The 115,343-nt window shown below is 61.5% G+C and carries 99 protein-coding genes and 1 pseudogene (1 of these 100 only partly in view); 79 read left to right on the top strand and 21 right to left on the bottom strand.

What is annotated here, in order from left to right:
• Window positions 1-48 precede the first annotated feature (48 nt).
• From LJ655_RS15705 to LJ655_RS15680, 6 genes are all read left to right on the top strand, one after another.
• A complete protein-coding gene (locus LJ655_RS15705; protein WP_230562168.1) occupies window positions 49-1,149 on the top strand; it encodes a VOC family protein in 1,101 nt (366 codons plus the stop codon).
• 34 nt (window positions 1,150-1,183) lie between these two features.
• Window positions 1,184-2,140 (top strand): fumarylacetoacetate hydrolase family protein, encoded by a 957-nt coding sequence (locus LJ655_RS15700; RefSeq protein WP_230562167.1) that lies wholly within the window; start codon window positions 1,184-1,186, stop codon window positions 2,138-2,140.
• Window positions 2,137-4,089, top strand: coding sequence for an acyl-CoA synthetase (locus tag LJ655_RS15695; protein WP_230562166.1), 1,953 nt, complete (start codon window positions 2,137-2,139; stop codon window positions 4,087-4,089). The genes LJ655_RS15700 and LJ655_RS15695 overlap by 4 nt, the downstream gene beginning before the upstream one ends.
• Window positions 4,090-4,223: 134 nt before the next feature.
• The gene (locus tag LJ655_RS15690) at window positions 4,224-4,970 is read left to right on the top strand and encodes an OmpW/AlkL family protein (RefSeq protein WP_230562165.1); all 747 of its coding nucleotides are present in this window, start codon (window positions 4,224-4,226) and stop codon (window positions 4,968-4,970) included.
• A gap of 47 nt (window positions 4,971-5,017) precedes the next feature.
• A complete protein-coding gene (locus LJ655_RS15685; protein WP_230562164.1) occupies window positions 5,018-7,996 on the top strand; it encodes a molybdopterin-dependent oxidoreductase in 2,979 nt (992 codons plus the stop codon).
• A gap of 10 nt (window positions 7,997-8,006) precedes the next feature.
• Window positions 8,007-8,927, top strand: a complete 921-nt coding sequence (locus LJ655_RS15680; protein WP_230562163.1) for a 4Fe-4S dicluster domain-containing protein — start codon at window positions 8,007-8,009, stop codon at window positions 8,925-8,927.
• Between the two features lie 193 nt (window positions 8,928-9,120).
• Here LJ655_RS15680 and LJ655_RS15675 read toward each other — a convergent pair whose 3' ends face one another.
• The 3 genes from LJ655_RS15675 to LJ655_RS15665 form a co-directional block, all read right to left on the bottom strand.
• Window positions 9,121-9,528: an Hsp20/alpha crystallin family protein gene (locus tag LJ655_RS15675; RefSeq protein WP_230562162.1), complete on the bottom strand. Its 408-nt coding sequence runs from the start codon at window positions 9,526-9,528 to the stop codon at window positions 9,121-9,123.
• 12 nt (window positions 9,529-9,540) lie between these two features.
• Window positions 9,541-9,975, bottom strand: coding sequence for an Hsp20/alpha crystallin family protein (locus tag LJ655_RS15670; RefSeq protein ID WP_230562161.1), 435 nt, complete (start codon window positions 9,973-9,975; stop codon window positions 9,541-9,543).
• Window positions 9,976-10,248: 273 nt separating this feature from the next.
• Window positions 10,249-10,632, bottom strand: a complete 384-nt coding sequence (locus tag LJ655_RS15665) for a hypothetical protein (protein WP_230562160.1) — start codon at window positions 10,630-10,632, stop codon at window positions 10,249-10,251.
• A gap of 248 nt (window positions 10,633-10,880) precedes the next feature.
• On the opposite strand from LJ655_RS15665, the gene LJ655_RS15660 reads away from it, so the two are divergent.
• The 3 genes from LJ655_RS15660 (at window position 10,881) to LJ655_RS15650 (ending at window position 12,465) form a co-directional block, all read left to right on the top strand.
• Entirely contained in the window at window positions 10,881-11,321 is a 441-nt protein-coding gene (locus tag LJ655_RS15660) for an Hsp20/alpha crystallin family protein (RefSeq protein WP_230562159.1), read from the top strand.
• A gap of 15 nt (window positions 11,322-11,336) precedes the next feature.
• Window positions 11,337-11,744, top strand: coding sequence for an Hsp20/alpha crystallin family protein (locus LJ655_RS15655; RefSeq protein WP_230562158.1), 408 nt, complete (start codon window positions 11,337-11,339; stop codon window positions 11,742-11,744).
• 157 nt (window positions 11,745-11,901) lie between these two features.
• Window positions 11,902-12,465 carry an Hsp20/alpha crystallin family protein gene (locus tag LJ655_RS15650; RefSeq protein WP_230562157.1) on the top strand — a complete coding sequence of 188 codons (564 nt, stop codon included), beginning with the start codon at window positions 11,902-11,904 and terminating at the stop codon, window positions 12,463-12,465.
• A 297-nt stretch (window positions 12,466-12,762) separates the two neighbouring features.
• Here LJ655_RS15650 and LJ655_RS15645 read toward each other — a convergent pair whose 3' ends face one another.
• On the bottom strand, window positions 12,763-13,740 hold the full coding sequence (locus tag LJ655_RS15645) for a LysR substrate-binding domain-containing protein (RefSeq protein ID WP_230562156.1): 978 nt from the start codon (window positions 13,738-13,740) through the stop codon (window positions 12,763-12,765).
• A 157-nt stretch (window positions 13,741-13,897) separates the two neighbouring features.
• Here LJ655_RS15645 and LJ655_RS15640 point away from each other — a divergent pair, with 157 nt between their 5' ends.
• From LJ655_RS15640 to gmhB, 9 genes are all read left to right on the top strand, one after another.
• Window positions 13,898-15,079 carry a M20 aminoacylase family protein gene (locus tag LJ655_RS15640; protein ID WP_230562155.1) on the top strand — a complete coding sequence of 394 codons (1,182 nt, stop codon included), beginning with the start codon at window positions 13,898-13,900 and terminating at the stop codon, window positions 15,077-15,079.
• Between the two features lie 38 nt (window positions 15,080-15,117).
• Entirely contained in the window at window positions 15,118-16,305 is a 1,188-nt protein-coding gene (locus tag LJ655_RS15635; protein WP_230562154.1) for a porin, read from the top strand.
• A gap of 77 nt (window positions 16,306-16,382) precedes the next feature.
• Window positions 16,383-17,687, top strand: a complete 1,305-nt coding sequence (locus LJ655_RS15630; RefSeq protein ID WP_230562153.1) for an MFS transporter — start codon at window positions 16,383-16,385, stop codon at window positions 17,685-17,687.
• Window positions 17,688-17,812: 125 nt separating this feature from the next.
• Complete coding sequence (locus LJ655_RS15625) at window positions 17,813-18,196, top strand: BON domain-containing protein (protein ID WP_230562152.1); 384 nt, start codon at window positions 17,813-17,815, stop codon at window positions 18,194-18,196.
• A gap of 732 nt (window positions 18,197-18,928) precedes the next feature.
• Window positions 18,929-19,114, top strand: coding sequence for a hypothetical protein (locus LJ655_RS15620; RefSeq protein ID WP_230562151.1), 186 nt, complete (start codon window positions 18,929-18,931; stop codon window positions 19,112-19,114).
• Between the two features lie 18 nt (window positions 19,115-19,132).
• Window positions 19,133-20,179 carry a GHMP family kinase ATP-binding protein gene (locus tag LJ655_RS15615; protein WP_230562150.1) on the top strand — a complete coding sequence of 349 codons (1,047 nt, stop codon included), beginning with the start codon at window positions 19,133-19,135 and terminating at the stop codon, window positions 20,177-20,179.
• Window positions 20,176-20,757, top strand: a complete 582-nt coding sequence (locus LJ655_RS15610; protein ID WP_425605812.1) for a D-sedoheptulose 7-phosphate isomerase — start codon at window positions 20,176-20,178, stop codon at window positions 20,755-20,757. The genes LJ655_RS15615 and LJ655_RS15610 overlap by 4 nt, the downstream gene beginning before the upstream one ends.
• A complete protein-coding gene (locus LJ655_RS15605) occupies window positions 20,754-21,485 on the top strand; it encodes a nucleotidyltransferase family protein (protein WP_230562148.1) in 732 nt (243 codons plus the stop codon). Before LJ655_RS15610 ends, LJ655_RS15605 begins: the two co-directional genes overlap by 4 nt.
• Window positions 21,475-22,035 (top strand): D-glycero-beta-D-manno-heptose 1,7-bisphosphate 7-phosphatase, encoded by a 561-nt coding sequence (gmhB, locus tag LJ655_RS15600; RefSeq protein WP_230562147.1) that lies wholly within the window; start codon window positions 21,475-21,477, stop codon window positions 22,033-22,035. Before LJ655_RS15605 ends, gmhB begins: the two co-directional genes overlap by 11 nt.
• Here gmhB and LJ655_RS15595 read toward each other — a convergent pair.
• Complete coding sequence (locus LJ655_RS15595; protein ID WP_230562146.1) at window positions 21,995-23,266, bottom strand: glycoside hydrolase family 71/99 protein; 1,272 nt, start codon at window positions 23,264-23,266, stop codon at window positions 21,995-21,997. The genes gmhB and LJ655_RS15595 overlap by 41 nt on opposite strands.
• Window positions 23,267-23,465: 199 nt before the next feature.
• Between LJ655_RS15595 and LJ655_RS15590 the strand changes: the two genes are divergently transcribed.
• From LJ655_RS15590 to LJ655_RS15520, 15 genes are all read left to right on the top strand, one after another.
• The gene (locus tag LJ655_RS15590; protein WP_230562145.1) at window positions 23,466-25,706 is read left to right on the top strand and encodes a polysaccharide biosynthesis tyrosine autokinase; all 2,241 of its coding nucleotides are present in this window, start codon (window positions 23,466-23,468) and stop codon (window positions 25,704-25,706) included.
• Between the two features lie 378 nt (window positions 25,707-26,084).
• Entirely contained in the window at window positions 26,085-27,146 is a 1,062-nt protein-coding gene (locus tag LJ655_RS15585) for a glycosyltransferase (protein WP_230562144.1), read from the top strand.
• A 1-nt stretch (window position 27,147) separates the two neighbouring features.
• Complete coding sequence (locus LJ655_RS15580) at window positions 27,148-28,596, top strand: DUF6418 domain-containing protein (RefSeq protein ID WP_230562242.1); 1,449 nt, start codon at window positions 27,148-27,150, stop codon at window positions 28,594-28,596.
• A gap of 3 nt (window positions 28,597-28,599) precedes the next feature.
• On the top strand, window positions 28,600-29,838 hold the full coding sequence (locus LJ655_RS15575) for an MATE family efflux transporter (RefSeq protein ID WP_230562143.1): 1,239 nt from the start codon (window positions 28,600-28,602) through the stop codon (window positions 29,836-29,838).
• Window positions 29,835-31,211 carry a glycosyltransferase gene (locus LJ655_RS15570; protein WP_230562142.1) on the top strand — a complete coding sequence of 459 codons (1,377 nt, stop codon included), beginning with the start codon at window positions 29,835-29,837 and terminating at the stop codon, window positions 31,209-31,211. The genes LJ655_RS15575 and LJ655_RS15570 overlap by 4 nt, the downstream gene beginning before the upstream one ends.
• Window positions 31,212-31,326: 115 nt before the next feature.
• The gene (locus tag LJ655_RS15565; protein WP_230562141.1) at window positions 31,327-32,361 is read left to right on the top strand and encodes a glycosyltransferase; all 1,035 of its coding nucleotides are present in this window, start codon (window positions 31,327-31,329) and stop codon (window positions 32,359-32,361) included.
• An 83-nt stretch (window positions 32,362-32,444) separates the two neighbouring features.
• Entirely contained in the window at window positions 32,445-34,280 is a 1,836-nt protein-coding gene (locus LJ655_RS15560; protein WP_230562140.1) for an alpha/beta hydrolase, read from the top strand.
• Between the two features lie 221 nt (window positions 34,281-34,501).
• Window positions 34,502-34,753 carry an acyl carrier protein gene (locus LJ655_RS15555; protein WP_230562139.1) on the top strand — a complete coding sequence of 84 codons (252 nt, stop codon included), beginning with the start codon at window positions 34,502-34,504 and terminating at the stop codon, window positions 34,751-34,753.
• Window positions 34,750-35,994, top strand: a complete 1,245-nt coding sequence (locus tag LJ655_RS15550; protein ID WP_230562138.1) for an acyl-CoA dehydrogenase family protein — start codon at window positions 34,750-34,752, stop codon at window positions 35,992-35,994. Before LJ655_RS15555 ends, LJ655_RS15550 begins: the two co-directional genes overlap by 4 nt.
• Window positions 35,994-36,968, top strand: a complete 975-nt coding sequence (locus LJ655_RS15545; RefSeq protein ID WP_230562137.1) for an amino acid--[acyl-carrier-protein] ligase — start codon at window positions 35,994-35,996, stop codon at window positions 36,966-36,968. The genes LJ655_RS15550 and LJ655_RS15545 overlap by 1 nt, the downstream gene beginning before the upstream one ends.
• Window positions 36,965-38,053 carry a DUF1839 family protein gene (locus LJ655_RS15540; RefSeq protein ID WP_230562136.1) on the top strand — a complete coding sequence of 363 codons (1,089 nt, stop codon included), beginning with the start codon at window positions 36,965-36,967 and terminating at the stop codon, window positions 38,051-38,053. Before LJ655_RS15545 ends, LJ655_RS15540 begins: the two co-directional genes overlap by 4 nt.
• Before the next feature lie 68 nt (window positions 38,054-38,121).
• Window positions 38,122-40,632: a glycoside hydrolase family 2 protein gene (locus LJ655_RS15535; protein WP_230562135.1), complete on the top strand. Its 2,511-nt coding sequence runs from the start codon at window positions 38,122-38,124 to the stop codon at window positions 40,630-40,632.
• A gap of 78 nt (window positions 40,633-40,710) precedes the next feature.
• The gene (locus LJ655_RS15530; protein ID WP_230562134.1) at window positions 40,711-41,433 is read left to right on the top strand and encodes a TetR/AcrR family transcriptional regulator; all 723 of its coding nucleotides are present in this window, start codon (window positions 40,711-40,713) and stop codon (window positions 41,431-41,433) included.
• The gene (locus LJ655_RS15525) at window positions 41,430-42,341 is read left to right on the top strand and encodes a haloalkane dehalogenase (RefSeq protein WP_230562133.1); all 912 of its coding nucleotides are present in this window, start codon (window positions 41,430-41,432) and stop codon (window positions 42,339-42,341) included. Before LJ655_RS15530 ends, LJ655_RS15525 begins: the two co-directional genes overlap by 4 nt.
• A 323-nt stretch (window positions 42,342-42,664) precedes the next feature.
• Window positions 42,665-45,433 carry a UPF0182 family membrane protein gene (locus LJ655_RS15520; protein ID WP_230562132.1) on the top strand — a complete coding sequence of 923 codons (2,769 nt, stop codon included), beginning with the start codon at window positions 42,665-42,667 and terminating at the stop codon, window positions 45,431-45,433.
• A gap of 55 nt (window positions 45,434-45,488) precedes the next feature.
• Here the strand turns inward: LJ655_RS15520 and LJ655_RS15515 are convergent, their stop codons facing one another.
• Window positions 45,489-45,911 carry an ACT domain-containing protein gene (locus tag LJ655_RS15515; RefSeq protein ID WP_230562131.1) on the bottom strand — a complete coding sequence of 141 codons (423 nt, stop codon included), beginning with the start codon at window positions 45,909-45,911 and terminating at the stop codon, window positions 45,489-45,491.
• A 280-nt stretch (window positions 45,912-46,191) separates the two neighbouring features.
• On the opposite strand from LJ655_RS15515, the gene LJ655_RS15510 reads away from it, so the two are divergent.
• Together LJ655_RS15510 and LJ655_RS15505 are read left to right on the top strand one after the other, a co-directional pair.
• Window positions 46,192-47,097: a S1C family serine protease gene (locus LJ655_RS15510; RefSeq protein WP_230562130.1), complete on the top strand. Its 906-nt coding sequence runs from the start codon at window positions 46,192-46,194 to the stop codon at window positions 47,095-47,097.
• A gap of 18 nt (window positions 47,098-47,115) precedes the next feature.
• Window positions 47,116-47,784 (top strand): response regulator transcription factor, encoded by a 669-nt coding sequence (locus LJ655_RS15505; protein ID WP_329959704.1) that lies wholly within the window; start codon window positions 47,116-47,118, stop codon window positions 47,782-47,784.
• A gap of 10 nt (window positions 47,785-47,794) precedes the next feature.
• On the opposite strand, the gene LJ655_RS15500 is transcribed toward LJ655_RS15505, so the two are convergent.
• From LJ655_RS15500 to LJ655_RS15480, 5 genes are read right to left on the bottom strand one after another with little or no spacing between them, the layout of a single operon-like run.
• Window positions 47,795-48,505: an ABC transporter ATP-binding protein gene (locus LJ655_RS15500; RefSeq protein WP_230562128.1), complete on the bottom strand. Its 711-nt coding sequence runs from the start codon at window positions 48,503-48,505 to the stop codon at window positions 47,795-47,797.
• Window positions 48,502-49,251 carry an ABC transporter ATP-binding protein gene (locus tag LJ655_RS15495; RefSeq protein WP_230562127.1) on the bottom strand — a complete coding sequence of 250 codons (750 nt, stop codon included), beginning with the start codon at window positions 49,249-49,251 and terminating at the stop codon, window positions 48,502-48,504. The genes LJ655_RS15500 and LJ655_RS15495 overlap by 4 nt, the downstream gene beginning before the upstream one ends.
• Window positions 49,248-50,213, bottom strand: a complete 966-nt coding sequence (locus tag LJ655_RS15490; protein WP_230562126.1) for a branched-chain amino acid ABC transporter permease — start codon at window positions 50,211-50,213, stop codon at window positions 49,248-49,250. Before LJ655_RS15490 ends, LJ655_RS15495 begins: the two co-directional genes overlap by 4 nt.
• The gene (locus tag LJ655_RS15485) at window positions 50,210-51,079 is read right to left on the bottom strand and encodes a branched-chain amino acid ABC transporter permease (RefSeq protein ID WP_230562125.1); all 870 of its coding nucleotides are present in this window, start codon (window positions 51,077-51,079) and stop codon (window positions 50,210-50,212) included. The genes LJ655_RS15490 and LJ655_RS15485 overlap by 4 nt, the downstream gene beginning before the upstream one ends.
• Window positions 51,080-51,132: 53 nt before the next feature.
• On the bottom strand, window positions 51,133-52,395 hold the full coding sequence (locus tag LJ655_RS15480) for an ABC transporter substrate-binding protein (protein WP_230562124.1): 1,263 nt from the start codon (window positions 52,393-52,395) through the stop codon (window positions 51,133-51,135).
• Between the two features lie 785 nt (window positions 52,396-53,180).
• On the opposite strand from LJ655_RS15480, the gene LJ655_RS15475 reads away from it, so the two are divergent.
• From LJ655_RS15475 to LJ655_RS15465, 3 genes are all read left to right on the top strand, one after another.
• Window positions 53,181-53,459, top strand: coding sequence for a hypothetical protein (locus LJ655_RS15475; protein ID WP_230562123.1), 279 nt, complete (start codon window positions 53,181-53,183; stop codon window positions 53,457-53,459).
• Between the two features lie 210 nt (window positions 53,460-53,669).
• Window positions 53,670-54,014, top strand: coding sequence for a zinc ribbon domain-containing protein YjdM (locus LJ655_RS15470; protein WP_230562122.1), 345 nt, complete (start codon window positions 53,670-53,672; stop codon window positions 54,012-54,014).
• 95 nt (window positions 54,015-54,109) lie between these two features.
• Window positions 54,110-54,946 carry a spermine/spermidine synthase domain-containing protein gene (locus LJ655_RS15465; protein ID WP_230562121.1) on the top strand — a complete coding sequence of 279 codons (837 nt, stop codon included), beginning with the start codon at window positions 54,110-54,112 and terminating at the stop codon, window positions 54,944-54,946.
• Between the two features lie 25 nt (window positions 54,947-54,971).
• On the opposite strand, the gene LJ655_RS15460 is transcribed toward LJ655_RS15465, so the two are convergent.
• Entirely contained in the window at window positions 54,972-55,157 is a 186-nt protein-coding gene (locus tag LJ655_RS15460) for a ribbon-helix-helix domain-containing protein (protein ID WP_230562120.1), read from the bottom strand.
• A gap of 118 nt (window positions 55,158-55,275) precedes the next feature.
• On the bottom strand, window positions 55,276-56,043 hold the full coding sequence (locus LJ655_RS15455; RefSeq protein WP_230562119.1) for a YoaK family protein: 768 nt from the start codon (window positions 56,041-56,043) through the stop codon (window positions 55,276-55,278).
• 229 nt (window positions 56,044-56,272) lie between these two features.
• On the opposite strand from LJ655_RS15455, the gene hyfB reads away from it, so the two are divergent.
• Genes hyfB through LJ655_RS15425 form a run of 6 tightly spaced genes read left to right on the top strand, consistent with a single transcriptional unit; the run spans window position 56,273 to window position 63,411 of the window.
• A complete protein-coding gene (gene hyfB, locus LJ655_RS15450) occupies window positions 56,273-58,279 on the top strand; it encodes a hydrogenase 4 subunit B (protein WP_230562118.1) in 2,007 nt (668 codons plus the stop codon).
• Window positions 58,273-59,223, top strand: a complete 951-nt coding sequence (locus tag LJ655_RS15445; RefSeq protein WP_230562117.1) for a respiratory chain complex I subunit 1 family protein — start codon at window positions 58,273-58,275, stop codon at window positions 59,221-59,223. Before hyfB ends, LJ655_RS15445 begins: the two co-directional genes overlap by 7 nt.
• The gene (locus tag LJ655_RS15440) at window positions 59,224-59,883 is read left to right on the top strand and encodes a formate hydrogenlyase (protein ID WP_230562116.1); all 660 of its coding nucleotides are present in this window, start codon (window positions 59,224-59,226) and stop codon (window positions 59,881-59,883) included. It begins immediately after the preceding gene.
• The gene (locus LJ655_RS15435; protein ID WP_230562115.1) at window positions 59,876-61,339 is read left to right on the top strand and encodes a hydrogenase 4 subunit F; all 1,464 of its coding nucleotides are present in this window, start codon (window positions 59,876-59,878) and stop codon (window positions 61,337-61,339) included. The genes LJ655_RS15440 and LJ655_RS15435 overlap by 8 nt, the downstream gene beginning before the upstream one ends.
• Before the next feature lie 3 nt (window positions 61,340-61,342).
• Complete coding sequence (locus LJ655_RS15430) at window positions 61,343-62,902, top strand: hydrogenase large subunit (RefSeq protein ID WP_230562114.1); 1,560 nt, start codon at window positions 61,343-61,345, stop codon at window positions 62,900-62,902.
• Entirely contained in the window at window positions 62,902-63,411 is a 510-nt protein-coding gene (locus LJ655_RS15425; protein ID WP_230562113.1) for an NADH-quinone oxidoreductase subunit B family protein, read from the top strand. The genes LJ655_RS15430 and LJ655_RS15425 overlap by 1 nt, the downstream gene beginning before the upstream one ends.
• Window positions 63,412-63,676: 265 nt before the next feature.
• Here LJ655_RS15425 and LJ655_RS15420 read toward each other — a convergent pair whose 3' ends face one another.
• The gene (locus LJ655_RS15420; RefSeq protein ID WP_230562112.1) at window positions 63,677-64,036 is read right to left on the bottom strand and encodes a hypothetical protein; all 360 of its coding nucleotides are present in this window, start codon (window positions 64,034-64,036) and stop codon (window positions 63,677-63,679) included.
• A gap of 331 nt (window positions 64,037-64,367) precedes the next feature.
• Window positions 64,368-67,625, bottom strand: coding sequence for an autotransporter outer membrane beta-barrel domain-containing protein (locus tag LJ655_RS15415; protein WP_230562111.1), 3,258 nt, complete (start codon window positions 67,623-67,625; stop codon window positions 64,368-64,370).
• A gap of 755 nt (window positions 67,626-68,380) precedes the next feature.
• Here LJ655_RS15415 and nhaC point away from each other — a divergent pair.
• From nhaC to LJ655_RS15375, 8 genes are all read left to right on the top strand, one after another.
• On the top strand, window positions 68,381-69,883 hold the full coding sequence (nhaC, locus tag LJ655_RS15410) for a Na+/H+ antiporter NhaC (protein ID WP_230562110.1): 1,503 nt from the start codon (window positions 68,381-68,383) through the stop codon (window positions 69,881-69,883).
• Between the two features lie 130 nt (window positions 69,884-70,013).
• On the top strand, window positions 70,014-70,490 hold the full coding sequence (locus tag LJ655_RS15405) for a carboxypeptidase-like regulatory domain-containing protein (protein ID WP_230562109.1): 477 nt from the start codon (window positions 70,014-70,016) through the stop codon (window positions 70,488-70,490).
• Between the two features lie 173 nt (window positions 70,491-70,663).
• Window positions 70,664-72,199: an MltF family protein gene (locus LJ655_RS15400; RefSeq protein ID WP_230562241.1), complete on the top strand. Its 1,536-nt coding sequence runs from the start codon at window positions 70,664-70,666 to the stop codon at window positions 72,197-72,199.
• Window positions 72,196-72,348 (top strand): hypothetical protein, encoded by a 153-nt coding sequence (locus LJ655_RS15395; RefSeq protein WP_230562108.1) that lies wholly within the window; start codon window positions 72,196-72,198, stop codon window positions 72,346-72,348. Before LJ655_RS15400 ends, LJ655_RS15395 begins: the two co-directional genes overlap by 4 nt.
• Before the next feature lie 11 nt (window positions 72,349-72,359).
• Entirely contained in the window at window positions 72,360-73,706 is a 1,347-nt protein-coding gene (locus LJ655_RS15390; RefSeq protein ID WP_230562107.1) for an NAD(P)/FAD-dependent oxidoreductase, read from the top strand.
• 109 nt (window positions 73,707-73,815) lie between these two features.
• The gene (locus tag LJ655_RS15385; RefSeq protein WP_230562106.1) at window positions 73,816-74,100 is read left to right on the top strand and encodes a type II toxin-antitoxin system Phd/YefM family antitoxin; all 285 of its coding nucleotides are present in this window, start codon (window positions 73,816-73,818) and stop codon (window positions 74,098-74,100) included.
• Window positions 74,100-74,441: a type II toxin-antitoxin system RelE/ParE family toxin gene (locus tag LJ655_RS15380; RefSeq protein WP_230562105.1), complete on the top strand. Its 342-nt coding sequence runs from the start codon at window positions 74,100-74,102 to the stop codon at window positions 74,439-74,441. The genes LJ655_RS15385 and LJ655_RS15380 overlap by 1 nt, the downstream gene beginning before the upstream one ends.
• Window positions 74,442-74,739: 298 nt before the next feature.
• A complete protein-coding gene (locus LJ655_RS15375; RefSeq protein ID WP_230562104.1) occupies window positions 74,740-75,978 on the top strand; it encodes an MFS transporter in 1,239 nt (412 codons plus the stop codon).
• A 9-nt stretch (window positions 75,979-75,987) separates the two neighbouring features.
• Here LJ655_RS15375 and LJ655_RS15370 read toward each other — a convergent pair whose 3' ends face one another.
• The 3 genes from LJ655_RS15370 to LJ655_RS15360 all read right to left on the bottom strand — a co-directional run bounded on the left by LJ655_RS15370 (window position 75,988) and on the right by LJ655_RS15360 (window position 77,669).
• Complete coding sequence (locus LJ655_RS15370; RefSeq protein WP_230562103.1) at window positions 75,988-76,326, bottom strand: ribbon-helix-helix domain-containing protein; 339 nt, start codon at window positions 76,324-76,326, stop codon at window positions 75,988-75,990.
• 54 nt (window positions 76,327-76,380) lie between these two features.
• A complete protein-coding gene (locus tag LJ655_RS15365; protein ID WP_230562102.1) occupies window positions 76,381-76,959 on the bottom strand; it encodes a DJ-1/PfpI family protein in 579 nt (192 codons plus the stop codon).
• A 224-nt stretch (window positions 76,960-77,183) separates the two neighbouring features.
• Window positions 77,184-77,669: a MarR family winged helix-turn-helix transcriptional regulator gene (locus LJ655_RS15360; protein WP_230562101.1), complete on the bottom strand. Its 486-nt coding sequence runs from the start codon at window positions 77,667-77,669 to the stop codon at window positions 77,184-77,186.
• A gap of 119 nt (window positions 77,670-77,788) precedes the next feature.
• On the opposite strand from LJ655_RS15360, the gene mhpT reads away from it, so the two are divergent.
• Window positions 77,789-79,018 carry a 3-(3-hydroxy-phenyl)propionate transporter MhpT gene (mhpT, locus tag LJ655_RS15355; protein WP_230562100.1) on the top strand — a complete coding sequence of 410 codons (1,230 nt, stop codon included), beginning with the start codon at window positions 77,789-77,791 and terminating at the stop codon, window positions 79,016-79,018.
• A gap of 68 nt (window positions 79,019-79,086) precedes the next feature.
• On the opposite strand, the gene LJ655_RS15350 is transcribed toward mhpT, so the two are convergent.
• On the bottom strand, window positions 79,087-79,974 hold the full coding sequence (locus LJ655_RS15350; RefSeq protein WP_230562099.1) for an amidohydrolase family protein: 888 nt from the start codon (window positions 79,972-79,974) through the stop codon (window positions 79,087-79,089).
• Window positions 79,975-80,209: 235 nt separating this feature from the next.
• On the opposite strand from LJ655_RS15350, the gene LJ655_RS15345 reads away from it, so the two are divergent.
• From LJ655_RS15345 to LJ655_RS15325, 5 genes are all read left to right on the top strand, one after another.
• Entirely contained in the window at window positions 80,210-81,037 is an 828-nt protein-coding gene (locus LJ655_RS15345; protein WP_230562098.1) for a p-hydroxycinnamoyl CoA hydratase/lyase, read from the top strand.
• Window positions 81,038-81,076: 39 nt separating this feature from the next.
• Window positions 81,077-82,528 carry an aldehyde dehydrogenase gene (locus tag LJ655_RS15340; protein WP_230562097.1) on the top strand — a complete coding sequence of 484 codons (1,452 nt, stop codon included), beginning with the start codon at window positions 81,077-81,079 and terminating at the stop codon, window positions 82,526-82,528.
• A 114-nt stretch (window positions 82,529-82,642) separates the two neighbouring features.
• On the top strand, window positions 82,643-84,523 hold the full coding sequence (locus LJ655_RS15335; protein WP_230562096.1) for a feruloyl-CoA synthase: 1,881 nt from the start codon (window positions 82,643-82,645) through the stop codon (window positions 84,521-84,523).
• A gap of 17 nt (window positions 84,524-84,540) precedes the next feature.
• Window positions 84,541-86,325: an acyl-CoA dehydrogenase family protein gene (locus LJ655_RS15330; RefSeq protein ID WP_230562095.1), complete on the top strand. Its 1,785-nt coding sequence runs from the start codon at window positions 84,541-84,543 to the stop codon at window positions 86,323-86,325.
• 54 nt (window positions 86,326-86,379) lie between these two features.
• Window positions 86,380-87,132, top strand: a complete 753-nt coding sequence (locus LJ655_RS15325) for an SDR family NAD(P)-dependent oxidoreductase (protein ID WP_230562094.1) — start codon at window positions 86,380-86,382, stop codon at window positions 87,130-87,132.
• A gap of 18 nt (window positions 87,133-87,150) precedes the next feature.
• On the opposite strand, the gene ppk2 is transcribed toward LJ655_RS15325, so the two are convergent.
• Entirely contained in the window at window positions 87,151-87,966 is an 816-nt protein-coding gene (gene ppk2, locus LJ655_RS15320; protein ID WP_230562093.1) for a polyphosphate kinase 2, read from the bottom strand.
• A gap of 233 nt (window positions 87,967-88,199) precedes the next feature.
• On the opposite strand from ppk2, the gene LJ655_RS15315 reads away from it, so the two are divergent.
• The 7 genes from LJ655_RS15315 to clcA all read left to right on the top strand — a co-directional run bounded on the left by LJ655_RS15315 (window position 88,200) and on the right by clcA (window position 95,203).
• The gene (locus LJ655_RS15315) at window positions 88,200-88,880 is read left to right on the top strand and encodes a hypothetical protein (RefSeq protein ID WP_230562092.1); all 681 of its coding nucleotides are present in this window, start codon (window positions 88,200-88,202) and stop codon (window positions 88,878-88,880) included.
• Between the two features lie 315 nt (window positions 88,881-89,195).
• Window positions 89,196-89,783, top strand: a complete 588-nt coding sequence (locus LJ655_RS15310) for a BPSL1445 family SYLF domain-containing lipoprotein (protein WP_425605811.1) — start codon at window positions 89,196-89,198, stop codon at window positions 89,781-89,783.
• Between the two features lie 615 nt (window positions 89,784-90,398).
• Complete coding sequence (locus tag LJ655_RS15305; protein WP_230562091.1) at window positions 90,399-91,991, top strand: sensor histidine kinase; 1,593 nt, start codon at window positions 90,399-90,401, stop codon at window positions 91,989-91,991.
• 5 nt (window positions 91,992-91,996) lie between these two features.
• Window positions 91,997-92,620, top strand: coding sequence for a response regulator transcription factor (locus LJ655_RS15300; protein ID WP_230562090.1), 624 nt, complete (start codon window positions 91,997-91,999; stop codon window positions 92,618-92,620).
• Window positions 92,621-92,782: 162 nt separating this feature from the next.
• Complete coding sequence (locus LJ655_RS15295; protein WP_230562089.1) at window positions 92,783-93,169, top strand: response regulator transcription factor; 387 nt, start codon at window positions 92,783-92,785, stop codon at window positions 93,167-93,169.
• A 183-nt stretch (window positions 93,170-93,352) separates the two neighbouring features.
• Window positions 93,353-93,745 carry a hypothetical protein gene (locus LJ655_RS15290; protein WP_230562088.1) on the top strand — a complete coding sequence of 131 codons (393 nt, stop codon included), beginning with the start codon at window positions 93,353-93,355 and terminating at the stop codon, window positions 93,743-93,745.
• A 138-nt stretch (window positions 93,746-93,883) separates the two neighbouring features.
• A complete protein-coding gene (gene clcA, locus LJ655_RS15285) occupies window positions 93,884-95,203 on the top strand; it encodes a H(+)/Cl(-) exchange transporter ClcA (RefSeq protein WP_230562087.1) in 1,320 nt (439 codons plus the stop codon).
• 134 nt (window positions 95,204-95,337) lie between these two features.
• On the opposite strand, the gene LJ655_RS15280 is transcribed toward clcA, so the two are convergent.
• Window positions 95,338-96,024, bottom strand: a complete 687-nt coding sequence (locus LJ655_RS15280) for a DUF3313 domain-containing protein (RefSeq protein ID WP_230562086.1) — start codon at window positions 96,022-96,024, stop codon at window positions 95,338-95,340.
• Window positions 96,025-96,554: 530 nt separating this feature from the next.
• Between LJ655_RS15280 and LJ655_RS15275 the strand changes: the two genes are divergently transcribed.
• The 14 genes and pseudogenes from LJ655_RS15275 to LJ655_RS15210 form a co-directional block, all read left to right on the top strand.
• A complete protein-coding gene (locus LJ655_RS15275) occupies window positions 96,555-96,941 on the top strand; it encodes a response regulator transcription factor (protein WP_230562085.1) in 387 nt (128 codons plus the stop codon).
• A 639-nt stretch (window positions 96,942-97,580) separates the two neighbouring features.
• Window positions 97,581-98,774 carry an efflux RND transporter periplasmic adaptor subunit gene (locus LJ655_RS15270; RefSeq protein ID WP_230562239.1) on the top strand — a complete coding sequence of 398 codons (1,194 nt, stop codon included), beginning with the start codon at window positions 97,581-97,583 and terminating at the stop codon, window positions 98,772-98,774.
• 10 nt (window positions 98,775-98,784) lie between these two features.
• Window positions 98,785-102,003 (top strand): efflux RND transporter permease subunit, encoded by a 3,219-nt coding sequence (locus LJ655_RS15265; protein ID WP_230562084.1) that lies wholly within the window; start codon window positions 98,785-98,787, stop codon window positions 102,001-102,003.
• Window positions 102,003-103,496, top strand: a complete 1,494-nt coding sequence (locus tag LJ655_RS15260; protein ID WP_230562083.1) for an efflux transporter outer membrane subunit — start codon at window positions 102,003-102,005, stop codon at window positions 103,494-103,496. The genes LJ655_RS15265 and LJ655_RS15260 overlap by 1 nt, the downstream gene beginning before the upstream one ends.
• The gene (locus LJ655_RS15255; protein ID WP_230562082.1) at window positions 103,493-104,782 is read left to right on the top strand and encodes a paraquat-inducible protein A; all 1,290 of its coding nucleotides are present in this window, start codon (window positions 103,493-103,495) and stop codon (window positions 104,780-104,782) included. Before LJ655_RS15260 ends, LJ655_RS15255 begins: the two co-directional genes overlap by 4 nt.
• Window positions 104,757-106,379 carry a PqiB family protein gene (locus tag LJ655_RS15250; protein WP_230562081.1) on the top strand — a complete coding sequence of 541 codons (1,623 nt, stop codon included), beginning with the start codon at window positions 104,757-104,759 and terminating at the stop codon, window positions 106,377-106,379. Before LJ655_RS15255 ends, LJ655_RS15250 begins: the two co-directional genes overlap by 26 nt.
• Window positions 106,376-106,972 (top strand): PqiC family protein, encoded by a 597-nt coding sequence (locus LJ655_RS15245; RefSeq protein WP_230562080.1) that lies wholly within the window; start codon window positions 106,376-106,378, stop codon window positions 106,970-106,972. The genes LJ655_RS15250 and LJ655_RS15245 overlap by 4 nt, the downstream gene beginning before the upstream one ends.
• Window positions 106,973-107,330: 358 nt before the next feature.
• The gene (locus LJ655_RS15240) at window positions 107,331-107,849 is read left to right on the top strand and encodes a glycine zipper family protein (RefSeq protein WP_230562079.1); all 519 of its coding nucleotides are present in this window, start codon (window positions 107,331-107,333) and stop codon (window positions 107,847-107,849) included.
• 89 nt (window positions 107,850-107,938) lie between these two features.
• Window positions 107,939-108,340 (top strand): hypothetical protein, encoded by a 402-nt coding sequence (locus tag LJ655_RS15235; protein WP_230562078.1) that lies wholly within the window; start codon window positions 107,939-107,941, stop codon window positions 108,338-108,340.
• 94 nt (window positions 108,341-108,434) lie between these two features.
• Window positions 108,435-110,066, top strand: coding sequence for a PqiB family protein (locus tag LJ655_RS15230; protein ID WP_230562077.1), 1,632 nt, complete (start codon window positions 108,435-108,437; stop codon window positions 110,064-110,066).
• 249 nt (window positions 110,067-110,315) lie between these two features.
• Complete coding sequence (locus LJ655_RS15225; RefSeq protein ID WP_230562076.1) at window positions 110,316-113,054, top strand: MGH1-like glycoside hydrolase domain-containing protein; 2,739 nt, start codon at window positions 110,316-110,318, stop codon at window positions 113,052-113,054.
• Window positions 113,055-113,364: 310 nt separating this feature from the next.
• Window positions 113,365-113,571, top strand: a pseudogene (locus LJ655_RS15220) (cytochrome ubiquinol oxidase subunit I); the annotation flags it as partial.
• A 34-nt stretch (window positions 113,572-113,605) separates the two neighbouring features.
• Complete coding sequence (locus LJ655_RS15215) at window positions 113,606-113,992, top strand: hypothetical protein (RefSeq protein WP_230562238.1); 387 nt, start codon at window positions 113,606-113,608, stop codon at window positions 113,990-113,992.
• A 29-nt stretch (window positions 113,993-114,021) separates the two neighbouring features.
• Window positions 114,022-115,343, top strand: partial view of a DUF3141 domain-containing protein gene (locus tag LJ655_RS15210; protein ID WP_230562075.1) — the 5' portion only. The gene runs 1,015 nt beyond the window's last position; 1,322 of the gene's 2,337 nt are visible here — the first part of the coding sequence; it begins with the start codon at window positions 114,022-114,024; its stop codon lies beyond the right edge, outside the window.

Here is a 115,343-nt window from a genome sequence, read left to right as displayed (position 1 = left end):
GTCACTAACGGCGCCGCGCGCCGGTCCAAGGAAACAGATGGAGGCACTATGGAGACGACCACCGAATACGGTGCCGCCCCGGAACTGACGACTGAGCAGCCGGCGCGTCACCCCCATCCGACGGCAAAAGCGAGGGCTTTGGCCTACCTCATGTTTGATCGGCCCGACCTCGAAAAAGCCGAGCATTTTCTCAACGACTTCGGGCTGCAAACCGTCTCGCGCGACGAAGACTCGTTGCTGCTGCGCGGTACGGGCGGCTCGCACTTTTGCTATGTCGTTCGCAAGGCCTCGAAAGCGCGGTTCGTCGGCTTCGGTTTGCAGGTCGGCAGCCGCGAAGAACTCGACGCGCTGCAAAAGCTCCCAGGCGCGGCGCAAGTCGAACCGTCGTCTTTGCCGGGCGGCGGATACGTGGTGCGGCTGACCGATCCTTCCGGCTTCCGTGTCGATGCGCTATGGGGCCAGGTGCCGGCGGCAAGCCTGCCTCACCGGCTTGCGTTGCCCTTCAACTCGGTCGATGCGACGGTCCGCGTCAACGAAACCCAGCGGCCGCCCGGCCACGCGCCGGAGGTCGTGCGCCTCGGGCATGTAGTGCTCGAACTTGCCGACTATCAAAAGACCTGTGCGTGGTACACGCAGCACTTCGGCTTCATTCCGAGCGATGTGCAGGTGCTCCCCGACGGCTCTCCCGCGGTCGCCTTCATGCGTCTCGATCTCGGTGGCGAGCCCGCCGACCATCACACGCTCGCGCTCGCTCAGGGATTTGTCGCGAAGTACAGCCATAGCGCGTATGAGCTCGTCGACGCAGACGCGGTCGGCATGGGACAGCGCGTTCTGCGCGACAGCGGCTGGACCCACGCGTGGGGGATCGGCCGGCACATCCTCGGCAGTCAGATCTTCGACTACTGGCAGGACCCTTGGGGCGACAAGCACGAACACTACTGCGACGGCGATCTCTTCACCGCCGACGTGCCGACCGGCATTCATGCCGTGAGCCGGGCCGCGATGGCGCAGTGGGGACCGACGATGCCGCGCAGCTTCACCAAACCCAAACTGACGGCCGTGAGCCTCGCCGGACTGGTCCGCAATCTGCGCCGCAGCCCCGACCTCACGCTGGCCAAGCTCAAAACGCTAGCCAGAATCTTCGCCTGAAGCATCACCTGTTCATCGAAACCGGAGACTAGAAATGGCAGTTCATGTTCTGCATTACCTGCGTGATGGTCACGCGCAGTGGGGCGTCGTTGCCGATGGCGCGATCACGCCGATACCGGGCGAATTCCGGTCGACCGCCGAGTTCATCGAGGCGAACCCGGTCGAGAGGCTGATGCTGCTGGACGGCCCGACGATTGCCGAGTCGCAGGTTCGGTGGCTCTCGCCGGTGACCGCGAATCAGCAGTTCATCTGCCAGGGAGCGAACTATCGTCAGCACATGATCGAATCCGGCTTGGACCCGGACGTGAAGAAGTTCAACATGATCTTCACGAAGGCGACAAGCTGCATCGTTGCGGCAGACTCGCCGCTCGTGAAGCCAGAAGGGGTGCGGTTTCTCGACTATGAAATCGAGCTGGGTCTCGTGCTCAAACGGGACATCACCGCGCGCGTGACGGTGACGGACGAGAACCTGCACGAGTTCGTCGCGGGCGCCGTGATCGTGAACGACTACTCGGCGCGCGACATACAGATTCCGCAAATGCAGTTCTACAAGGGCAAGAGCTATAGGACGTTCGGCCCTGTCGGTCCCTATCTGTGCCTGCTGCAGAAGGAAGAAATCGCGAAGCTGGGCGAGCTCGTGCTGACGCTGGCGGTTAATGGGACCGTCCGGCAGAACGACACGACAGCGGGCCTCGTCTATGGTCCCGCCGAGACGCTGACCGAGCTCTCGGGCGTTCAGGACCTGCGCACGGGCGACCTGCTCGCGACCGGCACGCCGTCCGGCTGCGCATTGATCATTCCCTCGCCCGAAAAGCAGCGGGCCGCGGCGCAGTTGCCCGAAGCGGAAAAGTGGCGTCTGTTCATGAATCTGCAGGCTGAGCGGCCTCAGTATTTGCAGGTCGGAGACATCGTCGAGGCGAGCATCGTCAGCCGCGACGGCTCGATCAATCTGGGCGTGCAGCGCAACCGCGTGGTCGCCGAAGCACTATGAGAGGCGTCGCTAACATGGAGGACGTCGATGCAATGGAGGCGCGCCGGCAGGCCGCCGACCTGCCCGCGAATACCTACGAGATGATCTGCCGGGGAGCGGCCATCGATCCATCGGCACCTGCTCTCTCGTTCTTCGCGACGGCCGATGACTACGCGGACCCCGAGTGCTGGACGTACACCGAGTTGCTGCATGACATCACCCGCACCGCCAACCTGTTCTCGCGGCTGGGTGTACAACGCGGCTCGGTCGTCGCGTATGTGCTGCCGAATCTGCCGGAAACCCATTTCGTGATCTGGGGAGGCGAGGCGGTCGGGACAGTCTGCGCGATCAATCCGCTGCTCGAAGCCCCGGCGATCGGCGAACTGCTCAACGCGTCAGGCGCATCCGTGCTGGTGACGCTGGCGCCGTTTGCTGGCACCGATCTGTGGCAAAAGGTCCATTCGATCCTGGGCGAGGTTGCGTCGCTCGAACACGTGGTTCTCGTCAATCTCGCCGATCACGCGCCGGGCACACGGCGCTCGGCGATGCGGCAAGGCCGGCTCGATCAATGCTCAGCGCCGCTCGATCGCGATGCGCTGCCACGCGACATCCCGGCGCGGCTCGTCGCGCACGACTTCAACGCCGCCATCGCGAACGAATCAGGCACCGCGCTTGTTGCCACGGAGCAGATGAACGCCGACGACTTGTCGTCCTTTTTTTGCACCGGCGGCACGACCGGCCTGCCGAAGATCGCGATGCGCCGGCACGGCAATGAGGTGGCCAATGCCTGGAGCGCGGGCGAGTTCTTTGGCGACAGCGTCGGTCCCGGAAAGACGATGTTCTGCGGATTGCCGCTTTTTCACGTCAACGCGGCGATGGTCACGGGATTGCTGCCGTTTTCGCGCGGCGCGCACGTCGTGCTCGGTACACCGCAAGGCTATCGCGGCGAGCGCGTCGTCGCGCGCTTCTGGCAGATCGTCGAGCGCTATCGCGTCAATTTTTTCAGCGGCGTGCCGACACTTTACGGCTCTCTGCTGGACGTGCCCATCATGGGCTGCGACGTCAGCTCTCTCGAATATGGGCTCTGCGGCGCCGCGCCGATGCCGGTGGAATTGCTGCGCGCATTTCAGGCCCGCACCGGAGTCAGGATTCTCGAGGGCTACGGCCTGACCGAGGGGACCTGCATCAGCAGCGCCAACCCGCCTCTCGGCGAGCGGCGGGCCGGATCGATCGGTTTGTCTCTGCCGGGACAGGCGATGAAGGCGGTGGTCGTCGACGAAACTGGACGGTACCTGCGCGACTGCGCGGTGGACGAGCCGGGCCAGTTGGTGATTTCCGGCCCGAACGTGTTCAGCGGCTACGCGAGGCCCGAACAGAATCGCGGAATCTGGATCGAGACAGGTGACGGACGCCGCTGGCTCAATACCGGAGACCTTGGCCGCCGCGATGCCGATGGTTATTTCTGGCTGACGGGCCGCAAGAAGGAGCTGATCATACGCGGCGGTCACAACATCGATCCCGCGGCGATCGAGGAGCCGCTGCATCGTCATCCCGCCGTGCGGTTCGCCGCCGCTATCGGTCGTCCTGACGCGCATGCGGGGGAACTGCCGGTCGTCTACGTCGAGATCAAGCCCGGCATGCGCACGACGGAAACTGACTTGTGCGAATTCCTGCGCCGCGAGATCCGCGAACGTGCCGCGCTGCCCAAGGGCGTCAGGATCGTCGACGCGATGCCGCTCACGGGCGTCGGGAAAATCTTCAAGCCGGCGCTGAAACGATGGGAAACGGCGGACGCGATCCGTGCGGCGTTGGCGGAGGCCGGCGTGGAAGATGCAAACGTCAGTGTCGTCGAAGACCGGGATCGAGGCCTGTGCGTTCACGTCGAGGTTCGAGACGCAGCATTCGAAGCATCGGCAGCATCGGCGCTTGGGCGTTTTCCATTCGAGTACTCGGTGTCGGTCGCAGGCTAGCCATCGAGGTGGTATCAGGAAGAATCGATGTAGTTGCAAATTAATTGGCAGGACTTAGAAAAACGATCAGCCGATATACGGCGCGAGACGGCGGCGCACTTCGCATAAATCCATTCAGATGCGGGAGACAGGAGATGACGTTGAGAGATCGCAGGCGAACGGTTCGCTTGAGCGCAGTTGCGGCGTGCCTGTGCACGACGGCACTCGCCGATGCGGTTTACGCACAGACCGCGGGAAGCGTGACGCTATCGCTGGGCTGGCTTCACATCGCGCCACAGGGCGACGCGACACCACTCACCGTGCAGAGCATCGGGGGCCAGCCAGTGAACCGGGAACTGACCGGCACCGGAGCGCACGCGAGTTCGACAGATACGTTAGGCATCACGACGGAATATTACGTCACGGACAACATTGGCGTCGCCGCGCTCGTGGGCTTGCCGTTGACCGTGGACCTGGTCGGCGACGGAACGCTGCAGAAGTATGGCAACCTCGGTTCGACCCGGCCGATGCCGCCCGCCGTCGAACTGCGGTATCACCTGTTTGCGGCGGATGCGAAGTTCCGGCCATTCATCGGTGTCGGCGTCAACTACACGTGGTTCACGCAGGTCCGCGCAACCAATGCGCGGTTCATCGAAGACAGCTTCGGGCCGGGCGGATCGGCGCACGCGACGTTGAGCGCCTCGTGGAATCCAGTATTCGAGGTGGGGGCGAACTATGCCCTCACGAAGCACTGGTCGATTGGAACGTCGGTCAACTACATGCCGGTCAAGACCAACCTGACCTTATACGGACAGACCGCGACCGGAACGCAGATCGTTTCGAAATCGACGCTCAGGCTCAACCCCCTCAGCGTGTTCGTCAACGTCGCCTATACGTTCTGACGCCTCTAATCCCAGCGCCTTTGCGCGGCTCCACCCAGGATCGAACGATGAAACGACAGGTCCTCAAGACCATTCTGTTTGCCTTGCCGAAGGTTCTCGACTTCACGGGCCGCCGGTTTCCCGACTATCGCGACCGTCTGGGCGAGCGCGATCTGGTTGCATGGATCGGGCTGATGGATAACAGCATCGGTCGCTATATCGAGATCAGGAACGGCCGGGTTCGCGCGCTTGCCGATGGCCGCCGGAAGGCGGACGTGCGCATGGCATTCAAGGACGTCGCCACTGCGCTGAAGTTCCTGTCGCCACGGCAGGACCACGGCGCGATCATTCATGCGGCGAAGAACTTCAAGGTGGTCACGGAAGGCGACGACCCGTTGCTCGTCTGGTTCATGCAAACGCTGAACATGATGCAAACCGTTGGCCTGCCGATGGGCACACGGATGCGCGACGGCACGCAGCGTTATACGACGTGTACGAATGGCGGCCCCTTGTTCGTCTACGTGAAGGCTGGCCGCATCGTTCGCGTGACGCCCATCGATCTCGACGACACGGACGCGCCGAGCTGGAAGATCGAAGCGCGCGGACGCCGATTCAGCCCGCCACGGCGCGGCCTGGTTGCGCCTCACGCGCTGTCCGTGAAGTCGCTCGTGTACTCGGACAAGCGGATACTTCATCCGATGAAGCGCGTTGACTTCGATCCGGATGGCGAGCGCAATCCGCACAATCGCGGCAAGTCCGGCTATGTGCCGATCAGTTGGGACGAGGCACTCGATATCGTCGCGCGCGAGATCAACCGGCAAAAGCGTGTTCACGGACCGGGCTCCATTACGTTCCCGATGTCGTCGCATCATCAGTGGGGCAATATCGGCTACTACCTCAGCGCGCTGACCCGTTTCGCGAATCTGATCGGCTTTACGCGCGTCGCCGCCAATCCGGACAGCTGGGAAGGATGGTACTGGGGCGCGATGCATCACTTCGGCAACTCGATGCGCGTTGGCGTGCCCTCAGGGTACGGCGGGATCGAGGACTGTCTGAAAGAAGCGGACATGATCGTCTTCTGGTCGTGCGACCCCGAGAGCACCAACGGTGCCTACGCGGGATTCGAGGGCACGCCGCGCCGCCTGTGGGCCAAAGAACTGGGGATCGAGTTCGTTCACATCGATCCCCACTGCAATCCGACAGCCCAGTTGCTGGGCGGACGCTGGATCCCGGTGCGGCCGCAAACCGACGCGGCGCTCGCAACCGCAATCATGTATGTGTGGGCAGTGGAAGGCCTGTACGACGCGGACTACGTCGCCGCCCGCACGACCGGCTTCGACGAATGGCGCGCGTACTTGCTGGGCGAAACGGACGGCGTACCGAAAACCCCCGAGTGGCAGGAATCCGAGACCGGCGTGCCGGCCAAGGACGTGCGCGCACTGGCGCGCCTGTGGGGCCAGAGGAAGGTCTATCTCGCGGTTGGCATGAGCGGGGCTGGATTCGGCGGCGCGGGGCGCGGCGCGACCGGCGCGCAATGGGCGCGTTGCATGGTCATGATGATGGCGATGCAGGGTTGGGGAAAGCCGGGCGTCAATTTCGGCTGTCTCCAACTCGGCGCTCCGCATGACCTCCATTTCTATTTCCCGGGATACGCGGACGGCGGCATGTCCGGGGACCTGGCATGGACCGCCAACGCGGTGAACAACTACCAGCGCATGCCGCATATCCTCACCATGAACCCGGTCAAGCAGATGGTGCCGCGCCAGCAATTGCCCGATGCGATCATCGATGGTCACGCGACGGGCTATCTGTGGGACGGTATCTCGCAGGAAGCCCAGTTCGCGCCGTTCAGCTACCCGATGCCGGGCTATTCGCCGATTCACATGATCTATCGCTATGGCGGATCCGCGTTCAGCACAGTCACGAAATCGGGGCGCTGGGTCGACGCCTATCGGCATCCGAGCATCGAGTTCGTGGTCAATCAGTCCATCTGGATGGAGGGCGAGGCGCAGTTCGCCGACATCATTCTGCCGGCGTGCACATCGCTCGAGCGATGGGACATAGGCGAATGGTCGAATTCCGGCGGCTACGCGCATCATGGCTATAACACCGTCAATCACCGGATGGTGACGTTGCAGCACAAATGTATCGAGCCTTTGGGCGAGTCTCGCTCTGACTACGATATCTTCACCGCCATCTTGAGCCGCCTCGGTCTGGGCGGCGTGTTCACCGAAGGCTGCGGTGAACTCGATTGGGTCAAGCGGGTGTTCGAATCGTCGGATCTGCCCGATCACATTTCGTGGCGCGAGTTCTGTCGCAAAGGCTATTTTGTCGTTCCGCCGGAGAAGCCCGAATTGCGGCACCCGGTCGATATGCGCTGGTTTGCCGAGGGCCGTCGCAAGGATCTGCACGAGCCTCATCCGCTGCCGTCGCAGTACGCCGAGAGATTCGGCGAGGGCTTGCAGACGCCGAGCGGAAAGTTCGAGTTCGTGCCCGAGCTGCTCAGGCGGCACACCGCAGACAATCCCGAACGGCCCCCATTGAACCGCTATATCCCGTCGTGGGAGGGGTTGCGCTCTGAACTGGCCGCGCGCTATCCGCTGCAACTGATCGCGACGCACAGCCGCTACAGCTTCCATACGCATTGCGACGGCAAAAGCTCGTCGGTCAACAGCGTCGAAGATCATCGCGCACTGATTGGCGGCCACCGCTTCTGGCTGCTGCGGTTAAGCGCCAGCGACGCGGCGATTCGCGGCATCGCACATCGCTCGCTCGTGAAGGTGTTCAACGACCGGGGCGCCGTCATTTGCGCGGCCGACATCTCGCCTCTCGTCACCTCCGGCGTGGTCAAGTCGTATGAGGCGAGTGCCGAGTTTCAATTTGTCGAGATCGACGGCGAGCGCGTCGAAATAGGCGGCTGCATGAACCTGCTCACCCCCGATCGGCCGCAAACAGCGGGTACGAGCAGCATGAGCCCGAATTCATGCCTGGTACAGGTGGAAAAATGGAAAGGCGCCGACGCGTTCATGCTCGGTCGCGCAGCGTAAGGAGTGCGAGATGAGCAAGTGGAACCTGGTGATCAAGGTCGGGCAATGCGAGAACTGTCACAACTGCGTGATCGCCGCGCGCGATGAGCATGTCGGCAACGACTACCCCGGTTACTCGGCGCCGGCCTCCGCCGAAGCGCAGAGCCCCATCCGCATTCTGCGTCGGGTACAGGGCGACTCGCACATGGTCGAGACCACGTATTTACCGGTCATGTGCAATCACTGCGACGACGCGCCTTGCATGCGGGTGGGCGGCGACGCGGTTCACAAGCGCGCCGACGGCATCGTCATCATTGATCCAGAGAAGGCGCGCGGCCGCAAGGACATCGTGAAGGCCTGCCCGTACAAGGCGATCGTCTGGAACGAGGCATTGCAAGTGCCGCAAACCTGGATTTTCGATGCGCATCTGCTCGACCAGGGTTGGCAGCAACCCCGATGCCAGCAGTCCTGCCCCACGGGAGTCTTCGAGACCGTGAAGCTCGACGACGAAGCGATGGCGATGAAAGCGCGACGCGAAGGGCTCAAGGTCTTGCGGCCGGAATTGAAGACCCGGCCTCGCGTGTGGTACAGCGGTCTCGAGCGGTGGGAAACCGTCTTTATCGGCGGATGCGTGAGCGCACGGGTCGACGGCGTAGTGGACTGCGTCGCCGGCGCCGACGTGACGCTGTATGCGGGGCAGCAGAAAGTGGCGCATACGGTGTCGGACGCGTTCGGCGACTTCCGGTTCGCAGGGCTGGCGAAAGACAGTGGCCGCTATCGGGTGGAGATCAGTCATCCGCTCGGCAACGCGTCGCGGGAGTGCGAGCTCGGCGAAAGCGTTTTTCTCGGCGAGATCGGCCTCGTGCAGCCGGAGAGCGCGGTGCGGGCCGCCCTTGACGCGAGTCACGGTTTGGCACGAGGCAGGTGTGCGGCGCCCACGTCGCGCACGTAACCATCCGTGCGACTGTCTGGATGCGCGTTACCGTGGGCGAGATAGTCGTCGCGGGTATCGTTGCTGCCGGAACGGCAATACCATCGCGAAAGGCTCCTGCCATTCCGGGTCAGAAACGTGAAGGCAAACGACGGCCGTGGAGCCGGCAACTGCCAGCTCCATGGACTTTCGGACTTCAAAAAGCACCGTCCCCTCAGCCCACCGTGACGTCGATGCGACGCGGCTTCGCCTCTTCGCGGCGCGGAATCGTCAATTTCAGCACGCCGTCTTTCAAGGCGGCTTCGATCTTCGACAGGTCGAAGTCGTCGCTGACCGTAAAGCGTCGCGAGAAGAGGGGCGCCCGCACCTCGGCATGCGACAGCTGCAGGTTCGGCGGCACCGCAACCACCGATTCGGCGTCGATTGTCAGGTTCCCGCCATGCACTTTGATGTCCAGCTTGTCCTTGGGCACGCCCGGCAGATCGGCGTAAAGCGTGACGGCGTGGCTGTCTTCGAAGATGTCGACCGCCGGCGTCAGCGTGACGCGAGAGCGTGCTTCGTCCGACGCCGCACGTGCCACCGCGCCCTGGTTGCGTTCAGCGACTTGCGTGTTGTCACTCATGATGTCACCTCGCTACTGAACAGTAATGGCGCGCGGTTTGGAGGCTTCGCGCTTTCCGACTGAAATCAGCAGGCAGCCATCGACATAGCGGGCCTGCACCTTGTCCGGGTCGGCTTGCTGAGGCAGTTCGATGACGCGCCTGAACGAGCCGTTGAAGCGTTCCTGCGCGTACTGCCGCGTGCCCTCGGCTGCTTCCTGGACCGTCCGTTCGCCGGCAATGGAGAGCAGCCCCTTTTCGATGGAGATATCGAATTTGGCGGGCTCGACGCCAGGCGCGAAGGCGACGATCTCGATCGTGTCGTCGGTCGTGCCGATGTTGATATGAGGAAACGTGCCGAATCGGCTTGAGCGAAGGCTGGATGGGAAGCCGCCGAACAAACCGGACATCTGGCGCTGGAGGCGGTCCAGTTCGCCAAAGAGGTTGGTTCCGAAGTAAACGTCACTCATGGTCGCTTTCTCCTTGACGGCGAGGAGACGAACCGGCGACGCGATTCAGTCCGGTTGTCCCGTGCCGCGACGATCTTGGTTGAACACGCAGCGCCCGCGAATCAGATTCGCGAACGACTGCCTGAGCGGTACGGAAGATAGGTCGCGAAACGTGGTTTTCAAGGGCTCGCAAGCAAATATTCGCCGAACGGTCGACCAGGCATCGGCGACGCGCTCCGCCAGCTTGCGGCAGGCGCGCGTTACCGGGGTCCACGCTGCCGTCCTGCCCGTTGGCTACTGGATCGGGGGCGCCGTGCCGAGCTTTTCGGCCAGCATCCGCTCGTACACGCCGAAATGCAGGTCGACCTCCTTCTGCTCGACCGGCGTGACGTTGATGTTGATCTGCTCCGGCAACAGGCCGAGCACCACCGCGATCGCGGCCTCTAGTTGCGGCGCACAAACCTTGTCCTCGGTCATCGTCGTGCCGACGAGCACATCGTAGGTTTTCTCTTTTTGGCAGACGACCTCGACCAGTCGCGCACGCGCGCTCATGTTGTTGTCGATCGCAATGCGGATGACGTCCACCGCCGTACGCATCGATTCGGTCGGAAAGCCTTTCGTCGAGCGCAGCCGTACGCGGTGCCGGCCGAGCGTCAGCCAGTCGGTATCGAACTCCATGATGTCCTCCGTTGGGGCTTCATTTGCCACGCGATGATAGGAGCTGGCAGAGGATTTTCAAGAGCGGAATTTCGCTTTCGCACCTTGAATTTTCCGCCGGATTACCTATGTTATTTTTCGCTCAGGCAGACGCGCGGCCGGTACCCGGCGGTGCGCTGCGTGTTTCGATTTGTTTGCCAGGCGTTGGCAGGCGAACTGGAGCGCGTAGGCCCGTTCGCCTCCATGCCTCACTCGGGGAGAACAGCATCATGAGCGATTTCTTTTTCGGCACAGACCTTTTTAGCGAGTTCGACCGTCTGCAGCGGCAGATGGATAGCCTGTTCGGTGCTTTTCCGTCCAGTCTTCGGGCCAGCCGCTTCGGTACTTTTCCACCCGTCAACATCGGTACGACCGACGATTCGATCGAGATCGTTGCCTTTGCGCCGGGTGTCAATGCGGCGGGACTCGACGTCTCGATCGACAAGGGGCTGCTGACCATCAGCGGGGAGCGCAAACCCTCGCAGCCGGACCTTAGCGACGAGACGCGCAGCTACGCACAGGAGCGTTTCGCCGGCACGTTCCGGCGTGTCGTCGAACTGCCGCAGAACGCCGATCCCGACAAGGTTCAGGCGCGCTACGAAAATGGAGTTCTGTCGATCACCGTCGGCAAGCGCGAGTCTTCGAAGCCGCGCGCCATATCCGTCCAGTAATCTGAGGAGCCCATCATGAGCGACACCACTGAACTCACTGAACGCGGCCAATCCGCTGTTGCACAGGGGGAAGAAGGCCGATCCGCTCGCCGGGTAACGATCAGCCCGGCCGTCGATGTGTACGAGGATGGCCGCGGCGTGACGCTGTGGGCCGATCTGCCCGGAGTGACGAAAGACAAGCTCGACGTAAAGGTCCATGACGACCATCTTTCGATCGAGGCTGAGGCGGTCGTTCGCGTCCCGCCAAACCTCCAGTTGCAGCATGCCGAAGTGCGGGAGCCGCGCTTCGCGCGCACCTTCCTGCTGAGTGCCGATTTCGACGCCTCGAAGATCGAAGCCAATTTGCAGGATGGTGTGCTCAAGCTGACGATCCCGCGTCGCGAAGAAGCGCGCCCTCGCCGAATCGAGGTGCGCACTAACTAAAAGTGCGGGCATCAGCGAAAAAGCCCGGGGGAGGCTGCCTAACCGCAGCCTCCCGACTGAGGCGGCCCGTATGCGGCACGTCGATTGCAAGTGGGCAGCGGAGTCGCGGCTCGAGCGAAATACCCGGCTCTGCTGCCGCACCGTCGAGGAGGACACGATGAATACCGACCGGAAAAAGTGGAATCCGTTCAGGTTCCTTCGGGGCGCGGGGCGCAGGCCCGACGCGGACAGCGCGGAGGGCTCAACGGCGAGCGAGCAGTGGCGCGCCTCGTTGCCTGATATTTCCAAGTTCTTATTGCGCGAACCGTGGCGTGCAGTTGAAGAGTTCCTTCACGATCCGTTCGCGGGCCGCGGGGCTCTGGAGCGATGGTTTGGCGACTTCAGTCCAGCGCGTTTCCAGCCGCGCATCGACGTGGTCGATGAAGGGCAACTGCTACGTGTAACCGCCGAGCTGCCCGGAATGGAGCGGGAGGATCTGAACGTCACGGTGGAGGACGGCGCGCTCGTGCTGCGCGGCGAGAAAAAACAGGACGTGCGTAGCGAGGAGGAAGGCTGCTACCGCCTTGAGCGCGCCTATGGAAGCTTCGTGCGCACGATTCCGATGCCGGAAAACGCCGACCCCGATCATACGCTGGCGAAGTTCGAAAACGGCGTGCTCACATTGACCATACCGAAAGCGGAACCGTCGCCCTCTGCAGGCCGCACGATCGATATTGGCTAGTGGCAGGCAAACCGCGTGGGCAGCGGTGGGATATGGGGCAAAGCGGGCCGTTAGCTCAGCTGGCAGAGCAGCGGACGTTTAGTCCGTTGGTCACTGATGAGAAAACTGAGAGGCGCTTTCATACCGAACCGCCAAGCCGACCGATAACGCGGTGGAGACGAGGCTGGCGCTCCAGCCGGCTAGCTGACGCGCAGCGTCGTGTCGATACGAGTGCCGCGTTTGATAAAGAGTCTTGCGAGTCCACCGCGGCGACCCGCAGCACGCTCTTGGCCACGTCCGGTCCAACAGTCGCTACATTCAAGATGAACATGCGTTCGCCGTGGAAGTCACGGCTCTCGCCGGGCAGCGGGAGTCGTCCATCGCATCAGAACCCGCACCGGGGCCTTGAGCGTTCGCTGCGTCCATGATGCAGCGAATGAAATACTCAGACGGCCGCGTGAGGATCGCGCTTTCGCGTTGTATAAGCCGGAGTTTCAAATTGCGCGACGCCTGTATGAAGTCGAGCGTGCGGAACTGTTCGCGCAGATTGACAGATTCAAGCGCGTGCGCCGACCACGCGACGACCGCATCGATCGTGGTCGCGAGACTATAAAGAAGCGCTTGAGATGTGCAGAGGGTCATGCGGTGCGGCGCCGGCAAGCCATGCTGTTCGAACAACTCGGCAAGATAGGCCGGATACATGCTGGTGGTGTCAGAGAATAGCCACTCCGCGTCGCACAGATCTTCCAGCGATGTCGCCTTCGCCAGCAGACCGTTTTGCCTTACCGCAAATGCAGTTGGGAACGTCGCTATGTCGACGTACTGGATAGCCGAACCGGAGACGACTTCCGAGGACGTTGCCAGCGCAAAATCGAGCGTGCCTTGGCGCAGACTGTCGAGCAATGTAGAGGGCGGCTGTTCGAGAAAGCGCACCGTCACGTGAGGCATGTCCTGACGAAACCGCCGATACGCACCCGGCAGCAGGGTCAATGCGCTGACCGGCGTTACGCCAACCGTGACAGTCCCTTCCAGCGCCCCGCGCTCCCACGCCATCTCCTCCTGGGCTCGCGCCAGTTCACCGACAATCAGCCGTGCACGACGTAATAACGAAGCGCCAGTAGGCGTCAGCGTCACGCCGCTCGCATTGCGCGCAAGCAGCGTAATGCCAATATCTGACTCGAGTTCGCGAATGGCTTTAGTAATTGCCGGCTGGCTGACAAACAGCAACCTCGATGCGCCAATGATGCTGCCTTGATCTGCGACCGCCACCAGCGCTCGGAGTTGATGGAGTTTCATCGATACCCAATGCCTCTAAAAGTTGGCCTATAACCTGCCGTTATAGACATCAAACTTTATCATTATTTTGTTCATACCGCCCCCCTTAGACTGCGCCTCAATTCGCGTTGAGTTGGACTCATCGCGCGGTATTGCAAACTGACAGAGGAGGCGCGTGTTGTCCCAGACTGTAAATATTCATCCAGAGATCCGCGAGCACACGGCGGAATTCGTCGAATTGCGTCAGCGCATCCATTCTCATCCCGAGTTGGGGTTCGAAGAAGTTCAGACGAGCCGACTGGTTGCACAGAAGCTGCGTGACTGGGGTTATGACGTAACCGAAGGAATCGGTGGCACCGGTGTGGTGGGGCAACTGAAAGTCGGCAATGGTTCACGCAAGATCGGCATTCGCGCGGACATGGACGCGTTGCCGATCACCGAGGGCACCGGGCTGCCCTATGCGAGCCAGGTGCAGGGCAAGATGCATGCGTGCGGTCACGATGGTCATACCGCGATTCTGCTGGCGACCGCCCACTACCTGGCGCGTACACGTCGATTCAGCGGCACTTTGAACCTCATCTTTCAGCCGGCTGAAGAGGGTTTGGGTGGGGCGCTTCGGATGATGGCGGACGGCCTCTTCAAGCGATTTCCGTGTGACGGAATATATGCCCTCCACAATGCGCCGGGATTGCCGGTTGGGAAGTTCGTCGTGCAAAGCGGGGCCATGGCGGCTTCGTCAGACGCCGTGACGATCACATTGCGGGGTAAGGGCAGCCACGGCGCCATGCCTCATTTTTCTCGCGACCCGGTCGTAGCAGCCGCAAGCATTGTCATGGCGCTCCAGACCATCGTATCGCGCAACATCTCGACGGCAGACGCGGCAGTCGTCACCGTCGGTGCAATCCAGGCTGGCACGGCGCATAACGTGGTGCCGTCGACCGCCACAATCCTGGTGACGGTGCGTACGCTCAACAGAGAGGTTCAGACGCTGATCGAATCGCGCCTGCGTGAGATCGTCGAGTTTCAGGCTCGCAGCATGGGCGTAGAAGCAGAGATCGACTACAAGGCGATCTCGCGGGTGCTGATGAATACCCCGAAGGAAACCGCCCTTGCACGCGAAGCAATTGCCGCGATTGTCGGCGCGGAAAATATCTTTCCCTTGCCGCCTGGAAGGATGGGCGGCGAAGACTTCTCGTGGATGCTCGACGAGGTGCCCGGTTGCTATGTCGCGCTCGGCAACGGTGCCGAAGGCCATGGCAGCTGCATGCTTCACAACCCTGGCTATGACTTCAACGACGAAGCGTTGCCGATCGGCGTCAGTTATTGGGCCCGCCTGGTCGAACAGTATCTGACCGCATGACACCCGCGGCCGACACCCTACTAGAATAAAAACCCAAGATGAAATACAAGAAAATTGTCTGTGCTGTGGGAATCGTATGGTTCTCTCACGCGGCTTACGCGGACTCGTACATCCAGTCGACCCTGTCCACGTTACCGCAATTCAATACCGCTCTTCTAAACAATGGAATATCGCTCTATGGTGTCGCCGACGTGGGCATCAACTATCAGAGCGTTGGAGGAAAAACGCTCTGGCAGACGCAGAGTGGTGGCGTGCATACATCGCAGTTTGGTTTTTTTGGTCGAGAAGATCTGGGCGGCGGCCTGAAAGCCGAATTCAATCTGGAAAGCGGCTTCGAGCTTAACAATGGCAGCCTGCAAACGAGCCAGACGATATTTGATCGTGAATCATGGGTTGGCCTCAGTTCGACGACATGGGGCGCTCTGCGCGTTGGACGTCAGACGACTGCAAATCTGCCGGAGTTTGCCGATCCGTTTGGAGAGGTGGTGACGAACTCCGTCGTTACCTGGCTTGCGGGCGGCGCGGTCCAGACCAGAAGGGGTATCGGCTACAACGCCGATCTGGGCCCGGGGTCGAGCCAGGTGCTCGTCCGCGAGAGCAACGCGGTGAGTTGGACTACCCCTCGTGTCGGAGGTTTCGGAGCGACATTCCTGTATGCGTTCAATGGCACACAGGGTGTCAGCCCCTATGCCTCGAATCAAGGTGTCGTCGCCTCATGGACGAACGCCTCTCTGTACCTTGCTACGGCCTATAACCAGGTGTGGAGCGCGCCCGTCGCGACGGCCTCGGGGAAGCAAACCGTGCGTAACGACATATATGGCGTCGCCGCCATCTACGATGTAGGCACGTTCGTGTTGTCGGCCGCGTTCAATCAGGTGGCGCCGAATCTCGCCGGCAACGGTATTGCACGTTCCTATATGTTGGGCGGGACTCTGCCCTTCGGGCCTCATGCCCTGCGAGCGTCGATCGTCTATCGCGACACCTCCGGTGTACGTGATAGCGCGGGGCGGCCAGCAAAAGATTCGGCGCTGGGTGTGATGCTCGGTTACGACTACAACCTGTCAAAACGTACGGGTCTGTATACTCGCGCGGGCTTCATCCGGAATTACGGCATCTCGTCCGTCATCCTGAACGGAACGCCGTTGCCCACTCAACCGGGCTCCACAGCGCCCGAGCAGGGCACGACTCCGCTGACGGTGTCTTTGGGCATGTACCACAAGTTCTGAACTCGAGCATAACGATCCGACGCTGGGAAGGCGCCCGCGCAGAGGGGCGCTTTCCCAGCGCGATTTCCAGCCTTTATATGAAGATCTCCAGTTCTACCAATGCACCGCCGCACATACAGATACCCGTCCGCACGGCAAATACGGCCATGCAACGGCGGGTGATCGTGGCAACGGCGCTAGGCAATGCCCTCGAAATATTCGATTTCACGGTATACAGTTTTTTTGCTGCACTCATCGGCAAACTCTTTTTTCCGGTCGATGGCCGGTATGGCTCGCTTCTCTTGTCGTTCGCAACGTTTGGGGTCGGCTTCGTGATACGGCCGATTGGCGGAATCGTGCTCGGCGCCTACGCCGATCGCCGGGGCCGCAAGGCTGCGATGACGCCAACCATACTTTTGATGGCGCTGGGCACGGCTATCATCGGCTTGACGCCGACCTATGCGCAGATCGGCCTTGCGGCGCCGCTTCTGATTGTCGGTGCGCGCCTGCTTCAGGGTTTCTCGGCTGGCGGTGAGGTCGGGGTTTCGACTACGTTCCTGATGGAGTCAGCCGCTCCAGGTACGCGCGGCTATCTGGTCAGTTGGCAAATGGCAAGCCAGGGCGCCTCGGCACTTGCTGGCGCGCTGTGTGGCTTCGTGCTGACCCACGTTCTACCCGCGGACGCGCTGGAAAGCTGGGGATGGCGGGTCCCCTTTCTGCTTGGACTGATCATCGGCCCGGTGGGCCTGTATATTCGCCGCCACCTCAACGAAACGCACCACGCCCTACCTGTCAGCGACAGCCGCGTCGTAGAGAGAGCACGCTACGACGTGCGCCGTCTCGTCCTCGGTACGCTGCTGATGCTGGGCGGCACGTCTTCGATGTACATCGTGGTTCTCTACCTGCCGTCATATTTGATGACCGTTGTGCATCTATCCGCGGCAAATGCATTCTTGCCGAGCGGGGTTGCCGGTCTGATCCTGATGATGGGCTCACCGCTATGCGGCAAGCTCACCGACAGGCTCAAGCGACGCAAGCCAATTCTCTATGTTACGAGCGTGGCCGGCTTACTGGTACTTTATCCAGCCTTCGCGGTGATGCTTCGGGCGCCGGCCATGACCACGATCCTGCCGGGCGTGGCGATCATCATCGTTCTCAAGGTTCTTTCCAGTCCGGGCGGATTTCTTCTGTTGATGGAGAGTTTTCCGCGCGAAATCCGCGGCCGCTCTCTGGGCATCATTTATAGCCTGGGCGTAACGCTTTTTGGCGGCTTTGCTCCCTTCACTGTGACATGGCTGCTTAGTGTGACAAAGAACCCCTATGCGCCAATCTGGTATATGGGCGCATGTGGACTGATCAGTCTGATCGCTCTCATGATGTTTGACGAACATGTCGCCGATTGACTGCACCGTTGCCACCGCAGCACGGTAATGCAGGTCAACCGCATCAAGGAAAGGAGCGATGCTGCTCACGCATACTCGCAGGAACCATGTGTGTTTATTTCAAATCCAGCAAGCGGAGAAAATGCATGAGACTCGTTCAATTGGTTAACCTGACAGGCGGCACGCTCGTCGTGCTCGCTTGCCTTGGTGCAAATGCACAGCCGACAAGCGCAAGCGGCCCGGCATCAGTTGCATCGAGCGCCGTTCAAAGCGCAAAGGAAGTCAAGGCAGCAAACCGGCAGCTTGCCAAAGATGTTCGCCACGCTTTGAGGAACGCAAGGAGTCAGGGGCTTAGCTTTACTAACATCAAAGTCAAGGCTAATAACGGTGCCGTTCTATTGAGCGGTAGCGTGCCCGATCCGGCACAGATCGACCTGGCGATCGCCGTCGCGAAAAGCGTGGCCGGCGTGGAGTCGGTTAGCAGCAGACTCGTGGTCCGTAGCGAGATCAGCGGGTACGGCGCTCAGTAGTTTCGCGGTATCGCCTGCGGGGGGCTCCGCGCCCCATGCATCTATAGCAAAATCGTAGTCTCAACCGGTTGGCAAGACGAGCTTGCGAACCGTTGGAAATCGGCGCGCCGAAAGGGCGCTGCAAAAGCCGACCCGTGAGGGTCGGCTTTTGCGCTTTCTTCAGCTACGCAGTAATGTCCCAATCGAAGCGTTCCTGCGGTCGCTCAAGCGTACTAGCGACGGGTAAATTCAACCGGCAGATGTAATGGTTGCTGGAATCGTTCGGCTGCGGCGATATCGCCGTCAATCAACGTGAAATAGCACCCCCCACATCGAATTCCGAAAGTCGCGCCATCCGCATTCTCGGCCAGGCATGTTATCGCAGATGCCATTGAAACGACATGCTGATACGAGTCAGAGTTCATGACGGCATGATGAATAACGACCCTACGAAAAACCGTGTGACTCTGCACAAAAGAACCAGTTTCCGTATCTCGTTCACCCATTCAAGACATCTGCCGCACTCGTTAGTCATCGCTATCGGGATCAGCTCCAAACCCCCGCTCAAAAAAGCAGGCAGGCGGGTTGAATCCACGGCCTGGCCTCAGGGGTTCACTCCAACACAACCCCTCGACGTGGAGCAGTCCTTGGTTGGCGTACACCGACTTAGCGGATTGTGTGCGACGGCGCACCAATGCGGGGATACGCGTATAGCAGAATGCATCCTCAAATGTTGCCAGATGACGATCATGTTTGCCGCAATTCGACGGGATCTTTGCGGAAAAAAATACATCGCTATCCGAAATGAAGATCATTCGTGGCAAGGAATTACAAACGATGGCGCCACGTCCTGCCATTCAACAATTCAAAAAAGAGGAAATGACTGTGGAGTACTTCAAAGCGACGACGTATGGAATCAGCACGCCTGGAAGTGGTTAAAAAGAGAGACTGGAAATAATGACCGACTTTGTCGCCCGTTCAAGGGCACCACTGCGATTGGGGCTCGCAGGCGGCGGCACCGACGTGCCGCCTTACTCCGACCGCTTCGGCGGCCTTGCGCTCAACGTCACGATCGATAAATTCGCTTACGCATCCATCGCGCCGCGCGATGACGCGACTATCGAGCTCGTCGCCGCCGATACGGATATACGATGGATAGGCCCCGTCGCGCCACAACTCCATACACGCGACGGCCTTGCCTTGCATGTGGGTGTCTATAACCGGATCGTCAGAGATTTCAACGGTGGCCATCCGCTTGCCGTGACCGTTACAACATATTCTGAGGCGCCTCCGGGTTCCGGTCTGGGATCGTCATCGACTATCGTGGTGGCACTCGTGCAGGCTTTCGCCGAGCTGCTCTCGCTACCGCTCGGAGAGTACGACATCGCATCGCTTGCGCACGATATCGAGCGTGTCGATCTCAGCCTTGCCGGCGGCAAGCAGGACCAGTACGCCGCCACATTCGGCGGCCTGAATTTCATGGAGTTCTACGGCGACCGGGTGATCGTGAATCCGCTGCGCATCAAGCAGGAAACGAAGGCCGAAATCGAGGCTTCGCTCGTGCTGTACTTTACGGGCGTCTCGCGCGAATCGGCGAACATCATCATGGAACAAAGCGCGAATGTGGTGAGCGGCGAAGGGCAATCGCTTGCTGCGCTTCATCGCGTCAAGGAAGAGGCGGTTCGCATGAAGGAGGCGGTCCTGAAGGCCGATTTCAATGCATTCGCCGCATCCCTGCGCGATGGCTGGGAATCCAAGAAGCGCATGGCGAAGAGCATTTCCAATCCGAAGATCGACGAGCTTTATCGCATCGCGGTGAACGCGGGCGCGAAGGGCGGCAAAGTGTCAGGTGCAGGCGGCGGCGGTTTCATGATGTTCTTTGTCGATCCGGTTGATCGCCCGAGGCTCATGCGTGCATTGCGCGCGAATCCAGATCTGAATGGCAGCGTCCTTAACTGCACCTTCACCGATCTTGGCGCACAGTCATGGAGAAAGTTCAGATGAGCATGAGCGTACGAGAAGAAATCGCGAAGAGTGCGGGGATACTGCAAGCGATTGCCGCCGATGAAGGTCTGATCGAGCGCATACAACGCGTCGCGGCGCGCATTACGCAATCTTTTCGTGAAGGCAATAAGGTTCTGCTTGCAGGCAATGGCGGAAGCGCAGCGGATGCGCAACACATTGCAGGCGAATTTGTGAGCCGTTTCATGTTCGATCGCCCAGGTTTGCCCGCCTTTGCGCTGACGGTCGATACGTCAGTGATGACGGCCATCGGCAATGACTATGGTTATGAAAGGCTTTTTGAGCGGCAAATTCAGGCGGCTGGCAGAGCTGGCGATGTTTTCTGGGCCTATTCGACATCGGGACGCTCGCCCAACATTCTGCGCGCTCTGGAAGCGGCGTGCGCTGCCGGCCTGTATACCGTGGGCTTCACCGGCAATGGCACCGGCGCTGCAATGATGCGCGAACGCTGCGAAATCTTGCTCGACATGCCTTCCTCCGAAACGCCGAAGATCCAGGAAGGGCATCTCGTGTGCGGCCATATCATTTGCGGTCTCGTTGAAGAGGAGATCTTCGGATGAGCTTGCCGCTGCCATGCCTGATACTTGCTGGCGGCTTTGGCACGCGGCTGCGCTCCGTGCTCGGCGACGAATGTCCAAAAGCGCTTGCGCCGATTGGCGGCCGGCCGTTTCTCGGCTGGTTACTGCAAGCGCTTGCGCGGCAAGGCGTTCCTGAAGCCGTGCTGTCGCTCGGGTTCGGGCGGGACAGCATCAGGGATTTTGTCGCGTCATCGCGTCCGGACATCGCCGTATCGTTTGTTGAAGAGCGCGAGCCGCTTGGCACCGGCGGTGCCATCGTCCATGCGTTGCGCGCGTACGGCGCCCCTGCGATGCTAGTCCTGAACGGCGATACGCTCTGTGAGGTCGATCTGAACGCTCTAAGCGCGCATTTGCAGGAGGCGGATGCGGACATCGTGATGGCCGCGACGCACGTTGCCGACGCCTCGCGTTACGGTACCATCGATATCGACGCGAAGACCGGCCGACTTGCCGCATTCAAGGAAAAGCACGAAGGCGCGGGTTTGATCAATGCGGGTGTCTATGCGATAGATGCCACGCGTCTGCTTTCGCGCGATTTCCCCGAAAAATTTTCTTTCGAACGGGATTTTCTCGAGAAATCCCTCAGGTCGGTTGATGTGCGCGTGTACGCGCAGGTCGGTGAATTCATCGATATTGGCGTGCCGCAAGATTATGCGCGTGCGCAGACGTTGATTCCGCAGCTCTTCCGGGCGAGCGTCGATGAAGCGTAGGGCGCTCTTTCTCGACCGCGATGGCGTTATCAACGAAGACTTCGGCTATGTGCATCGCAAGGAAGACTGCGTTTTCATAGGCGGCATTTTTGAGCTCGTGCGCACGGCAAACCGGGCCGGATATCTGGTCGCCGTCGTGACGAACCAGGCGGGCATCGCGCGCGGCTATTACACCGAAGCCCAATTCGGCGACTTCATGCGCTGGATGCAGGGCGAGTTCTTATCTAGACGCGCACGAATCGACCGCGTCTACTACTGTCCGCACCACCCGGAAGCGGGCGTGGGTGAGTTCCGCAAGACGTGTGCTTGCCGAAAGCCGCAACCCGGCATGCTCGAAGGCGCACGTGGGGAATTCGACCTCGATATGCAAGCTTCGATTCTGGTCGGCGACAAGGAGTCCGATATGGATGCGGCACAGCGTGCGGGAGTCGGGCGGCGGTACTTGTTTGCATCACGCGGAACGGTTGACCAAGAACACTGCATAGATTCGCTTGGCGTCGTGGAGCGGATTATTTCCCGCGAATTGGCCCCGTCACCGTATTCTCGATAAACGGTTTACCGACGGTTTTGATGAAATACGCTTGAGCTGATGCATCGCTCAGGGAAATCGAGGTGGTCGTGGCGGGATAGCGTCCGACGAGTTCGAGCGCGCCACCGTCAGCTTGTTTATAGAGTTCGAGATGATCGACCGTCTCGGGGTAGCTCACGCTAAGAGTCAGTGTTTGCCCGGCGCGCCGTGCATCGGTTTTCGTGCAAGTTGCGATGCCCGTTTCGAGCGCGCTGCCTTCTTCGTAGTCGTTCCACGTCACGAGTTGCAGGAAGGGCAACTGATTGTGCGCGCTGTAGTGCTCGTTGAGCAGCTTAAAGGTCTGCAGCCAGGTATTGCCACAATCCTGCGGAAGCAGGTGCGCAGACGCCGCGGCCCACGGCGCCTTCGAATCGTCAAAGCCTTTCCATGCGCCGCCCACCGCGATTTTCCAGGGCAGGCTTGTCAACGTGTTGTAGAAGACATTCAAGCCTTCGAGATCGGCGGGATCGCCCCGGTATTTTGCTTTGGAGTCCGCTTGCACCCAGACAAAAGCGCCTTGACTGCCGGGCAGATTGAGCCCGTGCGCATGGATGTGAATCCAGACGACCTCTGGATGCGCAGCCTGAATGCGCGCCCAATCGGCTTGGCCCACTGCTTCCATGCCGAATTCAAATGCGACCGGCCGCCCGTGATAGCGCAGATATTGGCGAGATGGAAAATATTCCCTGGCGACGTAATCCAGATGGTGAAGTATGGTCTGCGTGAGATCGCAGCCCTTGCACGCATTGAATTTGAATGCGCCGCTGTCAATCATGATTGAAAACGTCAGCTCGGGGAAATCCGCGAGGATAGGCATCGACGCTTTCCACGCCTTGTCGACGAAGTGACCCTCGCCATACCAGTCGACGATGAGACCGTCGATCCCGCGCGAACGCATGTCGGCAAAGGTACGCCGGGCCTGGGCGGGATCGTCGGAGCGATAGCCCGCGTCCAGCCCGCGTGGATCGGGTCCCCACCACGGCAGATAGTGCGCGAGTACTTGCGTCGTGCTTCCGGGATAAAGCAGCGTATGGACATTGATCTTGGAGATGGATGCGGTTCCCGGAAGGTTTCCGTTCGAAGAGCCCTTGAAGCGAAGGCTGCCGGATGTATTGGGCGCGCTCAAGGCTGACGGAGCATCATCAGCGGCGAACGCCGTCCATGCGCTCACTGAAAGCAGAGTTGCAAGCAATATCCGTTTGAATGTCTTCATGGAGCCTGCTTGAAGCGAACCGAATGCGGAATGGCGAAAGATTAAAGCAGATGAATAAAGACGCTGTGTTGGGTGGACAACAGATTCGGGGGAATAGGCTGTGGTCTCATGCTGTGACGTACTTATCTCCTGCTGACGGACCACGGCGGGTCAGCGCGTACTTTGCGTCAATCTGTCAAAAGAACAACGGAGTCAACGAATGGACCTCCACCGAACCCCGCCGTATGAGCGTGACATCTTCGATCTGCGGGGGGAAAGCGCTCAAGACGGCGTAAAGCTGTCGTCTGTCGACATGCTGGAAAACCTCATTGAGCGGAAATGGATTTTCCTTGGCGTTTTCTTCGGCTGTGTGATGCTGTCGATCGCGTATATCGTGTTTTCCTCGCCGGTATATCTTGCCGATGCATTGATCCAGGTGGAGGAGCGCAAATCGAGTCCGCTCGGCTCGCTTTCCGATGTGTCCCGAGCGCTGGACGTGCAGGACTCTCCTATCGCCGGGGAACTGGACATTCTGCGTTCGCGCGAGGTGATGCTCAAGGCCATGGACACCGTGGCGGCGCAAGCGGAAGTCTCGGTCAAGAATTCCGTGCCGCTGGTCGGCGGGTTCCTGTCGACCATTCTGCCCAGAGAGCCGAACGGACTGGTCGAGGCGCCCTTCGAACAGCCGCACTGGGCGTGGGGTGGCGAGCATGTCGTGTTCAGAGCCTATGAAGTGCCGGACGATCAGATCGGCAAGAAGCTCGAGCTCGATTTCATCGGAGATGGCAAGTGGACGCTCAAGGACAGTGATGGCCGCGAGACGTTGAGCGGCCGCGTCGGCACACCGGCTCAAGCAAACGGCTACAAGGTCGATATCGAGGAGATTCTGGCGCGCCCGGGTACCGAGTTCACGGTCAAGCGCGTGCCGACACAAACGCGCCTCGAGCAGATTCAGAAAGTCTTCAGCGCTGCCGAGACCAAGCGTCAGTCTGGCGTAATGCAGCTTTCTTACGAGAACGTCAATCCCGTCTTTGCTGCGCGTTTCGTCAACGCGCTCGCGGCCGCCTATCTCGATTCGAACAGCAAGCGCCGTGCTGCCGATTCCGAACGCAGTCTTGCGTTCCTGAATTCGCAGTTGCCCATCGTGAAGGAGCGCGTGCAAAAAGCGGAGCAGGCGCTCAACGATTTTCGAAACAAGGAAGGCACGATAGACGTTCAGGGCGAGGCCAAGAATCTGCTCGACGAATCCGCGCTCATCGAGAAGGAGCGACTCGAAGCAAGACTGAATTACGAAGACTTTCGGCAGCGTTGGAAAGAAGGCCAACCGCAGCTGATAGCGGTAGAAAACAAATTCAAGGCACTGGATCAAAAAGCCGCGGAACTGCAGAGCCGTATCGCGAGCTTGCCCTCGATGCAGCAGCAATACCTGCGCCTTGCACGCGATGTCGAGGTGAACAACCAGCTCTACGTGGGCTTGATGGACAACGCACAGCAATTGCAGATCGCCGAAGCAGGCGCGGTGGGCAATGCGGCGCTCGTCGACAAGGCGCTGGTTCCCGTCAAGCCAGTCCGTCCGAAGAAGGCGATCGTGCTCCTGCTTGGCGCCGCGTTTGGCGTCGTGCTGGGCTTCGTCGTCACGCAACTGATTGCGCTTTTTTCTGGCCGCATTCGCGATCCGAAGCGGCTCGAATCGATGGTCGGCATTCAGACGCTGGGCGTCTTGCCCATCTCGCCGCATCAACTTCAGGCGAGCAGTGCGAATACTTCGCGCTTTATGCTCAGCCATGAGCAATCGGATACGCCGCTCGTCGAGGCGATCGATTCCCTCGCGCATTCCTTGCAGCACAAGCTGGAATCGAAGGAAGGGTCGAAGGTCGTGCTCTTGACGTCGGCCGTGCCGGGGCAGGGAAAGTCAATGCTCTCCGCGAACCTCGCCTACCTTTATGCGGAAAGAGGCCTGAAGACGCTCGTGATCGATGCGGACATGCGCCGTTCCGGGTTGCATCGCTATTTGCCGATCAATCGCGAAGACGGTTTGTCGAGCGTACTGCAAGGCAAGCTCGACGCGATCGAGGCGATCAGCCAGCCGTTTGAGACTTTGCACGTATTGCCTGCGGGCAGGCACGTACGCCAGGTGCGCAATCTGCTCGGTTTCGAGCGCCTTAAAGCTTTGATCGAATCGCTGCGCGACCACTACGACATGATCTTGATCGACTCTCCCCCAGTGCTGCCGATGGCCGACGCCGTTGTTCTGTCCAAGGTGGCCGACGCCACTATCTTCGTCGCCCGTCAAGGGATGGTGAGTTACTCGGAAGTGAGCGAATCGGTGTCGCGGCTAAACAAGGTGGGCACGGAAGTCGATGGTTTGGTATTCAACGGCTTCGATCCATCGCCGCTGCGCTACGCCTATTACTCCGACGCATACAAATACCCGGACGAAGCGACGGCAAGACTCGAATAAAACGGCGGCGTCGCTAAGCGCCTCATGAAATACCGTTCGACGCTCGCCAGAATTTCATCGGCCGGCTTGCAGCGGTGAATGGCCAATGACTCGCGTTGTAGATCTCAAGGTAGTGGGCGGAGGGCGCCTTCGAGTTGGCATGTCGGGCAATGCTGCGCAGCAACGACGTGAATGATTTCGCACACCACCACGAACGGGCGCATGCAACCTTAGCAAGGGGAAGGCGGGATGAACCGAATCAGTGAGTCGTTGCTCGATGGAACGACGCATGGCGCGAGTAGTGCCACGGCAAGTACAGCGAACACAGCGACCACGGCGAAGACGCAGGCGAAAGTTGTATGGTTTCTCGGCCCGAGGCCGGCGAGCTGGAATGGCGTAATGCGATACAGCCTCGCCTGCCTCGACATGATGAAGCAGTTCGACGACTTTTCGACGCAGGCAGTGGACATTCCTGCGCCTTCCCGTTCGTTCAAGCGGTACTGGACGCAATTCGTGCTCTATCCGCTTCGCGCGATGCGGATTGCGCGCAGGGTGGATGTGATCGTGTTGTATCAGGAAGACATGGCATACATGATTCCGTTCATCAAGCTGGCCGGCGGACGCGTATGCATCGTGATGCACCACGTCGCTTCCCGAGACCATACGCGCGGTCTCGTGGAAACGCTCAAGGCGCATTACATGAGGATTCTGCAGCATCTGATTCCGCACGCCGATCTCGTCATCTCGACCACGGACGTCGCGATTCGGGATGCAATATCCGAACTGGGCGTGAAACCGGAATCGATAGAACTGGTGCCGAACGCGTTCGACGCAAGCATTGCGCCGACGGATAGGGCAGTGCGCCATCGCGCGCGCATCGCATTGCAGGAACGGCTTGGCTTTTGCCTCGGCGATGCGCTCGTACTACTGAACGTCGGCACGGACGAGACGCGCAAGAACAATGTGACCGTATTTCGCGCTTTGGCCGAGCTCGGCAGGAAGGACATCGTCATGCTGCGCGTGGGAAGAGCGCAGAACGCTGCGAACCGCAAGCAATGCGAGGAAATTGCGCGGGATGCGGGTATCCAGGCGCATTTCGTCGAGGGAGTCAGCGAGGAGGATCTGGCCTACTTCTATCAAGCCGCCGATGCCTATGTATCGCCGACGCTGCATGAAGGCTTTGGACGGACGGTGATCGAAGCACAGCTTACCGGGTTGCCAGTGATTGCTTCCGATCTGCCGGTGTATCGCTTCACGATGAAGGATACGTTTATCGCCGTGCAGGACCCGCTGCGAGTCGAGTTCTGGCGCGATGCGATCGAGCGGGTCGCGGAGGACCCGTGCTTGCGTCAAGACTTCGCCATTCGCGGCCGGGAGAATGCGCGGCGTTTCTCTAGCCAATCTGTTAGCGGCGACCTTCGTCGCGCGCTCGAAGGCATCGCACGTCGTGCAAAGGCCTGACATGCTCATGCGCTCGTTTATGCCGGCCAATGAGATATCGCCGAATAATGCATATGGGTTGATCGTCGCGGCGTTGATGCTGCTCGCGCTGGCCACCAATGCGGCGCTGCCTGCGCTCGGGCTCGCGAGCCTCAGCGCGGCGGCGACATTCGCGCTCGCATGTGCCGGCGTGCTGGCGCTTGTTTGGTGGCGTCCGGTGTTCTCTGTATCGATGCTCTATCTTCTCTGCATCAGCCTGACGGTTTTTCTCGGCGGAGTGGGCATTGAAGCGGGCGGCTATCTGACGGAAACCGGCGTGCAAGGCGAAGCCAATGGCGCATTCAGCCGCCTCGTATGGTTTTACGTCATTTTCACGGCATGCGCGCTGGCGGGCTTCGAGCGTGTGTTACCCGAACGTCGTCGGATACGCGGGCGAATCGTACCGCGCCTGACCATCGATAACCCGAGCCTGATGCTCGGTCTTGCGCTGGCGGCGGCAGTATTGGCGGCGGGAGCCATTGCGGGGGCGACCGAAGGTTTTGCACTGCTGAAAGGCGTGAACCGGTTTGCACTGCGCAACGACAGCGAAGGCGCGGGCCCGATCTTCAATCTCTTCCTCAACAATCAACTCTTCGTGGCTGTGCTGTTGGGAACGCTTTGGACAGCGCAGAGCGGTTGGGTGCGCTGGCTAGCGCTTTCCATGAGTGCGGCTGACGCCGTTCTTGAAGTCCTGCATGGCGAGCAATTCATGTCGGTGCTCGGCTTGAGCCTTTCCATGCTGTCGCCCTTTGTCGCCATCCTTGCGATGAATGGCAAGCCCGTGAAGCGCTACCTCGTTTTGGGTGCAGTCGTGGCACTTTTGCTCGGCAGTGTTTCAGTGTTCTATGCCTATCAAGGACAAGGCCTCGATACGTCCGACACGATGCTGTCGCGCGTATTGCTGCAAGGCCAGGTCTGGTATGTCGTCGATGGCGACGCGACGCTCTTTGGTGCGCCACAGGGCGGTTCCGCCGCGTTCGGGCGGGTGTTGGGCTCGCTTTCATCGCTTAAGGCCCCGACATTTTTCGATGACGGCGCCGTGAGTGGATTGCGCGACGTCATGCTCGCGTATGGCACACCCGAGATTTTGCGCGCCTACATTCACGATGACGTAACTTTCACGATGGGGCAAATGGCGGTTCCAGTCTACTGGTTCGGCTTTGCAGGGGCAGCCGTGTTCATCGCGATGACGGGGCTCGTCTACGGCGCGCTTGTCGCATTGCAGATAGTGGTTGCGATGCGCGGCGGCATCGTGCTTCTATGGCTGACGACGAAGCTCGTGTCATACGCCGGATTCGGCTTACAGCAGGGCGAATACTGGAATGTCTTCGGAATTCGCACGCTCGCATACGCGGCACTCGCTTGTGCGTGGTGGTACTGCGTCGATGCACGAAGTGCACGCAGCACCCGCCCACAACGCACCTGGGGCTGAAGCTTGAACTCCTTCCTGCAACTCCTGCTGTCCTCGTTCTCGGGCGTTGTCACCGAAAAGGTCGTCGGCGCGCTTGCGGCTGTGGCGAGCAATCATCTGTTCGCGGATCTTTATGGAGTGCGTCTCTTTGGCGAACTTCAATTTGCATTGTCGCTCGTCTATGTGGTGGGCAGCATCGCACTGATTTTTGGCGCGCCCGTTATCGCGCCGATTCTTGGCAAGCATCGGCGCTTGCGGCATCTGATCTTCTATCACACGTTCCGCTTGCGTCTGGCCCTTTCGTTTGCCGTGATGATGTCGTTCATGGCCATCGTGGTGCTTGCCATGCCTGTGTCGAGCGCGACCGCGCTTACGCTGATAGCGGCGCTCGTATTGACGGTCGAGCCACTTGCGCTAGGTTCGCTGATGGCCTATGCGGAGACCAAGCCGTGGGTCATTACGCGCGCAAAAGCTTATGCGAGCGGCGTGCGTGTGCTCTGGCTGCTGGGTGCCGCTCATGCGTCGATGGGCGCCATATTCGCGTCCTTCGCATGGCCGCTCGAAGCGTGTGTGGCGGCGGTGGCGCCATTTAGCCGTTATCGTTCGATGGCCTTCAGCAGTCCACGGTCGAAGCCCCGAGATTCAATCATCACGCGCACGCTCGTGTCGCGCGGCCTGAAGATCTGGCCGGCAATCGCCGCGAGCGTCATCGTATTGCGCATGGATCGGTTGTTGCTCGGCGTGTTGATGTCAAAGGCTGATCTTGGCATCTATGCGGCGGCTGCTTCGCTCGTCGAGCAATGGAATTCCGCGGGCACGACGCTCGCGCTCGCACTCGCTCCGAGCATGGTCTACGTCGGGCGCAACGAGGAGCAATTGCGCTCGCGCTCGGTCAGGCTTGCATTCTATCTCGCCCTGGTCGGCGTTTTCGGGTGGGTTGCCAGCATCTTCGTGGGACAGCGAGTGTTCGACGTCATCTACGGTCCGAAATTCGAGGCCGGGGTTTCCGTGATGATCTATGCCACGCTGTGCGCGGTCGCCACTTTTGCCGACGCGGGGCTCAGCACGTGGCTCGTCGCTGCGCGGCGATATCGGCTCATCATGGTCAAGCAAGGCGTGACTGTCGCCTCGATCGCTGCCGCGCCGTTTCTGATGCCGCGCGCGTTCATGATGTATTCGCCCGCAACCGCCACGGCGGTGTCGGTCGTGCTGTTTTGGGCGGTGACCTTCGGCTTTTCGCTTCATCACAGGGACCGAACATGAAGATCACGCTCTGCGCGAACCGGTTTCCGCCCAACGTCGTCGGCGGTGCAGAGGTAATGGTTCACGCGCTCGCCGTTGAATTGAAAAGGCGTGGACACGACGTATCGGTATTGACGCTATCGAACACGCGCAAGGGCGAGCGGACCACGCGCGATGAACTCGACGTTCATGTGCTTCCCAATCTCAACGTGTACGACCAGTTTCGTCATGGGGAACGCGGCCGCATCGTCAAGATGCTGTTCGGCATCGTCGATGTTTTCAATCCGCTGATGTTCGCGCTCACCTGGTGGCGCCTGAAAACGCTCGACCCCGACGTGCTCTGCACGAATACCCTCAAAGGGATTGGACCTGCGCTATGGGTCGCCGCACGCTTACGCGGCTTGCCTGTCGTTCACGTGAATCATGATTACTGGCTGCTATGCCCGCGCTCGACGATGTTCGCCGACGATAAGGCGTGCGTGACGCCATGCGGTCAGTGCAGAGCTGTAGCACGTCCGAAAGCATGGCTATCGCGCATGGTCGACCGTGCCGTTAGCGTGAGCCGCTTCGTCGATGAGCGGCATCGCGAGGTGGGATTCTTTCCGCGTAGCGAACCGATCGTGATTCACAATGCGCCGCCTTTGATGCGTGGCATGAATGCAAAGCCCCACGTGCCGGGCAAACCGTTCAAGGTGGGTTTCATCGGAAGAGCGGATGCCACCAAAGGCATCGAACAGTTTTTTGCCAGTATCGCGGCGGCAGATGTGCCGAACCTCGAGGTGCATATTGCGGGCAAAGATAACGAACGATGCATTCCCGCGTTGGTTGCGCGTTATCCGCAACTGAAGGTCACACATAACGGCTTCATGCCGCGCGAAGCGTTCTACGGGCTCGTCGATCTTGTCGTTGTCACATCGATGTGGGACGAACCGTTTGGCATCGTCAGCATCGAGCCGTGGGAATTCTTCAAACCGTCAGTGGCATTCGCGTCCGGCGGGTTGCCGGAAATCTACGCGCGAGTGCCGGAATTGATCGTGCCGCGCGGCGACACGGCGGCGTTGGGCGCACTCATCGCGAGGCTTGCGGGCGACGGCGCATTTTACGACGCAGTAGCACGACGCTGTCATGCCGAGCGCAGTCGCTTCATGCAGCGGGAACAGGTGGACGAATACGAACGAATCTTCAATTCCGTGGCAAATAAACGCGCGCCAGACGCGAGCCCGGCTGGGGCCAGAAGTACTTTAGCCATTGATCAGACGAGGACTCTTCGCAGAGACAGGGTGCAAAATGAAAACCAGACGCGTGCTGATGGTGATGACTCGGGACATCCCGGAGACGGCGAGCAACGGACGCGAGCGGACGCTTTGCTTCATTCAGGAAGCGATCGGCAGTGACATCGAACTGCGCGAGTTGAAGCTGTGCTCGGTGTTCGAGACGCCCGGCGTCCTGCCGAAGCTGGGTGCATTAGCCCGGCTCGTGCGCGGCGTACTGTCCGGCGCGCCATGTGCGTTGCAGGTCGCGATGTTTTCGCATTGGCGCCATGCGCATGTGCTTGCTCAAACGATCAAATCCTTTGCTCCGGATGTCATATATATCGATGGAATTCGCCTCGTCGATCAACTGGCGCACATTGGACGGCTGTCAGAGGGGCGACCGATCATCGTCGACTTCGATGATCTGATGTCCCGCCGGGCAACGGTCTTGCACCGGGCAAGTCTGCCGCTGTCCGCGGGCTATCTGACGAAATCGGTTCCCGCCCCGGTGATGAAGCTGATCAACGCCCGAGTGCTCCGTAATGCCATTCTGCGATACGAAGCGTTCTGTCTCGCGCGTCAGGAGCGCGAAGCCGTCGAGGCGGCGCATGCCGTCACGCTGGTGTCGAGAACCGATGCCGCCGCGCTCAGCCGCACTCTCGACGCGCGCGCACGTAACAAGGTGCATGTGATTGCTCCGCCGGTTTCAACCGTGCGCCGCCTGATGCGACCTGTGTATCCGCTGCGCTTCGTGTTCATCGGCTCAGACAGGCAACTGCAGAACCGGCTGTCGATTGAATACCTGTGCGACGTTTGGCGGCGCGTCACACCCGATGTCGAGCTCGTGATTTATGGGCGTATGGTGCGTCGATACCAAGCCGTCCCAAATGTGCGTTTCGCCGGATTTGCGCCATCGCAAGCGGATGTCTATACGAAAAATTCCGTCGCGCTTTGTCCAGCGTTCCTCGCGGGCGGCATTAAATCGAAGGTGATGGAAGCCATTGCGCATGGGTGCGTGCCGGTTGGGAACGAAACCGCATTCGAAGGGCTTGGCTTTCACGAACCCGCACTCGCGATGCATGCGGATGATTTCGAGCGCTTCGTCGCGAATCCGTGGCCGCACATGGACGCCGCGTTGCGAGCTGCCGAGCGCTTCGCGGCCTGGTGCGAGAGCGAGCACAGCGTGACCGCCTTCACGACGCGTTGGCGCAACCTTCTCAGGTTGTCGCCAGCATTGCCGGAACAGCCGAGCGCCATGAGCATGCCCGCGCACCAGCCTTTACAACTCTGATCCCATCAGAGGGTCGGAAAGAGAAGATAAGAACAGGACGTCAAGGGCGAGCTTGAACGTCACGAGAGCGAAGGAGGGCCAACATGAAACCGATCGTCTTCGGTGACCGCTTCGGATGGTTGCACACCGGATCGAGCGCGCGCGGGGTGATTCTTTGCAACACGTACGGCCATGAGTATGTCTGGACGTACAACGGAATGCGTTATCTGGCCGATGAATTGTCGGCGCGTGGCATCTGGGTATTGCGCTTCGATTATGCAGGCACGGGGAATTCAGCGGGGGCCGACGGCAAACCGGATCAATTCGAAAGCGCCGTGAGCGACATACATGCGGCTATCGCTGTCCTGAAAGCCGAAACTGGCGTCGAGCATGTGAGCCTGTGCGGTTTTCGCGTGGGCGCCGCATTTGCGCTTTGCGCCGCTATGGAAAAGCCGGTCGATGACCTCGTGCTGCTCGCACCAACGACAAACGGGCGCATCTACTTGCGCGAGCTTTCGATGGTACGCAAAACCTGGCTGGAGCAACTGGCGCCGCCATTGCGCGCGGCTCAGCAAGACAGTCCGTTCAGCGTGTTGGGGCAGGTCTATTGCGATGAGTTCAAGCGCTCGCTCGAGTCCGTTGATCTTTTATCAGCGTTGAGGAAGGCGAAACATGCCCCCGCGCGGCGTGTGCTCCTTATGCAGGCACGCACGGGCGCGAATGATCCGCTCCGTGATGCCCTCGCCGCACTCGGCGTGCAAGCCGAGACGCGTCCGTTCGAGGGCTTGGCGGGCTTTCTCCAGGAGACGGCGTTTTCCGTCTTGCCAGAAGAGACCTATGCCGAGGCGGTCGAATGGATGTCCGCTGGACGCGAAAAGGCCGTGCCTTCACAAATGGAGAAACACTGGCCTGACGATCTCTGTATCCAAACACCCGAGGCGATAGAGCGGCCGGTATGCATCGGCGAAGCGGGCCTGTTTGGCATCTTGTGCGAACCGCGCACCGGCGCGACGCACGGTATGGCGTATTTGCTCGCGAACACCTCGGCGAGCGCACACGTAGGCGATAGCCGCCTGTCGGTGCGCATCGCACGGGAGCTGGCGCGCGGCGGTATCGCTTCATTGCGCTTCGATGCGCATGGGCGTGGCGATAGTCCGCCAGACGGCACTGCAAATCAACCGAACCGCCGTTTCTCGCATATCTATGATTCAGTCGCGACCGAAGATACAGCCGCCGCCGCGCGCTGGCTTTCGCTCCACGGCTACAAAACGATTTTCGCTTTCGGCATCTGTTCGGGTGCATATCACGCGTTGAAGGCGGGCATCATGGAGACAACGATCAAGGGCGTCGTCGCAGTCAACATTCCGACCTTCAGGAAGCCGGAAGAAATGGCGCCCGGTGCACTTCGGGAAGCGGCTCACAATTCGATGGCCGGCTACGCGATCTCGATGCTCGATCCCGCCAAGTGGAAGAGGGTGCTGACGGACAAGAAGAAATTGACTCGGATCGTCCGCTTTGTCGCCGGCAACCTTTCAGCGCGTGTCCGTTCGCTCGTCGTCGGTGCACTGCGGCTCGATGCGCTCAGCAATACCACACGGGAGCGAGCGGCTGAACCGTTGCCGATGATGCGAGCGCTCGATGCAAAAGGCGTGAAGACGGTCCTCGTGCACGGCGCCTACGATGCGAGCATGGATCTGCTTGCAGCGAATTTCGGAAGGCGGGGTGCCCGCCTGTCGCGCTTTCCGTCGATACGCGTAGCCATTTTTGATGACGTCGATCACGCGCTCTTCAATGCTTCTAATTCAGCGAAGGTGATTTCACTGTGCGATAGCGTAATAAAGGAAACGAGCGGAGCAGCGGCACAAGCAAATCATTTCGTGGGCGCTGCTTCCGTTTCTCGACCGGCGCGCCCGAAACGCTATTTCACTTCGAAACCATAGTCAGCGTCCGTTCCCAGGTCACCGTCCGCTACGGCGACCCGGCGAGCGGTAGGACCACGTTCAAAAATGGCCATTCAGTACAGCGGAAGATGTTCACCATTTGTGTAACCTGACGCACAGAAAAGTGGACAGTGCCGGTGGTCTACTTATATCCATGACCAATGCGGGTTTACTGTCTGATTCACCCTCGACGTCCAAACAATCACTATACCGGGGCACATGTGAAGAACGAACTACGACAAATCATCACGAACGTTGCTCACCTCGACATATTGGATGGCAACATTTCAGACGATGCCGACCTTTACGAAATCGGTCTGTCTTCGTTGAATACGATTCAGCTACTGCTCGCGATCGAAGACCACTTTAATCTGGAAATTCCAGACCGGATGCTCAGCCGAAGCCTTTTCCAGAGTATCGATTCACTGGCCAACGCGATTACGCAGTTGCAGCGGGACGCGCAACCATTATGAATAATCTCGATTCCGATATTGGCGAGGAACATTTGTCAGTGACCGCCTCGGTACGGCAACGGGCAACTGCGGGTGAGACGGTCGGCCACGCACTGGACAAAGCCGCTCTCGTTGTCGCCGAAACCTGCGCGCGGTTTGCTGAAGCCGTCGATCGGGACGCGAGGTTTCCGACCGAAGCTGTCGACGCCATGCGTGAACACCGCATGCTCGCCGCAATGGTTCCGAGGGAGCTTGGCGGTGCAGGCGTCTCGCTTGACGCGGTCGCCTCTGCCTGTCGAATTCTCGCTCAAGCCTGTTCGTCGGCGGGAATGGTATATGCCATGCACCAGATTCAGATCGCATGCACAGCCAGACACGCGCTGTCAGAAGAGTGGCATCGGAATTTCCTCAGTGAGTTGGCAAAAAACGAGTGGCTGCTGGCATCCGCGACATCCGAGGAAGGGGTGGGAGGCAATCTTCGCAACAGCCAATGCGCAATTGAAGCACTAGACGATTCATTCGATCTTCACAAGCTTTGCCCAGTCATTTCGTATGGCGCATATGCTGACGCAATTATCGCGACGGCAAGAAAGAGCCCGTCTGCTCTGCCAACAGACCAGGTACTACTCACGCTCTTGCGAGAAGACACGACGCTGACTCGCCGCAGTGAATGGGATACTTTCGGGATGCGAGGCACCTGCAGTGAAGGTTTTTCGCTCGACGCGACCGGGCACGTGCAACAGATCTTTCCTGCACCGTTCGCTGAGATCGCCGAACAGACCATGGTGCCGACGTCTCATATCCTTTGGGCATCGGTGTGGACGGGCATTGCGAACGATGCATTTTTGCGCGCCCATCGCTTCTTCCGCGCTCAGGTGCAAAAGAACAAGAATGACCTTGCCCCGGCCGGAAGGCGTATTGCCGAGGCGCTCGCATTACTGCAAGCAATGCAGGCGCGGGTGGACAGCGCATTGCGCTTGCATTCAAGACAAGGACGCGAGCGGTCATGGTCAGAGGCCATGTCGGATGCGGCCGAGATCAATACGTTGAAGACGTTCGTATCGACTACCGCATTGCAGGTCGTTTTCCATGCGGTGATGATTTGCGGAATGGCGGCATACAAAAACGGAACGCCATTCAGCCTGAACCGCCACATTCGCGACCTGTATTCCGCTCCGGTGATGATCAGTAACGATCGCATCGACCTCAATACAGCCAACCTTCTGCTCGCACAGCGTACGCTGTCTTCGGAGAGAGACTAATGGATGAATCAGTTGCCGTTAAAGAGCGTCCTTTCAGTGGATTCAACACCAGCGATGACCGAACCGGCGTCAATTCACTGAGAGATGCGTTGGTTCAGGCGGGATTGTTGATACCGACGGGTGTGCAGGGGCTATTCGGTCGAGACGAGCGGTTTGAACGAGTGGTCGAGGCCATCGATTCGCTGGTCACCCGCCTCGGTGCCGATCAGAATGCCGAGGTGTTGCGCTTTCCACCGGCCATGAGCCGCATTGAGTTCGAGCGTAGTGAATATTTGAAAGGCTTCCCGCAACTTGCGGGAACCGTTCACAGTTTTTGCGGCGGTGAGCACGAACAGCAACGCGTTTTGCAATGTCTCGACCGCGGCGACGACTGGACTGAGTACCAGAAGCCGACGTACGTCGTCATGACCCCAGCTGCTTGCTACCCGGTATATCCAGTCATCGCGCAACGGGGTTCGTTGCCGGAGCAGGGCAATACAGTCGACGTTTTCTCGTATTGCTTCCGCCATGAACCGTCGCTCGATCCGACCCGCATGCAATTGTTCCGGATGCGCGAATATGTGAGGTTTGGCACGCCCGCGCAAATCATGGCATTTCGAAGCGAGTGGATCGAGCGCGGAACACGTCTGGCGAAATTGCTTGAATTGCCCAACAGCATCGACCTGGCCAATGACCCGTTCTTTGGACGAGGCGGCAAGATTGCCGCGCATAGTCAGCGCGAGCAAAGTCTAAAGTTCGAGTTACTGATTCCTATCGAAAGTGCGGACAAGCTCACCGCCTGCCTGAGTTTCAACTATCACGTGGACCACTTTGGCCTGTTGTGGGGAATCAAGACCCATGACCTTGGCGTCGCTCATACCGGCTGTGTCGGCTTCGGTCTGGAAAGGCTCACGCTGGCGCTTTTCAAACACCACGGCTTTGATATAGCTCGGTGGCCACAAACCGTTCGCGATGTGTTGTGGAAGAGACCATGAGCAACCTGTTTGCTCAGGCATGCGATCCGGGCGCCGACCAGATTCGCGAGGCGCGGCAACGGGCTATCGACTATCGCCCTCATCCGTTGCACGGCCCACAGATGATCTGGAGGCAAAGCAATTGCTATGTGGATATGTGGATCGAGGTGCTTTCGCGGTGGGGTTTGGATCCGCACGCTGCGTTGCCCTTCACTGTCGCAATGGATTTTGAGGGCGATCAATTCACGTTTTTCAAGTTCCCCCTTGCCGATCTCGAACTGTTGTACGGCGTAGTCGTACAGGAACACGCTATCTTCGAGCCACTTCATCTTCATGTCGAGAAACAGGTGGCGCGCGGCAATGTGATGATGGTTGAAGTCGACGCGTGCTATTTACCGGACACGCAAGGCGCAAGCTATCGGGAACAGCACACCAAGACTACGATTTGTATCGACGCAATCGACCCGGTCGGCCGCCAACTTGGTTACTTTCATAACTCCGGCTACTATCTCGCGACTGCTTCCGACTACGATGCGTTGCTGAATCTCGGATCAGCCGGCGGGTTGCCTCTCGCTCCGTATGTCGAATGCGGGAAACGTCGCTTTGAGCCACTCTCAGGAATACGGTTGCGCGACACTTCTCGCGCACTGCTTCGGCTACACCTTCAGCGCAGACCCAACGTGAATCCTATTGGAGCGTTTCGGCAGGCTTTTGCCCGCGATGCCAAAGAAATCGCCTCGCGGCCGACATCGTACTTTCACGCGTACTCGTTCAACACGCTCAGACAACTCGGCTCGAATTTCGACCTGCTCGGTCGCTATCTGCGTTGGCTCGACGCGAGCGGCGACAGCGACGCCGGGATGCTCGGCGCGCAAATCGCGGCGTCCGATACCATCGCGTCCGAGTCGATGGTACTGGAATTCCGCCTCGCACGAGCCAGCGCGCGAGGCAGAGAGGATGGTGGGGAAAGCAGCCTCGACATACTGGAACATGCCTACGAATCGCTTGTCGACGGTCTCTGCAAGGTATTTTTGCCGACCGGCATCGAGGCTCAGGTGAAAGGGGATACGCAGGTTTCACAGCACAACCCCTTGCTTATTCCATGACTGATGGATCCGTCGTATCGACGCCGTGCCACGCAGCGACGTTAGCAGGCTCGCGACCTGCACGCCGCATGCAAGGCTGGAAAATGCGCGCTACCCCCGCCGGCGCGGCAGCGCAACCGCGAGATATAGCGGAGACCGAATCGGCCAACTGGATGGATGCGACGGTGCCAGGTACAGTGGCACATGAGCTTGCCCTGGCTGGCAGGTTCGATCCGCTCGATCCGACGCCGCTGGGCTCATACGACTACTGGTATCGATTGAACCTGTCTGGCACTGGGCGCCGCCTGATCCGGCTACATGGCCTCGCCACGATCGCCGAAGTGTGGTTCAACGACACCTTGTTACTGCGCTCGGCCAACATGTTCGTCTCACATGAGACGGTGGTTGACCTGAGTCCGGAAGCTAATACGCTATATCTATGCTTCCGTTCCATGGACCGTCATTTGCAAGCCGCCGTGCCGGCGCGAAGAGCGCGTTGGCGGACCCGTCTCGTTGATGCGCCTGGGTTGCGCGGGATACGAACGACGTTGCTTGGTCACATGCCAGGCTGGTTCCCCTCGATAGAACCCATTGGACCCTGGCGCGACATCGAGGTCGTAGATCCGGATGGGCCGCCGGTGATCTGGCAGCACTCGCTGCGTTCCTTCGTGCGAGGCCGCGACGGAGTTATCGACGTCACGCTTAGACTGGCTGCCCCAATCAATGGCACGCTCGATGCCCGCCTGAGTTGCGGCGGCCATGAAACCCCCTTCGTTCAGCGCGACGCATACACATTCCACGCCGAACTCACTGTGGCCAACGTCAAGCTTTGGTGGCCACACACGCATGGCGAACCCACTTTATATGACGTCACGGTACGGATCGCGCGCGCGTCGCTGCCGTTGGGACGAACCGGCTTTCGCACGCTCGCCGTTGACCGCGGGCATGACGAACGGGGCTTCGCGCTGTCGGTCAACGGTCTTCCGATCTTCGCACGTGGAGCGTGCTGGAGCAGCGCAGACCCACTGCGTTTGCACGCCGGCACGTCCATCTACCGGCACTATCTGGATCTGGCCAAAGCGGCTGGGTTCAACATGATTCGCGTTGCCGGCACCATGGTGTATGAGGATGATGCCTTCTACGCTTTATGCGACGAAATGGGGCTATTGGTTTGGCAGGATTTCATGTTTGCCAACTTCGACTATCCATCGGCCGATCCATGCTTTGTCGCTTCAGTCGAGCAGGAGGCGATTCAATTTCTCGAGCGTCGCGGCGCCAATCCGTCGCTCGCGGTGCTTTGCGGCGGCAGCGAAATCGCGCAGCAGGCGGCCATGGTCGGACTCGATGCCACTCAACGGCAAGTCGAGCTGACAGCGCAGAGGCTTGCCGACATTGCAGCGCTCCATCGCCCAGACGCGATCTACGTTTCCGACTCGCCGTGCGGCGATCCGCTACCGTTCTATCCGCGAGAAGGCGTATCGCACTACTACGGTGTCGGCGCGTATCGCCGGCCACTGCACGACGCACGCCGCGCCGAGGTGCGGTTTGCCAGTGAATGCCTCGCGTTTGCGAACGTGCCATGCGACGCAACCCTGGATGCGATCGGCTCTCCGATGACTCACGAGCCGCGCTGGAAAACCGCGGCGCCGCGCGACCCGGGTGCATCCTGGGACTTCGACGACGTGCGCGATCATTACCTGCGCGAACTGTACGCACAGGATCCGGCTCGTCTGCGAAGTCAGGATCCGGCTCGCTACCTGGAATTGTCACGTGCGGTCATCGCCGATCTGTTCAGCGAGACCTTCTCGGAATGGCGGCGCATTGGTTCACGATGTTCGGGTGCGCTTGCCTGGCAGTTTCAGGACGTCATGCCAGGTGCCGGCTGGGGCATCGTCGATGCATACCTGCGTCCCAAATCCCCGTGGTATGCGATGCGTCACTCGCTACAGCCGCGGCAGATCCTCTTGCTGGACGAAGGGCTCAACGGCCTTGACATTCACTTGCTCAATGATAGCCAGCACGCGCTCAATGTGCGGGTCGAAGTGGTTGCGCTGCGAGACGGTAGAGTCCCACTCGTTCGCGCGCACCGTGACCTCAGCGTCGAGCGCCACGGCGGAGTTCGAATCAACTCGGTTGAATTGCTTGGCCGATTTTTCGACTTCACTTACGCCTATCAGTTTGGTCCGCGCGAGCACGATACGGTGATCGCCTCCATGTACTCCCTAGATAGCAGTGCGCTTTTGTCTCAGGCGTTCTATTTTCCCGATCGGACGCACCCGAGCGTCTTTGAGCGCGGCGATATTGGCCTTGAAGCGACCGCGGAGTGTTGTGACGGGCAGTGGTGGGTGAACATTCGCACGGTTTGCGTGGCGCGCTTCGTTCAAATTTCCGCGCCAGACATGCTGCCCCAGGACAACTGGTTCCACCTCGCACCTGGCGCGCACACGCGGGTCGGACTAGCACCAGACAGTGCCCAATTGCTGCGGCCGCTCGTCTCCGAACCGAGTCCTCAGAAATCTCGAGCGCTTCCAGATCCGATGGTGATCGAGGTGCGCGCCGTTAATTCCGCCAAGACCATCCGGTTGAGGATTGCGAGTTGATGCGTGTACCGCCGCCTGCGGAACATCGTGAGATGACGACCTTGACGGTTTTGTAATGCTGGCGGCGTGGAATTCGGCATGCACCTTGTCGAAAGCCGCTCAGTGCCGTTTGCCTGCCTAAGCCGACATCCCGGATCTCCAAAAATACAACTTGACATCACAGTTCACGCGACTATATTTCCGCTCAATACGCACGACTGTATTGCCGCCATGAGCAAACGATCATTCCGCGAAGACATTCTGAATGCAGGCCTCAAGATGATGCTCCAGACGGGGTACGAGGGGGCGAGTGTGCGCGACATCTGCGCAGCGGCGGCCGCTCCACACGGCTCCTTCACCAATCACTTCCGTTCGAAGGAGGCGTTCGCGGAAGAGGTACTCAATCGCTACTTCGCGCATACAAAAGAACTCGTCAGCCAGGCTTTGTGCGACCAGAGCCTGACTCCCCGACAGCGGTTGCGACGGTATCTCGACATCATCAGCGCCGTATTGGCAGACGACAAGTGGAACCGCGGTTGCCTGATCGGCGACTTCAGCCTTGAGACCGCTTCCCAGAGCGAACGTTTGCGCGAAAGGCTGGAGGCGATATTCCAGGAATGGCGCGGTCCGTTTGCGTCGTGCATCGCGGAGGCGCAACGTGCCGGTGAAATTGATTCAGCATTTGATCCGGTCGATCTCGCCGAATTCCTCCTTGCCTCATGGGAAGGTGCAATTCTTCGTATGAAGGTCGAACGCGGGCCTGCCGCACTCGACCGCTTCAAGAACATCGTCTTTCAGACCATATTCAAGGATCAAAAATGACTCCGCATTTTGATGTTGAATTGCCCCACTTAAATGTTCTCGATTCCACCATGGCCTATCGGGAAGCGGGAAATCCGGAGGCGGCGGTCGCGCTTTTTCTGCATGGAAACCCGACCTCGTCGTACATATGGCGGAAGATCATTCCGCTGGTTGCGCCCGTCGCACACTGCATCGCGCCGGATCTCATTGGGTTCGGCCAATCGGGAAAGCCGGACATCGAGTATCGATTTGCGGATCATGTCCGATACCTGGACGCGTTTCTCGCCAATGCGGGAATCTCATCGGCATTCGTCATCGCGCAGGACTGGGGGACGGCCTTGGCCTTTCACCTGGCGGCTCGTCGGCCGGAATTCATGCGCGGGCTTGCCTTCATGGAGTTCATCTGGCCAATGCCGACATGGGATGATTTTCACGAGAATGCGCGGGAGAATTTCCCGAAGTTCAGGACGCCGGTGGTGGGCGAGCAGATGATTCTGGAAGACAACGCTTTTGTGGAGCAGGTTCTTCCCGGAGGAATGGTGCGCAAACTCACGGATGAAGAGATGTCTGTTTATCGCGCACCGTTTCCTACTGCCGAGTCACGGCGACCCACATGGCGTTTCCCGAACGAGCTGCCCATCGAGGGAAAACCAGCAGATGTGTACTCAACCATGGAAAGCGCACACCGTGCGCTAGCGCAGTCTTCTTACCCGAAGCTGCTTTTCACGGCGACGCCTGGCGCTTTGGTGTCGCCTTCGGTCGCGAAACGTTTTGCAAGTAATATCAAGGGTTGCCAGGTTGTAGAGCTTGGAGCGGGAATTCACTACTTGCAGGAAGATCATCCAGATGTAATCGGTGCCAAACTCAGCGAGTGGCTACGTGGACTGGGAGCAAATTCCGGGAGCCCGGAACAAAGGCTAACGCTGTAAGGACATCATCGATGACTCGGACAGATTGGAAGTCATTTAATTAGGTGTACGGAAGCTAACCGAGTTCATCTACCATCTGGCGGGAATCAGGAGGTGTAATCGCGAGCGCCACAGTCTGAATCGACAGGGCGCCTGGCTTGACCGATCATTGACAGCAACCAGCGGGCCCGGTACTTGCCGGCCCCGCTGGTTCTCGTCGGCGATTCGTGGTTTCGGCGGCGGACTCCGGGCACGCATCGAACTACAATAAATCAACCGGTCCGGCAGTGCGCGATTGATCCGATCGCAGCGGTGCTTGGGCGACGGCAAGCACAGGAGGGACCATGCGGTCGGGACCGAAGTCCGGCGTGCGCCTGCGACGTTATGCAATCGTCGCGATGGCCGTCATCGCGGCGCTGATCGTCGTCGGACGCATCACCGGCATCCTGGTCGACTGGCTGTGGTTCTCTTCGATCGGCTATGGTGGCGTTTTTTGGACCATTCTTTCCGCGAGAGCGCTGCTGTTTGCCACGGTGTTCGCAGTCTCGGCAGCAGCGATAGGGCTGTCCGGGATGGTGGCGCACCGTTATGCGAGGGACGTCAATATCTTGCGAGCGGAAGCACTCGCGCCGTGGCGTGCGACGGAAGTCGCCGGCGATCTGTCCGAACTGATCGCGCCGCGCGTTCCCTGGCGCGCCACGATTGCCTGCGCCGCGGTCGTCATTGGTTTGCTCATCGCCGTTGGCGAAGTCTCGAACTGGGAGATCGCGCTTCGCTTCATTTATCAGGTGCCCGTTGGTCAGCGCGATCCGATCTTTGAGAGGGATATCGGCTTTTATCTCTTCTCGCTTCCCGCGTATGCCGCGCTCAAAAACTGGCTGCTGCGGCTGACCTTCTGCACCGCGATCGTGGCAGTTGTTGTCTACGCGTTGCGCGGTGACATCGCGCTGGAACGGCCACCGCGAACGCTGTCGGCCGCCGCGATCACTCACGGTTCCGCACTGCTCGGTTTGTTCTTTGCGGTGATGGCCTGGTCGTGGTGGCTCGACCGCTTTCTGCTGCTCTATGGCGACAACGGCGTCGTGGTCGGCGCCAGCTATACCGATGTCCACGTCGAGTTGCCGGTCCTGTGGATGCTGGTCGGTCTTGCCGCGGTCTCATCGGTTGCCCTTTGGATCAACATGCGCCGCCGCAGCTACATGCAGCCTGCCGTTCTCGTGCTGCTGGTCTTCGGCAGTTCGTTAGGGTTCGCTGTGATCTATCCAGCGCTGTTTCAGCGCTTCTATGTCAAACCGAGCGAACTGAAACTGGAAACACCCTATATCGCGAACACTATCGCGCTGACGCGCCAGGCCTACGACCTCGCCAAGATCGAGGTGAAACCGTTCGAGGCCGAGCAGGGATTGACGTTGGACTCACTGCAAGCGAATCGGCCGACCATCGATAACATCCGGCTATGGGACGTGCAACCATTGATGGATACCTACGCACAGTTGCAGGAGATCAGGACTTACTACAAATTTCTTTCGGTGGACATCGACCGCTATCAGCTTGACACCGGATACAGGCAGGTGATGCTGTCGGCACGCGAACTGGATCCGGCGATGCTTCCGCCCAACGCCCAAACCTGGGTGAACTTGCACCTTATCTTTACTCACGGTATTGGCGTCGTGATGTCGCCGGTCACCGAGAAATCCGCTGAAGGCTTACCGTTTTTTTATCTGCACGATATTCCGCCCGTCTCCAACGGCGGCCCGGACATTCGCGAACCGCGTCTCTATTTCAGCGAGGGCCGGCAGGACTATGTGATCGTGAATGGCAATGTAGCCGAGTTCGACTATCCTCAACGGCCGGCTAATGCCTACACGACGTATAGCGGGCGCGACGGCGTCGAGGTCGGCGGTGTGGCGCGCCGCAGTCTGTTCGCCTGGCAGCTCGACGATCCGAACATCCTGCTGAGCGGCTATATCACGGACCAGAGCCGGATCCTGCTTCACCGCAACATTCAGGACCGCGTGCGTACGGTCGCTCCGTTCCTGACTCTCGACCGCGACCCCTACGTCGTCGCAAGCAACGGGCGCCTGTTCTGGATCCAGGACGCCTACACCGTTAGCCGTTGGTTTCCTTACTCCCGCCCGGGATTCGGCGACGGCGGCAATTACATCCGCAACGCGGTCAAAGTCGTGGTCGACGCGTACAACGGCACGGTCGATTTCTATGTCAGCGATCCCGCCGATCCGCTCCTGCGCACATACGAGCGCATCTTCCCAGGTTTGTTCAAGCCTTTGGAGTCGATGCCACCGGAGCTGCGGCGTCATATCCGCTACCCCGAAGACCTGTTTCTAATCCAGGCGCAGCTCTACCGCGCCTATCACATGGATGTGCCAGAAGTCTTCTACAACCGCGAGGATCTGTGGCAGTTTCCCCGGGAGCTGGCCGGAATGGATGACGGGAGCGCCGCTAGCACGATGCCGCCGTACTACACGATCATGCGACTCCCCGGCGACGCACGCGCCGAGTTCATCCTCATGCTGCCGATGGTGCCGAGCCAGCGGGAGAACATGATTGCCTGGCTGGCGGCGCGTTGCGATCCATCCGGGTACGGCAAGCTGATCGTGTATGTCTTTCCCAAGGACAAGCTGATCTTTGGGCCGTTTCAGATCGAAGCACGTATTCAGCAGAATACCGAGATCTCACAGCAGATCTCGCTTTGGAACCAGATGGGCTCACGCGTGATTCGCGGTCATCTTGTCGTAGTGCCGATCGAGAACTCGATCCTCTACGTTTCTCCGCTCTATCTGCGCGCGGCGTCCGGTCAGTTGCCGGAGCTGAAGCGAGTGATCGCCGCCTATGGTGACCGTGTGGTGATGGAGGACAGCCTGAGCGAAGCCCTTGCGGCGCTTTTCAAGGAGACCGCGCCAACGGCATCGCCGCAACGAGGCACAGTGGATGCCCGCGCGCGAGAGGCACTTGCCCACTATGACCGCGCCCTCGAGCGACTGAAGGCGGGCGACTGGAGCGGCTTCGGCGCGGAACTGGATGCCTTGCGGCCGTTGCTCGAGGCACTCGGTGCTGGCCGTTCCGACGGTCAGAAACGGCCAGGCGGACAATAGCCGGGTTGGCGCCCGAGCCTGCTTCCGTCAGGGATTCGCCGCCATGCCGGGCGTTTCAGGCCCTTTGCAGAATGTCGATCGCCTGATCGGCATCGGCCAACGAGTCGACCGCGAGATACGCAATGAACTGCGTGCCAAGTACCGCGGCCGAGACGCCGCGGAGGTTGATCCCCCCATCCGCCAGCATCTGCGTCAATTGCGCGATGATGCCCAGTTGGTCCAGACCCATTACGCGGATGGAGTGAAGGCTCGGCGTGACGCTGAACCCCACCTGGGTGGCGGCACGGATGGCACTGTCGCCCTGTAGCGGGGCGACGAACACGACCCCCTTTCCCGATGCCTCCGGCGAGCGGCGCGCGATGATGAACTGCAGGTCGACACCCGCATCCCGCAAGACGCTTAACACGTTCGCAAGGCCACCCGGTTTGTCTTCGATGGTCGCTGCCCAAACATCGACACGTTCCACGCTCAGTTCCATGGCAATTTCTCCCGCCTCGGACCTCATTGAAAAAAATCTACTTCACGAACGGCACATGGGCAAGGTTTGTCGGACTACGCCCTGCATCGTGAAGTCCCCACTGCATCCGCCCGGCTACCCATTTGGGTGGTGTGCGCACTCCGTCCTTCTGTCATTGTGAGCACGTCGTCATTACGCTGCCTGAACAGGCGAGCAAACGACGACGCGAGGCACAAGCAGGTCTTGCGCATTTGGCAGGGGAATTGAAATGGAAAATACATCCTCGAGCGGAAATCCTTTGATGGATCTCTCGGACAATCTGGCAGACATCGTCGGCCAAGTCGGGCGGAGTGTCGTGGCAGTACATGGCCGGCATCGCATGCCGTCGAGTGGGGTACTCTGGCGACGTGGCGTCGTCGTGACGGCTGCACACACGATCAGGCGTGAGGACGGGATCGAAGTCACATTGACCGACGGCCGCCGGGTCGCCGCTGTCCTCGCTGGGCTGGATTGGGGTACCGACCTCGGCGTGCTGAAGCTGGACGGCGTGGACCTCGACCCGGTCGGTTCCGGCGACGCCCGCTCACTGAAGCCGGGTCATCTGGCGCTCGCCGTCGCACGCGCGGACGATTCCGGCATCAGCGCTGATTTTGGCGTGATCGGCGGCACCAGTGGCCCGTGGCGCACGTGGAAAGGCGGACAGCTCGACGCGTTCGTGCGACTGGACGGCGGTCTGCGCCCAGGCTTCTCCGGGGCGGCACTCGCGGATATGCGCGGGCAGGTCATGGGCATCTGCACTTCGGCACTGATGCGCGGCGCCGGCATCGTGATTCCCGGAATGACCGTGGAGCGAGTCGCCGATGAACTGCTGGCCAAAGGGCACGTCTCACGGGGCTACCTTGGTGTCGGCACGCAGCAGGTCAGCCTGCTGGACGCCTGGGTCAATAAAATGAACCTGTCATCCAATAGTGGATTGCTGATCAGTTCGCTTGCGCCGGGCGGTCCGGCGGAACAGGCGGGTGTGCTCATAGGAGATGTGCTGATCGAACTGAACGGCAATCCTTGCGGCGACATGGACGCCTTGCACGCCGCACTGGGCTCGACGAGCGTTGGGCAGCCACTGCAAATCGGGTTGATCCGCGGTGGCGAGCGCCACGCGTGTTCGGTGACAGTGGGCGAACGCCCCCGGCGCAATTCGTGCAGGTGAGGTTCGGGAAGCGGCGAAATGTCGGATGGACGGAGGCTACACATGGGGCCGGTGCGGGTCGCGGTGATCGCGGCATCGTCGCAAGAGCGCGCAAGCCTGCAAGCGCTTGTCGAGGCGAACCCCGCACTCGAGTTCCTGGGTAGCGCAGCCGACGCCGGAACGCTGCTCGATTGCCTCGCCGGATCGGTGCCGGAGGTGATCGTCACCGACAGCGCGCCGGCGGCGGGCGACGCGCTCAAGACGCTATTCGAACCCTCGCACGCATCACCGTCGCTCGTCCTGTTGAGCGACGACCCCGACAGCGACTGGATCCTCGATGCGTTGCCCGCCGATGCGGCGGCGATCCTGCCGCGCGACGCGATGCCAGGCGAAATCGTCGTGTCCATCGAAGCCGTCGCCACAGGCCTTTGCGTGCTGCCGCCCGACATCCTCGCGAGGCTGCTGGCCGCAACGAGACAGTCTCAGCAAAAGCCATCCGGCGAACCGTTCGAAGCCTTGACGTTACGAGAGATCGAAGTGCTGGCGATGCTCGCCGACGGACTCGGCAACAAGGAGATCGCGCGGCAACTCGACATCTCCGACAACACGGTGAAATTCCACCTCTCCTCCATATTCGGCAAGCTCGGCGCGACCAACCGCACCGAAGCGGTGATGCTCGGCATGCGACACGGATTCATCATGGTGTAGACGTACCCGATCAATCCTCCGCGCTTGCACCGGTCAGCGCGCGAACGCGGCTTTCATCGGCGGCGAGGTCGCGTGAACGGCCCGCATAGACGATGCCGCCATCGTCGAGCACGTAGGCATGATCGGCAATCTCGAGCCCAATACGCGCGTTCTGCTCGACAAGCAGGACCGCAATCCCTTCGTCGCGCATCTGCGATACGACGCGGAACACCTCGCGCACGATCAGCGGAGCCAGGCCCTGAGAGGGTTCATCGAGAATCAGCAGCCGGGGATTGAGCAACAGCGCGCGGGCAATCGACAGCATTTCCTGTTCGCCACCGGAAAGCTGACGTCCGCGGCTTTCCTTGCGTTCGGCAAGCCGTGGAAACAGCTCGTAAATTCGCGCGATCGTCCAGGGCCCGCTGCGCACGAGCGGCACACGCAGGTTTTCTTCGACACTGAGATTGGCGAAGATTCTTCGTCCTTCGGGGACATAGCCCACGCCGCTCGCGGCGATCCGGAAGGTCGGCCAGCGTGTCGTATCCGCGCCGAAGATCGTCACGCGCCCCCGGCGCGCGGGTGTCAGACCCATCAGGGTGCGCAGCGTCGTGGTCTTGCCCGCGCCGTTGCGGCCAAGCAATGCCGTGATGCGGCCTTCCTCGACCGCAAGGCTCACACCGTGCAGTATGTGGCTCTTGCCGTAAAAGGTATGAAGTTCCTCGGCGGCGAGCGCTGTGTTCATGTCACGTCACCCAGATACGCCGCCTGCACGACCTCGTTCGCGGCGATTTCCGCCGGCGCGCCCTCGGCGAGGAGCGTGCCCCGGTCGAGCACCGTGATCCGGTCAGCAAGATGGAACACCACGCGCATATCGTGCTCGATCAGCACGATCGTGAATTGGCCGCCGCTGCGCAGACGGCGAATCAACTGCGTGATCTCGTTGGTCTCCTCGCCGCCCATGCCGGCAGTGGGTTCGTCGAGCAAAAGCAGACGAGGCCGCAGCGCCAGCGCCATGGCGATTTCCGCAACGCGCTGGTCGCCGTGCGCGAGTTCGCCGGTCAGCCGGTGGCTTTTTGCGGCGAGTCCGGTGAGTTCCAGGCTTTCTTCGACACGTTCGCGCACCCGTGTTTTTTCGGTGCGGCTCACCCACGGTCGCAAGCGCAGTCCAGCCGCGACTTCCGCGCTGATGCGCACGTTTTCGAACACGGTGAGTTCGGGAAAGATCTCGGTGATCTGGAACGTGCGGGCGATGCCGCTTGCGACGCGCCGATGCGCCGGGACGGCCGTGATGTCCTGCCCGTCGAACAGGATCGTTCCGGTGGTCGGCGGGAAAAAGCCGCTGATGAGATTGAAGAAAGTGGTCTTGCCGGCGCCGTTCGGTCCGATGACGGCGCGCAACTCGCCTTCGTCGACGGCGAGCGAAACGTCGCGTACGGCGGCGAGGCTGCCGAAACGCTTGCTCACGTGCCTGACTTCGAGAACGCTCATGAGTCGCTCCTGCGCCGGACAAAGCCGAGCAGACCCCGCGGGAAGAACAGCACGATCGCGATGAACAGCATGCCGACGAACGACATCCAGTTGACGGTGATACTCGACAGATAGTCCTGCAGCACGACGAACACCGCCGCGCCGAGAAGCGGCCCCCACAAGCTGCGCATGCCGCCCATGACCGCCATCATCACGAAGTCGCCGGACTGGCTGAAATGGAGCCCGCGCGGATCGGCGAAATTGTTCAGAAGAGCGTAGAGCGCACCGGCGAACCCCATGAAAAAGCAGGAAAGCGTGAAAGCGATCCAGATATGGCGGTCGACAGGAATGCCGAGAAAGCGCGCGCGCCGTTCGTTTTCGCGGATTGCGATCATCGTGCGCCCGAACGGGGAGCGCAGGATGAAGGCCATCAGACCGACCGTCAGCGCGAGGCAAAACAGGACGAAGTAATAGAAGGCATTGGCATTCGAGAGGATGTCGATCGTGGTGATGCCAAGGTGCAGCGGAACGCGCGAGAATCCGCGCAAACCGTCGTCGCCGCCTGTCAACGAACTCCATTGGAATGCGATGTAGTAGAAGACCTGTCCGAAGGCGATGGTCACCATCGCGAAGTAGACGCCGCGCCGCCTCGCGCAAAGCGCACCGAGCAGCGCGCCGGCGATCCCGCCGAGCAGCGTTCCGCACAGAAGAGCGAGCGGCGAACTCGGCGCGACGAATTTCAGCGCGAGGCCAGCGCCGTAGGCGCCCAACCCGAAATACGCGGCGTGACCGAAGGACAGCACGCCGGTGAAGCCGAGCAGAAAGTTCACCGACATCGCGGCGAGACCCAGCACGAGCACCCGTGTGCCAAGCGCGGTGTAGCCGCCGAGCGGCGGCATCCAGTACGGGGCGAGCAGCAACAGGGCCCAGATCGCCGCGAGCGTCAGCAGTTTGCGGTGCCTCGCCGGCCGCGCTTCGCTCATGTCAGCATGCCCTCCTCGCCGAGCAGGCCGCGTGGCCGCAACAGCAGCACGACGGCCATCATCACGTAGATGACCGCTTCGCTCGCCGCGGGCACAAACACGGCCGTGATGCCGGAGGCGACGCCGATCAGCAAGCCGCCGAGCAGCGTGCCGGTGAGGCTGCCAACTCCGCCGACGATGATTGCAATGAAGCTCGGCATCAGGAGCCCCGTTCCCATCGTCGGTTCCAGGCCAAGCTGGCCGGCGGCGAGCACCCCGCTCAGACCGGCGAGAAAAGCGCCGACGGCGAAATTGAACGAACGCAGTCTGCCCACGTTGATGCCGAGCGCCGCCACGGTTTCGAGGTCGAGGGTCCCGGCGCGAATACGGATGCCGAGGCGGCTATAGCGAAGCAGGACGAAGAGCAGCGCCACCGTCACTGTCACCGTGGCGACCATGAAGAGGCGATAGCCGGTGATGAAGAACAACGTGTTGCTCAAAGGCTGCGACAGCACGGACGGAATGGTCACCGGTTTGCCTTGCGCGCCCCAGATGAAACGGGTGCCGTCCTCGAAGATGAAGGCAAGACCGAACGTCAGGAGCAGGCTGTAGAGCGGGTCGCGCCCGTAGACGCGCCGGATCAGCACCCGTTCGAGGGCCAAACCGATCAGCGCGATGCACGGCGGCGCGATCAGCAGCGCGCCCCAGAAGCCTACGTAGGGCGTGATCGTATAGGCAACGTAGCCGCCGGCGACGAGGAATCCGCCGTGAGCGAAGTTGATGACGTTGCTCAGGTTGAGGATGAGCGATAACCCAAGGGCCATCAGCACGTAAAACGCGCCGATGATGAGCCCGTTGGTGACGTTGAAAAGCAGCAGTTGAGTCATGGCCCACCATTCTTGTTATGGCGCCCGCCGATGCCGCCCGGGCGGTTGCGGGATCAGGATGGCCACTGCAGCTTGCAGCCGGTTTCACTCTCGGGAGGTGCGGTCTTGTCACCCGCAATCACGCGTTCCACGCGGAACAGGTCTTCCGGGTCGCCGGCCGGCTGGGATAGCGCCTCGCCCACGAACGACGACGTCATCAGCTGGTGATCCCCCTTGCGGTAGTAGCACTTGTTCGGCTGCAGCTTGACGTCGTCCGCCAATTCGAAGCCGCCGAGCGCCTCGGCGAGCTTTTTGGCGTCGAGCGTCTTTTCCTTGTTGGCGATGGCGGCAAGGGTATGCACCGATGTATAGCCGAACCAGTGACGCGCGGTGGGAACCTTGCCGCCGTTCACCTTGCGGATGTCGCTAACGAACTTCTCGACGCCCGGCACGCCCGGCTGTTTCCAGTACCACTCGAACATCCAGATGCCGACACGCGCCTCCGGCGGCATCGCCTCGAGCGATTCGAGTTCCTGCTGCAGCCCGGCCACGTGCATATCCTTACCGATCCCGAACTGGGCAATCTGCTTCAGGCAATTGACCATGTCGGAGCCTTGCGGGAGCACGAGCAGGACGTCGGGATTCGCCGCGCGCGCCTTGATCAGATAGGCGGAGAAGTCGGTCGTGCCGAGCGGGGTGAGCTCGTTGCCGGTCATCGTGCCGCCGAGCTTCTGAAGATCCGCGGCCGCGGCTTTCTGCAGCGTGTGGCCGAACGCGTAGTCCGGTGTGATGAAATACCACTTCTTGCCATACTTGGTGAACAGCAGGTTGGCGACGGCGTTCGCTTCCATGCTGGTCGTGTTGCAGACACGATAGACGTTCCACTTGCAGTCGACGCCAGTGATGGTATCGGTGTGGCCGCCCGAAACGATATGCAGCACCTTCTTCTCGTTGCTGACCTGGGAAATGGCCTGGGCGATACCGGAGTTCACGTCGCCGATGAGGAACGTAACCTGATCGCGTTCGATCAGCTTGCGCGCCTTCTGCACGCCGGTGCCGACGTCGTTTGCCGAGTCTTCAACCATGAGCTCCACGGGACGTCCCAGAATACCGCCCTGGGCATTGATCTGCTGAACGGCAAGCCTCGCGCCCGTCACTTCATTCTGTGCTACCGCGGCATAAACGCCCGTTAGCGGATCGACCATGCCGATTCGCAACGGCGCCTCGCCGCGTGCCTTGATGATGAAGGGCGCCGCCAACTGCAGCGCGGCTGTTGCGGCAGTCGCCTTGAGTACGGTGCGCCGGTTGAAAGCGGGGATACGACTTGGTGTTGTCATAGGGTTCTCCCTCACCGTGATGTCGGATCTTTCTAACCGCTGAATAAATGGTCTGCGTGTGCGGAACACGAGCAATTCGATCTTGAACGCCTTCAGGGGAATCCACAAGACCGCGTTTTCCCACTCATGGATGCGCTACAGCGTGAAGCTGCTCAACGGGCTGGATCGAGACGACGGCAAACAGGCGCGCAGCTAGCAGAATGGTTAGTAACGCTATGTATATCGATCGGAAGATCGCACTTTGTGCGAGCATCGGCTGTCGGAAATCGGAACGCCGAACTGTTTGCGCCTTCCACGGCGCAGTTCGTGATTTGACGCCACGCGCGGGTGACAAGCCCGCGCCGCCGCAGGGATAACGCCGAGGAATCGCGCCGCCTTCCCGGAAAGCTCGCGAGGTGAGAATGAAGGCCCGGGTGCGCTCCTCGGCGTCAGTCCACGCCGCGAGCTAGTGCTTACGATGCATCCAGCTCATATGGTGTGTGTCAAGCCACTGGCTCAGGCTCTCTCCTGGGTGATCGCGCCTGTAGCGACGTGACAATGCCAGTGCGATGGCAACGAGAACAATAAGGCCAACCCAAAAGCTGATCACTGACTGAGTCATGGCTGCCTCCTTCGGGAATGCGACCATGCTCATATTTTAGTCATTGTCGGCCGGACTGGCGCTTCATCAGAAACGTTCGAAATTCAATCTCCCACGCCGCGTCGCGCAAATCGATTTCAATACTTGCGAGTCTTCCCAGTTCGCCGCTCAGGCCCACCACGCGCAGCGATCGAGGCGGCACGCCTTGCCTGAAACAATGGCCTTCGGCGTCGAGCAGCAGGCACGGATGGCGTCTGAACCGCGCACTGGCAACGGTAACCGGATCCATGACGTGCCGGCTCGACCCCTGAGGATAGACGAGCGCCAGATGGGTGCCTGCCGCCGCGAGCTGTTCTCCGACGTCATGAAGGCGGTGAATCATCTGGAATCCGCGTTCGCCGCCACGCCCGACGCCCGCGACGACGAGGCCCCGGCTTCCCGCCATTTCCCGCAACGTGACGGGGCGCCGATCGGGCAACAGTAACGTGGCCTCCAGATCAAACATGTCGACATCCTCAGCGATATTGCCCTCAATTTATATGAATGGCGGTGAACTTCAGATTATAATCGGGCGGCAAGAGCATGTGTATCGTATTATAATGGCGTGTGCGCTGTTGAGCCGCCGGCACGGCGGCTGCCTCTGGCGAGGCGGATTGCTCGCCTGTTTTTTTACTGACTGACTTGAGACGTTCCAATGAAAGCTGCCCCTTCATGCCCGCAATGCGCAATGGAAAACACGTACCCGGACGGCACCCTGTACGTGTGCGCGGACTGCGGTCACGAGTGGCCGGCGAACCTCGGCGCCGATGTGGGCGAAGAACCCGCGGGTAACGTCGTCAAGGATGCCAACGGCAACGTGCTGTCGGATGGTGATTCGGTCGTGCTGATCAAGGATTTGCGCGTCAAGGGCTCGTCGATCACGCTGAAAATGGGCACCAAGGTGAAGAGCATCCGAATCGTCGGTGGCGATCACGAGATCGACTGCAAGACGGACGCCGGCAGCTTCATGCTGAAGGCCTGTTTTCTGAAGAAGGTTTGAGAGGCCGGCCGCCATTCGCGGCCCCGGCCCCGCTGCGCTGCGCGATCCGCGAAGCACGACAGAATCGACTGGTTGGCTACCCGAGCATATTGAGAATGGCTGAGGATCGAACATCTTACGACGCGTTCGTCAAATTCCTGTCGACGCCAATCAATAACGGGCAACCCTTTGTGCTGGAGACGCAGCACGCAGTGTCGCTGCACTTCGATCACTTCGCCACTCAGAGCTTCATGTCGCTCAGGAATCCGGAGCGGCTCGCGCTCGGCTACACCCGCGCGATGATGGGATTTTTGCTGCTGCACCCGGCTCCCCGGCAAATCTGCATGATCGGGCTGGGCGGTGGATCGCTGGCGAAGTATTGCTATCGGCATCTGCCCGAGTCCGCGATCGAAGCAGTCGAGATCAGCCCCGAGGTGATTGCGCTGCGTGATGTATTCAGGATTCCGGCGGACGACGCGCGGTTCAAGGTGGTGTGCGCCGACGGCGCGGACTACATGACGCAGGATCACGTTCGCACGGACGTCATTCTGCTTGACGCCTTCGTTTCGGAAGGGATGGCCAGCCGATGCGCGGAGATCCCATTTTTCGCCGCCTGTCGCGAACGCTTGACCGAGGCGGGCGTCCTCGTAGTCAACTTCACGGACGATGATCCGGCGCTACCTCAGCACCTCGAGCGGCTGAAGTCCGTATTCGGCCCTTCTTATACGATCGTTCGGTGCGGCGACGACAGCAACTTCGTGGCGTTCGCCTGGAAAGGCGGGCATCGCTTGCCATCCATTCGGGTCCTGTCCGAGCGTGCGCTTTCGTTTGCTTTTTCCGGCGAACTCAAGCTGTCCGCCACTGCCCGGCGCCTGAAAGAAGGGGAGCGCCTCGATCCGAAGCGGTTGATCTGGCATGCGCAAGGGCAGGCGCACTGGGAAATCGGCGTTTGATCGGCGCCGGGCGTCAACCCGCGCTTTACTTGACCCGTTTGGTGAGCGGGCTCTTGGTCTTGTAAGTCACGCCGTGACGCTCGAGGTATTCGCGGATCAACTGCCGTACGACTTGTGACGGCGTCAGATCCTGCGCCGAGCAGAGCATTTCGAATGCTTCTTTCTTGGCGGGGTCGATCAGGACGGTCAGGCGCGCGGTTTTCGTTTCCATTGCGGGGACGGGTCGGCGAATATGCTAACCAAATTATAATGCATTTGCTCTCGACGGCACGGCGGGAAGGTGGCGCTGGGCCGATTTCGGGGCAAGATTCGCCCAGCCTCGCGCCGGCTCATGGCCGACGGCCTATCCGATAGAGATAGCTCAGCACATCGTCGACGACGGGCACGATCGCGAGCGTGACAAGTGCGCCAGCGAGCGGCACGGTCGACACGTAGCCCGCATGCTTGAAACCGATTGCGCCGGCCAGGCCGCCGACGAAGAACGACGCGAGCATCGTGCCGAGGATCTTCAACTTCTCGCGGTTCGCGATGACCGCGTGCGCATCGGCAACGAGCGCCGATCGATTCCAGTAAAACAGCTTGCCGAGCTCGATGCCGAGGTCCGTCACGATGCCGGTCATGTGCGTCGTACGGATCTCCGCGCCCGACAACTTCGTGATCATCGCATTCTGCAGCCCCATGATGAAGCACAGCAGGATCACGGTTACGGGGACGAAGAACGCTTCCCGGAGCGCGAGGTGGCTGCCGAGCAGACCGAACAGGAGGAGCAGCGCGGCCTCGACCAGTAACGGCAGGACGTACTGGCTTTGCAGGCTTTGGCGGCGTCCCCAGTTGACGAGCACCGCCGAGCATCCCGCCCCGACGAGAAACGATGTCAGCGAACCGATACCGGCCAACACGAGCCGGATGTCGCCGAGCGCTGCCTGGTCGGCGATGGCCGAGACGATGCCGCTCATGTGAGACGTGTATTGCCTGACCGCGAGGAATCCACCGGCATTGGTGGCGCCGGCGACGAATGCAAGCGAAAACCCGAGCTGACGGTTTGCCGTCGCGCTGCGGTGTTTTCCCGTCAGGCTTCGAAAGTACTGCGCAGGCATAGGATCTTCATTCAATCGCTCGGAGCAGCAGCAAGGACGAGGCAGATGGGCGGTTCGCGCCCCGCAGGGCCGCCGATTTCCTCGAATATGTGGCTCACATGATAACGTGATTATCATATCCTGTTATCCGGATTGGTCTTTCGATGCCATAATGCGCATGCAATGAGCCTGGGATGCCGGGCTCATTCCAGGTCTCTCGTCCAATCAAAGCGTATTGGAGACATTCCGGATGGCACCCGTGCCGGTCGTCCATTTCGTCCTGCAGATCGCGGCTTGCTGGCTCGCGATCGGCACGCTGGGTCTCGGGGTTCTGCATCGCACGAGGTTCGTTGCGCACGGGCTGTTTCCGCTCGGTGCGCTGGGAGGACTGTTGCTAGGTGCGGCGGGGCTGGCCGGAATCTACGCCGAACCGACCGCGACGGTGCTGCCGATCGGGCTTCCCGGCTTGCCATTTCACCTGCGCGTCGACGGACTATCCGGCTATTTCCTGTTCGTGCTGGGCGTCGTCAGCGCTGGGGTGGGCGCCTTTTCCGCCGGTTATTTCCGTCAGGGCGAGGGCGCTGCGCCAGGGCTCATCTGCTTCGAATACCACCTTTGCATCGCGAGCATCGCGCTCGTGCTGATTGCCGACGATGCGTATGTGTTCATGGTCGCCTGGGAGACGCTGACGCTATCCGCCACGTTCCTCGTGATGACCAACCACCGGATCGGCGAGATCCGCCGCGCCGGCTACCTGTATTTCCTCATCTCCCACGTCGGCGCGCTCGCGCTGCTGCTGTGCTTCGGCATTCTGCAGGCGCGCACCGGCGACTACACGTTTGCCAACATGCGCGCGCAGTCGCCCGACGCGTTCTGGGCATCGCTCGCGTTCCTGTTCGCGCTGGTCGGATTCGGCGCCAAGGCGGGGCTGTTTCCGCTGCACGTGTGGCTGCCGGACGCTCATCCGGCCGCGCCGTCACCCGTGTCGGCGCTGCTCAGCGGATTCGTGCTGAAAGTCGGTTTGTACGGCCTGCTGCGTACCGTGTTCGACCTGCTGCACGTGCAGATCGCATGGTGGGGCGTGCTGCTGATCGTGCTCGGCGTCGGGACCGCGCTCCTCGGCGTCGTGTTCAGCACGATCCAGGTCGACATGAAGCGCCTGCTCGCCTATTCGTCGATCGACAACGTCGGTCTGATGATCGTCGCGCTCGGACTCGCGGTGCTGTTTCGCGCCTACGGCATGACGGCCTTGTCCGCGCTCGCGCTGACCGCGATGCTCTACCAGATCGTCGCGCATGCGGCATTCAAGAGCCTGCTGTTCCTCGGTACGGGGGCGGTGCTGCACGCTACCGGAGAGCGCAATCTCGGCAAGCTCGGCGGCCTGATCCGTTTCATGCCGTGGACCGCGTGGTGCGTGCTGGCGGGCGTCGCAGCCAGCGCTGGATTGCCGCCCCTGAGCGGTTTCGTTGGCGAGTGGCTCCTGCTGCAGAGCTTCCTGTTCACGCCCGCATTGCCTGATTCGGTGCTGGCGATGACGGTCCCGATCATGGCCGCGCTGATCGCGTTGATCGCCGCGCTCGCCGGCTACACGATGGTCAAGTTCTTCGGCATCGTGTTCCTCGGACAGCCGCGCGAAGCAAAACTGAGCCGCGCACGCGATGCGAATGCATGGGAACGGTTTGCGTTTTGCTGGTTTGCGGCGGCCGGTGTGCTGCTCGGGTTGATGCCCGCGCTGTTCGTCAAGGTGCTCGACCGGGTCACGCGCGCGCTCATCGGCGCCGGTATCGGCGCGGACAACCACGGCTGGCTGCTGTTCGTCCCCGTCGACGCCGCGCGGGCCAGTTACATGCCCGCCGTGTTCATGCTGTTTTTCATCGCGTGTTGCGGGCTCGCGTGGGTGCTGGTGCGGCGTTTCTTTCACGGTCGGTTGCGGCGGGCTGCGCCGTGGAGTTGTGGATTCCCGTTCACGACCGCGCGGATGCAGGACACGGCGGAGGGGTTCGGGCAGCCGATCCGGGAGATCTTCGCGCCACTCCTGCGTATCGAACGGCAGTTGCCGTCGCCGTTCGATACGCAGCCGGCCTACCGGGTCTCGGTCACCGATCGCACGTGGCCCGCGTTCTACGAGCGCGTCGCGGCGCTGACGCAACGCGCGGCAGAATGGGCGGGCCGTCTGCAGACCGGCAGGATCGCCGTGTACCTGACCTACAGCTTCGCCGTGCTGATCCTGCTCCTGATGCTGGTGAGACGATGGTGACCGTGTCCGGCGTGATATCGCAATCGCTCGAGATCGTGGTGGCGCTCGCCGCCGCGCCGCTGCTCACGGGCTGGATCAACCAGTGTCGCGCCTGGCTGCAGAATCGGCGCGCCCCCAGCATCTGGCAGCCTTACCGGATGCTCCACAAGCTGTTCAACAAGGAGTCCGTCGTCGCTTACGGCGCGAGTCCTGTATTCCGTGGCGCGCCCTATGTCGTGTGGGCGGCGATGACGCTCGCCTGCGCGATCGTACCTACGCTGTCGACCGAATTGCCGCTGGCGCCTGCCGCGGACGCGATCGCGCTCGTCGGCCTGTTCGCGCTCGCGCGTGTCGCGCTGTCGCTCGCGGCGATGGACGTCGGCACTGCGTTCGGCACGCTCGGCGCGCGTCGTGAAATGCTGATCGGTTTCCTCGCGGAGCCGGCGTTGCTGATGGTGCTGCTGTCGGCCTCGCTGATCACGCAGTCGACACTGCTTACGAGCATCGTCGCGACGCTCGGCCACGGCGAACTGACGATCTATCCGAGCCTCGCGTTCGCCGGCATCGCGTTTACGCTGGTGTCGCTCGCCGAGAATGCGCGGCTGCCCGTCGACAACCCGACGACCCACCTCGAACTGACCATGATCCACGAAGCGCTGATCCTCGAATATTCGGGGCGGCACCTCGCGCTGATGGAGTGGGCGGCCAGCCTGAAGCTGTTTGCGTACTCATGCATCGGTCTCGCACTCTTCATGCCGTGGGGGATCGCCGCGGCCGGTAATCCGCTTGCGCTGGTGCTAGCGGTGCCGGCACTCTTCGTCAAGCTGATGGTGGGCGGAGCCGCGCTCGCCGTGGTCGAGACCGCCAACGCGAAGATGCGGATCTTCCGGGTCCCGGAGTTCCTCGCGACCGCGTTCCTGCTTGCGGTGATCGGCATGCTCGTCCACCTGCTGCTGGGGGCGTGAATGTACGCCTACGCGACGCAACTGATCAATTTCCTCGCGGCGGTGCTGCTCCTGTTGTCGTTCGCGATGCTGAGCCAGCGGCGGATCCTGTCGCTGATCCACCTCTATACGCTGCAGGGTGCCGCGCTCGTTCTGGCAAACCTGATCCTCGGTTTCGTGGCGGGTGATCCACACCTGTACGTGTCGGCCGGACTGACGCTCGTGCTGAAGGTCGGCGCAATTCCGTGGATCCTGTACCGGCTCGTGCGCAGGCTCGACATTCAGACCGACGTCGAGCCGCTCATCAACATTCCGACGACGCTGTTGATCGGTATCGTTCTCGTCATCATTGCGTTCAACGTTGCGTCGCCGATCAGCCAGCTCGCGACGTCGGCCGCGCGCGGCACGCTAGGCATTGCGCTCGCGTGCGTGCTGTTGTCGTTCATGGCGATGATCACGCGCGCGAAGGCTATTCCGCAGGTGATCGGCTTCCTGTCGATGGAGAACGGGCTGTTCTTCGCCGCGACGGCTGCGACCAACGGCATGCCGATGATCGTGGAGCTCGGCATCGGTCTCGACGTGCTGGTCGGGATTCTGATTCTGGGCGTGTTCATGTTCCAGATCCGCGAGCAGTTCGACAGCCTGGACATCCATCACCTCGAGAAGCTCAAAGATGAATGACGCCCACGTCGTACTCGCCGTGCTCGGCATTCCGCCCGTGGCCGCCGCGTGTCTTGCGTGCGTGCGATCCAGTCGTGTCGCGCGCAACCTGAACGTCGGCTTCAGCTTCCTGACGTTCGCGGCGACGTTCGTGCTCGCCGTGCGCACCGTCGAGCACGGACCGTCGTTCGCGTTCGCACGCGCGTTCTTCGTCGATCCCCTGAACGTGTATCTCGTCGCGCTGACGGCGTTCGTCGGCTGGACCACGTCTCTGTTCTCGCGACCGTACATGCAGATCGAGGAAGCCCGCGGCCGGATGACGCCGGCACGAATGCGGCTCTATCACAGCATGTATCAGCTCTTCATGTTCGCGATGTTGCTCGCGCTGCTGACCAATAACCTTGGCGTGCTGTGGGTCGCGATGGAGGCCGCCACGCTCGCGACCGTGCTGCTCGTCAGCGTCTATCGGACCGCCGCGAGCCTCGAGGCCGCCTGGAAGTACTTCATCCTGTGCGGGGTCGGCATCGCGCAGGCCTTGTTCGGCACGATCCTGCTGTACCTCGCCGCGAGCCGGCAACTGACTGACGGCGACGCGCTGCTGTGGACGAGCCTTGCCGCGGTCAAGACACAGCTCGATCCGACCATCGTGTCGATCGCCTTCGTGTTCCTGCTCGTCGGCTACGGCACGAAAGTCGGGCTCGTGCCGATGCACAACTGGCTGCCGGACGCACACGCTGAGGGCCCAACACCGATTTCGGCGGTGCTGTCGGGGCTTCTGCTGAACGTCGCGCTGTACGCGGTGCTGCGTTGCAAGGTGCTCGCGGACGGCGCGCCCGGCAACGGCCTGCCGGGGCGGTTGCTGGTCGGCTTCGGGCTGGTGTCGGTGCTGATCGCGTCGTTCTCGCTGTTCCGGCAGAAGGACGTCAAACGGCTGTTCTCGTATTCGTCGATCGAGCACATGGGGCTGATGACGTTCGCGTTCGGGCTCGGCGGCCCGGTCGCGACGTTCGCCGGGCTGCTGCACATGACCGTCCATTCCCTCGTCAAGTCGGCCATCTTCTTCACGGTCGGCCACGCCGCGCAAAAGGCAGGCACGCAGGCGATCGAAGGCATTCGCGGGCTGCTGCAAGTTAGCCCGACGGTCGGCTGGGGGATGACGCTCGGTGCGCTGGCGATTCTCGGCCTGCCGCCGTTCGGCGTATTTGCGAGCGAATTCCTGATCCTGACGACCGCGATGAACACGATACCGTGGACGGCGCCCTTGCTGCTGCTCGGCCTCGCCGTCGCATTCGCGGCGATCTTCGCGCGCGTCCAGCGAATGGTGTTCGCTGAAACGACCACAGCAAGACCGCTCGAACATCGACCCGCTTTGCTGCCGGTATTCGTGCATCTAGGTTTGGGGCTGATGCTTGGGCTCTATGTCCCGCCTTACCTGGCTATGTGGTATCGCCAGGCCGCGACGATGTTGGCGGGGTGAAGCATGCGACTTGAATCGATGCAGCTTGCCGTCACCTGCCTCCCGCGCCGCGCGGGCCAGATTCCAGTGGGCATCGTTGACGCCGACGAATCGGGGTGGCTCGAGCTTGCGCGCACGGCGCGATCGGAGCAGCGGCGCCTCATTGCCATGTGGGGCAGCGAAGCAGTCGAAGGCGCCTTTTCGATGAACGCCGCATACGAATGCGAGGACGGCATTCTGTGGGTGCGCCTCGCGAACGGGCGCAAGCAGGAGGCCCCTGGGGCCTATCCCGATCTCGGCCCCGTTTTCCCGTGTGCGATCCGGATGCAACGGGCGATCTTCGATCTGATCGGCCTGCGCGCGCGTGGCGCCGAGGACACGCGTCCGTGGCTCAATCACGGCAACTGGCCTGGCGACTATTTCCCACTGCAAAGGCAGGCGGCCGGTGTCGAAGCGTTCGAGTCGAGTGAGGCGGACTATCCATTCGTACAGGTTGCGGGTGACGGCGTGCACGAGATCGCGGTCGGGCCGGTCCACGCGGGCATCATCGAGCCGGGGCATTTCCGGTTCTCGGTCGTCGGCGAGAAGGTGCTGCGCCTTGAGGAGCGTCTCGGCTACGCTCATCGCGGCGTCGAGCGGCTGTTCGAGCGTACGCCGGCGTCGCGCGGTCATCGGCTTGCCGCGAGAATTGCGGGCGATTCAACCGTCGCGTTCTCCTGGGCCTTTTGCATGGCGCTCGAGCAAGCCAGCGGCACGACACTGTCGAAGCGGGCACTATATCTGCGCGCGCTTTTGCTAGAACGCGAGCGCGTGGCCAACCACCTCGGCGACCTGGGCGCGCTCGGGAACGACGCGGGGTTCGGATTCGGACTCGCGCAGTTCTCGCGGCTCAAGGAGGACTGGATACGGATCAATGCCCGCACATTCGGACATCGATATCTGATGGACCGGATCGTGCCGGGTGGTGTAGCGGTCGACGTTCGCCCCGAGGACGCGAGCGTCCTGGCGGAGCAATGCGATCACATCGAACGCGAGGTCCATATCATGCGGAAAGTCTACGAGGACCAGTCCGGGCTGCAGGATCGATTCCTCGGCACGGGCCGATTGAGCGCCGCGGTGGTCGAGCATTTCGGCGTGCGGGGCATGGCGGCTCGCGCAAGCGGCCGAACGTTCGACGTTCGCGCGACCTTGCGACCCGCTCCGTATGACGACCTGGCCGTCAATGCGATCAGTGACTTGCGTGGCGACGTTGCCGCGCGCGTTGCCGTGCGCTTTGCCGAAATCGATGAATCCCTGCGCCTGATCCGCGCGCTGTTGGCTGAACTTCCCGATGGCCCTATCGTCGTCGGCATGACGCCTGCAACGGCGCCCGCGCGAGGGGTCGGCTGGGTGGAAGGATGGCGAGGAGACGTGTTCGTCGCGCTCGACATCGCAGCGGGCGACGTCATCACGCGGTGCCATTGCCACGATCCGTCGTGGCAGAACTGGCCGGCGCTCGAGCACGCGATCATCGGCAACATCGTTCCCGATTTCCCGTTGATCAACAAGTCGTTCAACCTGAACTACGCGGGGCACGATCTCTGATGTGGCAACTCATCCGGCAATTCGCGCGCACCGGCTTTCCCGACGAACCTGCGCCGTCGGCAGAAGACGCGTGGCACCACGAGGAGCGACAGATACGTCAGGACATTCTCGCTCTGCTCGGGCGCGCGCTGTGCATCCGGCAGATCGACGCGGGCTCATGCAACGGGTGCGAGCTGGAGATCCACGCGCTGAACAATCCGTACTACAACATCGAAGGGCTCGGAATCAAGTTCGTCGCGAGCCCGCGGCATGCAGACATGCTGCTCGTGACCGGACCCGTGACGCTGAACATGCGGGCGGCCATGCTCGCCGCGTACGATGCGGCACCCGCCCCGAAACTCGTCGTTGCGGCAGGCGAATGCGCGTGCACAGGCGGGATTTTTGCCGAGAGTTACGCGGTGTGCGGTCCGGTTTCGTCGATCTTGCCGGTCGACGTGATGATCCCCGGATGTCCGCCGCCACCGGTTGATTTGTTGCGAGGCATCCGGACGGCTTGCCGGGCGCGCTGAGCGGATTCACTGTCCGCCAGGCGGCAGTGCAAGGGGGACGCAAGTGGGACGCAAGCGGGACGCACGCGTAATGCAGATAGCCGGCCCGCATGATGCGAGCCGGCGAGTGTACTGAGGGTGGCGGATGCCACCTCCTGAAGGCGGCGTCATGGTCGTGCGAGGCGACCCGCTGGCCGTCCGCGAATAACCCGCCCTTCAACGCTCGACGGAGACTGGATCAGATCAAACCGCTGACTGCAAATCCGTCCGTCGAGCCTGTACAACTTTATTGGACGTTGTGCGCTTCGCCGGCCTGCGTGGTGCCCGGTTGTGCCGATTCAGCCAAGGCGGCGCGCGCGCGGTCGCGGGACTCACTGACCGACGCGTTGCGTTGCTGCCGTGCCTCGCGTGCTTCGGCCCTGAACGTCTTTCTGGCTTCCGCTCGCTTCGCACGTTCTTCGCGGTTGGCCTCGCGAATCTCCATTCGCTTCTGGACGATCGGATCGCTGTGGACAGTCGCCGGCGCAGAAGCGGCCTCTGCAACCTGGGGTGCAGCGTTCGCCGGCTGCTCGGCGAAAGCAGCGCCGGAAGTCAGCAGTCCGAACGCGACGAAGGTTGCGGCGATTCCTTTGGTAAGACGACTCATGATCTTCTCTCCATTAAAGTAGGTGTACCGAATAACGATGACTGCCTTTCAAGTTTGCGTGACGTTGCCAGCCAGTTGAGGTTGCCTCCGGTGCAGCGAGGCGCAGATGAGTTCTATCGGACTCGTCTTGGAACGGGACTCATTCTAACGAACGTTGCGTTTATTTCAAATAGCTTTCAGTCGGGTTTTCCAGGGTAAACCCTCTATTGCGAGAAGCGCATGCGTCATCTCGCCATATTGACTTAGCGATAACACGGGCGTGCAGCCATCCGTCACTGCACGTCGTTGGAGTCGCACGGATCGTGACGGGCTGGCAGGTCGACGCGCGATGTCACCACGTATACCGCAGTCCGACGTCGCCCCAGACACCCTTCTGACTGCCGGTCGCGGAGCTGTTGATCGAGAACTGGTAGCCGAACTGCCCGTACAGGCTCATGCGCGTGTCGAGCTTCGCGCTCACGCCCGCGGCGAAGTCCATGCGCGTGGTTTGCTGGCTGAGCGGCACGTGGTCGACCCCCGCGTACGTCGTGGTCGCCCCCGCCCCCCAGTCGCGCCAGAGATTGGCGCGCACGTACGGCTGCCACACCTGGCCGTTGACGCGCTCGATGGTCCACCGCCCGCGCACGCCGAGCCGCCCGCTGACACCCGAGGTCGAGCCCGGATCGACCGCGCCCAGCCCGTCGTTGTCCTCGGAAAGGCCGACGTGCTGCCAGATGATCTGCGCCTGGGGTTCGAGCACGAAGCCCGGCCCCAGCGGCAGACTGAACGGATAGCCCGCTTCGAGCGAGGTGGCGAAGCCGGACCCCGAGAGGGGCAGACGGGCGTTCTGCGTCGTCGCATCGCCGTCGTAGTGGGTGCCCTGCAGGATCGCGTCGACGTACCATCCGCCCGGGCCGTAATGGGTCCAGTACGCGCCGCCGGAATACGCGTTGAGGTTCACCCTGCCGGTGTGGTTCAGCACATAGGCGGTCGCATCGGCGTTGGTGACGAGGCCGTCCACGTCGACGTTGCCGTTGCCGTACGCGAAATAGACCCCGGCCGCGTCGCGGTGGCCGGGCAGGAAACTGCCGCGCCACACGTCCAGCCCGGCCTGCACACCGATCACCTGGCCGTGCGCGCGGGCATCGGTGTAGGTCTGGTAGTGGTTGTCGACCTGCTGGCCGAACACCCGGCCCCAGGCCGAGTGGGCGAGCCCCGCACCGGCCGTGCCGCCCCCGGCGTCGGTGAGCGTGTCGCCGATGCGCTCGTGCAGCGTGCCGAGCATGGTCAGGCCCAGTTGCCGCGCGAGCGGTTGCACGACCGAGTAGGTGGCGATCTCCGGTCCGAGGATCGGGTACAAGCCCGGGGGCAGGACGGACGGCGGCGGATCGAGAGGAAGCTCTTCCAGGTCCGGGATCGCAGGTTCTTCAGTCACCCCGGATTCCCCGGGCTCCGTAGACCCCCCAGGCCCCCCAGGCTCCTCGGGGCCAATGACCATATCCGAGCGCAGGAACCAGTCTTCCGGTTGGGAGGAAACCACCCCGCCCCGAAAAAGATAGTAGGTGTACATGCCACCGCGCACTTCGCAGCAGAGCCTGAATTTTTCCTGGTCGGTGGTGCCGCCGTTGACCGTCTCCACAACCGGGATGCCGTCGGCGAGCGTCAACCCGCCAGGACCGCCGGCGTTGGTGATCACCAGCTTGGACGTACCGATGGCCGTGCCGCCGTCGAGGATGAGCTTGTCCGAGGGCGCACCGTCGCCGGCCAGGAAGGTGTCGATGGCAATGACGCCGTCCCGCCCGACATAGTTGTGCGCGATCGCCTCGGTTCCCGGATCGCCGGAGACGCGAATGAGGCCTGCATTGTCCACGCTCCCCACGTGCTGGTCGAAGCCGCGCAGATCCATCGTTGCGCCGGACTCGATGGTGTAGTCGGAGTTCGCGCTGAAGACGTGGGCGGCACCCGCCGCCAGGACGCCGCCCGCGACCGTGGTCAGGCCGCTATACGTGCTTGCGCCGGTCATCACCGTTTCGCCGCTCAACACGTTGACCGAGCCAGTGCCGGTAATGGCGGCAGGGAACACGTAGTTGCCACTGGTGTCGGTGTGGTTGAACACGAGCGTGCCCGTACCGGCGCCAAACGTCAGCGTGCGGGCATCGAGCGTGCCGGGCGCGACCGGTGCCGCGCCGGCGGCGGCGCCAATATTCAGCGTCCCGGTCGAGCCGGCATTCTCCGCAATGGAGACGGCGTTCGCTACGACCTGTGCGCCGTTCTCAATGGTCAGCGTCCCCGGGCCGAACTGGCCGACAGCGAGCGACGTGCCCGCGTTCAGCACCGAACCGGAGTCGGTAACGGTGACGGTGCCGGAACCGCCGTGAATCGGCGTGCTACAGAATGATGTCAGTCCCGCGCCGCACTGCCCTGCGATGGATGTGGCGCCGCTGCCTGTCACGTTGACGGTTCCCTGGTTAGAGACCGTCATCGTTCCGTTACCCTGCCCACCCACGGTCAGGTCGCCGTTTTGCACGTCGAGGGTCGCGCCCGGACCGCTGACCTCGAGCGAACTCGTGCCAGCGACGGCGCCCACGATGGTTGGCCCGCTGATCGCCACGGTGCCGTTGGACTGGATATTCAGATCCGCGGGGCCCCGCGTGCCGACCACGAGAAGCGGTGAAGTGAGCCGTCCGCCGTTCGACACAGTGATGGTTCCTGTCGAAGCGGGCACGCTGCCCGAGGCACCGTTGAAAGTGAGATAGGTCCCGCTTCCGCTCGTGGCCATGCCGCCGTCGGTAATCGTCAGCGTGCCGGCACTGCCGGGACTGACGCCGACGCCTAGAAAGGTTCCGGCGCTGAGGCTGCTATTGGCTCCGCTCACAAGGGCAGTCGCAGTCGAGCCGCCCCCGATCTGCAGCGTGCCCCCCGGACTGGAGACGGCGCCGCCGTTGGTCACGTTGAGTTGCGCAGGGCCGCCGTTCCCAACGACAAAGAAGCCCGTGTTCGTATACTGAGACCCGTGGCCGTCGACTGTGAGCACACCGCTGCTGCCCGGGTTGTAACCGACGAAGCTTTGAGAGAGGCTGGTGACAGTGCCGCCGTTTCTCACCGTAAACGTGCCGGAGCCGTTAAAGCCAATGTAGTACTGGGATTGGGGGTTCGTCGTACCGATCGACCCGCCATTCACGTCGACGAGGCCGGTGCTCCCCGCCGCCTGCCCGATATGAATACCGCTGAGTGTGACGGTCGCACCGGCCGGAACGACGAATGTCCCGCCCGGAACGCCACCGACCGTCCCGCTATTGAATCCCGCAACGACGGTAGCAAACGACGACGGCCCGACGGCCGCAGTCTCCGTGGCATTGCCGTCAACGTGCAGATTCGACTGCGCGAGGCCGACGCTGGGAACTAACATCGCTCCGAAGACCAGCAGCATGACTTCAGCCCCGACCGATCTTTTGGCGTTTTTTTGGCGCCTGAGGAACCTGCCGGGCCCAGTACTTCCGGGAGTCTCGACCGTCCCGGTCATCTTCACCGCCTGTTGCAGCCCAGCAAACCTGCAAAACGGCAAAAGACCCGAATATGTCGACTGGTTTGAACGCGCGAACGGTTTCATGGCAACTCCACTGGACAACGGACTAATGTGAAACGCTGCAAGTGAAATATGTTTGCCGAAATTGATTTGTCCTTCGCCAAGCTCAAACAAACGAGGACCGAAGGAATATAAATTAATGTGACTTCATATTTTGCGAAATTTTCTGTGCTGCTCATCCCGGCGTCTTCATTGGCCCCTTTAAAAAGGATAATTAACGAACGGCGGCCGGATTAGGAGTGCAGGCGCTACAAGAAGCCAGGGCTTCGGTTGCAGGCTCGACGCCTGGTATTGCTTCAGGCGCACTCGAAATAGACTAATCAAGACGACGCTGAAATTCCAGTTTTAACCGAAAAGCCGGCGTTTGATAACGGAGATCCCACGATCGAGACGATGGATAATCTATTTTGCATATGGCGACCGAATTCGCTCAGGCACATTGGGTCATTTTTACGGAGAGAAGCACGGATTTTCGTGCGCGTCGAGTTTATGGAATTTCTCTGACTCGTTCAGGACCCGTGCACATTACCCATGCGTATACGCATCCATCGCCGCGAATGCTATGCGCATTATTTCGCCGGCAATCGTCGCAGCGCTTCGCGCCCCGCATTTCGACTCCACTTGTTCCTCTGCTAGCGCCGACTCGGGCGCGTCTTCACGCAGCAATGATTCTTTCCTATGCTTGAAGGAATGGCGGGCCCGCCCGGACCGCCATCGCCGCGTCGTACGGTTGTGTATGGCAACGTTGGGACTACCGGACAAACAAACGGAGCATGGCGATGAAGCGGCGCGATTCACCTCAGCCGGTCACGATGTTCGAAGCACTGATTCCGATTGCCGGTCTCATCCTGCTCGTCGGTCTGTCCTTCTACCTGTTCGGCGATGGTGGCGCGAACGGTCCGAACCAGGTGGCGCTCGTCGTGGCGACCATGCTGGCCGTATTTGTCGGCTGGCGTCGTGGTCATTCGCTCGCGTCGCTGGGCGAGGCCGCGAATGCAAGTGTCAGTTCCGGTATCGGCGCGATTCTCATCCTGTTCGCAGTCGGCGCGCTGATCGGCACGTGGGCGCTCTGCGGCACGATCGTCGCCATGGTCTATTACGGGCTGAAATTGCTTAGCCCGGACTACTTTTACGTTACGGCGTGCGCAATCTGCGCGCTGATCTCGTTCGCCATCGGGACGTCGTGGACGGTCGCGGGCACGATCGGAATCGGCCTGATGGGCATTGCGCAGAGCATGGGTCTGAGCCCGGCCATCACGGCCGGTGCAGTGATTTCCGGCGCGTATTTCGGCGACAAGTCTTCGCCGCTCTCGGACACCGCGAATCTTGCGGCCGCTGCCGCGGGTGTCGATCTGTATCAACACGTGCGCGAGACGCTGCTGACATCACTTGTCGCGATCGTCATCACGCTGGCCGTGTTTTATCTGCTGGGCCGCCCGGGCGACTTCGATGCGAGTGCCGAGGTTGCCGCAATGCGGAGCGCATTCTACATATCACCTGTGTTGTTCCTGCCGCTCATTGTTGTCGTCGTGCTGACGCTGTTCCGGCTGCCTCCATTTACCACCATCTTTCTTGGCGCACTGGCGGGTGGCGCGGTTGCCGTTTTCGTCGAGCCACAGCGAGTCATTGCATTTGCCGCAGCACGAGAGGGCGTGCCGATTCCGATTGCGATGCTCAAAGGCGTATGGCTTGCGCTTGGGAGCGGCTACAAGTCCACGACTGGAAATCCAGTGCTTGATACGCTCCTCACTCGCGGCGGGATGGACAGCATGTTGAATACCATCTGGCTGATCATCACGGCACTGGCATTCGGCGGGGTGGTCGAGAAGTGCGGCGCGATCGAACGCCTCATTACCCCGGTCGTTGATTGGGCCAAGAGCGGTGGGGCGCTGGTCGGCTCCCTGGTGCTGGCGACCATCGCGACGAACGTTGTTACGGCGGACCAGTTCATCGCAGCCGTGCTGCCGGCCCGGATGTTCAAAAATGCATTCGCGGCACGCGGTTACGCACCCATCGTGTTATCGCGTTCCGTTGGTGATTCGGCCACGACCACAGGCGCGCTGATCCCCTGGAACAGTTGCGGGGCGTTTATGGCAGTGACGCTTGGCGTGCCGACGCTCAGCTACGCCCCCTTTGCTGTATTTTGTGTGGTAAGTCCGCTGCTGACGGTTGCGATCGCCTACGCGGGTATCCGCATGCCACGCGTCCCCCCGGCGCAAACCGAGGCTTCAACGGGAGGTGGACCGCCAACGCCGGTTCATGGAGGTTCCAAACCAAATTGACGTGTCTTGTCTCTCAGTCGTCGGCTTGGGAGCGCGATGCGTTTCCGGCCTATCGCAAGGCTTTTTCCGTCCGACGGTCCGGGCACGCAGGTTCGCCCAAAGTCGGCAATTACTGTAAGGAGCAGTCACGATGGAAATGAAACGCAACGCTCCCCGGATCGCGTCGACCCTGCTTGCCGCGGCGTTCGTGCTCGCTCAGGCAGGCGGCGCAGTGGCGCAGACCGCCGCTCCACAGGCCGCCAGCCCGATCCATACGACCGGCATGCCACCGACCCAACAGGAAGGCGACATAACGTTCGTCACGGGCGGAGTCGGTCACGACGAGTGGACTGCTATGCGGCAGGCACGCAGGCAGTGGCCGCTGTCGCTGCAGTTCACCGGTCCCAACGCGAACTATGTGGCCGACGTCCAGGTGCAGATTGCCAAAGCTGGCGGCGCGACCGTGCTTGATACCACGTCGAAGGGGCCGTACCTGTTCGTGCGGCTGCCTCCAGGGCGCTATACGGTCACCGCCACCTATAGCGGCGAGACCAGAAAGGAGACCGTGCACGTCCGCGGTAACGGCAGCGCGCGCGCGACGTTGGCGTTTTCAGCCGGCGCCCACTGAGCGCGGTTCCCGGCGCCGCGTCGAAGGGCGCGCGCCGGGTTCATTGGGTAGCACTGGACGACAAACGTCAGTCGTCTCTCACATCCGCCTCGCCTCCGCCCACGTGCGCATCTCCTGTGTCGCGACAGCTGAGTGCCAGATCGAACGCGGGTGTAGCGGCTGGATTTTTTATGATGCGCATCATTCAAACGTTGCTGTTCATCGCGGCGTTCTGCTCAGGCATGGCCGTCAACCCCTCGGCGTGCCTGGCCGCTCCAGGTGCCGCGGCGCAACCGGCCGCCTCGCCGGCCCTCCCGGCATCCCCCGCTACCGCTGCGTCGGCTCCCGGCGCGCGCCGTATCGATCTGGTCAATCAACCGTGGACGGGCGACTTCGACGCGATGCTCGACCGCCGTCTGATTCGTGTACTGGTTCCCTACAGTCGAACGCTCTATACCAATGACCAAGGACACGAGCGTGGGCTGACTGCCGGACTCGTGCGGGACTTCGAGCGCTATGTGAACAAGAAATACCGATCAACACTCGACGAGCGTCCTCTCACCGTGGTCATTATTCCCACGACTCGCGACCAGTTGCTCGCGGGGCTCGCAGCGGGCAAAGGCGACATCGCGGCGGGCAATCTGACGGTCACCGAGACGCGCCTGAAGCAGGTCGACTTCGTGGCACCGCGTGACCGCAAACCCGTACGCGAGGTGGTCGTTACCGGTCCCAAGTCGCCAGCCCTCGCGAAGCTCGACGATCTCAGCGGCAAGGCGGTCCATGTGCGACCCAGCAGCAGCTATTACGAGAGCCTGAACGCGCTCAACGCGCGTTTTCGCAAGGAGGGCAAAGCCCCGGTGAAGCTCGTGCGGCTGCCCGATGCACTCGAGGACGAGGACGCCATGGAGATGCTCAATGTCGGGCTGCTCCAGATCCTTGTCGTAGACGACTGGAAGGCAAAGATATGGGCGCAGATACTGCCTGGAATCGTCGTGCACAACGACATGGCGGTGCGTGACGCAGGCTATACCGGATGGGCAATCCGTTTGAAGAGCCCCAGACTCCAGGAGGCGATCAGCGACTTCTACCTGAATTACATGAAGAAGCAGAGCGTCGCGGAAGTCCGTCTCCAGCAGGAAATGAAGCGCATCAAGCAGATCTCCAACAATGCGGAGTCAGCGCAGCTGAAACGGTTCAGGGCGACAATCGCGCTGTTCGAAAAATACGGCGCACAGTACCAGTTCGATCCACTGTTGCTTGCGGCACAGGGCTATCAGGAGTCCCAGCTAGACCAGAATGCGCGCAGTCACGTCGGTGCGATCGGGATCATGCAGCTCATGCCGGCCACGGGCAAGGAACTCGCGGTCGGCGATATTCGTGTGGCGGAAGCCAATATCCACGCTGGGGCGAAGTATCTCGACGTCCTGATGTCCCGCTATTTTCCGGATGCACACTTCTCTGATAGGGACCGCTCGCTTTTCGCATTCGCGAGCTACAACGCGGGACCCGCAAACATCGCCAGGATGCGCAAGGAAGCGGCGGCGCGCGGTCTCGATCCCGACAAGTGGTTCAACAACGTCGAGATCGTAGTCGCCGAGAAAATCGGCATCGAACCCACGACGTACGTGCGCAACGTATTCAAGTATTACGTGGCCTACCGGCTCGTGCAGGAGGCCGCGGCAACGCGTGAGCGCGCGATCGGGCAAATGCGCAAGCAGGGCGGAACGTGATGGGCAGTCGCGACGAATCTTCTACGAATGCACACTTCCTCGGTATGGTGCTGCGCCTTCAGGCACGCAACGCGGCACCGTGCCGTGTCGCGGGCCTCGTCACCGAGGAGGTATTGAGCTGGCCTGCGGCGGACGCGGGCGCGCTGTGACGGAGCGGCGCATGGTTCATTCGATCAAAGAGTTTCTCAACGATCTGCGCACGGACTTCAACGCAGCACCGACCTGCTACAGAGACAGTGCCGGCGGCTTTGATACCAGCCTATCCTGCCCGGCGTCCGTGGACGTTGCGGTGGTGGGTGGAGGGTTGCTCGGTTTGTCAACGGCACTGGAAATTGCTACGGCCGGCCGCACGGTCGCGGTTCTCGAAGCGGGCACGATCGGCAGCGGGCAATCTATGCGTAGCGGTGGCCAACTGTGGCCCGGATTTGAAATCTCGCTTTCGGCACTGGTCGAGATGTTTGGTGAAACGACCGCGGCCGATGCATGGCGTCGTGTGCACGACGCGCTCGGCACTGTGCATCGGCGTGCCGCGACAGCCGGCGGTTGTGAATTCCGCCCCGGCCTGCTGGTCGTCAGCAAATCGGACTCGCAAGCCAGATGGATTGAAAAGGAAGCGCGGCTGCTCGAGCGCCTCGGAATCGGCTGGGGCGCCTATGTCGGCACCGGCGATTTGCGCGCAAAGCATATCAATTCTCCGCTCTACACGAGCGCGCTCTATTTCCGCGGCGATGACACCGGACCGCAGTACGGCCACCTTAATCCACGGTCTTTCACGTCCGCCGTCGCTCGGCTGGCTGGCGCCGCAGGCGCAATCCTCTGCGAGCAATGCCGGGTCACCGGCCTGAACCGCGAGCCGGCCGGGGGATACCGCTTGCAAACCAACTCCGGCAGCGTGAAGGCCGCGCAAGTCGTGATCGCCACCGGAATCGGGGGGATCCGCGGCGCGGGCCTGCCGCGCGCCTTTGTGCCCGTGCAGACGCTGATTCTCTGCACGCGCCCGATCAGCGCTGAACTTGCCGGCGAGCTGATACCGGGCGGCGCGTGCTTCTGCGACGCGTCCGGCATAGCGATGAACTATGGACGGCTGATCGAAGCAGGCGACGGCAGCGGTCGATTCCGGGTCGCGTTCGGCGGCGCGGACGCGCTTGCCCAGTTCCAGCTGGCGCTGAATGTCGTTCGTATACGGCGGGAAATCGGTGCGGTCTTTCCCCAACTGGCCGGAATCGAGGTCGAGTCGGCATGGGGCGGACAATGTGACCTGAGCCGCAGCGGCGTGCCCATGCTGCTCACCCCCGAAGCGGGCCTGTACTGTGCCGCTGGTTTCTCGGGCCAGGGAATGGTGACCACGACCTTATATGCATCAGCGATAGCGCAGGCGGTGACCGGACGCTCACGCGAAGGTCTCCAAACCTTAGCTGCGCTCAACCCCGCCCCCTATGCGCGCAGCGGTCCGGTGGCGAAGGGGCAGGCCGCGTTCGCCGCATTCAGGTCGGCCCTTTCGGGATAGCGCGGCACCGATGGGTCGACCTTAACGGACGCGAGCGCACTTTGCTACTTGGTGCTAAACCGAATTTAGTCTATATTCAGTCTGAATCGAGTAAAAGGGAGGATCGCTCATGCGCCTAGCCGATCACGTAAAGCCCATCAGCTACCTGAAAAGCGACGCAGCGCAAATCGTCAAGGACCTGACGGCTTCCGGCGAGCCGCTGCTCATCACACAGAATGGTGAAGCCAAGCTCGTCGTTCAGGACGTGCAAAGCTATGAGGACACGCAGCAAACACTAGCTTTGCTCAAGATTCTCGCCTTGGGTCAGAAGAACATCGAACAGGGGAAGTTCAAGGATGCGGATGAGTTTCTCGCGGAACTCGACGACCTTGACCGAAAGGAACAGACTGGCTGATGGCGCCGACGAAGTTCAAGCTCCTGATTCTCGACGAGGCGCAAGAAGATACAAAGCATCTGCGCCGGTACATCCTCAGGAGCTTCGGTGCCGAGACGTGGAAGCAAACATCCACACAGCTGGCCGCCACATTTGGAAACGTCAGGCAGTTCCCACAAAGCGGTTGCATTCCAGCAGAGCTTGCGGATTTTGGCGGCCTGAACTTCCGGGAAGCGTTGAGCGGTCAGAACCGGGTTATCTACGAGGTGCGCGGCGACACGATTTACATTCACGTCGTCACCGACACGCGCCGCGATCTGCGCACGCTTCTTCAGAAGAGGCTATTGCGTGCCCGCCTGTAAAGAAGGGCGTCCGGAGCATTCTGGCGTCGCGGTTGCGGATCATACGTCCGTGCCGTCGGACGCTTGCTCACTTGCCGGACTGCGCGACGTCCGCAGCGGTAAGCGGCGCGATCTTGCACTGCACCTTCTTGCCGCGCTGGTCCCGCAACTCGAAGCTGCGCAGCTCGATGCGCGCATTCGGTCCGCACGCGCATTGTTCAGCCGCGCTAGCTAGTCTTTTCAGGAGGCGATGCTTTTTCCGAGGCGAGACCCCAGCTAACGTGTGATACTTCCACCCCGCGTCGGCTTCGTCTTCCTCATGCAAATCGATACCCCTTCAATACCTCCCTCCCTGGAAGGCGATTCAACGTCCGCCGGTCAATGGCTATCCGTCATTGCGGTAGCGGTAAGCGCTTTCGCGTTCGTGACGGCCGAGTTCTTGCCTGTCGGATTGTTGCCGCAGATCGCGCACGATCTTGGCGTGTCGACCGGTGTCGCCGGTCTGATGGTCACCACGCCTGGCGTCATGGCGGCGGTATTGGCGCCGACGCTCATCGTGAGCGCGGGCCGCATGGATCGCCGGTACGTTTTTCTGCTTCTCACGGCCGTACTGCTGATCGCCAACGTCGTATGCGCTGTCGCACCGAACCTTGCCGTCATGCTGGCAGGGCGGGCATTGCTCGGCGGCGCGTTGGGCGGTTTCTGGACTCTCGCGACGGCGGCTGCACCGCGACTCGTGCAGACGAAGGACGCTGCAAAAGCGACCGCGACCATTCTGACCGGTGTGACCTGTGCAACCGTGATCGGTGTGCCGCTCGGGACGTTCATCGCGTCGCTCGCGTCGTGGCGGATGGCGTTCGCGGCCACTGCGGGTCTGGTGTCGCTCGCCTTATTGGCGCAGGCGTTCCTCGTGCCATCGTTGCCGTCGGCATCGGCGTTGCGGATCGCCGACTTCAGAACACTGCTTGGCCGGCCGCATACGAGGTTGAGCATGGCGATGGTCGCGCTCGTCTTTGGAGCGCATTTCTCGACCTACACGTACATCGCTCCGCTGCTCGAGCACGACTTCTCGTTGCGTGCCATTACGCTGTTGCTGTTCGGATTCGGTCTCATCGGCTTCTTCTCTAATGCGTTGACGTCGATGGTGATTTCGGACCATCTAAAGAAGTCTGTCGCCGCGATGGTCGTGTTGCTATTGGGCGCGATGTCCTCGATGTTGCTGCTGGAACACTCGCGGATCGGCGAGACTGCGGGGCTGCTGCTTTGGGGCATCGCATTCGGAGCGCTCCCGCTTTGCTTCAGCGTATGGATCCAGCGCGGCACGGCCGACCTGCCCGAAGCAGGGTCGGCCATGTTCGTCAGCATTATTCAGGTGGCGATTGCCGTGGGTTCGGCGTTGGGAGGAACGATTGTCGATCGGGATGGTGTCCGCGCCGACTTTACGCTGGGACTTGGATTCGCGCTGCTAGGCCTCGTGATACTGCAACGGCTTGCCGTGCTGGAGCGGCCGGCCACGCCGTCTTCTCTCGAGTGCGCATGCGACCCGTCGGCTGACTGACGCAATCCCTCACACGGCCGTCTTCACGACTCTGGGTTGAAACGGGGCATTGAGTTGCACGTCGCCGGCGGCGTCGGTGCGTGCAGCGCTTGTCGACAGATAGCGCAGACAGCACACGCGCAAAAACGATGCGAAATTCAACGGCTCTTCGCCGCGCAACGCGAACAGTTCGTCGTGGAGCTTCACCGCAAACTGGGTCGTTGTCATGTTCTCGCGGTTGGCGATTTCCCGGAGCACATCCCAGAAGAGATTTTCGAGCCTGACCGTGGTCACGGCGCCATGAATGCGCAGAGCGCGCGTGCGCGACTCATAGAGGATCGGATCGGCGTTGACATAGACATTGCACATTCGATTACCCTCCTTCATCAAGTGATGACGTCGCGGGGCGCGCCTCGCGTCTCTTCAATGCGTGATGCGCGTGCCTAGCAAGGCGAGGAACTGAGCGAGCCAGTTCACGTGCGAGGTCCACGCGGGCGCGGTGACGAAGTTCTGGTCGGTGATCGCGTCAGGCCAGTCGAGCGCGACGTACTGCGCGCCCGCGAGCTTGACTTCGGGCGCGCAGGCCGGATACGCCGAAATGCGCCGGCCTTCGATCACGCCCGCCGCCGCCAGCAGTTGCGCGCCGTGGCAGACGGCGGCAATCGGTTTTTTCGTTTCGGCGAAATGGCGCACGAATGCGATCACCTTGTCGTTGAGCCGCAGATATTCGGGTGCGCGACCGCCGGGCACGAGCAGCGCGTCGTAGGCCGCGGGATCCACCGACGCGAAGTCGGCGTTCAGCGTGAAGTTGTGGCCGCGCTTTTCCGTGTAGGTCTGATCGCCTTCGAAGTCGTGGATCGCGGTGCGAATCGTGTCGCCCGCGCGCTTGTCAGGCGCAACGACGTCCACCTTATGTCCGACCGCACCAAGTGCCTGGAACGGCACCATCAGCTCATAGTCTTCGACAAAATCGCCTGCGATGATAAGAATCCGCTTGGACATGTTTCGTTACCTCTCGAATCGGGTGGGGAACGGCGAGGCGGACGCGCTATTGCTTCATGCGCAAGATGGCGCCGCTGTGAAGCACTATAACGGGCCACGTGGTGAGGGAGGTAATACGCGGCTAAATGCCGACCAGGGATTTCACTGAGCTTCCACGCGCACGCGACGATGCCGCACAAGCCGTTCGCGATCAGCGAACGCCGCCAACGCGGCGCAAGGTCCGCTCAGGCGCGCAGATTGGACACACATCGCTGCAGCACCTTGCGCAGCGTATCGACCGGGATTTCGGTCATTCCTTCCAGCATGGACGCCTCGAGCGCGTCGATCGCCGCATCGCACTCCTTCAATACGCGACGCCCTTCGTCGGTCAGAAACAGATGAATCAGACGACCGTGGGTAGGGTGCCCAGCGCGTCCAACCCAACCGTTCGCTTCCATTGTTTTGACGACCTCGTTGGCCGACTGCGGTGTGATGAACGAACGTTCAGCGAGTTTTGCGTTGGTCATGGCGCCGCTGGCGCTGATGACGGAGAGCGCGGTGAACTGAGGCAAGGTCAAGCCGAATTCGCCGAGAACATCGATAAGACTGCGTTTGAGCAATCGATCCAACTGGCCGACGACATAGGAAACGCGGGCAGGTGGCGCAGCTGCTTTGGTTGAACCGGCCTGTTTGGCAAGGGGCGTTCGCCGCTTCTCCGTTGTCTTGCTCATTCTTGATTGCCTTAGGTGTTTCTACCAGGCATATCATATTCTACTTTCAATGTCAGGCGTCCTGAGACTAGACTCATCCTCAAACCACTAGCAGTCAAATCAAAGGTGAAGGAGACGTCATGTCTAGCGTTGCTGATCGCTCGAGTGCAGCAAGTTCAAGTACTGCACTAACGTTGGCGCTGTGCTTTCTCGTCGCGGTACTGGAGGGCGTCGACCTTCAGTCCACCGGCGTTGCGGCGCCTCGAATGTCCCATGAATTCGGCCTGTCGGTCAGCCAGTTAGGGTTGGCTTTCAGCGCGGGCATGTTCGGGCTCTTGCCGGGAGCCATGATCGGAGGAAGACTCGCCGACAGGATCGGCCGCAAGCGCGTCCTGATGATCTCGATGGCGGTATTCGGCATCTTCTCGATTGCGACCGCGCAGGTCTGGAGTTTCGAGAGTCTGCTGATCGCTCGCGTGCTGACGGGCATTGGACTCGGCGGGGCGATGCCGAACCTGATCGCGTTGTCTTCCGAGGCGGTCGATGAACGTCACCGCCACATGGCGGTCAGCGTCATGTATTGCGGCATGCCGCTCGGCGGCGCGCTTGCCGCGATGATCGGCGTGCTGAGCGCGGGTGATACCGCGTGGCGTCATATCTTCTATGTAGGCGGAGCGGGACCGCTGATCATCATTCCTCTGCTGATGACGTTGCTGCCGGAGTCGCGTGAATTCGCAACCGGGTCGCGGGAAGCGACGACAGCGGACAAGCCGCTTCTTTCGACGCGCGAAGTCCTGTTCGGCGAGGGACGCGCCGCGGCGACGATCGGCATCTGGATCAGTTTCCTGTGCACGCTGATCGTTCTTTACTTCCTGCTGAACTGGCTGCCTTCGTTGACCGTGGGGCGCGGCATGAGCCGCTCGCAGGCCGGCATCGCGCAGATTTTCTTCAACGTCGGCAGTGTGATCGGCGTGCTCGGCATCGGTGCGCTGATGGACCGGTTCAGGCAAGCGCTCTGTGCCACGGCAGTCTATGTCTGCATCGTCGGGGCTTTGATCGCGCTTTCTCAAGTCGCCAGCATCGGGACGCTATCCGTTGCCGTGCTGTTTGCCGGCATGGGCGTAGTCGGTGCGCAGTCGATGCTGTATTCGCTGTCCGCCGCCAGCTATCCGACCAGCGTGCGGGGTACGGGTGTCGGCGCCGCGGTGGGGGTGGGACGCGTCGGTTCGATTGTCGGACCCGTTGCGGCCGGGCAACTGCTTTCGATGGGCAAGAGCTCGGCGCTCGTCATCGGCGCGAGCGTGCCGGTGACGATCATCGCGGCGATTGCGGCATTGCTCGTCATCCGCTCGAACGCAGCAAGGCGATAGTCGCCGCTGCGGGATCAGCGTGGCCCGGCGTTCTCGCGCCGGGCCTTTTGTCTTGCGTCGTCCGCCATTTATTGCGCCTGGGCCCGCAGCCCCAGCAACGTGACGGCGTTTTCTTTCAGAACGAGCGGCTTCACTTCGGGCTTGATGGCGAGCGTCTCGAAGTCTTCGAGCCAGCGCTCAGGGCGGATCAGCGGGAAGTCGGACGCGAACAGCACCTTGTTGCGCAATAGCGTATTCGCATACTTGACCAGTTCGGGCGAGAAGTACTTCGGCGACCAGCCCGACAGATCGATATACACGTTCGGCTTGTGCAGCGCGATCGATAGCGCCTGCTCCTGCCACGGCCAGGACGGATGCGCGATCACGATCTTCATGTCGGGAAAGTCGACGGCGACATCGTCGAGGTGGATCGGCTCCGAATACTTGAGGCGCAAGCCGCCGCCTCCGTGCATGCCCGAGCCCATGCCCGAGTGGCCACTGTGAAAAACCGCAGGCAGGCCATGCTCGGCAATCACTTCGTAGAGCGGGTAGGCCATGCGGTCGTTGGCGAAAAAGCCCTGCATCGTGGGGTGAAACTTGAAGCCGCGCACGCCGTGCTCCTCGATCAGCCGCCGCGCTTCGCGCGCCCCGAACTTGCCTTTGTGCGGATCGATACTCGCAAACGCGATCATGATGTCGGGGTTTTTCTGCGCGAAGTCCGCGACCTCCTCGTTCGAAATTCGTCGGCGCCCGATGTTGGATTCGCAATCCACCGTAAACATCACGAAGCCGATCTGGCGTTCCCGATAGTGTTCGATCGTTTCGGCAATGGTGGGGCGGCGCCCTTGTTTGAGGACGGTGCCGAAGTATTTGTCGGCTGCCTCGTCGAATTCTTTGGCAAACAGGTCGGGCGGTTGGCAGCACGACACCTCGGCGTGAACATGGGTGTCGATGGCCTTGAGTTGTTCGATGTTCAAATGCGTCTCCCAGGGGAAAATGAAGCTGAGGGGTCAGGCTGCGCGAAGATTGCGCACGCACGTCGAGCGCAGGTTTCGCAGCATCGGTGGGCGGCAACGTGCTTTCTCGTGGTCGTCGGCATGAGCGTTTAGGGGTTTCTACCGAGGTGTCTACATTGTACTTTACTTATCAGGTCGCCTGATATTAAATTGAGCCTAAGCCGCGAGGGCGGCATTGATCCAAACGGAGATGCAGATGAGTTACGAAGGGCGCTGGAGCACGGTCAAGGTCGCGGTGGAAGGCGGAATCGCCTGGGTCACGTTCAATCGTCCGGACAAGCGCAACGCGATGAGCCCGACGCTGAACAAGGAAATGATCGACGTTCTCGAGACGCTCGAACTCGACGCCGAAGCCCAGGTTCTCGTGTTGACCGGTGAGGGCAGCGCGTGGACGGCCGGCATGGACCTGAAGGAATATTTCCGCGAAGTGGATGCGGGCCCGGACGTGCTGCAGGAGCGCATTCGCCGCGACGCGAGCCGCTGGCAGTGGCAGTTGCTGCGCATGTACTCGAAGCCGACCATCGCGATGGTCAACGGCTGGTGCTTCGGCGGCGGCTTCTCTCCGCTCGTCGCCTGCGATCTCGCGATCGCGGCGGACGAAGCCGTGTTCGGCCTGTCCGAAATCAACTGGGGCATTCCTCCGGGCAACCTCGTGAGCAAGGCGATGGCCGACACTGTCGGCCATCGTGAAGCGCTGTACTACATCATGACGGGCGAAACGTTCACGGGTCCGCAAGCCGCGAAGATGGGCCTCGTGAACAAGAGCGTGCCGCTCGCGCAACTGCGCGAGGAAACGATCGCTCTCGCGGCGAAACTGCTCAACAAGAACCCGGTCGTGCTGCGCAACGCGAAGCACGGTTTCAAGCGCTCGCGCGAACTCACGTGGGAGCAGAACGAAGACTACCTGTACGCGAAGCTCGACCAGGCAAACTATCGCGATCCGGAAGGCGGCCGCGAACAGGGCTTGAAGCAGTTCCTCGACGACAAGAGCATCAAGCCGGGCCTTCAGGCCTACAAGCGCTAAGCGGCGCATTTCAGCGGGACCCAACGAGGAGACGAACACATGCATCAAACGAACCTGTTGATCGGCGGCGCGACCCGTGCCGCGTCGAATGGCAAGACTTTTGAGCGCATCAACCCGGCGACGGGCGCGGTCGCCACCCGTGCCGCCGCGGCCACCGTCGAGGACGCCGATGCGGCCGTCGCTGCCGCGGCGCGCGCCTTCCCGGCATGGGCGGCGCTCACGCCGACCGAACGCCGCAAGCGCCTTCTCACCGCCGCCGACCGCATGGACGCGCGCACGGCCGAATTCATCGCGATCGGTGCGGCCGAAACGGGCGCGATGGCGAACTGGTACGGCTTTAACGTGATGCTCGCGGCCAATATGTTGCGCGAAGCCGCGGCGATGACGACGCAGATCGACGGCGCGGTGATTCCATCGGACGTGCCGGGCAGCCTCGCGATGGCCGTGCGCCAGCCGTGCGGCGTCGTGCTCGGCATGGCGCCGTGGAACGCGCCCGTGATCCTCGCCACGCGAGCGCTCGCCATGCCGCTCGCGTGCGGCAATACGGTCGTGCTCAAGGCATCGGAAGGTTGTCCCGGCGTGCACGCGCTGATCGGCGAAGTGCTCAATGACTCAGGTATTGGCGAGGGCGTCGTCAACGTGCTCACGCATGCGCCGGAAGACGCGCCCGCGATCGTCGAGCGACTGATCGCCAATCCTGCCGTGAAGCGCGTGAATTTCACGGGCTCGACGCGCGTGGGCCGCATCGTCGCCGAAATTTCGGCGCGCCATCTGAAACCCGCGCTGCTCGAACTGGGCGGCAAGGCACCGGTGCTCGTGCTCGACGACGCGGACCTCGACGCCGCCGTGGAAGGCATCGCGTTCGGCGCGTTCTTCAATCAAGGGCAGATCTGCATGTCGACGGAACGCGTGATCGTCGATCGCAAGATCGCCGATGCGTTCGTCGAAAAGCTCGTCGCCAAAGCGCGCACGCTGAAGGCCGGCGACCCGACGCAGCCGGGCTCGATTCTCGGTACGCTGGAAAGCGAGGCGTCGGCGCGGCGCATTCGCGCGCTCGTCGAAGACGCCCGCGAAAAGGGTGCGAAGCTGCCGCTCGGTTGCGAGGTGAACGGCGCGATCATGCAGCCGGTGATCGTCGAGAACGTGACGCGCGAAATGAAGCTCTATGCCGACGAATCGTTCGGTCCGGTGGTGACGGTGCAGCGCGTGGACGGCGACGAAGAAGCGCTGGCGGTCGCGAACGACAGCGAGTACGGCTTGTCGGCCGCCGTGTTCAGCCGCGACATCGCGCGCGCGATGAACGTGGCGAAGCGCATCGAGTCGGGCATCTGCCACATCAACGGCCCGACCGTGCACGACGAAGCGCAGATGCCGTTCGGCGGCGTGAAAGCGAGCGGATATGGACGCTTCGGCAGCAAGGCGTCGATTCCCGAGTTCACCGAGTTGCGCTGGATCACGGTGCAGACGAGCCCGCGTCACTACCCGATCTAGGCGTCGGCTCCCGGCCGCGGCGATGGCGGCCACCCCATCCTTGCATAAAAAAAGCGATGCCGTTTCTCCCTGCTGCGCCGGAGCGGGAGAAACGGAACATTCAGGAGACAGGTTTTGGAATCGGAGCACAGCCACGTAAACGCCTTGGCGGCCGGATACCGGAGCGTTGCCATCGGAGCGCCTTCAACGCGGATCGAGAAGCGCGGCGACTGCTGGTACCTCGAGACACTCGAGCCTCTGGGACCGTTTCCGGAGCGCTTGACCGACCGCTTGCTGAGCGGCGCACGCGCGCATCCCGATCGGCTGCTCGTCGCGCGACGCGACGCGAGCGGCGCGTGGCAGGGCATCACCTATGCGCAGATGCTCGAGCGCGCGCGTGCGATCGGCCAGGCGCTGCTCGACCGCGGCCTCAGCGCGGAGCGCCCGTTGGTGATCCTGTCGGGTAACAGCGTCGAACACTTGCAGCTCGCGCTCGGCGCGATGTGGGCAGGTATCGCTTATGCGCCGGTGTCGCCAGCCTATTCGTTGATGTCGGGCGACTACGGCAAGCTGCGCCATGTCGTCGATCTGCTCAAACCCGGTCTGGTCTTCGCGGACGATATCGGCGCATATACAGCCGCGCTCGATGCCGCGCTGGCAAGCGACGTCGAACGGGTCAGCGCGCTACCGGCGCCGGACACGTCCAAGGTGACGCGGTTCGACGCACTGCTCGACACGGCGCCGCGCGACGTCGATGCGGCCAATGCGCGCGTGAACGGCGACACGATTGCGAAATTCCTGTTCACGTCCGGTTCGACGAATCTGCCGAAAGCCGTGCCGACGACGCATCGCATGCTGTGCGCAAACCAGCAGATGCTGCTCGAAACCTTTCCGCAGTTCGGCATCGAGCCGCCGGTCCTCGTCGACTGGTTGCCGTGGAATCACACGTTCGGCGGCAGCCACAACGTCGGCATCGTGCTGTACAACGGCGGCACGCTCTATATCGACGACGGCAAGCCGGTGGCCGGCAAATTCGACGAGACGCTGCGTAATCTGCGCGAAATCGCGCCGACCATTTACTTCAACGTGCCGAAGGGTTGGGAAGAACTGACCATCGGCCTGGAAAAAGATGCGGCGCTGCGCGAACGGTTTTTTTCGCGCGTGAAAATGTATTTCTTCGCGGGAGCCGGTCTTTCGCAGGCAGCGTGGGAACGTCTCGAGCGCGTCACGCTCGAGCATTGCGGGGAACGCATCCGCATCATGGCAGGGCTCGGCATGACCGAGACCGCGCCGTCCTGTCTGTTCACGACAGGACCGGTGTCGTGCGCCGGCTATATCGGCTTGCCGCCGCCGGGATGCCAGGCCAAGGTCGCGCCCGTCGACGGCAAATTCGAAGCGCGCTTTCGCGGCCCTCACGTGATGAGCGGTTACTGGCGCGCGTCGCCGGCGCTGCAGGGCGCCGTGTTCGACGAAGAAGGCTACTACCGCACCGGCGACGCGGTGCGTTTCGTCGACCCGGAACGTCCCGAACTGGGTCTGATGTTCGACGGCCGCATCGCGGAAGACTTCAAGCTCGCCTCGGGAACGTTCGTGAGCGTCGGGCCGATGCGCGCGCGCATCATCAGCGAAGGCGCGCCCTACGTTCAGGATGCCGTCATCACGGGGATGAATCGTGACGAAGTGGGCGTGATGATTTTCCCGCGGCTCGACGCGTGCCGGTCGCTGGCAGGTTCGCCCGCGGATGCCCGCGTCGAGGACGTGCTCAATGCAACCGCCGTACGCGGATTTTTCAGCGAACTCATTGCGCGGCTGAATCGGGACGCAAAGGGAAGTGCTTCGTTCATCGCCCGCATGCATCTGCTGAGCGCGCCACCATCGCTCGATCTCGGCGAAATTACCGACAAAGGGTCCATCAATCAGCGCGCCGTGCTCCAACACCGGGCCGCACTCGTGGACGCGCTGCACGCGGCCGGCGCCGCCGACGCGACAGTGATTCATGCGCGCAAAACCAGTTAGGCCGGGAACAGGAATAAATGACGTTGATTTACAAGGCACCGCTGCGCGACATGCGCTTCGTAATGGACGAGTGGCTCGATGCCGCTGCGTGGTGGCGCGAGGTGCCCGACTGGCAAGACCTTGACTCGCCCACGGCGCAGCAGGTGCTGGAGGAGGCGGCGCGTTTCGTGGAAGAGCGAATCGCTCCGCTCAACGCGAGCGCCGATCTCGAGGGATGTCATTTCGAGGCGGGCACGGTGACGACGCCCGCCGGTTTTCGCGAGTCATACGCGGAGTTCGTCGCAGCGGGCTGGCCGACCTTGTCGCTCGATCCCGAGCATGGCGGACAGGGCCTGCCGCAGCTTCTCGACGTTGCGCTTCAGGAAATGCTGGCGGGCGCCAACCACGCGTGGTTGATGTCGCCGGGGCTGACGCATGGCGCGACTGCCTGCCTGCAAACCTATGGCAGCGAGCGCGTGAAAAGAGAGTTGCTGCCGAAAGTCGCGAGCGGCGAGTGGCTGTCGACGATGTGTCTGACCGAGCCCCAGGCCGGTAGCGATGTCGGCCTGATCCGCTCGCGTGCGACAGAAGCGCCCGGCACCGACGGATATTTCATCGACGGCAGCAAGATCTTCATCAGCGGCGGCGCGCACGATCTGACGGAGAACATCGTTCATCTGGTGCTCGCCCGGTTGCCCGATGCGCCGCCCGGCACGAAAGGCCTGTCGCTTTTCGTCGTGCCGGAATGGCTCGACGGCAGCGACGCCGGGCGCTCGCGCAACGGGGTCTATTGCGAAGGCATCGAGAAGAAAATGGGCCTGAAAGGGAGCCCGACCTGCACGATGCGTTTCGAGCGCGCATTCGGTTGGCTCGTCGGTGAGCCGCATCGCGGCCTCACCTGCCTGTTCGTCATGATGAATGCGGCGCGCCTGCAGGTCGCGATGCAAGGCTTGGGGCATGCGCAAAGCGCGTGGCAACGCGCGCATGCTTATGCGCAGGAACGCAGGCAGATGCGCGCGCTCAGCGTGCCGCCCGGAGCGACAGTCGCGCCGGGGCAGACTTCGCCGATTGCGTTTCATCCGGCGATGCGGCGGATTCTGATGGAGTTGCGCGCGGTCGCCGAAGGCGAGCGCGCGATCGGTTACTGGACCGCGCATTGGCTCGACATCGCCGCACGCCATGCCGACGCCGCGGAGCGCGAAAACGCGGCGCAGCTCGCATCGCTGCTCACACCGATCGTGAAAGCGTTCTTTACGGCGAATGGTTTCGCTGCTGCATCGAACGCGTTGCAGGTATTCGGCGGTTATGGATACATCCACGAGTACGGCATTGAACAGACGTTGCGCGATAGCCGTGTGTCGATGTTGTACGAAGGCACCAACGAGATCCAGGCGATCGACCTGCTGGTTCGGAAGGTGCTGCCGGACGGCGCGCGGGCTCTCGATTTACTGCTTCGCCACATGCGCGCGGAAGCTGGGTTGTGCCGGGAGTCCGATCCGCTGGTTCGTTGCGCCGGCGTGAAGCTCGACGAGCTCGCGCAGACGGTCGAGCGCACGACACAGGCGCTCAAGGCGCGCCAGGCGCAAGACCCGGAGACGGCATACCGGGTCGCGGACGACTATCTCGCGATGCTTGGCTGGATGCTGCTGGCGTTCGCGTGGGCACGCACGCTGCGCATCGCGACGCCGCAACGCGATACCGACGCGTTCTATGCGGAGAAGCAGGAGACGGGACGCTTCTTCTTCGACTATCCGCTGGCGGCTTTTGCCTATCGCCGAAGCCTCGTGGAAGCCGGTTGCGAGGCGGCGCTGCCGTTCGTCTGAAACCTCGCGCCGTTTCGCCTATAGTGTTTCGGCAACGAGGCGAAGGGGAGTGCCATGACTGAAGCTGCCGGAAATGCGACGAACGCGCGCGTCGCGTGGATTGCAGGGGTGGGTGCGAGTGCCGGATTAGGAGCGGCGCTCGCGCGCCGTTTTGCCCGCGAGGGTCTGCGCGTCGCCGTGACCGGGCGTTCGCGCGATCGGCTCGACACGATCGTCGACGAAATCGAGCGTGCCGGAGGGCTGGCGGTTGCGTTGCCCGGCGACGTCACGAGCGAGAGCGAACTCGCCGCCATTGCGCGCCAGCTGTCCGGCTACGGCACGCTCGAAGTGGCGATCTTCAACGCCGCCGGCGCAACGCGTGGACCGACGCTCGAACTGAGCACCGAGCAGTTCGAGACGGCATGGCGCGTCACGACGCTCGGCGGTTTCCTGTTCGCGCGAGCGTCGTTACCATCGCTGCTGGCGGCCGGACGCGGCTCGCTGCTGTTTACGGGCGCCACGGCCTCGCTGCGCGGCCGGCCTCCATTTGCGGCATTCGCTGCCGCGAAAGCAGGCTTGCGCTCGCTCGCGCAGACGCTCGCGCGCGAGTTCGGGCCGCGCAATATTCATGTCGCGCATGTGGTGGTGGATGGCGGCATCGACGGCGAGCGTTTGCGTACGTCCGCGCCGCAGTACGTGGCCGAACGCGGCCCGGACGGCCTGCTGAACCCTGAGGACATCGCCGACGCGTACTGGCACCTGCATCAGCAGGGACGCAGTGCATGGTCGCAGGAAATCGATCTGCGGCCGTTCAACGAGTCGTTCTAGTGAACAAGGCCGCGCCGGTCAATACCTCTCGGCCACGTATTTGTACGGGCGGTCCGGTTCCTTGTAGCCGTCCGGCTTTTGCCGCTTCGGCAGCGTAATTTTCTTGCGCGCAGGCTGCTTGTACGGAATTCTCTGCAGCACGTCGCTAATGATGTTCAGCCGCGCTCGCCGCTTGTCGTTTGAATTCGCTATGTACCACGAAGCATAATCTGTGTCCGAGGCGGCGAGCATCTCGTCACGGGCCCGCGAGTAGTCATACCAACGGCTATAGGATTTCAGATCCATCTCGGTCAGTTTCCAGGTCTTGCGACCGTCGTTGATGCGCGCCTCGAGGCGGCGGGTCTGTTCCTCGGGGCTGACTTCCAGCCAATATTTGAGCAGGATGACCCCGGAGTGGACGATCGCCCGCTCGACGAGCGGCACCGCCTTGAAGAAGCTCTGCACGTCCTCTTCGGAGCAGAAGCCCATCACGCGCTCCACACCCGCGCGGTTATACCAGCTGCGGTCGAAAATCACGATTTCGCCTGCGGCGGGCAAGTGCGGCACGTAACGCTGCAGATACATCTGGCTCTTTTCGCGTTCGCTCGGCGCAGGCAAAGCGACCACGCGGAACACGCGTGGACTGACGCGCTCGGTCAGCGCCTTGATCGTGCCGCCTTTGCCTGCGCCGTCGCGTCCCTCGAAGACGATGCAGATCTTGCTGCCCGTTTGCACGACCCATTCCTGCAGCTTGACGAGCTCGACGTGCAGATCGAAAAGCGCCTTGCGATAGGCCTTGTACGACAGCGTCCGCTCTTGCTCGGGCGGTTCGTTTTCCGACTTTGCTTTGGCCATATTCGTCTCTCCGGCGCGTGCCTATGCAGGCTATTTCGCAATGATCCATTTCCAAGGTAAGGCGGTGCGCGAAACAGGGCCATACGACCTTGGTCCAATATCGTCGGCGCACGGCGCGCTGTAGGCTGTGGGCGTCTGCTCGCGCGTGTCCGGTCCGGCTGGCGCCGCCGCGCCTGATTGGCATGCCAGCGAAGCGCGCGGGTTCGATGAACGCCATCGCCACGGGAGGCCTCATGAGCGCCACCGATCTGACGGATCAGCAAAGCGTCGGCGACAGGGAGCCGGTTCTCGATGTCGTCGATCGCGTGTGCGAGTTGTGTTTCGGCCTCTTCATGGCGCTCACGTTCGTCGGTGCCGTATCTGCCGTGGGCGCGGGTGCGGACGCGCCGCGCAAGATGTTCTTCACGGCGCTCGGCTGCAATCTTGCGTGGGGTCTCGCGGACGCGGTCATGTACCTCGTGCGTACGCTGGTGGCTCGCGGCAGGCGAGTGACGCTTGCGCATGCCGTGCGCAGCGAGCCGGATGCGGCCGCGGGCGTTCAGACGCTTCGCGATGCGATGGCGGAATGGCTCAAACCGTTGATCGGCGATACGGAGCTCGAGTCCATTCGCAGGCGAGTCGCCGCGCGGTCCGACGTGCCGCGGCGCGCGGTGTTTGTGCGCGACGACTTCGTCGGCGCGGCGGGGATCTTTCTCCTAGTGGTCTGCGCCACGTTCCCGGTTGCGCTGCCATTCCTGCTGATCGCGAACGTCGCGACGGCGCTGATCGTCTCCCGTGTATTGACGGTCGCGATGTTATTCGGCAGCGGCATCGCGCTGGGTCACTACGCCGGATTCGGCGGCTGGCAAGCCGGCCTTGCGATGGCGGCGCTCGGCATCCTGCTGACGATCGCCATCATCGCGCTCGGCGGATGATCGATGCCGGCGAGGCCAGGCCGCGTTGCCGACAACGCGTTTCGCGCATCGGCATCCCGCTGGCTGTAAGACCAAGGTCCGATTCCGCAACCGTTCCAGCGTGACATCATGTATTTGCAAGCGTTGCGATCGTCGCTCCAGTGGTTGTCGGGCCGCCGCTTGCAAGGCTTGCGACGTGCGGCCGAAAGACCGGCGCGCGGCGAAGGCATTGACGGTTCCCTGCGCGGCCATGCCGCTTCGCGGCAGAGAAAGAAGATCGAGGCTTCCAGACGCCAGGACTGGCGAATCGGATCGTAACCAGAACGGAGGTCGATAGTGAACAGACGGAACTTTGTGCACACGCTCGCGCTTTCAACCATGGCCGCGAGTCTGGCCTTGGCGGGTTGCACGACGACGGGAAGCAGCGGTGAGAGTCCCGCTACCGACGCCGCCAAACGGCAGGAGATCGACGCGGCCGTCGACGGTACGCTGTCGAAACTGTTCAGTACGGTGCAAGGCTCGCACGAACTCGTATCGAAGGCGCAGGGCGTACTGGTGTTCCCTTCGGTGAAGAAGGCGGCGTTCATCGTGGGTGGCTCGTACGGTGAAGGCGCATTGCGAGTCGGTGGAAAAACGGTTGGCTATTACAGCACCGCCGCGGCTTCGGTTGGATTGCAGGCCGGCGCGCAGTCGACCGCCGTGATCTTCCTGTTCATGACGGCGGATTCGCTTGCGAAATTCCGCAATGCGTCGGGCTGGGCCGTGGGCGCCGATGCCTCGGTTTCGCTCGTGAAAGTCGGGGCTACTGGCACGATCGATACCACAACGGCGACCAACGATGTCCTCGCGATCGTTTTGACCAATACGGGCCTGATGGCCGACCTGTCGCTGGCGGGCACCAAGGTCACGCGGATGAACCTGTAGCAGGGCGCGCAAAAAGCGGCATTGAGTCGTCACCGTGCCGTCACACAGCGGCACGAAGCGGTGCATCGTCGCTCTTTGCAGCGTGCTTGCGCATCCGTATTGAGCGCGACTGTTCCATCGCGTGAAATCGCGGCTTCGTTACAGCGATGCCGCGCGACACGTTTCGTATGCCCCACCCACGGCGATTCCGTCGTCGGTCCCATCGACTGTCTCCACGAAACGCAGCGGGCCATCTGCGGGCGCTCTCGCCGTTGCACCGCGTTATCCGATACGCCTGGCATAAATCTTCATTTGTAGTCGGATATCTGATAATGATTCGAACTGAAATAACGGGCGCTATAATACGCCGGCTGCGGATAAATAAAATTATTCGGCGGGAAACAAGCGCAATCAGCGAATTAGTGTTTTTGTCATATTCTCTGTTATTGTGATTGGCGAAGCCTAAAAGCCGTGCGCACCCCTTTGAAAGCGCTTCCAGCCTGCGTCCCAGCACATTTGTCAACGTCTTCGTCCCGCCAGTGGGCCGACAACGAATGCCGTTTGCGCAGAAATAATTAATCGCCTAACAAATCCTGTCGTCAATTGGCGAGCAATGGCGGACAATGCATAAACCTATTGGGTATTTTCCCGGGTAAGCGGCACAAACACGGTAACCGGCCGGTAATTCGTTACAAATGGCCTATACTAAATTCCAGCCACCAGATGTACAAAGTACCGATCATGAGAATCCGTTTCCACTGGGACCCGGAGGTGCCAATGATTAACCTGATCATGCACGGCAGACACTTGGCGATTGGGGTAGCGGAAATTTTCACGGCGCTGTACGCGCAGCCGCGCGACACGCTGCAAACACGCGATTCACATGCCGACACCGCATTCACCGGCGCTCCTCAACTATCCGGCCACGACAGTTCCGCACAGTCGTCATCCAGGCATCACCGGTTTCAGCACCTTCGCAGCATCCCTGGCACGTCGAGCCGGCAGAGGAGTCGTGATGCCCACGAGCCGCGGCCATCAGTGCCCACATGGAGGCGTTGTGTAGTCACGTGCGCAGCGTGGCTGCGAGGCGATCACGATCGCAGCGCGCGTCGCATGCTCGACGCGAGAACACCGTTGCGGGAGACGCTCGAAATGTTGCCTGTGCCGATCGTCACGGTCGATCAGCGGGACCAGATCATCTTCGCTAACGAGCGCGCGGCTCAACTGTTCGGCTATACGAGGGAAGAACTGGTCGGCGCGCCGTCCGCGAGGCTGTTTCCGAGCGGTGGTCTAAACACCGATCGTCCAGAACCGGGCGATCATGGCATGAAAATAAAAGTCCCCGGCGATTCGACCACGCAGATTCTGATGGCGCGCCGGAGCGACGGCGGCGGCTTTCGCGCGCAGGCTGAAACCACGCGGTGCCGCGTGCACGATCAGGAATTGCGAGTCACTGCGATATCGGATTGCAGTGCCCGCGGCGAAGTCGATGGAACTACCAAAGAACTCGCGCATCTCTCCCGGGTTTCTTCGTTGGGCGAACTGGCCGGATCGCTCGCGCACGAGCTGAAGCAGCCGCTTACCGCGATCCTGTTCAACGCACAGGCCGCGCGCAAATTCATTGATGCGGAGACGACGAACGTCGTGGAGCTGCGCGCAGCGCTCGAAGATATCGTTGCCGACAATTGCCGAGCCAACGATGTGCTGCAGAGAATCCGCGCCCTGGTGCGCAAAGGCGATGTCGAATTGCAGTTGCTGGACCTCGGCAACGTCGTGCGGGACGTCGAGATTCTCGTGCACAGCGACGCGTTGACGCGTGGCGTGAGTACGAGCTTCGACATCCCCGAGAATCTGGCTTTGATTTGCGGCGACAGGGTGCAGCTTCAGCAGGTGATCTTGAACTTGCTGCTCAACGCTTTCGACGCGGTCAAGGATTGTCCTGCAGCGGACCGTGTCGTCGAAACGATGGTGCGCGAGGAACCGGGCGGACTGATACGGATAACGGTCAAGGATCGCGGGCAGGGCCTCGCCGTCGACAGCATGGAGCGAATTTTCCGGCCGTTTTTCACCACCAAGCCGCAAGGACTCGGCTTGGGCCTCTCCATCAGCCGCACGTTCGTCACCGCGCACCGCGGCCAGTTGTGGGCGGAAAACAATGAGGGCAAAGGGGCATCCTTTCACGTTGCGCTGCCGGTGGCGACCGATATCCGACAGGGACGGGCGCCCTGATCATCATGAACCAGACCGCCACTCGCGTATTCATCGTCGACGACGAGGACAGCGTGCGCAACGCGCTTGCCCGATTGCTGCGCGCCTCGGGCTACCAGGTTGAATGCTTCGACAGTGCCGAAGCCTTTCTCGAACGGGCCGATCTGACGAGTATGCCGGCCTGCCTCGTTCTCGATCTGCAGATGCCGGGGATGACCGGACTCGACGTGCAGCGCAAGCTCGATCAGCTTGTGCCGATCGTATTTCTGACCGGGCATGGCGACATCAGCTCGAGCGTCGATGCGATGAAGGGCGGAGCGGTGGACTTTTTGCCCAAGCCGGTGCGCGACTCACTGTTGATCGCCGCGGTGGATAGCGCGCTCGCGCGCGCGTGCGTCGAGAGCAGGCAGCGCCACGAACGCGAGGAAATCGAAGAGCGCATGCGGCATCTGACACGCCGCGAGCGTGAAGTCATGGAACTCGTCGTGACCGGCCGTCTGAACAAACAGGTGGCGAGCGATCTGGGTGCGGCCGAAAAGACCATTAAGATTCATCGGGCCCGCGTGATGGAGAAGATGAAGGCCCGCTCGATCGTCGAACTCGTTCGATTGGTGCAAAAGGCCGGCGTTTGCACTGCCGACGAAGAGTGATCGCCCGACTCAGGCACCCATTCCCGCGTTGTCTCGCCGCTCTTGCGGGCGGTGGCCGATGCCGCTAGTGGACCAAAGTCTTATAGATCGTTTGGCTTTCGACCACTACGCTAAGGCATCAGTGGTCTACTTTCCGGAGCGGCTGCGCGCTCGCGGCGTCATATGGTCAACCCTAACCAATTCGTTGCGGTGGTCGACGATGACGACTCGGTGTGCCGAGCCATCAAGCGTTTGCTGCAGTCCGAAGGTATCAGGGCAGAGACGTTTTACAGCGGCGACGAATTTTTGAATGCGCTTGCGGCGATTCCCTCGTACCGGCCTGCCTGTGTGATTCTGGACGTGCAGATGCCGGGCAGCAACGGTCTGGAAGTCCAGCGCCAGCTCGCGCAAATGGGCGTGCCCGTCATCGTGATCACCGCCTACGATGACCTCTCCGTGCGCCAAACCGCGCTTGCGGCGGGCGCGGCCGCGTATCTGCGCAAGCCCTTCACCAGCGCGATCCTGTTCAAGGCGGTCGAGATGGCCCTCGGCGGTCCGCCGACGCCCTGAAGGCGCGCATTCTAGCCGGATGATATGAGACCAAGGTCCGATTGCCGCCGTTTCCGCGGACCGCCAAACTGAACTGAGCCAACGGGTCGAACCGAACTGCTTGCGGCAGATGCCTGCCTTTGCGCGCGCCATTCGCTGCGCGCAGGGCGTCGGCGTTCAAGGAAAGAAGGGGGAGCGCACGTGATGAAATCAAGCCCGCTTTGTCTCGCGATTCTTCTCGGCACCGTAGCGTTGCAGGCCGGCGCGGCGGACTTCGACGGCAGCAAGCGGCTGATCTGCGCGACCGTCGACGCGCACGCCTGCGATCCGGGCATCGCCTGCACGCGCTCGTTGCCCGCGGATCTCGGCCTGCCGAAATTCCTGACTCTCGATTTCGACAAACGCGTCGTCATTGGTCCGGCGCGCACGACGCCGATGGTTTCGGTCAACAAGGAACCGAATCAAATCCTCGTCCTCGGCACGGAGATGGGCTTTGGCTGGACGCTGATAGTCGATTCCGTAGACGGCGAGATGACGTTGACGATCGCGAACAGAGACGACGCCTTCGTGCTGTTCGGCAATTGCACGCCCTTGTGAGGCCGTGCAAATCGAGGCTGTGTTTGCTGAGCTGACTAGCCTCGTTATGCATTGGGCGCCGGCGTCTGAATTTCCCATCGCCGCCATCGATCACTCCACGAGTTCCCGCGCGGATTTGCTAGCGGACGTGAACCTACCATGAACGATGTCGAGACCGCGGAGCCGCAGAGCGGGCTCGTCATGCTGGCCATCTGCGCCGTCGTTGCGGGAACTGTCGGCGGGGTCATAGGGGTGCTTTTCCGGTTCACGCTGGAAAGCGCGGATCGACTGCGCAATGCGTTCGTTGGCTGGGCGCACTCGGAGCACGTTTTAGGCTTCGTGCTGGTGCTGCTTGCTACGTCGGCCGCGACCGCGCTCGCGGCACGTCTCGTGAGGCGGCGTTCCCCTCACGCGGTCGGCAGTGGTATCCCGCACGTCGAGGCGGTTCTTAAGGGCGAATCGGCGCCCGCGTCTGCGGCGCTCATCCCTGTCAAATTCATCGGCGGCGTTCTCGCCATCGGCGCCGGTCTCGCGCTCGGGCGTGAAGGCCCAAGCGTGCAGATATCCGCCACGATCGCGAACGAGCTTGGCAGGCTCTTTCGCCGAAGTGCAGACGACTGCCGCATTTTGATCGCCGCCGGCGCCGGAGCCGGACTCGCCACCGCTTTTAACGCCCCCATTGCAGGTGCGGTGTTCGTGCTCGAGGAACTGCTGCGCCGCTTTGAAATGCGCACGGCGGTTGCTGCGCTTGGCGCCTCAGCCGCGGCGATCGCCGTGGCGCGTGTGCTGCATGGCGATGCACCGGACTTCCAGTTCGGCGGCGCGCCGTTGCCCGGCTTCGGCACGGTGCCGGCGTATCTGGTGCTCGGAATCATCACGGGACTGCTCGGCACCGCTTACTGCCGCACGATATTGTGGACGCTTGCCGCTGCCGATCGGCTCTCGCGCAGGCCGTCGGAAGCGAGGGCCGCGCTGATCGGCGCGGTGGCGGGGCTGCTCGCCTGGTTTGCACCGGAGCTTGCAGGCGGAGGAGACCCGCTCACGCAGCGCGCTATCAGCGGCATCGGAGCGCTCTCTACCATCGCGCTGGCGTTTGTCATCCGCTTTGGATTCGGCGCGATCTCCTACGCAGCCGCTACGCCGGGAGGACTGTTTGCGCCAATGCTCGTGCTCGGCGCGCAAATCGGCCTCGTGTGCGGTCGCATCGCCTCTGTGCAGTTTCCGAATGTTCCGTCGGACCCGAGCGCGTTTGCGGTAGTTGGCATGGCTGCCTTCTTCACGGCCGTCGTGCGCGCCCCGCTTACGGGCATCGTCCTGGTTACCGAGATGACAGGAAACTACACGCTGTTGCTGCCGATGCTCACCGCAAGCTTCGCGGCGATGATCGTGCCGATAGCGCTGCGTTGTCCGCCGATCTACGATTCGCTGAGCGAGCGGCTTCCGCATGAGCGCTCGCGCGCCGCGAAACCCGTGACTTGACATCGGAGACGACGTGTCGAACGGAGTTGCCGGCGTCCTGGCGCCCGGTGGGGATTGAGGCTTCGGGACATCCGGTTCAATCCCGCACTCAGCGACATGTGTTCAGACAGCGGCACACCGTAAGCAATGGCGAATTACGAGGCCGGCGCGCCTGACTTTAATTGGGTCAGGCGTGTTGCCGCCAGTTGCGCCCAATAGTCCATCGCCTTTTCTGCGTCGTCCCATACCCCGCCGCCCACATCCTTGAGGCTCATTCCGCCGGAGCGCCCGTCCACCCCTTCGATGAGAATCTGCCCGGTCCCGCCGTCCGTCACCTCGCCTTCGCTCTGCGCCGAACCGACGAAGGCATAGCTGTCCGTAGCGAGGCTCTGCGCCGAATCGAGCAAGCGGGCCTGAGGGACGATCAGCGAGATCGTGCGCAATCCCGGGGTCGAGCTCGTAACGTTGGTCAGTGCGGCGCGGACGACCAAAACGTGCGGGCCTTGTTGTTCGACGATCGGCAGCACTTTGGATAAGTGCGTCCTCAAGGCGTTGTAGTAATAGCTCGCCAATATCTGCTGCTCCTTCGCGTCGACCTTTGCGTTGGCATCGCTAATGAACACCACCGGTTCGAGGAAGATTCCCGTGTAGGAACTCCAATCTACACCGGGCTTGACGTAGCGAAGCCGCGCCTCGCCTTCCTTGCCAGGTTTCAGCAGGGAAGGATCGGTCAGAAAGCCTGATCTGGTTGCCTTATCGACATCGGAAAGCGATTGCTCGCTTGTGGTGGCGCAGGCGACCAACCCGGTCACCGCCAGCAGCAGACATATGCGCTTCAACATAGCCTTACCCTCCGTTCTGCCCGCCGGCGCGGACGACATAGAGCGGTCACTCACCGCTGAACAAATGGAAGAGACATACGCTCCACGCTCGCACACGGACGCATGACCTTCGGCGTACGGGCGCTTCGGGTAGCTTGGGCCGTTCACAAACGTAAGCAGCTCGAAACTATTGCCCGGGTATCAAGATCGATATCCTGTGCTCATTCGTATGCCCTTTGCACGGGACAACAGACGTACTTTGCTGACGTCAATATTGTGAGCTACGGTCCACTCGGAAGGCTATTGGACTTTGGTCTTATTCTCGCCCTTTATACTTCCACGGGGTCCACGCGGGCTGGCCGCAACCATGCTGGCTCTGGAAACCCGTGACTGTGACGTCCTCTCCGAAGTAGCCGCCATCGGCGCGCCAGTGCCCGCGCGTTTGCGCCCACGGTGGACCAAAGTCCTATAGGTGTTTGACCGCACGCCGAGTAGCCTGAAGCTGCGGGACTGGCGCTTCGCGTACACCCGCCGGTTCCGGACTTCTGACAATGAGCGATTCCAATCCCAGCGTGGCGGTGATCGACGATGATATGTCGGTGGGCCGGGCGGTCAAGCGCCTCCTGCAGTCGGTCAGCATTGGCGCCGACACCTACCCGAGCGGCGACGAGTTCCTCGACACGCTCGCGGCGATTCCGCGGTACCGGCCGGGCTGCGTGATTCTCGACATCCAGATGCCTGGCACGAACGGCCTCGAGGTGCAGCGTCGCCTGTCCGGCAGTGGCATTCCCGTGATCCTCACCACTGCCTACGATGACGCGGGCGTGCGTTCGCAGGGGCTCGCATTGGGGGCGTTTGGGAATCTGTGCAAGCCGTTCAACGCCGCGATCCTGATCCAGGCCGTACAGGCCGCGCTCGGGATCGCGCCGGCGCCGTAAAGCTCTTGGCCGCGACTGCTGCCTGCACCATCCAGCAGTCTTCGTTTCCACTCACGACGACGCCGACACTCGTCAGAAGGCGCTGACGTCGTGCGCGGTTTGCTTTCGGTGCCAAGCCCTCCGTCGATTTGGTCAGGTGGGACGCCCGATCGGTAAATGCCGGGAGGTGTGTGCATGAATATGGGACCAAAGTCCGATTGTGTATTCCCTGCGCGGAAACAACACTTGACGGGAAGTGGTCGCACGGCCCAGTAGCTCACTGATTGCGGCAAATGGGAGCCGGCGTCCCGTTCGAGTTTGTTCGCCCCTTCGCGCTCCTTCGGCGCCGAATGTTCCAGATGCGGGGCGAATACCGACGTGATAGCGGTGCAAAGGATTGTGACCGGCTGATCAGGATGTGGAAATGCGCGATATCACTACGAGGCCTCCTGAATGAAACCGGAATTCACCCCCGGTGGGTTGGCTGTGCAGCGGTGGACTCATTGCAAACGATGGCCGGCCAGCGGGCGCATGTCTTGTATGAATCCGGCTCACTGCGGGAGGTCCACCATGAGCGGCCCGTTCCCTTCTACGCATCGACTGTTCGCGGTATATGCGCGGTACCGGAGCGTCCTGCCACTGACGCTCATTGCTCTGACGATGGCACTTGGCGCGGGTTGCAAGAAGGCTTCGGGTCCTCCGGAGCTCGGCGCGCCGGAAGTTACGCTGATGACCGTCGTCGCGCGCAACACCCCTGTTGATATCGAGTTCACTGCGCAGACACAAAGTTCACGCGAAGTCGAGATTCGTGCGCGTGTCGATGGTTTCCTCGACAAGCGAACGTATACGGAAGGCAAGGAGGTGAAGACCGGGCAAGTCTTGTTCCTGATGGACCCGAAGCCATTCCAGGCGGCCCTGCTGACAGCGCGGGGCCAGCTTGCGCAGCAACAGGCGCGGCTCGTTGTCTCGCAGCAGAACCTCGCGCGGGTCAGGCCGCTTGCCGCGCAGCAAGCGCTGAGCCAGAAGGACCTCGACGATGCGATCGGCAATGAGAAGCAAGCCCAGGCTGCGGTAATTGCGGCGGACGGGGCGGTCGAGACGGCGGAACTCAACCTCGGCTACACGACGATCAAGTCGCCGCTAAACGGTCTGGCGAGCTATGCGCGGCAGCAGGACGGAAGTTATCTGATTGCGAACACATCGGGGCTCCTCACGTATGTATATCAACTTGATCCGATGTGGGTAAATTTCAGCATTTCTCAAAATGAAATGCTCCACTTTCAGGAGCAGATTTCGGCCGGCAAGCTGATCTTTCCGCCAAACAGCGAGTTTGTCGTGTCGGTCATACTTGCGGACGGTACGGAATTTCCGCAGCACGGCACCATCAGTTTTGCGAATCCCGCCTTTAGTACCGAGACCGGTACGTTCCTCGTCCGAGCGGTCCTCGCCAATCCCAAGGGCACGCTGCGTCCGGGACAGTTCGTGCGTGCACGGGTGTCGGGGGCAGTGCGGCCGAATGCGATCCTCGTGCCGCAGCGCGCGGTGTTGCAGGGCGCGAGGAGTCACTTCGTGTGGGTCGTCGATCAGGAGTCGAAGGCGAAGCAGCGCGTTGTCGAGGTTGGCGACTGGAACGGAGACAACTGGTTCATCGACGATGGCCTGAAGGCAGGAGAACGCATTGTCGTGGATGGTGCCATTCGCGTCGCGCCCGATGTTGCACTCAAAGTCGTGGGTACGCTGGCGTCGACGGAAACCGGCGGCAAGACGATCGTCGAGAAGGGAGCGTCGGAGCCGGAGGCACCAGCAGCGATGAAGCCGGCCGCGCCGGGCGCTGCGAGCGGTGCGTCTCAATAGGGAGCGCACAGTGAACATCTCCCGCTTTTGCATTGACAGACCGATCTTTGCCTCTGTCATTTCCATTGTCATCACGCTCGGCGGCGCATTGACGATGTTCTCGCTGCCGATTGCCCAGTACCCGGACGTCACGCCGCCGCAGATCACCGTCTCGGCAACCTACCCGGGCGCAAGTGCGGAAGTCGTAGCAAACAACGTTGCCGCACCGATCGAGCAGCAGGTGAACGGCGCCGACAACATGATCTACATGTATTCGTCGAGTTCGTCGACCGGCGACCTGACGCTCAATGCTTTCTTCGAGATCGGAACGAATCCGGAACTCGCGCAAGTCGACGTGCAGAACCGTGTGAACCTCGCGCTCCCACAATTGCCGCAGCAGGTGCAGTCCCAAGGCGTCCAGGTCCAGAAGAAGTCGAACGCATTCATGATGGTGATCGCGATCTACTCACCGGATCAGCGTTTCGATTCCACCTATATTGCGAACTATGCGAACGTCTACGTGCTCGACACGCTCAAGCGGATCCCGGGCGCGAACCAGTCGTCCATCTTCGGTACGCCTGACTACGCGATGCGGATCTGGCTGAAACCGGATCGTATGGCGCAACTCGGCATTACGGCCGGTGACGTGCAGAACGCGGTGAAAGGCCAGAACCAGCAATTCGCGGTCGGCACCGTCGGCCAGTCGCCGACTGGCAGCCCGGTCGAGCAGTCGTTCGCGGTGACCACAACCGGGCGGCTCGCAACACCGCAGGAGTTCGACAACATCATCATCCGCGCCGCGAGCACCGGAGCGGCGATCGTGAGACTCAAGGACATCGGGCGGACCGAGCTTGGCCAGAAGAGCTATTCGAACCGCACCACCTACCAGGGCAAGCCAGCGACAATCCTCGCGGTCTACCAGCAGCCGGGTGCAAACGCGCTTGACGTTTCGAAACAGGTGCGTGCGACGCTCGCGGAACTGAAGAAGTCGTTCCCGGAAGGGCTCAACTACCAGATAGCGATGGATACGACGGATTTCACACGTGCGTCGATCGCTGACGTGGTTCATACGTTCTTCGAGGCACTCGTGCTGGTGGTGATCGTCGTGTTCGTGTTCCTGCAGAGCCTGCGCGCGACGATCATCCCGGTCATCGCGGTACCCGTGTCGATCGTCGGCACTGCGATGGGGATGGCAGCACTGGGCTTCTCGATCAACATGCTGACCTTGTTCGGCATGGTGCTTGCAATCGGCATCGTCGTGGATGATGCGATCGTCGTGATCGAAAACGTCGAGCGCAACATGACCGTCCACAAGCTCAGTCCGAAAGACGCGGCAAAGCGCGCGATGGACGAAGTGTCGGGCCCGGTCGTGGCGATCGTACTGGTGATGTGCGCCGTGTTCGTTCCGGTCGCATTTCTGGGTGGAATCACGGGACAGCTATACAAGCAGTTCGCGATCACGATTGCGATTTCGGTGGTGCTCTCGGGCATCGTGGCTCTGACGCTCTCGCCCGCGTTGGCTGCCATCCTGCTCAAGCCGGGGCACCACGAGAAGCGGGGCTTCTTCCGGTGGTTCGATAACAAGTTCGCGCAGATGACGGCCGGCTATGGGCGTGCCGTGCAGTTCATCATCAAGCGCTATGTGATCGGCCTCTTGGTCTTCGTCGGTGTCATCGTGCTCGCTGTCATGATGGCCAGGTCGATCCCGGGCGCGTTCCTGCCGCCGGAGGATCAGGGCTACCTGCTCGGGGCGGTCATCATGCCGGACGCGGCGAGCCTCGATCGGACTTCAGCTGTCGGCGACAAGGTCACCGACTTTTTCATCAAGCAGCCGGCGGTAAGCAGTATCACGATCGTGAATGGCTTTAGCTTGCTCGACAGCCAGAATAAAAATAACGCGGGGACGTTCTTCGTCGGTTTGAAGAGCTTCGATGAGCGTTACTCGTTCGCGAATATCAGGGAACAGAACGCGCGTGCGGTCCTGATCAAGGCTTATGAGACGCTCGGAAAGATCCAGGAAGGCATCGTGGTGCCCGTCAATCCACCGTCCATTCCGGGTCTCGGCACGACGGGCGGCACCGAGATGTGGATCGAAAGCCAGGGCGACGGCTCCATCCAGCAGCTGGCGGGCGTTGTGGACGATTTCGTGACGAAGGCGAAGGCCCGTCCCGAGCTATCTCGTGTGACCACGACGTTCAATGCTTCGTCGCAGCAGCTATTGGTGAATGTGGACCGGGATCAGACGGAGACACTCGGCGTGCCGATCGAGGAAGTGTACAGCGCCATGCAAACGATGTTCGGCTCTCTATACGTGTCGCAGTTCAACAAGGATGCACGGCTCTGGCAGGTGATCGTGCAGGCCGATCCGCGCTACCGGCTCACGCCGCGTGATCTCGACCAGATCTACGTGCGCAGCCGGACTCACACCATGGTGCCGATCAAGGCGGTGATGACCTACAAGTACGTCACGGGCCCCGCCCTGGTGACGCGGTTCAATAACTTCCCGGCGGTGAAAATCACCGCGAACGCGGCACCAGGGCACAGCTCCGGCGAGGTGATATCGACTTTGCGCGAACTCTCGGCCGAAATGCCGCCGGGCTATGCAGTTGGCTGGAGCGGCGAGGCGTACGAAGAGATCAAGTCGGGATCGACGGGGGGGCTGGTGTTCGTGTTCGGCATCATCATGGTATTCCTGATCCTCGCTGCGCAGTACGAGAAGTGGTCGCTGCCGTTCGGCGTCTTGATGGCGGTGCCATTCGCTCTCTTTGGCGCGCTGCTCGCCATCCTGATGCGCGGGCTCAACAACGACGTGTACTTCCAGATCGGGCTGACCATGCTGATCGCGCTTGCCGCAAAGAACGCGATCCTGATCTTCGAGTTTGCCGTCCTGAACCGGGAAGAAGGCAAGTCGCCGTACGACGCGGCGATGATCGCGGCCGAGGAGCGTCTGCGGCCGATCGTGATGACTTCGCTTGCATTTATCCTCGGCTGCGTGCCGCTCGCCATTGCGCTCGGTGCGTCGCAGAACAGCCGTCATTCGATCGGCACGGGTGTGATCGGCGGGATGCTGGGGGCAACCGCGATTGCCGTGTTTTTCATTCCGATGTTCTACTGGGCGATCGAGTCGCTTGGCTCGCGCAAGAGTGGAGGCAAGCAAACGCCCCAGGCGGGGTCCGGAGACCTCCCCCCGACTTCCGGTGGCTCCGACTCCACCCACCCGACGCCGTCAGCGCGGCACGAGGATGACTGATGCGTGCCGCTGCCTTCGCGCGTCTGGTCGCTCCGCTTCTGATGACGGGGTTGCTGCACGGCTGCCTGCTTGGTCCCAACTATGAGCGGCCAAAGCTGGACGTGCCAGACACGTTCCGCTTCGCGTACGGCGACGCTGCGGACGTCGTCAATACCGCATGGTGGGAGCAGTTCGAGGATCCCGTGCTGAACGACCTGGTCAAGACAGCGCTCCAGAACAACCTGAACGTCAAGCAGGCGGCCGCGCGCGTCGACGAGTTCATGGGCCAGTTCGTGAGCACCCGTTCGGCGCTGTTCCCGCAGGCAAGCGTTGGGCTCAATGCGTCGCGGGAGGGTGCATCCAGGAACGGGCCGACGCCGATACCCGCGGGCGTGTCGCCCGTCTTCAACGAATTCGAGGCCGGTCTTTCGGGCGTCTGGAATATCGACCTGTTTGGTCTGGTTCGGCGCGAGACCGAGGCGGCGCGCGCGAATGTCAACGCGGCCGAGCAGGCACACCGGGCGAACATATTGACGCTCGTCGCTTCGGTTGCCTCGTCATACATCTTGCTGCGCAGCCTTGATACGCAACTCGAAATCGCAAAGAGCACGACTGCGAGCCGGGCCGATTCCGTGCACGTGTTCACGCTGCGGCGGCAGTTCGGCCAGGTCTCCGAGATGGAGCTTGCGCAGAGCCAGTCCGACTACGAGGCCACGGCGGCGACCATTCCGCAACTGGAGCAGCAGATCGCGCAGCAGGAGGACGCTCTCTCGGTGCTGCTGGGCAGCAATCCCGAGCCGATTCTCCGCGGCCGTGCGCTGGGTGCACTTGCGGCACCCACGGTGCCTGCGGGCATGCCGTCGGACCTGCTCGATCGCCGGCCCGACCTGCTGCAGGCGGAGCAGAACCTGATTGCACAAAATGCATTGATCGGCGCGGCGCGAGCACTGTACTTCCCGCAGATTTCGCTCACGGGATTTTTTGGGTCCCTCAGCACACAGTTCTCCAGCCTGTTCACCGGACCTGCACGGATGTGGTCATACGCCGGGGCGGTCACGATGCCGATCTTTACCGGAGGCAACACTTACGGCCAGAACAAACAAGCCGAGGCGAGACAACAGGAAGCACTGTTTGCGTACCAGAGCGCCGTGCAGGTTGCGTTCCAGCAGGTCGCTGACGCGTTGATCGCGGTGCAGAAGTCGCGCGAACAACTGACGATCCTGGATCGCCAGGTCAACTCGAATCGCACCTATCTGCGGCTCGCGCGACTGCGCTATGAGGGGGGGTATACAAGCTACCTGGAGGTACTCGACGCCGAGCGAAACCTGTTCAATGCGGAGCTTCAGCACACGCAGACGCAGGCCACGACTTTGACGAGCGTCGTCAGCCTTTATATGGCGATGGGTGGCGGCTGGGTCGTTCAGGCTGAGCGGATGACCGTGCCGGCGACCGCGAGCGCACAGTCGCAGCCACAAGGCGCCACGTCGCAACCTGCTGCACAGGGGCCGCAGTGACTGACGGAAAACTCATTGCTTGCCCCGAATGCGATCTCCTGCAGCGAGAGGTGCACGTGCCGGAGGGGGGCGCGTTGCGATGCCGGCGTTGCCATGCTCAGCTGTACCGGGACCTCCCCAACGGCCTCGATCGGGCGCTTGCGTTTTCTCTCGCAGCGGTTGTGCTGTTCGGGGTCTCGAACGTGTACCCGATCGTCGGTCTGTCGGTCAACGGGACCGTAGTCGAGACGACACTGCTAGGTGCCGTGAACGTGCTGTACAACGATGGGAAGTGGCCGATCGCGGGTCTCGTGTTTGCGACCACGGTGCTCATGCCGATCTTGCAGACCGTGAGCATGCTGTGGCTGCTGGTTCCACTAAAGTTTGACCGTACGCCATGGGGTGGCCCGGTCATTTTCCGGCTGTGCTGCCTGTGCCAGCCCTGGGGGATGACCGAGGTCCTGATACTCGGGTTGCTGGTGGCACTTGTGAAGTTGTCACACATCGCGGCGGTGGTTGTGGGCCCGGCGCTGTGGTCGTTCGGCGCCCTGATGTTCGTTCTGGCGGCTGCCGGCGCTGCCTTCGACACGCGCATCCTGTGGTTGCGCGTTGCCGCAGTCGAGCATACGGATGCCGCACCAGATCTCGACGATTCGCTGCCGCATGGCGCTGTTACCGCAGCGCAATGCGGTCTCGCGCTGTGTCACGATTGTGGGCTGCTGGCAAGGGTGCAGGCCCACGGCCACGGGTTCTCCTGCCCGCGTTGTGATGCGGCGATGCACTTGCGCAAGCCGGCAAGCCTGTCGCGCACATGGGCCCTCCTGATCGCTGCCATAGTGATGTACATCCCGGCGAACGTGTTGCCGGTCATGTACACGAACTCGCTTTTCGGCTCGCAGAACGACACGATTCTGTCCGGCGTCGTCTATCTGTGGACGTCGGGATCGTGGCCGCTCGCGATCGTAGTGTTCGTCGCGAGCATCGCCGTGCCAATGCTGAAGATCCTCGCGCTTGGATACCTGACTCTCTCCACGCAGTTGCACTCGCGCTGGTACCCCGTTGAACGTACACGGATCTACCGGATCGTGGAGTTGGTGGGGCGCTGGTCGATGCTCGATATTTTCGTGATCACCATGCTCGTTGCGCTGGTGCAGTTCAAGGCGCTCGCGACAATCCAGGCCGGCAACGCGGCAATCGCGTTTGGCGCGGTGGTGGTGCTTACGATGTTCGCTGCGATGACGTTCGATCCTCGCCTGATGTGGGACGAAGTGGAGCAGGACCATGCCGGAACCCGAGCGGAAGCCTGATTTTCCCAACGCCAATGCGGTGCCGCGCTCGCGGTGGCGCCTACAGATCGTGTGGCTCGTGCCGATCCTCGCAGTCCTGATCGGGGCATGGCTCGCTACCAAGGCGGTTGTCGAAAAGGGGCCGACGATCACGATCAGCTTCCTGAGCGCCGAAGGTCTCGAGGCGGGCAAGACGAAAATCAAGTTCAAGGACGTCGACATTGGCATCATCAAGTCCGTGGTGCTTACGCACGACCACGCGCGGGTCATTGCGACAGCCGACATCAACAAGGACGCGACGGACATGCTCGTCGACAACACGCGCTTCTGGGTCGTGCGCCCTCGTATCTCCGGTGGAACGGTGTCAGGAATCGGGACGCTGCTGTCGGGATCCTACGTCGGTATGGACGTCGGAAATTCGAAAACCGGGCGTCGCGATTTCGTCGGTCTCGAAGTCCCGCCGGTGATTGAGAGCAGTGAGCCCGGCCGCGAGTTCATTCTCAAGAGCAGCAACATGGGTTCGCTCGATGTCGGCTCGCCGGTGTACTTCCGCAGGTTGCAGGTGGGACAGGTATCTGCCTACAAGCTCGATCCCGACGGTCACGGTGTGACGCTGCACGTGTTCATCAACGCGCCTTATGACAGGTTCGTTCTTGGGGACACGCGCTTCTGGCACGCGAGCGGTGTTGACGTGGCAGTCAGTTCGAATGGCATCCAGGTCAATACGCAGTCGCTCGTGTCGATCCTGATCGGCGGCATTGCATTCGAGTCGCCGCCGGGCATGCCCGACGAAGCCGTCGCTGCAACCGATTCGACGTTCACGCTGTTCCCGGATCGGGCCGAAGCGATGAAGGCGCATTACCATATCGTCTCCAAATTTGTTGGCGACTTTAGCGACTCGGTTCGCGGGTTGACTGTGGGCGCACCCGTCGACTTCCGCGGGATTGTGGTGGGCGAAGTGACAGCGATCTATACACGTTTCGATCCCAAGACCGATAAGTTCACCATTCCGGTGGAAATAGATCTCTATCCGGAGCTGTTCACGTCCCGCTATCGAGCCGGTGCGGGAACCGCCGCAGGAGGCCGCCTCAGCAACGATCCTCACGCACTGGCCGATCGCCTCGTGGCGAGGGGCCTGCGTCTTCAGCTTAGAACGGGCAATCTGCTGACCGGACAGCTGTACGTGGCCGTTGACTTCTTCCCCGACGCGCCGAAAGCTACGGTCAATTGGGAGTCGTCGCCGCCGGGGCTGCCGACGATCCCGGGTAACCTGCAGCGATTGCAGGACAACGTCACTCAGCTTTTGGCGAAGCTGAACACGATACCGTTTGACGAGATCGGCAAGAACACGCGACAGACGCTGGCAAGTGCGAACTTGCTGCTCAACGATCTCGACACGGTGGTCGTTCCTCAGGCTCGCGGCACACTGGCCGCTGCCCAGGCGGCACTCCAGTCGGCCAACAACGCGTTGAAGCCGGAGTCGCCCCTGCAGGAGAACGCGGCCGATGCGGTACAGCAACTCGCTCGCGCCGCGACGGCTTTCCGGACACTTGCCGACTATCTGGAGCGGCATCCGGAGGCGTTGATTCGTGGCAAGCAGCAGGAGAGCCCGCCGTGACACGTGCCCTTGCATTCGTTGTTATCGCTCTGTTGGTGGGGGCGGTTGGATTGGCTGGAGGCTGTGGCAGCTCACCGACTTCCAGCTTCTACCGCTTGAAGCCGGAGGCGACGCCCGCCGCCACGGGTGCCGCCGCGCGGCTCAATGTCGTGGTGAGCCCGGTCACGATTCCCGAGTTGGTTGACCGGCCCCAGATCGTGGTGAGCCTCGCCGACAACCAGGTCTGGCCCAACGAGTTCCAACGCTGGGCCGAGCCGCTGAAAAGCAACATACAGCGCGCGATCGCCGGCAATCTCGCGGCGCTGCTCGGCTCGGAGCGCGTGACCGTGTTCGAGACTGGCGCGAGTGAAAAGCCGATGTGGCGCGTGCGCGTAGACGTGATGCGTTTCGACTCCATGCCGGGCGATGCGGCGACAATCGAGGCGCTGTGGACGATCTCGCCTCCCGGGTCGGCGACACCGGTCGTTGGACATACGCTCGCGCGCGAACCGGTACCGGGGCAGAGTTACGACGCGCTTGTCGCTGCGCACGATCGCGCGCTAGCGCAGGTCAGCCGGGACATCGCTGCGGCGATTCAGAACGCTTCGCGATGACACGAAGGCGCTTCGTCAGGCTGGAATTGCGCGCAATTCAAGGCGCGTTTGTGTGCGTGTTACGACTGACTAGTGTGGTACTTCTCTGCCGGAAATTGGTGAGGAAAACGTATTTCATCGGAAACTTGCACTCGACCTCCTTTGAACTGATAACACCGTGCGCCAGAAGCCAACTCATCAAGCACAATACTCACGTCATGCGCGGGTATCCAGCAGGGAAATGAGACCAAGGGCCTATGGATTGAGCGACTTGCTTGTGCCAATCTGGATTCAGACGTTCTTCGAATGCAGGTTCGACGCTCTGTAGGCAATCCAACGCGGACTGTCAAAAGTCAACGTCGGTCGTAAGCGAACACGCTTGCAAGAACGCCAACAGGTACCCACGGAAGCTTTGGTCATGCAAATAATCGCTCGACTATCGATCGTCCTGCCGTTGCTATTTTTCGCGTGCGCGGCGGCAGCTCAGCAACCGATCTTCTATCCCGCCAGGGGGCAAAGTGCCGAGCGGCAGAATACCGACACCGCAGAGTGCCGCTCGTGGGCCCAGCAAATCACCGGCGTCAATCCAGAAGCGCTTGCCGAACAGATGGCCAATAGTGCGCCACCTGAGCAACCGCGTGGCGGGCTGTTTCGCGGCGCCGGTGGCGGCGCATTGTTCGGCACGCTGATTGGCGGGGTAGCCGGCGGACACTGGGGCGAGGGCGCCGGCATCGGCGCGCTCGTCGGCACGATGGGCGTGGGCATGAGAATGCGGCGCGAACGCGCGCAAATGGCGATGCAGCAAGAAGGTATGCAGCAACAGGCGTCTGGGGATCTATCCCGATACAACCGGGCCGTCAAGGCATGCATGACCGGCCGCGGTTATACCGCCGAGTAGGCGACGTGTCCCCATCAACCGCGCGCCGCTCGCACAATCCGATGCGGGTGGAACCATACGCTTGTTCAGGACAGGCAGGAGGGACAGTCATGCTGAAACCATTGCGGGCAGCCGCGCTTGCGATCCTGGTCTGTTCGTTTCCCTCGTGGGTGCTCGGTGCTGACTTCGATGGCAGAAAGGCACTGATTTGCGCGACCGTCGACGCGCATTTCTGCGACATTGGCGAAGTCTGCTACCGGACGCTTCCATCCATCCTGGGAGCGCCGGATTTCGTGCGGATCAACTTCGCGAAGAAGGTCATCGTCGGCCCACAGCAGCGCGCAACCGCTATCCGGTACATGGAGCAGGGCGACGGCCAGTTGCTCATGCAAGGCACGGAATTAGGCTATGGCTGGAGCATTACGCTCAACACGGAGACAGGTGGAATGTCCGCGACCCTGGTAAATCGTGACGACGTGTTCGTGCTGTTCGGTGTCTGCACGCCATCATAGTTCGCTTCTCAAGCAAGACTGACGGTCAGCTTGCAAGCCGCGTCGACGAAATGCTGACTCACGAACACCAAAGCCGCGTTCGGATCATTTACAAATGAGCGATGGCGCTCATCTCTCGCCCGAACCCGAGCGGAAGCCTGATTTTCCCGGCGCGGATGGGGTGCCGCGCTCGCGCTGGCGCCTGCAGATCGTGTGGCTCGTGCCTATCCTCGCAGTCCTGATCGGGGCGTGGCTCGCTACCAAGGCGGTTGTCGAAAAGGGGCCGACGATCACGATCAGCTTCCTGAGCGCCGAAGGTCTCGAGGCGGGCAAGACGAAAATCAAGTTCAAGGACGTCGACATTGGCATCATCAAGTCCGTGGTGCTTACGCACGACCACGCGCGGGTCATTGCGACAGCCGACATCAACAAGGACGCGACGGACATGCTCGTCGACAACACGCGCTTCTGGGTCGTGCGCCCTCGTATCTCCGGTGGAACGGTGTCAGGAATCGGGACGCTGCTGTCGGGATCCTACGTTGGTGTGGACGTCGGAAACTCGAAAACCGGGCGTCGCGATTTCGTCGGTCTCGAAGTCCCGCCGGTGATTGAGAGCAGTGAGCCCGGCCGCGAGTTCGTTCTCAAGAGCAGCAACATGGGTTCGCTCGATGTCGGCTCGCCGGTGTACTTCCGCAGGCTGCAGGTGGGACAGGTCTCTGCCTACAAGCTCGATCCCGACGGTCACGGTGTGACCCTGCACGTGTTCATCAACGCGCCTTATGACAGGTTCGTTCTTGGGGACACGCGCTTCTGGCACGCGAGCGGCGTCGACGTGGCAGTCAGTTCGAATGGCATCCAGGTCAATACGCAGTCGCTCGTGTCGATCTTGATCGGCGGCATTGCATTCGAGTCGCCGCCGGGCATGCCTGACGAGGCCGTCGCTGCAACCGAGTCGACGTTCACGCTGTTCCCGGATCGGGCTGCCGCGATGAAGGCGCACTATCACATAGTCGTCAAGTACGTTGCCGATTTCACTGAGTCGGTGAGGGGATTGACCGTGGGGGCGTCGGTAGAATTCCGCGGCATTGTGGTGGGCGAAGTGACAGCGATCTATACACGTTTCGATCCCAAGACCGATAAGTTCACCGTTCCGGTGGAAATAGATCTCTATCCGGAGATGTTTACGTCCCGCTTTGAGACGAACGCGGGCGGCCGCCTCAGCAACGATCCTCACGCATTGGCCGATCGCCTCGTTGCGAGGGGCCTGCGTCTTCAGCTTAGAACGGGCAATCTGCTGACCGGACAGCTGTACGTGGCCGCCGACTTCTTCCCCGACGCGCCAAAAGCTACGGTCAATTGGGCGTCATCGCCACCGGAACTTCCGACGATCGCCGGACACCTGCAGGCGTTGCAGGACAACGTCACTCAGCTTTTGGCAAAGCTGAACGCGCTTCCGATTGAAGCGATTGGCAAGAACACGCAAGAGACGTTGGCGAGCGCGAAGACGCTGCTCGACGATCTCGACACCGTGATCGTCCCGCAGGCGCGAGGCACGCTCGCCGCGGCCCACACTGCACTCGACTCGGCCAACAACGCGTTGAAGCCGGAGTCGCCCCTGCAGGAGAACGCGGCCGATGCGGTACAGCAACTCGCTCGCGCCGCGACGGCTTTCCGGACACTTGCCGACTATCTGGAGCGGCATCCGGAGGCGTTGATTCGCGGCAAGCAGCAGGAGTCTCACCCGTGACACGCGCACTCGAATCACTCGTTATTGCCCTGTTGGCGGTGTCGCCTGGGTGCTGCAGCAGTTCGCCGGCGTCCCGTTTCTACCGGTTGAAGTCCGATCGGACTGAAGCTGACGCATTGAGAAGGGTCATACCGGGCCCGGTCGAGATGGTGGACCCCACGTCAATTTCGAGTTTAGCGTCAAGGGCGCTTGGGGCCCGGCAGTGCTTGAGCGATTGATCGGACCTACGCGTCGTGAGGGAGGCAAAGCATGTGTCCTGCAATCAACGACGCAGCAGAAGAAAAGCGTCTGAGCGACTCGCGCGCCGCACAAGTGCCGTGGATGAAGTGGGGGCCGTATCTCAGCGAGCGCCAATGGGGGACGGTCCGCGAGGACTACAGCGCAGACGGTGATGCCTGGAACTACTTCACCCATGATCAATCGCGCTCGCGTGCGTATAGATGGGGAGAAGACGGGATCGGCGGTCTGTGCGACGACAAGCAAAGGTTGTGCTTCGCGCTGGCGCTCTGGAACGAACGCGACGCGGTTCTGAAGGAACGTCTTTTCGGCCTCACCAATAGCGAAGGCAATCATGGTGAGGACGTCAAGGAATACTACTTCTATGTCGATAGCACGCCTACGCACTCGTACATGAAGTATCTGTACAAGTATCCACAGCAGGAATTTCCGTACCGGGATCTGGTCGAGACGAACCGGAGACGGTCGCGCGACGAATTCGAGTACGAACTGATCGATACCGGTATCTTCGATGACGATCGGTATTTCGACGTCTTCGTCGAATACGCGAAGGCGGCCCCGGAAGACATCTTCGTGCGCATTTCGGTACTCAACCGCGCACGGGAAGGGGCACGTCTTCGCGTCCTGCCAACGCTATGGTTTCGCAATACGTGGTCGTGGGGCTACGACGATTGCAAACCGTCGTTACGCGAAGCGGATTCCGGCGTCATTCGTGCGACACATCGTGAACTGGGCGAGTACTGGCTCTATTGTGACGGCGCGACGGAATTGCTCTTTACGGAAAACGAAAGCAACGCACAGCGCTTGTGGAGCCAACCCAACGCGTCACCCTATGTGAAGGATGCATTCCACGCTTATGTCATTGCTGGCCAGCGCGAGGCCGTGAATCCGGCTCGGACGGGCACCAAGGCGGCAGCGCATTACGTATGCGATGTACCCGGGGGCGGCAGTGCGACCATCAGACTGCGCCTGAGCGCAGTAAAGCGGGACCATGCGTTCGAGGAGTTTGATCGGACCTTCGACGATCGTATAACCGAGGCGGATGCGTTTTACCAACGTATTGCGCCAAAGGCACTCAGCGACGATGAGCGACGGGTGCATCGTCAAGCCCTGGCGGGCATGTTGTGGAGCAAGCAGTACTACTACTTCGACCTGGAGCGGTGGCTGCGCGAGCATCAGAGTCATCCCTTGCTCGAAGCCAGTCGGCACACGGCGCGCAATGCCGAATGGTTCCATATGCTGAACGCCGAGGTGATCTCCATGCCGGACAAATGGGAGTACCCATGGTTCGCGGCGTGGGACCTGGCTTTCCACACTATTGCCTTGGCCGCTGTCGATTTCGATTTTGCCAAGGAACAATTGCTGTTGATGCTGCGCATTCTGTATCTTCACCCGAGCGGGCAGATACCAGCCTACGAGTGGAACTTCAGTGACGTCAATCCACCCGTGCATGCCGCCGCCACGCTCTGGCTCTACAAGTATGGGAAAGCGCTGGGACGCGCTGATCCGCGCTTTCTTGAGCGCTCGTTCCAGGGTTTGATGCTCAATTTCAACTGGTGGGTGAACCGGAAGGACCCGTCGGGCAGAAGCGTCTTCGCCGGTGGGTTTCTTGGGCTCGACAACATTGGCGTGTTCGATCGCAGCACGCAGCTTCCGACCGGCGGCTCACTCGAGCAGGCGGACGGGACAGCGTGGATGGCGTTTTATTGTCAGTGCATGCTGGAAATGGCGATGATCCTGGCCGAACACGACCCGATGTACGAGGAGCTCGCCTTCAAGTTCGTTCAGCACTTCATGTGGATTGCCTACGCGATGGACCGGCTTGGCGATCATTCAGACGACATGTGGGACGAGCAGGACGGTTTCTTCTATGACCTGCTACGTCTTCCCGACGGACACACGATGCGTCTGAGAGTCAGGTCCATGGTGGGCTTGCTACCGTTGTGCGCGTCGACAGTTTTCGAGGCCGATACGCTCTCCCGCTGTCCGAGACTAATGGAGCTGATCGCGCAATTTCGAACGCGCTACCCGGAGTTGGTGAGCCACGTAGCGCCGACCGATGCGGGCTTCATCGGCCATAGAGGGCGCAGACTTCTGTCGATCCTGAATACGCAGAAACTCGAGCGCGTGCTCGGTTACTTGCTCGACGAGAACGAATTCCTGGGTGCGCACGGCATTCGTTCGCTGTCCCGCCATCATCTCGACCATCCGTACATACTCAATGTGGGCGGGCAAGAGTACAAGGTGCAGTACCTTGCTGCGGAATCGAATACCGGGATGTTCGGTGGAAATTCGAACTGGAGAGGGCCGGTGTGGATGCCCGTGAATCTCTTGATCATCAGGGCACTGACGAATCTTTACGGGTTTTTCGGTGACGAGTTCAAGGTTCAATGCCCGACGGGGTCCGGGCAGATGATGACACTCTTCGAGGTGGCGCAGGAGATTGTTCGCCGACTGACGGGTACGTTCTTGCGCGGACCGGACGGGCGGCGGCCCGTTTATGGTGGAACGGACAAATTTCAGAACGATCCGCACTGGCGTGACCTGATTCTGTTCTACGAATATTTTCACGGTGACAACGGCGCAGGGCTGGGTGCAAGTCACCAGACAGGTTGGACGGGGCTCATCGCGCCACTCCTGGACCTGTTCGCGCGTATTGACGCTCAGACCGTTCTGGAAAGCGATCGCTGGCGTGTGATGGCAGGTGTCGTTGGGCAGAAACTGGACAGCGAGCAGAGGCACGGAGGGTGAGGGCGTCAAATCTGCAGATGCGCGCCGGTCTCGAACGGTAGCGGTCGTCATTCGCCCGGGGCATTCTGGCCAGTCATCAGCCACAAGCTGGCGGATGCTCGTCGCGGGATACGACCAAGGTCCGATTGGCCGCGGGCGACCTGCCTGCTACGGTCGATACGGTACATGGAATCGAGCGACGCCAGGTTGATGCTCCAGGGCGCTGAGTTGGCGCGGGAGCGGCGGCAACCTTGATGGTCTGTTCGTCGGTAATCGCAGCAATGAGAGTACCAAGACATCACGCCACGAGCCCATCTGATTAGAAGGGACCATGGAACTTGATCCTGTCATCCTCTCGCGCATCCAGTTCGGGTTCGTCATCAGCTTTCACATCATTTTCCCGGCGTTCACGATCGGCCTGGCTGCATGGCTGGCAACAATCGAGGGCGCGCGGCTCATAACCGGCAACGCGCTGTACCGCAGGGTGTTCGGCTTCTGGTTGCCGATCTTTGCCGTGTCCTTCGGCATGGGCGTGGTCCTTCAACGACTGCCCGCCGCGCGAACGATTTCGGATGTCGGACGAAACGCTGCGGTCGTACGGGAAGCGCTATATCGAGGCACCGCCCACGCCCGAGATCGAGTTCACCTGGCAGGGCGGGGAGCCTATGAAGTTGAAGTTGACAGCAATGGCCGAGCTTCTGGACGTGGCCGCTCGCGCTGGTGGTCGGTCTCATGACGATCGTGAGGCCGGTGCTTTGCTAGGCGCACTGCTGAACTCCATGGAGATTTCGTTGTACGATGCAGTACGTGATCCGTCCGTGGTCTGGCATGTGCGGATCGACGTGATGCGCTTTGATTCCGTGCTCGGGCGACGTCTCCGCCGACGTGCTCTGGGCCGCGCGCTCGCCTCGGTGAGCCGCGATATCGCCGCCGCTGTCCGGGCGCACCCAGCTGATTGACGTGTCGAGCACCTTTCTGGAGTCGCCCGATGGACGCTGAAACGCTGTTGTCACAAAGCCAGGATATCACCGCAAAAATCACTCACGTGCTGCAAAAGCGCACGCAACATGCCCAGCGGCACCTGAACGAACGGGTCATCGACGCGCTGGGGCTCGATCACAACGACAGCGTGCCTGCAAGCGCCGCGCCCGCGCCGTTCAACCCGCTGAATGCGTGGCAGTACGCCGTGGACGCCGCGCAGCGCTCGCTGCTCTTCTGGGACACGCTGTACCGGCGCGGCAACGAGTTCGTCGAACGCAGCGTGAGCGGTCCCACGCCGGTGCTGCATTTCGACTACGACATGCTGCTCGACGGCCGCACGTTCGAGCGGCCGGTCAACTATGCGCTGCTGCAACTTCGTCCGCTCGAAGGCGTGGGCGTCGACGTGCGCAAACGTCCGTATCTGATCATCGATCCGCGCGCGGGGCACGGCCCCGGCATCGGCGGCTTCAAGGACGATTCGCAGGCGGGCGTCGCGTTGCGCGCGGGCTACCCGGTCTACTTCGTGGTGTTCTTTCGCGATCCCGAGCCCGGTCAGACCCTGCTCGACGTGTGCAACGCCGAGCAGCGATTCGTGCGCAAGGTGCGCTCGCTGCATCCCGACAGCCCGAAGCCCGCGATCATCGGCAATTGCCAGGGCGGCTGGGCGGCGATGATGCTCGCCAGCTCCGACCCCGACGAGACCGGTCCGATCGTCATCAGCGGTGCGCCGATGTCGTACTGGAGTGCGGCCTGGAGCGAAGGCGACGGCGACAACCCGATGCGCTACGCCGGCGGCATGCTGGGCGGCGCGTGGCTCGCATCGTACGCGGCGGATCTCGGCAACGGCACGTTCGACGGCGCGTATCTGGTGCAGAACTTCGAGAACCTGAACCCCGCCAACACGTTCTGGGACAAGTACTACCACCTGTACTCGAACATCGACACCGAGCCGCCGCGCTATCTGGAGTTCGAGCGCTGGTGGGGCAGCTACTACCTGATGAACCGCGAGGAGATCGAATGGATCACGCACAATCTGTTCGTCGGCAACAAGCTGTGGTCGGGCGGGGTGAAGAACAGCAGCGGCCAGACGTTCGACCTGCGTGAAATACGCTCGCCGATCATCCTGTTCGCGTCGATGGGCGACAACATCACGCCGCCTCAGCAGGCATTCAACTGGGTGACGGACCTCTACGGCAGCACCGAGGAGATCAAGGCGCGCGGTCAGGTGATCGTCGGTCTGACGCATAAAGACATCGGTCATCTGGGCATTTTCGTGTCCGGCAAAGTCGCGAAAAAGGAACACGCCCAAATCGTCTCCGTGCTCAAGAC

The sequence above is a fragment of the Paraburkholderia translucens genome (genome assembly GCF_020881035.1).
Taxonomy (GTDB): domain Bacteria; phylum Pseudomonadota; class Gammaproteobacteria; order Burkholderiales; family Burkholderiaceae; genus Paraburkholderia; species Paraburkholderia translucens.
The sequence above is the reverse complement of the archived record's forward strand: the minus strand, read 5'-3'. Positions and strand labels throughout refer to the sequence as shown.

Coding starts and splice junctions, on each gene's coding strand:
- LJ655_RS15705 (WP_230562168.1), top strand. CDS start 49: ATGGAGACGACCACCGAATACGGTGCCGCCCCGGAACTGACGACTGAG.
- LJ655_RS15700 (WP_230562167.1), top strand. CDS start 1,184: ATGGCAGTTCATGTTCTGCATTACCTGCGTGATGGTCACGCGCAGTGG.
- LJ655_RS15695 (WP_230562166.1), top strand. CDS start 2,137: ATGAGAGGCGTCGCTAACATGGAGGACGTCGATGCAATGGAGGCGCGC.
- LJ655_RS15690 (WP_230562165.1), top strand. CDS start 4,224: ATGACGTTGAGAGATCGCAGGCGAACGGTTCGCTTGAGCGCAGTTGCG.
- LJ655_RS15685 (WP_230562164.1), top strand. CDS start 5,018: ATGAAACGACAGGTCCTCAAGACCATTCTGTTTGCCTTGCCGAAGGTT.
- LJ655_RS15680 (WP_230562163.1), top strand. CDS start 8,007: ATGAGCAAGTGGAACCTGGTGATCAAGGTCGGGCAATGCGAGAACTGT.
- LJ655_RS15675 (WP_230562162.1), bottom strand. CDS start 9,528: ATGAGTGACAACACGCAAGTCGCTGAACGCAACCAGGGCGCGGTGGCA.
- LJ655_RS15670 (WP_230562161.1), bottom strand. CDS start 9,975: ATGAGTGACGTTTACTTCGGAACCAACCTCTTTGGCGAACTGGACCGC.
- LJ655_RS15665 (WP_230562160.1), bottom strand. CDS start 10,632: ATGGAGTTCGATACCGACTGGCTGACGCTCGGCCGGCACCGCGTACGG.
- LJ655_RS15660 (WP_230562159.1), top strand. CDS start 10,881: ATGAGCGATTTCTTTTTCGGCACAGACCTTTTTAGCGAGTTCGACCGT.
- LJ655_RS15655 (WP_230562158.1), top strand. CDS start 11,337: ATGAGCGACACCACTGAACTCACTGAACGCGGCCAATCCGCTGTTGCA.
- LJ655_RS15650 (WP_230562157.1), top strand. CDS start 11,902: ATGAATACCGACCGGAAAAAGTGGAATCCGTTCAGGTTCCTTCGGGGC.
- LJ655_RS15645 (WP_230562156.1), bottom strand. CDS start 13,740: ATGAAACTCCATCAACTCCGAGCGCTGGTGGCGGTCGCAGATCAAGGC.
- LJ655_RS15635 (WP_230562154.1), top strand. CDS start 15,118: ATGAAATACAAGAAAATTGTCTGTGCTGTGGGAATCGTATGGTTCTCT.
- LJ655_RS15630 (WP_230562153.1), top strand. CDS start 16,383: ATGAAGATCTCCAGTTCTACCAATGCACCGCCGCACATACAGATACCC.
- LJ655_RS15625 (WP_230562152.1), top strand. CDS start 17,813: ATGAGACTCGTTCAATTGGTTAACCTGACAGGCGGCACGCTCGTCGTG.
- LJ655_RS15615 (WP_230562150.1), top strand. CDS start 19,133: ATGACCGACTTTGTCGCCCGTTCAAGGGCACCACTGCGATTGGGGCTC.
- LJ655_RS15610 (WP_425605812.1), top strand. CDS start 20,176: ATGAGCATGAGCGTACGAGAAGAAATCGCGAAGAGTGCGGGGATACTG.
- LJ655_RS15605 (WP_230562148.1), top strand. CDS start 20,754: ATGAGCTTGCCGCTGCCATGCCTGATACTTGCTGGCGGCTTTGGCACG.
- gmhB (WP_230562147.1), top strand. CDS start 21,475: ATGAAGCGTAGGGCGCTCTTTCTCGACCGCGATGGCGTTATCAACGAA.
- LJ655_RS15595 (WP_230562146.1), bottom strand. CDS start 23,266: ATGAAGACATTCAAACGGATATTGCTTGCAACTCTGCTTTCAGTGAGC.
- LJ655_RS15590 (WP_230562145.1), top strand. CDS start 23,466: ATGGACCTCCACCGAACCCCGCCGTATGAGCGTGACATCTTCGATCTG.
- LJ655_RS15585 (WP_230562144.1), top strand. CDS start 26,085: ATGCGATACAGCCTCGCCTGCCTCGACATGATGAAGCAGTTCGACGAC.
- LJ655_RS15580 (WP_230562242.1), top strand. CDS start 27,148: ATGCTCATGCGCTCGTTTATGCCGGCCAATGAGATATCGCCGAATAAT.
- LJ655_RS15570 (WP_230562142.1), top strand. CDS start 29,835: ATGAAGATCACGCTCTGCGCGAACCGGTTTCCGCCCAACGTCGTCGGC.
- LJ655_RS15560 (WP_230562140.1), top strand. CDS start 32,445: ATGAAACCGATCGTCTTCGGTGACCGCTTCGGATGGTTGCACACCGGA.
- LJ655_RS15550 (WP_230562138.1), top strand. CDS start 34,750: ATGAATAATCTCGATTCCGATATTGGCGAGGAACATTTGTCAGTGACC.
- LJ655_RS15545 (WP_230562137.1), top strand. CDS start 35,994: ATGGATGAATCAGTTGCCGTTAAAGAGCGTCCTTTCAGTGGATTCAAC.
- LJ655_RS15540 (WP_230562136.1), top strand. CDS start 36,965: ATGAGCAACCTGTTTGCTCAGGCATGCGATCCGGGCGCCGACCAGATT.
- LJ655_RS15535 (WP_230562135.1), top strand. CDS start 38,122: ATGCAAGGCTGGAAAATGCGCGCTACCCCCGCCGGCGCGGCAGCGCAA.
- LJ655_RS15530 (WP_230562134.1), top strand. CDS start 40,711: ATGCACCTTGTCGAAAGCCGCTCAGTGCCGTTTGCCTGCCTAAGCCGA.
- LJ655_RS15525 (WP_230562133.1), top strand. CDS start 41,430: ATGACTCCGCATTTTGATGTTGAATTGCCCCACTTAAATGTTCTCGAT.
- LJ655_RS15520 (WP_230562132.1), top strand. CDS start 42,665: ATGCGGTCGGGACCGAAGTCCGGCGTGCGCCTGCGACGTTATGCAATC.
- LJ655_RS15515 (WP_230562131.1), bottom strand. CDS start 45,911: ATGGAACTGAGCGTGGAACGTGTCGATGTTTGGGCAGCGACCATCGAA.
- LJ655_RS15510 (WP_230562130.1), top strand. CDS start 46,192: ATGGATCTCTCGGACAATCTGGCAGACATCGTCGGCCAAGTCGGGCGG.
- LJ655_RS15505 (WP_329959704.1), top strand. CDS start 47,116: ATGTCGGATGGACGGAGGCTACACATGGGGCCGGTGCGGGTCGCGGTG.
- LJ655_RS15500 (WP_230562128.1), bottom strand. CDS start 48,505: ATGAACACAGCGCTCGCCGCCGAGGAACTTCATACCTTTTACGGCAAG.
- LJ655_RS15495 (WP_230562127.1), bottom strand. CDS start 49,251: ATGAGCGTTCTCGAAGTCAGGCACGTGAGCAAGCGTTTCGGCAGCCTC.
- LJ655_RS15490 (WP_230562126.1), bottom strand. CDS start 50,213: ATGAGCGAAGCGCGGCCGGCGAGGCACCGCAAACTGCTGACGCTCGCG.
- LJ655_RS15485 (WP_230562125.1), bottom strand. CDS start 51,079: ATGACTCAACTGCTGCTTTTCAACGTCACCAACGGGCTCATCATCGGC.
- LJ655_RS15480 (WP_230562124.1), bottom strand. CDS start 52,395: ATGACAACACCAAGTCGTATCCCCGCTTTCAACCGGCGCACCGTACTC.
- LJ655_RS15470 (WP_230562122.1), top strand. CDS start 53,670: ATGAAAGCTGCCCCTTCATGCCCGCAATGCGCAATGGAAAACACGTAC.
- LJ655_RS15465 (WP_230562121.1), top strand. CDS start 54,110: ATGGCTGAGGATCGAACATCTTACGACGCGTTCGTCAAATTCCTGTCG.
- LJ655_RS15460 (WP_230562120.1), bottom strand. CDS start 55,157: ATGGAAACGAAAACCGCGCGCCTGACCGTCCTGATCGACCCCGCCAAG.
- LJ655_RS15455 (WP_230562119.1), bottom strand. CDS start 56,043: ATGCCTGCGCAGTACTTTCGAAGCCTGACGGGAAAACACCGCAGCGCG.
- hyfB (WP_230562118.1), top strand. CDS start 56,273: ATGGCACCCGTGCCGGTCGTCCATTTCGTCCTGCAGATCGCGGCTTGC.
- LJ655_RS15445 (WP_230562117.1), top strand. CDS start 58,273: ATGGTGACCGTGTCCGGCGTGATATCGCAATCGCTCGAGATCGTGGTG.
- LJ655_RS15440 (WP_230562116.1), top strand. CDS start 59,224: ATGTACGCCTACGCGACGCAACTGATCAATTTCCTCGCGGCGGTGCTG.
- LJ655_RS15435 (WP_230562115.1), top strand. CDS start 59,876: ATGAATGACGCCCACGTCGTACTCGCCGTGCTCGGCATTCCGCCCGTG.
- LJ655_RS15430 (WP_230562114.1), top strand. CDS start 61,343: ATGCGACTTGAATCGATGCAGCTTGCCGTCACCTGCCTCCCGCGCCGC.
- LJ655_RS15425 (WP_230562113.1), top strand. CDS start 62,902: ATGTGGCAACTCATCCGGCAATTCGCGCGCACCGGCTTTCCCGACGAA.
- LJ655_RS15420 (WP_230562112.1), bottom strand. CDS start 64,036: ATGAGTCGTCTTACCAAAGGAATCGCCGCAACCTTCGTCGCGTTCGGA.
- LJ655_RS15415 (WP_230562111.1), bottom strand. CDS start 67,625: ATGAAACCGTTCGCGCGTTCAAACCAGTCGACATATTCGGGTCTTTTG.
- nhaC (WP_230562110.1), top strand. CDS start 68,381: ATGAAGCGGCGCGATTCACCTCAGCCGGTCACGATGTTCGAAGCACTG.
- LJ655_RS15405 (WP_230562109.1), top strand. CDS start 70,014: ATGGAAATGAAACGCAACGCTCCCCGGATCGCGTCGACCCTGCTTGCC.
- LJ655_RS15400 (WP_230562241.1), top strand. CDS start 70,664: ATGCGCATCATTCAAACGTTGCTGTTCATCGCGGCGTTCTGCTCAGGC.
- LJ655_RS15390 (WP_230562107.1), top strand. CDS start 72,360: ATGGTTCATTCGATCAAAGAGTTTCTCAACGATCTGCGCACGGACTTC.
- LJ655_RS15385 (WP_230562106.1), top strand. CDS start 73,816: ATGCGCCTAGCCGATCACGTAAAGCCCATCAGCTACCTGAAAAGCGAC.
- LJ655_RS15380 (WP_230562105.1), top strand. CDS start 74,100: ATGGCGCCGACGAAGTTCAAGCTCCTGATTCTCGACGAGGCGCAAGAA.
- LJ655_RS15375 (WP_230562104.1), top strand. CDS start 74,740: ATGCAAATCGATACCCCTTCAATACCTCCCTCCCTGGAAGGCGATTCA.
- LJ655_RS15370 (WP_230562103.1), bottom strand. CDS start 76,326: ATGTGCAATGTCTATGTCAACGCCGATCCGATCCTCTATGAGTCGCGC.
- LJ655_RS15365 (WP_230562102.1), bottom strand. CDS start 76,959: ATGTCCAAGCGGATTCTTATCATCGCAGGCGATTTTGTCGAAGACTAT.
- LJ655_RS15360 (WP_230562101.1), bottom strand. CDS start 77,669: ATGAGCAAGACAACGGAGAAGCGGCGAACGCCCCTTGCCAAACAGGCC.
- mhpT (WP_230562100.1), top strand. CDS start 77,789: ATGTCTAGCGTTGCTGATCGCTCGAGTGCAGCAAGTTCAAGTACTGCA.
- LJ655_RS15345 (WP_230562098.1), top strand. CDS start 80,210: ATGAGTTACGAAGGGCGCTGGAGCACGGTCAAGGTCGCGGTGGAAGGC.
- LJ655_RS15340 (WP_230562097.1), top strand. CDS start 81,077: ATGCATCAAACGAACCTGTTGATCGGCGGCGCGACCCGTGCCGCGTCG.
- LJ655_RS15330 (WP_230562095.1), top strand. CDS start 84,541: ATGACGTTGATTTACAAGGCACCGCTGCGCGACATGCGCTTCGTAATG.
- LJ655_RS15325 (WP_230562094.1), top strand. CDS start 86,380: ATGACTGAAGCTGCCGGAAATGCGACGAACGCGCGCGTCGCGTGGATT.
- ppk2 (WP_230562093.1), bottom strand. CDS start 87,966: ATGGCCAAAGCAAAGTCGGAAAACGAACCGCCCGAGCAAGAGCGGACG.
- LJ655_RS15315 (WP_230562092.1), top strand. CDS start 88,200: ATGAGCGCCACCGATCTGACGGATCAGCAAAGCGTCGGCGACAGGGAG.
- LJ655_RS15300 (WP_230562090.1), top strand. CDS start 91,997: ATGAACCAGACCGCCACTCGCGTATTCATCGTCGACGACGAGGACAGC.
- LJ655_RS15295 (WP_230562089.1), top strand. CDS start 92,783: ATGGTCAACCCTAACCAATTCGTTGCGGTGGTCGACGATGACGACTCG.
- LJ655_RS15290 (WP_230562088.1), top strand. CDS start 93,353: ATGAAATCAAGCCCGCTTTGTCTCGCGATTCTTCTCGGCACCGTAGCG.
- clcA (WP_230562087.1), top strand. CDS start 93,884: ATGAACGATGTCGAGACCGCGGAGCCGCAGAGCGGGCTCGTCATGCTG.
- LJ655_RS15280 (WP_230562086.1), bottom strand. CDS start 96,024: ATGTTGAAGCGCATATGTCTGCTGCTGGCGGTGACCGGGTTGGTCGCC.
- LJ655_RS15275 (WP_230562085.1), top strand. CDS start 96,555: ATGAGCGATTCCAATCCCAGCGTGGCGGTGATCGACGATGATATGTCG.
- LJ655_RS15270 (WP_230562239.1), top strand. CDS start 97,581: ATGGCACTTGGCGCGGGTTGCAAGAAGGCTTCGGGTCCTCCGGAGCTC.
- LJ655_RS15260 (WP_230562083.1), top strand. CDS start 102,003: ATGCGTGCCGCTGCCTTCGCGCGTCTGGTCGCTCCGCTTCTGATGACG.
- LJ655_RS15250 (WP_230562081.1), top strand. CDS start 104,757: ATGCCGGAACCCGAGCGGAAGCCTGATTTTCCCAACGCCAATGCGGTG.
- LJ655_RS15235 (WP_230562078.1), top strand. CDS start 107,939: ATGCTGAAACCATTGCGGGCAGCCGCGCTTGCGATCCTGGTCTGTTCG.
- LJ655_RS15230 (WP_230562077.1), top strand. CDS start 108,435: ATGAGCGATGGCGCTCATCTCTCGCCCGAACCCGAGCGGAAGCCTGAT.
- LJ655_RS15225 (WP_230562076.1), top strand. CDS start 110,316: ATGTGTCCTGCAATCAACGACGCAGCAGAAGAAAAGCGTCTGAGCGAC.
- LJ655_RS15215 (WP_230562238.1), top strand. CDS start 113,606: ATGTCGGACGAAACGCTGCGGTCGTACGGGAAGCGCTATATCGAGGCA.